Source organism: Nostoc sp. DedQUE07, assembly GCF_034530975.2.
GTDB lineage: Bacteria > Cyanobacteriota > Cyanobacteriia > Cyanobacteriales > Nostocaceae > Nostoc.
This window is the reverse complement of the sequence record NZ_JAVRCC020000010.1, coordinates 57,672-142,882: the sequence shown is the minus strand read 5'-3', so window position 1 is coordinate 142,882 and position 85,211 is coordinate 57,672. Positions and strand designations below refer to the sequence as shown.

Genomic DNA, 85,211 nt, shown 5'->3' with positions numbered 1-85,211 from the left:
GCTATACAGTAGATAAATTATTGCCCAGAGCAATCCTATGATTGCTGAGATTACTACTGGTACTATTATATAAAAAACTATCCCTTTCATCACTTTTTTTGCGGTCTTATCTATGGGTAAACATATAAGGTTCGCGAAGAGCGAACAATCAGCCTTAGTGTCATAGCCGCCACTGATTGTAATGCGCGAATTAATAATGTGCAAATTTTGAATTGATTTGACTATTGCTATTTGGGCATGAAAAAATAAGTACTACTAGCGTACTCCCTCTCAAAGAACCTTCTAATAATGTCCATCCAAAATCTGATACTTTATTAACCTATAATCGACTGATATAAAAAACCAATAATTAGACCAGCTATTCCAGCAATCAAACCGGCACAAAAGAAGTAGAAAAACAATTCAAAACTTGCTTGAATATTTTGGGTATATCGGAAATAAAATATTGCCCAGATCGCTCCAAGTGTTCCTAAAATTACTATTGGAGTCGTTACGATTGCTATGACACTTTGAGTTTTCATTTATATATGTATAGTATTATGAACCGTAAAACTTTTTAGTCAAACACATAATATAAATAACTAAAATTTGACAAAAGTCAAAAAAAACGCACGAATATAATCTATAAACACGTACTTATCCAGAACGGATTATGAATAAAATCTGATGAAAATCAATCCTCCTAAAACTGCTCCTACAATAATGCCTATAATCCAGAAAACAAAAAACCAAAAGAACCAGTTTAAGGCTTGATCGCCAATGAAGATACCACCTGGTGCTTCTTTATATGTCCTCGAACCAACTAAATGACCAATAAAACCACCAACTATTCCACCAAACAATCCTCCCAAAAATGAGTAGAAAAACAACTTGAGAGTTACTTGAATATTTTGGCTATACAGTAGATAAATTATTGCCCAGAGCAATCCTATGATTGCTGAGATTCCTACTTGTATCGTTGTACAAAAAATTATCGTTTTCATCACTTTTTTTGCGATCTTAGCTATGGCTAAACATCTAAGGTTAAGACGTTAATAGTAACATGACAAAAAATATCGCCAGAAAACGGGAGCATCCCATTTTGCAAAAAGAGGGAAAAAAAACTAGATTATTCGTGAGTTTCTTCCTTGATTTTTGCTGTGATACTCCCTTAAGGCTAAGGTGGGCTAACAAGCCTCTGAACACTATTACTGAAGCTTTAGAGGTGTTTAGAACGGCTATATATACTCGATTTTTCAATTGGGTTGCCTGGGAAATTATTGCTCATAATTTAACTATTATTAGCCGAGATACTCTCAAAAATAAAATAAGTCATCACAGTTTTGCTTGAAATTATTACTATCAATTAAGTTTGAAGATTATTTTTAATTGTCCTATAAAATTTAGCGAGATAATATAGTTAAAACTGGCTTGGTTATATGTACTAACTAGTGATTATTAACAAATTTTTATATCTGATTTGTTCAGCAGTTTCGCACCGATAACTAGTCTCAACTCCAGTAATGACTATCTTGATTGTGGTATCAATGATAACTATCTTGATGGAGGTGATATTTTCATCATCTAATTTAAAATTTCTCTGGTAGCAATTCTAATCCTGATTTTACTTATACACTAGGAGTCAGTTTTGCATAAAAACATTGGCAACTTCAGAAAGTACTAATATCAGAAGGCAGATTCAAGGATACTTTATCCTCTTGGCTAGGAGAATACGCAGCCGTGTTCTCCTTTATCCGACGTGAGACTCTTTACAAGCCAGTACTTATCTCTAGGGGTAACACATCTTAATTATTTCTAATTGATTAGCGTTCTAAAATTATCTTGATAATTGCAATTTTGGGTAAATGATAATCAAAACTAATCACCTTGACAAATTTAATCGTCAATAGTTGCAATCAAAACCGATGAAATCCCTCAAAAGTCCCTCATCCAGCTTTTCTAATTTTCAAGCACCAGAACAAACTCCTCAATTGGCCTATAGACCGTTTGGTGGCCAAACTCAAAAAGCATCTTTTACGCCCGTGACACAAACGGATGTAGAGAATGAAGCTGAAGAAAAGATGGAAGTAACTGGATTGGAATTACAAGCCAAGCATCGGACGATTACGCCAGAGGGACAAGAACGGCTGACTGTATTGCAAGCCAAGATGGAGCGATCTTTGAATTCTCGGCTGGAAAAAGCAACTCGATTTGGTCATAACTTTGCCAATATTCCAGTCAGAAGACCAAATACATCAACACTAATTCAAGGAAAACTGACGATTGGGGAGCCTGGAGACAAGTACGAGCAGGAAACTGACCAAACAGCACGTCAGGTGATGCAAAGAATTCATCAGCCACAGAGTGGGAAACTTCAGCGAGAAGAATTATCTGATGAAGAAGAATTGCAAATGAAACCAGAGGGCAGTATTCAGCGCGAAGAACTGCTAGAAGAAGTACAAATGAAATCTTGGGGAGAAATTCCCTTGCTACAACGGGAGGAACTACCAGAAGAAGAATTGCAAATGAAGCCGCTTGGTACTTCATCCCAGATAATGAATGAGGTAAAATCCCCAAGCAAACCGCTTGAACATGACATTAGTCGAATATTACTGCGGCGTCCACAAACAAAACTGACAGTTAGCCAACCTGGAGACATTTATGAGCAGGAGGCTGATAGTGTCGCCCAATTGGTGATGCAGAGGATGAGCGAACCTGTGCAATCTATCCAACGGGAGGCATTACCAGAGGAAGAAGACCAATTACAAATGAAATCCCTGGCGGATTCTATTACTCCTTTGGTGCAGCGTCAGGGTGGAGGAAGGACAGCCGCAACATCTGAGCTAGAAACTTCAATCCAACAAGCACGTGGCAATGGGCAGCCACTTGCAGATGATATCAAGCACCCAATGGAGCAAGCATTTGGGGCTGATTTCGGTAGCGTCCGGGTTCATACTGATGCTCAATCTGATCGTTTAAATGAATCTATACAAGCTCGTGCTTTTACCACAGGGCAGGATGTGTTCTTCCGTCAAGGCGAATACTCTCCTGGAAGTGATGCAGGCAAGGAGTTACTGGCCCATGAATTGACGCACGTTGTCCAGCAGAATGGCAGTGCAGTGCAGCCGAAATCTCTTCATGTAGCACCAAAAGAAAATAAACTCCAGACAAAAGTGCCGACAACATCTGCGAGGCATGGACTAGCTATCCAACTGCGAGAGAATTTCCAAAAACCAAGTGACGAAGACAACCAAAAAAAATTAGAGTCCAAAACTGATACGGAAAAAGGCGAACAACAAAATCAGCCTACAACAGAAAAACATCAAGCTATCGCTACACCTCCAGATAATGGTGGAAACGCGGCAACAGACCCACCTCCAACAAAAAAAGTTGGTGCAGCAGTAACTCAGAAACAAGTTGAGGTTGGGGGAAATCAACCAAAAGAGCTTGAGTCAAAAGATATTAAAGTTAATACAGAAAAGGTCGATTCTCAACAGCAAGCTCAAAGCAAAGGAGCAGATGTAGGTAAGGTAAACGCAGATTTATCTGGAGGAAACGCAGGGAAAGCGATCGCCGGATTACCAAGAGCAAATGTAGCTAGCACCACAGTAAAATTACTTGATGCAGCTGATGGGAAAAAGGCTCCCACTTCCCCTGAAAATGACCCAGCATTTCAAGCGGTAGCTGGCACAACAAGAGAGGTTGCAGGACTTGAGAAAAAACACCCACCTGCTAATAGCAAAGCCCAAGAAGCCCAAGCGGCAGCCCAACCCCCAGGTAATGAAGTAGACAGCAAAGCGCAAGCCAATCAAGTTGGGGAGATGCAACAAGCCCCAACACCAGGATTTGATGCTGCCGCCTTCAAAGCCAAATTGATGCAGCGCATTGCTGATATGGCTCCCAAAAACTTGGAAGAGGCGGACAACTTTAAAAATAACAACAAACTTGACTCTGTTAAGGGCGATTTGAGTGGCCAAGTCAAAGAAGAGCAGAAAAGCTCTCAAGGTCAGCTAGAAGAGAAAACTAAAGAAAAACCTGATGCTAGTGGGATTGAGGCTAAACAAGTAACACCACTGCCCAAGAATGAATCAGGGACACCGCCAACAGGTGTTGATGCAGATAAAGCCGCACCCAAATCTAAAGGACAAGGTGAAGTCGAAGCACCACTGCAAGAGGACAGTAAAAAACTTGACCAGCAGATGAAAGAGGCGGATATTACCGAGGAGCAATTGGCAAACTCCAATGAACCGGAGTTTCAAGGGGCACTCGCAGCCAAGAAAGACGCCCAAACCAATGCACAAGAAGCGCCGCCACAATATCGCCAACAAGAGCAAGGCATACTCGCAACCGCTCAAGCTACGGCAGAAGCTACAGCCCAGCAGCATCTCCAAGCAATGCACGGTATCCGTACCCAAAACCTGGGTCAGGTAGGGGAGCAGCAGGTGGGTGCCAAGAGCAAGGATGAGCAAGCACGGGCAAAAGTTGCTGGTGATATTAATAAGATTTATGACAAGACTAAAGCTAAAGTTGAGAAAACCCTCAGCGAACTAGACACTCAAGTTATACAAGCCTTTGATGTTGGTGCTGCCGACGCCAAAAAAGCCTTCGAGGATTACGTTGGCAAGCGGATGGACGATTATAAGAGCGATCGCTATAGCGGCATTTCTGGCCCAGTAAAATGGGGAATAGACAAATTGCTCGGTATGCCGTCAGAGGTGAACGCCTTCTATCGAGAGGGTCGGCAGCTTTACATCGATAAGATGGATGGTGTGATCAACAAAGTTGTCGCCATTATCAGCAAAGGGCTAACCCAAGCCAAAGCGGAAATTACCAAAGGCAAGCAGGAAATTCAAAACTATGTTAACCAATTGCCTCAAGACCTGAAAGCAGTTGGTCAACAAGCAGCAACAGACATTGATAGCAAGTTTGATGCGTTGGAACAAAGCGTCAAAGATAAAGAAAATGAGCTAATTGAGACTCTAGCGCAGAAATATCAAGAGAATTTGGAAGCTGTTGATGCCCGCATTGATGAGATGAAGGCGGCAAATCAAGGTCTAGTTCAAAAGGCTCTCGATGCTGTTGTGGGAGTTATAAAGACGATCATTGAACTGACCAAAATGCTCATGCAGGTGTTGGGAAGGGTTGCGGGTGTGGTTGAACAAATCCTTAAAGACCCGATTGGTTTTTTGGGTAATTTGATTCAGGCGCTTAAGCAAGGCTTCCTGAACTTTATGAATAATATCGGCAAGCACCTGAAAAAAGGTTTAATCGGTTGGCTGACCGGCACGATGGCAGAATCTGGTATTGAGATGCCGAAAAAATTTGACCTCAAAGGTATCTTTGGCTTGGTATCGGAGGTTTTAGGATTCACCTATCAGGTAATTCGGGCACAAGCTGTGAAACGATTGGGTGAGAAAAAGGTCGGCCATCTCGAACAAAGCTTCGACATATTTAAAGTCTTAGCTAGCGAAGGAGTAGCTGGTATTTGGGAGTTTGTCCAAGACCGGATGGGCGATCTCAATGAGCTTGTCATTAAACCGATTAAGGACTTTGTAATTGAAACCGTGATTGTTGCAGGGGTAGAGTGGGTTCTCAGTCTCCTGACTCCAGCCTCAGCATTTGTGAAAGCTGCCAAGGCGATTTACCAAATTATCAGCTTTTTCATTGAACGCGCCCAGCAAATTGCAAGCTTGATTAACGCAATTTTGGATGCTGTCAGTGCGATCGCTTCTGGTGCGATCGATCAAGCAGTTAAGGGGGTTGAAAATGCCCTAGCTAAGTCGTTACCTGTGGTCATCAGTTTCCTAGCAAGTCTTTTGGGCTTGGGTGGTATTGCTGGCAAGATTCAGGCAATTTTCCAAAAACTGCGCCGTCCAGTTGAAAAGGCAGTTGATTGGGTGATTGCTCAGGCTGTGAAGTTTGCGAAGAAACTTGGGTTTGGGAAGGATAAGGATAAGGAGAAGAGTAAGAGCGGTAAACCGGACGAGCGAACCAAAGAGGAGAAGGAAGCTGACCTTAATAAGGCTTTGGCGGAAGCTGACAAGCTGCTTGAGGACGATAAGATATCTTCTGAGCAGGTCAAGAAGCGCCTGCCAGGAATTAAGTCCAAGTACAAGATGACCTCTTTAGAACTCGTCATCGATAGCAAAGACAATATTAGGGAAATTGTTCATGTCAAGGGCGTAATCAACCCTGAAGGAGAGACAGATAAGGAAGAAAAGACAAATACAAAAACGATTCGTCGGGAAGACATTTTGCCTGGGGAACCCCGAAAAACCAAAAACTTATGGGAAATTGTTCTCTACGCTCAGGTTGGGGACTCGAGGGTCGAATGGTGCTATGCGCTTGTAGACCTAAACGAGGAGGGCAAGCCTGATGAAAAGGGCCCTAATATGGTTATTGAGACTCACAATCTCAACATTAACAATCAAATCGTAAGCAAACTGAAAATCGAAGGAGGATTATCTTTTACCAAAGTAGCCCTTGAGGAAGTGAACAAAGCTTATAAAAACGCTTTCGGTCATAAACCCTCACGGCTTTCAATTTCCCTTGCGGACAGCAATCGTAATAACTTTAAGATAGAGTTTGCAAAGTTTAAGAAACAGAACCCTTCATCGAGTGACGAACAAGCCGCACAGCACTCAATTCGCCAGATATCTGCCGGTATTCATCGCATTGAATTAGGTTACACGAAGTTCACGACTGAAGAACTTACTGGTTGGAGGGAAGAAAATTTGGGCGAGAAACTAGGTGTAAACAGGGTACCTCATAGTATCGTGTTCATCGCAGAAAAACCAGACTCAGGGTTGGGGAGTGCAGAGTAATTGGTAGCTCCTCTCGCAAAAAACTGAAATTTTGCCTTTTTGAAGAGGTTTTGCATTATACAATAACAGGACTTATGCAGGTTGAACCCACGAACTCTACATAGAGGACTTTGACAAGCAATTAAATTTTATACGTGGTGTTTCCAAAGCTTATCTGCCTAAGCCTTGAATAAATTGGTGAAAATGATGCTTATAACTAGAGCTAATTCAGGCATGGTTATCGGCAACTTTGAGCTAGACTTTGCTGATGGAGAGATTAGCTACAAAACTAGTATTGATCTGGAAGGCGATCGCCTCAGTTCAGCACTCATTCAACGGGTGGTTTACGCTAACGTCACGATGATGGATGAATACTTACCAGGGATTTTGTCCGTAATCTATGGTAATCTCTCGCCAGAAGAAGCGATCGCTAAAATTGAAAGGTAGTTAATCAGCCCTTATTCGTAATGATACCGACAAGCTAAAAAATCAATCTGAGTGTTTCCCACCCGATATACAAGCCGATGTTCTAAATCAATTCGCCGCGACCAAATATCTGCATCCATATATTTTAATGGTTCTGGTTTACCAATCCCCTCAAACGGGTCTTGCATTACAGCCGTAACCAAATCTAATATTTTCGATGCTTTCTGAAAATCCTGCTTAAACCACCAAGCTAAATCTTCTTTAAATTGAGAACTAAAACCAGGACTGCGATTAACAATAACTGGTTTAATTTCAATAGGTTCAGCTTTTTTTTTCTTTTTGCTCAATCCCTAACTCCTGCTGAAGTTCTGCTAGCGTTTGAGATTGGATGTTACCTGTTTTCGACTCCTCTATTGCATCCAGTAAACGACGCGCATTAGCAGGCGATCGCAAAAGATAAACCGTCTCAAGTAAACTCACTAAATCTGATTCAGCAATCAAGGCTACATTTTCACCATCACGACGGTTGATCATATACACCTGATGATTTTCTACTACCAGCTCTAATAACTTAAAAAAGTCATTTCTCGCATCGGTTGGGGATGTGATTTTGTAAAACAACATTAGTTAATGTACATAAAGTTGTACATAAATTATAAACTATGCGGTTCGTGGGTAGTTGAATATTTCTTTTTTGCTAGTCCCTAAATAGAAGTCATAGTAACAATTGCCACTATGACTTCTGCTGCGTTTGAGTATTTCTGAGTCTTGATTTAAATTCCCAACTAAACCTTTGCTTCCAAAGATTTGAGTAACTCAGTATTCACACCTGACTCACGAGTTAGGGCAATTTTGCCAGTACGGGCGATTTCTTTCAAACCAAATTTTTGTAATACTTGCACGATCGCTACTAGTTTACCTGGATCTCCCACAACTTCTAAAGTGAGAGAATCTTCCGCCACATCCACGACTCGCGCCCGGAAAATCTGAGACAGTTCGATCACTTCTGAGCGATTGCTGGTACTAGCATTCACCTTCAAAAGCATCAATTCCCGCTCTACACAAGGAGTTTCGGTAATATCCTGGACTTTTAAGACATTGACTAACTTGTACAGTTGCTTAGTGAGTTGCTCGATCACGCGATCGTCACCAGGGACAACCATTGTAATTCGGGAGACTCCTCCTTGTTCAGCAGGGCCAACAGCAAGGCTTTCAATATTAAAGCCGCGACGTGCAAATAAACCAGATATGCGGGAAAGAACACCCGCCTCATCTTCTACGAGAACTGAAAGGGTATGTTTCATCTTCGCCAACAGAGGCTAGAGCAGGAATTGAGTAACGCAGACACTAGCAAAGGGCAACGCTAGACCTACTACCGCACTAAATTTTCAGTGCGACCTCCTATTGTAAACTTAAGAGCTGCACTCATTGCATTCTCAATCGAGAAATTGTTTAGAAATTCTACTGCAAGCAAGAATTTGATTGAATGTATATCTTTTTGTTGGCAGATGCAGCATTTGTTGCAAACCTTTTATACTCAGATTTGATCGGTTTCTAATAGGAGAAAAGTTTTTATGGGTTGGCTACAAAGATTGTTTGGCATGGAAAAACCTCAAAATGCAGAAGTAAATCCGGCTCCACAGGCTATACAGCAAGCTCCTAGTAGTGATGTTGCTAGTGCTACGCAATCAATACCTCCAGAACGTCTGGGATTAAGCGGAGAATATGACCAAAGTGGTTTAGCAAAGCGGGTAGCGTTGGCATTTGATGAAGATCCCCAACTCGACGATGTTAATACCCTTTGGGTGGCTCAAACGGGTAGCACTGTAGTGTTGAAAGGTAAAGTCCCCAGTCAAGAAATTCTCAACAAAATGGTTTCTGTGGCGCGTTCTGTAAATGGTGCTACAGATGTTGACACTAACCAAGCGACGATTGGCTAGGTGCAAGAAGGCAGAAGCTTGAGGGAGATGAGGGAGATGAGGGAGCAGGGGAAGAATTCAAACTCCTAATTCCTAACTCCTAACTCCTAACTCCTCTCTCAATCCAATCTAAAATCGCTTGGTTAACTTGTTCTGGACATTCATCATGAGGACAATGCCCTACGTCTTCCAGATTTAGCAGTTCCAACTTCTGGTTATATTGGGCAAATTGGCTAGCTAGGGCTGGCGGCACAAACCGATCTTTTTGTCCCCAAATTAAAAGCATCGGAATTGTTAAGGTTGGTAATACTGCCTTGACACTAGGACTAAAGTTAATTCCGATCGCCGCTTTGAACAAAGCACTAAATGCCCTCGCAGAACCCCGATCTTGGGGAGGCCCTGCTAAAATTTCGATCAGTTCGTCGGTAATCGCCTCTGGGTTAGCGTAGGCAAGACTAGCCCAGCGCCGCAGCACCCCAGGACGGCGCACGAAGTTAAATACAGGTTTAAGTATCAACGGCGAAGCAACAACATTTTTAATTGCTGTGACAAGTGGGCGCAGCACAAGAGGAATTGCTTCTTGTTCTAATGACGGGTCTGGTAAACTCATCATCACCATACCCAGCACCATATCGGGGTGACTGGCCGCGGCGGCCATCGAAATCAGTGAACCGTTGGAATTGCCTATTAATATTGCTGGTTGACGGATAAATGTTTTCCAGAAATCGTAAACTTGCTCAACCCAGAGTTCGATGCTGTAATTAGCTGCGGCTTTTTCAGAAGCACCAAAACCCAACATATCTATGGCGTAAACTGTGTGATACTCACCCAACACCTCTAAATTATGTCGCCAATGACCAATGGAAGCGCCAAAGCCATGTAACAAAATTAGCGGTGTTGTATTGGGGTGACTTTGGCTAGGGCGAATGTAAGTGTAGCGGGTTTGCCAGCCACGCCAAATCCAATCTCTTTGATTACCAACTCGTTCCTGCCAGTGTACCGTAGCGATCGCACTTACCTCCGATTTATCAGCACTAAAATACCATTATAAGAATTGGGGATTGGGGATTGGGTAAGCTGTTACGTATACAACTTGCATTATCAGGGCGGGCAAGATGCCCACCCCACAATCATATTTTAAAAATATTAGTGCAAATTAAAGGCGCAACAGCTTATTCCTAGTCACCAGTCACCAGTCCCCAGCGATGCACTGAGCTTGTCGAAGTGTCCCCAGTCCCCAGTCCCGTACTTACCTAACAAATTGGGGCATAATTTCAGCTGCGGTGAATATTCCATAGATGCCGCGTTGGTGCAATTGTCTACCAGCTTTGAGATAGCCGAAAGCAGGGCCGCAGACATTTGCTGCCATGCTGGTTTCATCTCCCAGAGTAAATGTATGGGTAGAAATCTTCCCTTCAAAAGTACGTCCTGTTACCTTCACATTAGTGCTGAGAGGCTTTTTAGGATTGCGAGTATCAACGACACCACCAACTGTAACGCGATCGCGCCCTACTATCCCGGCTACTTCTAACATCACATCATCAGCGTGTTCCATATTTTTCAAGGTCAGCACGCCATTAGTTTTATCTAGTAAGGCTTCTACTTCTGCGTCAGTCATCGCCCTAGCAGCTTCTACTGTGTAACCAGGCATGTGGCCAATGTCTTCCCGAACAGTGGCGCGGTAAGCTTCCCAGTTAGCAATTCCCACCCCAAAGGTAATTTCAACTTGATGAATTTCGGCGTAACTTTGGGCGGCTAAAGCTGCTGCTGCTGTTAATAGTCCAGGTGTAGCACCGCATCCTGTCATGTAGGTAATCCCGGCGGCTTGCAGTTCCTCCTTCATCGCTAGGAGTTGTTCTACAGCAGTGGTGCGTTTAATCGCATCTACTAGTACCCCACGCCAACCAGATTTGATAAATTCCTTGGCGACATTGGGAATAAAGTCATTAGGTAGGTTGGGTAAAGCCAAAAAATACCCATCTACTTCAGCTATTTCGATTAAATCCTGAATACTTTGATTTGTTAATGTACCAATTGGCTCTAAATAACCCACCGAACCTTGGGACTGATAGGTTGCAACGGATTTTTCAGTATTTAAACCTTCAGCAGCATAAGCGTAACCTTTTTGATCTGCTGCTGCGACTAAAATCATTTCTCGTTTGCCAGCAACTACTTTGGCGGCGGCTTGTCCGAGTCCGCCGAAACCCAGTACTCCTACACGTATCGCTGGCGAAATATTTAGAGAATTTTTGATTTGTTCAGAATTCATAGTCAATTCGTTAAGTTGAATCCAAAGCCTTGAGTATTCGGCATCTCAGCTTCCGGCTGGTAACTGGCGGCTGATGGCTGATAACTCAAAGCTATAGAGATTAATTATGATTCATTATCCTGGGTTCTTTGGCTGGATATTGCAGATATTTATCTACTAGCGATCGCTTTTGAGTTTTTTGACTGGGAATATACCAGATTTAAACCAATGGGCGCAACTGGCAACCCAGAAAAAAGCTTAAAAAAACTAGCTAAACTTGATGTTCTGACAGAATAGAGTTGCGTGATGATGCAATCACTCATGGGAGCGATCGCTTAAAGTGGTATGAAATTGTTAAAATTCTGAGCATTATGAAGCGCATTTGCACTACAGTTAATATTTTTACAATAACTTCATTATCTGCTTTTATATTTGCTAGCACCACTAATTTATTGCTAGTGCAGACAGTCATAGCTAAACCAGTACAGACAAAAAAGCCAGTCAATCAACCAATACCATTCAACTCAAGAGTACGAATATATCCTGCAAATAATAGCTTACCAGCAAGCCGTTTTATGACGATTGAAAGTATTATCAAAAAGTCTAGTAAGATGCAAATTGTAGAAGCAAAACTTACAATATATGAGGAATTTACAGCCAAAACAGGGGAGTACAAATCATCGATTTCTAACAACCGAATGGTGTGGATTGTGACTGGTTTTGTCCAAGGTGAGTTGAGAATGGCTAAAGGTAGAAGTGTCTGTACTGATAATGCTAAACTTGTGGAAGTAACGGATGCTGAAACGGGCGATTCGTTTGGTAGAAGTATTTACTGTCCCCCAAACAACCAGATAAATTTTATGCGGTAAAGTTGACTTAGAATCAAAATAACTTGTATTCAGGAGATTAACAATTACAGTGGTGCAATCGCTTCATTATCTATAGTGATAACAAGTTGACCTGTCAGCAGTAATTTTAACGCTCATAAATTTCTAATGGTAAATTGTCTGGGTCTTTAAAGAAAGTATATTTTTTACCTGTAATTTCATCAACTCTGATATTTTCTACTTCTAAACCTTTTGATTTTAAATAAAAAACAGTTTCCTCTACATCATCAACTTGAAAAGCAAGATGTCTTAAACCACAAGCCTCTGGCTTACTAGGCCGTTCTGGAGGATTGGGGAAAGAGAATAGTTCGATTTGAGTATTTTCTGCAACTTTTAAATCTAATTTATAAGAATTTCTGGCGGCGCGAAAAGTCTGTTGAATAATCGAAAAGCCTAAAGTTTCGACATAAAATGCTTTGGAGCGATCGTAGTCAGAACAAATAATCGCTACATGATGAATGCCAGTGGTTTTCATATGTACTTTTCAAGCTACTAATCATTTACCTGTAGCACTTTTAGCAGAGTTTTGCTAGTCTTTGCAAGTTCAGGGCTTTCGCAAAGTGCTAATCTGGAAAATGCAAACCTTAATTTTTGCATCGTCCTACTTGGGCGATCGCATCATTGAACTACCTAACCGCTATGAAACTGTTGCTTAATCGGGGATTACCACTCTCTGCGGCAGCATTGCTACGTGATGCAGGTATCGACACTATCTATCTGGGTGAAATTGGGATGTCTGAAGCTGAAGATGCAGAAATCATCCAGAAAGTTAGAGAAGAGAGACGTGTTGTTGCTACACTCGATGCAGATTTTCATACATTGCTAGCACTTGATGAAGCAACTACTCTTTCAGTCATTCGTATTCGGATTGAAAGGTTAGGTTCTCAAGCATTAGCGAATTTGTTGCTGACGGTAATCGCTGAGTGTGAAGAGGATTTGGAACAAGGAGCAGCCGTTACAGTTGAGCCAAGCCGTATTCGTATCCGTCGTTTACCATTGTTGCCTGATATCTAACCTTTCGCATATTTAACTAAAATTTATATTTAATCAGCAAAAAGGCTTATTGCTTTCTCAAAACTTCATATTCAATAAGCGAAAAGGCATATTGCTTACTCAAAATGACATTTTACTTTCTCAAAAGCAGCTTTTACTTTCTCATTTTAGTGTTTTCCGCAAGCAAAACAAGCTTTTACTTTCTCAAAAGCAGCTTTTACTTTCTCATTTTGGTGTTTTCCGTAAGTAAAACAAGCTTTTACTTTCTCAAACCCCAGTTTACTTATTTATTTAAGTAATTTCTACATTCATTTTGGCATATCGTTAAGCCACTAGCTTGGGATCACTTCATTCAGCAAAAAGCCTTCAAATGCTGCTTAATATATTAATTAAATACCTAGACATTACTATTATCACGTAGTTATATTTAATTTTTCAGCCCATTCACTTTATGTTGGAAAAACTGAAGCATCTGCGACAGCATACTTGTGCCAAATAGCTTCAATTTCATACCCATTAGGCTTTGGTGACTGCATCTTTCTCTCCATGACTTCTGCCATTCCTAGCATCATGTAAGTAAGGCTTGGCCATTCCATAGAAATTACTAAATCTTCCCATAAAAAGAGTATTGGTGATGTTTCCTGTTGTTTTTCATTACCAACTACAACGTATAAGCCATTCTCCGTGCTAGAAATAGGAAACAAGCGTGAAGAAAAATTATTGCTATTCAGGAGAGAAGCTAGAACTTTTTGCTGGCAATTATTTGTCTTTCTTGATAGCTGTAATTTGTGTTCGTTCTTCTTTAACCAAGAGGCTATAGAGCAATATGTATTAATTGCTTCTCCTAAGGGGAAAAAAATGTCATCTTCCAATGGAAATTCAAATGGAAAATAACTGTCGAAGGAATCCCAATTTTTGTTGGGGTTGACACCAATAGGTAAACAACTATTACCCCTTTGGTATAGTTCACAAAGTTCTAATGGTAAATTAAACGGATAATTCTGAGTAAGTTCCTGGATCTGCTCACAACTTAATTTTGGAAGATAATCTGGATTATAACCGCCGAAAACACTCCAATCTTTAAGACAGCCTATATAACCACTCTGTTCTGCAAGGATTGCAATCTTATCAATAACAGAGTTTATTGTTGACATTCTACACTTCCAAACAAAATCAATTTTTACTATTCTTGTAAAACGGTTTTAGATACAATCCTAGTTTTCTTGAGGTCAGCTTCGGAAAGTTCTTCCCCAGCTAGCAAGCGAGTGGCAGAAGTTTGCAATACTGTCGCTGCACCTTTATCTCCAATTTTAAAGCGGTTTTAGCTGCTGTTTGCAACATCGTTGCTGCTCCAGTACGTAGGCGTAAGCCCGTCGTAGACATCGCCTTGTTGCAATTTCGTCTCGGCTAACTAGGTTTGACGATACTTTGCTTTACTTGAAGTCGGGAATTACCTGAATCAGTCCAGTTTGAAAGGCTTTGTCGTAGGTAATGACAAGTAAACTTTCAAGTTCAGCCTGAGCCATAATCATGCGATCAAATGGATCTCGATGGGCGATTGGTAAGCTTCCTGCTCTGAGCGCATGGGCTGTGGTGATGGCAAGTTCGATAAAATTAGCCTGATGCAATATCTGTAAATATTGCTCAACGAGTTGTTTGGCTTCGGGTAGTTTACCCATCCGGTATTTGGTGGCAATTTCCCAAGCGGAAGCACTGCTAACAATGATGCGATGATTTGGGTTGCGAATGATCTCTCGGCAGTCAGTGTGAAGTTTTGGGTCGTCAAAGAGCCACCACAGAAGGATATGAGTGTCGATGAGGTAGCTCATTCCCATTGCTGGAGTTCGTCTTCTGGTAGTGGTTCAAAGAAAGCATCACCGAGTTGTCCTTTCAATAAACCAGGGGTGCGGGGTTCGACTTCGCTCACCGCAAGAGGTTGTGTACCTTCTTGACTTAAACCTAGCCGAAAGTAGTGAATTAGGTCATAAATTTCTGCTAGTTTGTCTTCAGGGATATCTTGCAATTCTTGGACAATCTTCTGGATCAGCATAAGTCAAACTCTTCGCTGGTTGTTAATTAATAAGTTAGGAATATGCGACTACTTTGTTGCTCAATTGAGGAATAAAATATTTTTTCTCACTTTGCGCTTTAGCGCGAAACTTTCATACCGTTAATTAGCAAGGCTGAATTACTATTCCTGTAAAACAGTCTTTGATACAATCCTAGTTTTCTTCAAGTCAGCTTCAGAAAGTTTTTCCCCAGCTTGCAAGCGAGTAGCGGAAGTTTGCAATACTGTCGCTGCACCTTTATCTCCAATTTGTAAAGCGGTTTTGGCAGCTGTTTGCAACATCGTTGCTGCACCAGTGCGATCGCCTTGTTGCAATTTCGCCTCGGCTAACTGGGTTTGGCGATACTTCGCTAATGCTAAAATAGAATGTTGCACCTGGGGATTAGATGTCGGTTGATACGCTCGCACTACATCTGCATACACTGGCATCAAGGGCGAAAGTAAGCCTTGTTCGTTAACCAAGGGGTCATCATAACGAATTTGCAGATGAGCGATCGCTTGCTTCCCTTCTGGCAATTGTCCCAGATAAATGTTAGCCAAAACTACCCGTTCTACATCCTGCATCAAATCTCCCAAACGCACAGCAAAGCTACCATCAGCTTCAGTTTCCACTGGTAACTCGATTGTGTCTGGGGCAACTTGAGCAACGGGTTTCAATTCTGCTAGTCGCACATTGGGCACTAAAGATAACAGCAAGTAAGCATTAGTTAGCCCAATCGATTGAATCCGTCCAAACAGTCGGCTAAATTGCTCCACAGCTTGTTCGGGACGTTCGATATAAGCTAAAGTACCACCACCGACATCGGCAATGTTTTCTAGCATATCTTGATTCCAGCTATTGCCAAATCCGAAAGTGTTAATAGTTAGGTTAAGTTTGGCAGCCTTTTGCGCCAGTTTCAGACAGCGTTTATTGTCATCTCGCCCAATATCCCACTTCCAAATTCGCAAACCGCTTTCACCATGCCCATCTGTCAGCAGAAACGCCTGAGAAACAGCGCCTCTTGTGCCCTTCATCAGTTCTGTAATTCCCAATTCCAAACCATCAGCGATCGCAGTACCGCCGCTAGCAGTCAGTTTGCTTTTTATTTGAGATTTGATGCTTTCGGGGTCTTCAATCGCTTGGTTGGGGATAATGACTTCCGCAGTGCCAGAAAAAGCTACAACCGAGATGCGATCGCCTACTTTCAACCGATCGATTAAACCTTCCACCGCCTGGATCGCCATTTTAATTGGATGTCCATGCATGGAACCACTTTTATCCAAAATCAAGCAGAGATTAAGGGGAAGATTTCGATCGGACTCACCAGCGATTGCCGAAATTGTAATTGCCAATTGACGTTGGCTACTTGTTTGAGCCAGATCAACATTATTGTCATTTAACGCCGAGAGCAATTTAACTTTCATCGAAACCTGAGTTTACTGGGGAGGGGTATCTTGCAAAACTGTTTTGGAGACAATTCTGGTTTTCTTGCGATCGCTTTCAGATAAATCTCCGCCAGATTGTAGCTGGGTGGCAGAAGTTTGCAACACTGTCGCTGCACTAGTATCTCCCATTTGCAGCGCAGTTTTCGCAGCCGTTTGTAACATCGTCGCCGCACCAGAGCGATCGCCCTGTTGTAATTTCGTCTCGGCTAACTGGGTTTGGCGATACTTCGCTAATGCCAAAATAGACTGTTGCACCTGGGGATTCGGGTCTGCTTGGTAATTTTTGACTACATGGGCATAAACTGGGATATTTGGTGTAACTAAACCTACTTTGTTGGCGGCTGGATCGTCGTAGCGGACTTGCACATTAGCGATCGCTTGTTCACCTGTTGGCAATTGTCCCAAATAAATATTAGCTAAGATTACCCGTTCTGCATCTTTCATTAAATCTCCCAACCGCACAGCGAAACGTCCATCAGCTTCTTGTTGCAGTGGTAACTCAATTGTGTCTGGGGAAACTTGGGCGATGGGTTTAAGTTCCGCTAACCGGACATTGGGCATCAGGGAGAATAACAGATAAGCATTAGTCAATCCCACGGTTTGAACGCGGCTAAACAGGCGATTAAACTCTTCGGCTGCCTGTTCGGGTTTTTGAATATAAGATAAAGTACCTAAGCCAGCATCAGCAATTTTTTCTAAAACATCTTGGTTCCAGTTGTCACCAAATCCCAAAGTATTTAAAGTCAAATTATAGCTAGCAGCCAATTGGGCAAATTTCAAACAGCGATTATTATCACCGTGTTCATTTTCACCGTCGGTTAACAAAAAGGCTTGGGAAACAGTATCTTTTTTTCCCTTCGCCAACTCTTCAATCCCCAAGCGCAGCCCTTCATCAATCGCAGTTCCCCCATCGGCGGCTAGGCGATTAATTTGCTGCTTGATTTTCTCTGGATTTTCGATACTTTGACTGGGTACTAAAACTTTGGCACGGTGATCGAAAACTACCACACTCAAGCGATCGCCAGGGTTAAGTCTATCCACCAGACGATTCGCTGCTTTTTTCACCGTTTCTAGCGATCGCCCATTCATCGAACCACTATGATCGAGAATTAAGCATAAATTCAGGGGTACATGGCGGTCTTGATTTTCTGCGATCGCCGAAATCGAAATTCCCAACTGACGTTGACTGTTCAGTTGATTTGCGTCCAAATTACCATCATTCAAGGCAGGCTGCAAATTAACCTTCATAACTCAGAGTCCCTATTCAGGATATACATATTAAAAAATAACTTCAAAGCACCACTTTAGCTCTACGGAAAACCTATCCAACACAAATACACTAATATAATCAGAATATCTTAGAAGCCAAGCGTTGGCAGATGCGAAGCCACCTTCACCATTAGGGAGAAATCCGCACCTTGAGGGAAGCGTGCATCGCGCTAGGATGTATTACAGTTAACGGCATAGTTTCAGGCGATCAGTTGCTATGGACAATTCCCCAATCAAGGCTGTTCAAGCCCCATATTACGGCGATAACTTTTACCGGACACCACCGCCAGATTTACCTTCCCTTTTATTGAAGGAGCGAATCGTCTATATTGGGATGCCACTGGTGCCTGCTGTCACGGAATTGATCGTGGCCCAATTGCTGTTTTTGCAATCCGACGACCCCGAAAAACCGATTAAAATCTATATCAACTCCACCGGCACATCCGGTTACAGTGGCGAACCCATTGGCTTTGAAACCGAAGCCTTCGCCATCTTTGACACCATGAAATATATCAAGCCTCCTATCCATACCATCTGCGTCGGTTCTGCGATGGGTATGTCAGCGATGCTTCTCAGTGCTGGTACAAAAGGTTGCCGCGCTAGTTTGCCTCACTCCTCGATTATCCTGCATCAGCCCAAGAGCTACGCCCAAGGTCAAGCAACGGATATTCAAATTCGCGCCAGGGAAGTTTTGGTAAATAAAGGGGCGTTAGTTGATATCTTACATCGCACCACTGGACAGGCTCCAGAAAAAATTACTAAAGACATGGATCGGTTGTTATATTTAACACCCTATGAAGCGAAGGAATACGGTTTAATTGACCGGGTTTTTGAGAAAGAAGAACTCGCCAATCCTCCACTTCCTGCCAGTGTTCTTTAATTTATCTTTTGTCCTTTGTCATTCGTCCTTTGTCCTTATGTTAATAACCAAAAATTATTAATGTTAACAACCAATTGACCAATGACCAATGACCAATAACCAATGACTAATTAAAAACGGAGTAAATTATGCCTATAGGCGTTCCTAAAGTTCCTTACCGGATGCCCGGTGGACAATATACAGATTGGATTAGCATCTACGATCGCCTTTACCGAGAACGGATTATATTCTTGGGGCGTGATATTGATGATGAAATTGCCAATCAAATTATCGCTGTAATGCTGTATCTGGACTCAGACGATCCAGGTAAAGACATTTATTTATACATCAATTCCCCCGGTGGAATGGTTACATCTGGCATGGCTATTTTTGACACCATGCAACATATCAAATCAGATGTAGTGACTATTTGCGTGGGTTTAGCTGCTTCAATGGGGTCTTTCCTGCTGGCTGCTGGCACCAAAGGCAAACGCCTAGCATTGCCTCACTCACGGATTATGATTCACCAGCCTTCAGGTGGTACCCGTGGACAAGCAACCGATATCGAAATTGAAGCTAGAGAGATTCTGCGGATTCGTCACCAGCTCAATGGCATTTATGCTGATAAAACAGGTCAGACCATAGAAAAAATTGAAAAAGATATGGATCGTGACTTTTTCATGTCTGCCGAAGAGGCAAAAGAATACGGTTTAATTGACCGTGTGATTGAAGAACGAACCTCTGTAGTAGCTGGTTAGTAGGGAGGTAGGGGGCAGGGGAGCAGAGGAGCAGAGGAGCAGAGGAGCAGAGGAACAAGGAAGAATAATTAATTCCCCAATGCCCCATGCCCAATGCCCCATGCCCAATGCCCCATGCCCAATGCCCAATGCCCAATGCCCTTTTATAAACAAACTGTCAACATTGAACTTTAAAATAGAAAATTAGCCCTTATCATTAATAGTCCGGGCTTGAAGCTGATACTGACAGATAATAGCCAATAGCTAAATATTCGATAGCTGATAGCTCAAGATGGATCTTGGAGATTGCTACCGTTTACTAGGTTTAAGATCGGGAGCTTCTTTTGCTGACATCAAAGCGTCTTACCGACGACTGGCGCAGCAATATCATCCCGATATCAACCCAGATGACAACAAAGCCAAAGATAAGTTTATTGCCTTGACAGAAGCGTACAAACTCCTGATGACAGTGGTACTACCAGAGGAAACTGTGGCACATTCAACTCAGGTATCAACATCTGGTGGGCGTGATGACGCTAAGGCAACGCATAGGCAGAAAACACCAGTAACAACGGTGACAAGTCAAGAATCAGGGAAACCAAAGCCGCCTAATCTGTTGGAAATAGAAGAACGGCTGAAGTGGAAGACTTATGAGCAATTGCAGCGATTTTTGCAAGAAAAACGATTTCCGCAAGCGATCGCCCTGGCGGAAGCTTTAGCAGATCGTTTGTCAACAGATGCAGAAGTTCGTCAATGGTTAGCGATCGCCTATCAAATTTGGGGACGGGCGCTAATTTCCGAAAAACAACTACTCAAAGCCAGAATTTATCTTAAAAAAGCTTTGAAAACAGACCCTCATAATAAAAGTCTCTGGTATGAAGTCCAGCGTGATTTCCAGCGCTTGGAGCAAATTTTTTAAAGATTTACAAAATTTCTTGAAAACCAAAATTTCGTTTCCAGGTTCTAAAAAGGAAATGGTCTTCATTGGGCTGCTACCACTGAGATGGGAGGCGGGAGCTTCTCAAAGAATATTCCCAGTCTCAGACTGGGAACGAGGTACGAATTATGAATTACGAATTACGTTAGCGCAGCGTTAGCGATGCAGGAGCGTCATTACGAATTACCGCCATCCACGTAGCACTGCTCCCAAGGTAGCGATTCCCTCGACAATCTTTTTAGTTGGTTGAAAGCTAAAAGCTAACCTGATGGCATCATCTCCCTGTCCATTGGCGTAGCAGCGAGTTCCTGGGAGAAAGCTGATACCGTGTTCATTGGCAGCAGTTAGGAGTGCTTCGGCGCTGATGTCTGGCGGCAATTTACACCACACAAAAAAGCCACCACCTGGTCGCAAAGCAACTACATCACCGGGAAACTCTTGAGCGATCGCTTCCAACAACAAATTACACTTATGTTTGTAATAGGCGATTAGCTCCTGAATATGATAATCTAATTTGCCTGTAGCACAGTAGCGACCAACCACATGGCTGACAAACGGCCCCACAGGCCCTTCACTTTTGAACATTGCCAACCGCTCAATAATTGCTGGATCGCCACAAGCCCAGCCTAGCCGGATACCAGGCGCAATGATTTTCGAGAAGGTATTCACGTATAACACCCACCCATCCTTGTCAAGGCTTGCCAAGGATGGCATAACTTCACCTTGGAAGCGCAAATCGCTGTAGGCATCGTCTTCTACCACCAACACGCCATACTCAGCCGCTAACGCTACCAGTTTTTGGCGACGAGATAACGGCATAGTAGAGCCTGTGGGATTATGAAAAGTAGGGATAGTGTAAATAAACCTGGGTCGAATCCCCTGTTTTTTCAAGTCGCTTAAAGTTTCTTCTAACGCATCTACATCCATTCCCATCTCATCTACAGGAATGGTAATCAGGCGGGCGCCAGCCTGGACAAATCTATTAACTACTCCCAAGAAGGTTGGCCCTTCCACAATTACCACATCACCAGGTTCGACAAACACATCTGGTAGCAAGCCCAAAATCTGACCTGAACCGTAGCCAATAATCACGCGATCGCGATCGGCAGGGATTCCTTGAGCCTGCAAGCGGAGGATTATTTGTTCATAAAGTTGGGCTGAAGGTGGCCCGTAATTGAGAGCGAGCGGAGCTTCTTCTGCCAGTACAGCAGCACTTGCAGCAGACAAATCAGCATGAGGAAAGAGAATTGGGTCAGCCAGACCATAGGCAAAGCTGACGGTGATGATTTTGGTTAACTCAGTGCCGTAAGTTGGTGGTGTCAGATTTCTAGCTCTTTCGGCGAACAAATCAGCAATTTGGTAAGCAGAAGTGGTAGAAGCCATAAGCGATTAAAAATTGAGAGTCAGAATATAGAACACACACAAAGGCAATTAGCAAAAAGTCATACGTATGTATTCTTTCTTATAACATCTTGACAAGTATCGTAAAAATTGGTTGCTAGAACAAAATTACTATGGTGAAATTAATTAACTTCAAGTGGCAGCAGCTAATTCTAAGCTTAGGCTGCCTACTACTAATTATTGCCTGTCAAAGTTTATATCCCACTACTAACCCAGATGTTAAAATTCTCAAGGTCGCCACAGACCCCACCTTTGTCCCTTTTGAATTTCAAACAGCTGACGGTAAATTAGAAGGTTTTGATATTGATTTGATGAATGCGTTGGCGTCGCCCGCCGCAGGCATCGCTAAAGTAGCAGATTTTACGATCCAGTTTGAAAGTCTGCCCTTTGATGGCACGATCTCAACTTTGCAAGCTAAAAGAGTTGATGCAGCAATTAGTGGAATCACAATTACCGCCGAACGCCTGAAAACAATTGCTTTTTCACGACCTTATTTTAAAGCCGGACTTGCGATCGCTGTCCGCGAAGACAATCAAAATATTAAAGACTTCAATAGTCTCAAAGGTAAAAAAATTGCTGTCCAAATTGGTTCCACTGGGGCAGATTTTGCCAAAACCATCCCCAACGCCAAAATTAGTACTTTTAATTCTGGGCCAGAATTTTTCCAAGACTTACTCAATGGCAACGTTGATGCTGTGGTTAGCGATGCTTTCGCTACTTTGTATGCGATTAAAAATGGCAAACTCAAAGGCATCAAAGTTGTTGCGGATTTGCTTACCCAAGAATACTACGGGATTGCTACGCCCAAAGATTCACCGCATTTGGATGCAATTAACAAAGGTTTAGCAACTTTGTTATCCAATGGCACTTATAAGCAAATTTATCAAAAATGGTTTGACGCTGAACCTCCACAATTGCCAGACTCTTGATAATTGGGCATTGGGCATTGGGGATTGGGCATTGGGGATTGGGGATTGGGCATTGGGGATTGGGCATTGGAGATTGGATAGTAGAAAAATTATTTCCTAGTCCCCAGTCCCCAGTCCCCAGTCCCCAGTTCCCAGTCCCCAGTTCCAGTCCCCAGTCCCCAGTCCCCATTCCCCATTTCCAAGGAATTAGCTGCCAATATATGAAATATTTATCTAATATGCGTCACAATTAATACTGCCACTAAAATTCATTGATCAACTACAATCTACTGTAGTCAGGGACAGCCAATTGTGGCACCTTGGATGTTAGTGGCTAGAAGCACCTTGGAACGAATGGGAATAAAGGAACTTCCACTATGCTGATTTGCCCTCAGTGTAAATTTGAAAACCCCAATAGCAACAAATTCTGTCAAAACTGTGGCACATCCCTGACTCACAAGGTTTGTCCTGAATGCGGTACCGATGATGTACCTGTGAATGTATTACGTTGTCATAACTGTGACGCAGAATGTGGAACAGTGTTTTGGGCAATTATTGCTAAAGAAACGACTGGGGAAGCTTTGAGAGGAGAAGGGGATGTCAAAGATGTGGGAGGTGAGGGAGATGAACAAGCAATACCCTCCTCATCTCCTGTATCTCCTACTCAAATTACATTAGGCTCCTATTTAGACTCCCAAGAACGCTATCAATTATTAGATGCGCTACCTACGCAAACGGAAACCGCCATTATTACTGATGTGGGTGTGAGAGTTATAGACTGTCAGCCGTATCAAATATCACCGATTGAGGCAATCCTAGAAAATCAGGAATCAGATTTGCTCACACCATCAGTGGAAGCGAATGAGATTCCTCGCCTTGCTAAACTTTATATTGCTTTACAATCCCAAGGTGAGCGGAGGATACCGTCGATTCACGACGCATGGCAGCAAGGTGATATACAGGTATTAATAATCGAAAACCGCTCGGATTGGCAGTATTTACTCGACCTGTGGCAAGAAGAAACAACCAGTTCGTTAAAAATTTTACACTGGTGTTATGAAATGACCCAACTTTGGGCAGTATTGGAACCAGTAAATTGTCGTCAAAGCCTTTTAGATTTGTCGAATTTGCGATTGGATGAAGACCAAACGTTGGCACTACAAAGGTTGTATGTGGAATCACCGAATTCTCAGCCTGCCACAGAGTCGTCAGAAGATGTCCCTCGCCAAACATCTGCCATTCCAGAGGAGCCGTTAACTATCCAAGCTTTGGGAAGGGTTTGGCAAGCACTATTTAGACAATCGCAACGGACTCAATTTGGCTCCGTAGTCCAAATGTTGGGGGATTTAGAGGTAGGTAAGATTCAGACGATCGCCCAATTGCGATCGCGTTTGGAGGAAATCTCTGTTGAACTGGAAGCATTAGGAAGCCCAACTTTGCCCCCAATAAAGGAGAACAATACTGCTGTGTCCACTACCCCGCAATCAGATGAGTTAGAAGATATCATTAGCAAAACTGATGATATGCCAACTGTGGTGCTGGCGATGCAGTTAAGTAGCTTAGAAGATGCAGGACGCACAGATGTGGGGCGTCAACGTCATCATAACGAGGACTGCTTTGGCATCGAAACCAAAATTCAGAAACTGGAGTTCCCTAAAAGTCGAGTTTTAGAAGGGCATGGTTTGTATATTCTTTGTGATGGTATGGGTGGACATGCTGGCGGCGAGATAGCCAGCGAGTTAGCAGTCAACACCCTACAGGAATACTTTCAAGAACACTGGATTGCCAACCAGCTGCCAACAGAAGATAGCATTCGTGAGGCAGTGTATTTAGCTAATGAGGCGATTTACAAGCTCAATCAACAAGATGCCCGTTCTGGAGTTGGGCGTATGGGTACAACTTTAGTAATGCTTTTAATTCAAGATACTCAAGCAGCAGTTGCTCATGTGGGAGATAGCCGTCTCTATCGCCTGACGCGCAAGCAGGGGCTAGAACAAGTCACAGTAGATCACGAAGTTGGGCAACGGGAAATAAATCGAGGAGTGGAAGCAAGCATAGCTTACGCCCGCCCAGATGCTTACCAACTTACCCAAGCCTTGGGGCCTCGTGATGAAAACTCGATTAATCCCGACGTTGGCTTTTTCGACATTAACGAAGACACTCTTCTGCTGTTGGCATCGGACGGTCTATCAGACAATGATTTACTAGAAACTCATTGGCAGACCCACTTAGAACCCTTACTTAGTTCTGGTGCTAACTTAGAACGGGGCGTTACAGAATTAATTGATTTGGCAAATCAACACAACGGTCACGACAATATTACTGGTATACTTATTCGGGCAAAAGTACGCCCAAATCTAGAAAGTTAAAGAAGGGACTGGGGACGGGGGACTGGGGACTAGGGACTAAGATAAAATTCTTTATACCCAATCCCCAATCCCCAATCCCCAATCCCCAATACTCAGTCCTCTTACCTTATAGGTTACATTGTGGTTAGTCTGACCCTGTTAGAACCGCAACAGAAAACGCCCCTCCAGCAGTGGAGCTTTGAGAACTCCTCCATAATTCGGATTGGTCGAGCGGCAGATAATCACGTTGTTTTAAATGATAGTTTAGTTTCGCGGCATCATCTAGAACTGAGAAAAGTCGGTGATGCTAGCAATGGCGATGCTTGGCAGCTGATTAGTCAGGGTACAAATGGGACTTTTCTCAACGGTATCCTTGTACTTCAGAGTCCGTTACCAGATAATTCCCTTTTGCAATTGGCACAGGGAGGCCCAATATTGCAATTCCAAATTCAGCAGGTAACAGTACTGGAAACTGGTTTGCGATCGCACCAACAAATACAAGGTACAGAAGAAAACGCCGCCGAGACACTTTACTCAGCAGGAAATCTGGCAAATTTATCTTCTACTTGCACGCACGAAGGCAACTCGCCAAACAATCTGTTTTGCATCCACTGCGGTCAACCTCTCTCAGTCCAACAGAGAATTCGCCATTATCAGGTGTTGCGAACTCTCGGACAAGGAGGTATGGGTACTACCTATCTGGCTTGGGATGAGGCTGGTCTGATTGCGGGTGTGCCACAACTGCTGGTGTTGAAGCAAATGAATGCTGATATGCTAAAAATTGTCAAAGCTCAAGAGTTATTTGAGCGAGAGGCGCACACTCTCAAATCCCTTAACCATCCTGGAATTCCCAAGTATTATGACTTCTTTGTAGAAGGTGGAAAAAAATACTTGGCAATGGAACTAATCCACGGACAAGATTTGGAGAAACGTGTCTATACCACTGGCCCAGTGACACCAAACCAAGCGATCGCTTGGATGATCCAAACCTGTGATATTTTGGACTATCTTCATAGCCAAGAGCCTCCACTGATTCACCGCGATATCAAACCCGCCAATTTAATGGTACGAAGTTCAGGAAATCGTATAGTGGTGCTAGATTTTGGCGCAGTTAAAGAAATTGGCACAGCGCCCGGTACTCGAATTGGCGCAGAAGGTTACTGCGCTCCCGAACAAGAACGAGGACAACCTTTAACTCAATCTGATTTGTACGCAATTGGCCCAACGCTGATTTTTCTGCTCACAGGCGAAAACCCGTTCAAGTATTACCGCCAACGAGGGCGAAACTTCAGGTTTGATGTGGCAAAAGTTCCCACCATTAGTTCCCAATTAAGAGATGTTATCGATCGGGTTACAGAACCATTGCCACGCGATCGCTATCAAAATGCAAAAGAATTGGCTGCGGCTTTAGCTTCCTGCAAAGTTTAGAGAATCGGGAGTATGTAGAGACGCGATTAATCGCGTCTAGGGAGTGGTGAATATTAAAAATTTCTATTCCCTATGCCCTATTCCCTATTCCCTACTCTTCATCCCAAGTTTCTACAGCTAGCAATTCACTAACTGGGTCTTGCATACTAAAGCCAAAGTCAAGCAGTTCTTGTTTCCAGTGCTGCCATTCATTACCATAGAGCAGAGCGATTTTCCAGATGCTATCGCTTGGCTTGATAATATTCGATTCTATGAGTGATTGCACGTTGCGCTGCAATTTCACCATTGGGTGAATCACTTGCTGAGTCATAACCTCGATTGAATTCTGAATTTTGTGGGTAAATGCTTAATTAAAACTGCTTCCCATTCTGCAATTGTTGCCGGCCCGTAGAGTGGTTTAATTTGGTAAAGCTAGTCTTAACTTTTTAACTATACCATAACAAACTCTACTAAGTTACTGATAAATTCGGTTTTGTACGGTAATTACCACCAGAAAATCCCAATTTTACCAAGCAGTCCTTAAACTTTTTGCAGAAGTCAGACAAAAGTTTTGGGAGAAGGAGTAAGGGATGCTTATGTTTACCCTTTTTCCTTTAACTTTTGCCCCTTTTGTTTTTCCTCTTTACGTTTACCTTTTTTCCGCAACAGTGCAACACTACCTTTCGTAAGATATCTATTGTGGACGCCGAGCAGAATAATTAGTCCTCAGGGAAGTTCCACTAAGTAGTGTGACTGAGGAGTACTAGGAAAATTCTGTTTGTTTAAATTAAGAAAAATATGCTTGCTTGTTGCAGTAGCTATAGGATACAAGCTACTTTGAAGGTTTTTGACCGACTGGGAAATTTGCAATTGAGTAGAAATGATCTACTCTTTCTGTTGATTTAAATGTTATTGAGATTATCGCAAACATCTGGCTTTAGGCGAAATAATTGCAAATCTTTATATAATTTTTATGTTTTGATCAGAGAATAAGACCTGTTAGGGCACAGGGTAGGGTTTTGCTTTGAGGTATAGGAGCGATGCCTACGCGGTAAACTACGCACGGCAAAATTGTTGCTACAGCATAGGCTTACCATAAGGTTCTCTCGTCTTCAGAGTCAGCATTTGAAGTTTGTGTAAAAAATTTTTAGCGCGGATGTTATTTTCTGTTGAGCAGATGGGTATCCTCAGAACGGAGGCTTGCTGATACTTAAGTGTTTACCGCAGCAAGTATGTGAGACATGGCTGGTTCAGACGAAGAATACCTAATTAACCGCAAAAAGCAGATTCAGCGGCGACAAAAGATTCTCACGATAGTGTCGATGTTCTCGTTTTTTGGTTCTACGTTATTTGCAGTCGTTCCAGCAATCCAACAGGCTACCCAACCTAAGCCAGCAACTGCGTCTGCTTCTCCTGAGTCAGGATTACAGCAACAGGCGCAGGGCTACGAGTTGGTTTTACAACGGGAACCAGAAAACCAACTTGCTTTAGAGAAATTGTCTTTGCTGCGGTTGCAATTAAAGGATACGAAAGGTGCGATGGAACCTTTGGAGAAGTTGGTGAAGTTACACCCTGAGCGGCAAGATTACAAAGTTGTATTAGAAAAGATTAAAAAGCAACAGGGAAATAGCGATCGCTAATTCAAAATATTTTCAAATTACTGACTACTGATTTATTGAAAACTAATGAAATTATATAAAGTTTTAGTATTTCCAGGAGGAACAGAAATAGGTTTAGAGATTTACAATGCCTTATGTAGTTGCAAAGATATTCAACTATATTCTGTGGGTCTTGATATGTCAAATCATGCACCATACGTATTTAAGAATCACTTCAGTATTCCAAGTATTCATGATCCTGCATGGATAGACAGTTTAAATAAAATAATCATCGAAAATAATATAGATTATATTTTTCCAGCTTACGATGATATAGTAATTTCTTTAGCTATAAATGCAGAAAACATTAAAGCTAAAATTATTAGCTCTCCTTTAGAAACTTGTTTAATTACTAGATACAAATCTAAAACATATGCGATGTTTTCTACAAATCTTCCGATTCCAAAGATATATCGGAGTCTAGACGAAATAGACTATTTTCCTGTATTTATTAAACCTGATAAAGGTCAAGGTTCTCAAGATACACATATTGTTTACAACAAACAACATCTTTCTCTAGTTTTGTCTAAAAGTCAAGAATATATTATTACTGAATACCTTCCTGGTGATGAGTATACAATTGATTGTTTCTCTCATCGTCATACAGGATTAATATTTTGTAGAGGTAGACAAAGAGTTAGAACAAAAAGCGGAATTTCTATGAATAGTCGCTCTACTAATAATAGTAGCAACGAATTTTTTTTAAATTATGCTAAGTTAATTTCAGAAAAACTAACTTTTTATGGAGCTTGGTTTTTTCAATTGAAGAAAGATAAAGATGGAAATTATAAACTTTTAGAAATTGCTCCTCGAATAGCAGGAGCTATGGCTTTTCATAGAGTACAGGGAATAAATTTTTCGTTACTTAGCATATATGAACAGGAAAATATTCCCATCGAAATTATCACTAATAAATTGGATCTAGAGCTAGATAGAGCATTAATAAATCGATATAAACACAATATAGAATATAAAACAGTATATGTTGATTTAGATGACACTTTAGTTATAAATGGAAAGCTTAATCTAAGTCTTATACAATTTTTATATCAATGTGTTAATAATAACAAAAAAATTATTTTATTAACAAAACATACAGGTAATATTAATAATTTCCTAGAAAAATATCGGATTAAATACATTTTTGATAGCATTATTCAAATTGATAAATCAGCATATAAAGCAAATTATATTCTTGAAAAAAATGCCATTTTTATTGACGATAGCTTCACTGAGCGTAAATCTGTTAATACTAAGCTAAGTATTCCTACTTTTGATTCTAGTATGATTGAAATGCTTTTAGATTACAAAGGTTAGCCAATAATGTCAGATATTATAGTTAGTCAAATGGATATCGAACATCTGAAAATTATCCGTCAAAGCATAATTGATTTTATGATATATGTCGCAAAGGATTATGCTAAGAAACCAGGCATTTTATTAGATATTGCTCCTCAAATTTACGAAGGAGCTAAACCTTTTTTTTTACAATCAATAAAGGTTGAAACATTTGATATAAATCCTGCTTCTGGTTGTACATATATTGGTGATATATGTACATACAATAATTGTTTAAAAAATGACAGTTTTGATTATATAGTTTGTACTGAAGTCTTAGAACATACTCTCCAGCCTTTTAATGCAGTAGCAGAAATTTGGCGAATTCTTAAGCCAGGAGGAATAATATTTTTGAGCGTTCCCTTTAACTTAAGGATACATGGCCCACTACCAGATTGTTGGCGTTTTACAGAACACGGATTACGGGTTCTATTAAAAGATTTTTCTATATTAGAGTTGAAGAATATTGAAACATTAGAGCGGCAATTAATGCCAGTACATTACACAGTAGTAGCAGAAAAATTAATTAAATAAAATCATAAATTATGAACGATTTGAAACAAAATTTAAAATATTTAGCTATTTTTAGTGGGACACCCGCATTCACTGACAAATTACACGTTGGTCGTCCTAATATTGGAAACCGCGAACACCTACTTAATCGCATCAATGACATCTTAGATAAAAGATGGCTAACGAACAATGGGCCTTATGTACAAGAATTTGAGCAACGCATTGCTGAATTTGTCGGAGTCAAGCATTGCATTGCTAGCTGTAACGCTACAGTAGCACTAGAAATAGCCATCCGCGCTGCGGGTTTAAAAGGTGAAGTTATTGTGCCTTCTTTTACCTTTATTGCAACTGCACACGCTCTACAATGGCAAGAAATTACCCCTGTATTTTGTGATATTCATCCTAAAACACACAACATTGATCCAAAGCAAATAGAGCAATTAATAACTCCACGTACTACAGGTATAATTGGCGTTCATTTGTGGGGTCGTCCTTGTAACGTGGAGGTTTTAAGTAAAATTGCCCGTACCCACAACTTAAAATTAATGTTTGATGCGGCTCATGCTTTTGGCTGTTCACATGAAGGACGTATGATTGGTAGTTTTGGGGATGCAGAAGTTTTTAGCTTCCATGCTACTAAATTTTTGAACACATTTGAAGGTGGAGCAATTGTGACTAATAATGATGAATTAGCCACAAAAATTCGTCTGATGACTAACTTTGGTTTTGCCGGACTCGATAATGTTATCTATATTGGCACAAACGGAAAAATGCATGAAACATCAGCAGCAATGGGCTTGACAGGGCTTGAAAGTTTAGAAGATTTTGTTGCTATCAATTATCGTAATTACCAACAATATGAACAAGAATTGCAGAGTATTCCTGGACTAAAAGTTATTACTTATGACGAAACACAAAAATGTAATTATCAGTATATTATTTTAGAAATTGATGAAAATGATTTTGGTATAAGCCGAGATTATTTAGTTGAAATATTACAGGCTGAAAATGTTATTGCTCGAAGGTACTTCTATCCAGGTTGCCATAATATGGAACCTTATCGTTCTTATTTTCCTCATAATAGGCTATTGCTACCTGAAACTGAAAAACTTACCAAACGAGTACTCTGCCTACCAACAGGCACGGCATTAAAACCAGAAGATATTAGCAAAATTTGTCAAATTATCAAGTTAGTCGTTGCAAATAGTTGCGAACTTTCCAAAGTCCAATTTTATTCACATATCTAAAATTTATATATTAGAGGTAAAAAAATGAAAGTAAGTATTTTAATGATTACCTATAATCATGAAAATTATATTGCCCAGGCAATCGAAAGTATTTTAATGCAGCAAACTAATTTTGAATATGAAGTTGTTATAGGGGAAGATTGTTCTACAGATAATACACGCCAAATTATTATTGATTACCAAAATAAGTATCCAGAAATAATTCGGTTGTTATTGCCTGATAAAAATCTTGGTATGCACAAAAACTTTATCCAAACGTTGCAAGCTTGCCAAGGTCAGTATATTGCAATTTTAGAAGGTGATGATTACTGGACTTCTAGCGAAAAATTACAAAAACAAGTAGATTTTTTAGATAAAAACCTAGACTTTGCTATATGTTTTCACAATGTATTAGTATTTTGGCAAGATAATAGTTACTCACCTGCAATTTTTCTACACAATCAGCCAAAAACGTCTACTATAGAAAATTTGTTAATAAACAATTTTATTTCCACTCCTTCAGTAATGTATCGTGCTGGTTTAGTACAAAAATTTCCTGATTGGTTTTATGAACAAAGTATGGGAGATTGGACTTTCCATATTTTAAATGCACAGCATGGAAAAATAGGATATATTGATGAAGTTATGTCAGCATATAGGATTCATGCAAAAGGAGTATGGTCTGGTAAAAGCCGAGAATACCAAATAAAAGAAACTATTAGAATGCTTGAGACTATAAAATATGATTTTAATTCTCAACATCAAGCAATTATAAATACATCAATAAAATTTTATTCTCAACAACTAGCCAGTGTCTTAAAGGATAAAGAATCAATTGATTCTTCATCTGTTGATTTGAAAGAATATTTACAGTTAAGAAATACCAATTTAATTATTTTTCCAGATTGGAATAAATCGGATGAATTATTATGTGAAAATTTAGCAAATCTTATTAAAGGATTAAACAGTCATATTAATAAGCATGAAATAACTTTACTAATATGTACTAATAATATCAGTGAAGAAAATGCCAGCTTGTATATATCTACTATAGTTATGAATCTTTATATGGAGGAAGAAATAGAAGTAAGTGAGGAAGTACAAATTTCTTTTACCGGGAATCTAAGTCAAATTAAATGGCGGAATCTCATACCTCTTATTACAGGAAAAATAGTTTTCACTGAAGAAGACGAACAAGTAATTTATTCATCTGGATTAGAAACAATTCCGGCTCTTACTTGGGAAGATTTTAGTGCTAAAAGTTTAATTTTATCTACTTTTGACAAACCTTATAAATTGAATATTGGGTGCGGACATATTAAATTTGATAATTGGATAAATATAGATATAGATAAAAATAAAAAAGCTGTTGATTTAGTTTGTAATGCTGCACAAAAACTTCCTTTTGATGATGATTCCTGTGCATTGATATATAATGAGCATTTTTTAGAGCATTTGACAGTTGAAGAAGCTAGATTTTTTCTCCGCGAGTGTTACCGTGTTTTACAGCCAGGGGGAATATTACGTATAGCTATGCCTTCTTTAGAGTATGTTGTACAGAAATACAATTCTGAAGAGTGGCAAAATCAAGAATGGTTGAATTGGCCAGAATTCAAGTTTATTAAAACTCGTGCCGAAATGCTAAATATTTCTTTTCGTTGGTGGGGTCATCAGTGGCTTTACGATAGAGAAGAGTTAAATCGTAGACTTTTTGAAACAGGTTATACCAATATCAAGGATGTTGCATGGGGATTGAGTGATATACCTGAGCTAAGGAATCGTGAAACTAGAGCAGATTCATTGCTTATATGTGAAGCTCAATTACTAGATAAAAATCAATTAAATAAATCACAGCAACAAACTGCTTACAAGAAAACTAATTTCTTACAAAGCCAACCGTTAGTTAGTATTTGTATTCCTACTTTTAATGGTGAAAATTTTGTTGCAGAAGCTATTAATAGTGTTATATGCCAAACCTACCCAAATATAGAAATTATTTTATCTGATGATAATTCTGCTGATAGAACAGTTGAGATTGCTAAATCATTTAACCAAAAATCATCCTTCGATTTCTCAATTCTTGAACATAACCAATTTGGACTAGCTCAAAATTGGAACTTTTGTATTTCTCAAGCTAAAGGTAAATATATAAAGTTTTTATTTCAAGATGATTTATTAGAGTCAACTGCTATTGAAGAAATGGTTAATTTGGCTGAACAAGATGAAGAGATAGGTTTGGTTTTCTCACCGCGAACACTCTTCACTAATACTGGCACCACCGTCTATGATTCAAACTTTTTAATGCATCACGAAGCTAAAGATGTACATAAAGCTTGGTCAACATTAAAAACAATTCAATCAGGACAGCAACTTTTGCTAGATCAAAATATACTTGACAATCCAATTAATAAAATTGGAGAGCCAAGCACAGTACTAATTAGAAAAGATGTTTTTGATAAAGTAGGATTATTTAACTCTGAGTTTTGTCAACTTGTAGATTTGGAAATGTGGCTCAGAATTATGAGCCAATACAAAGTTGGTTTTGTCGATCAAGTTTTATCTCACTTTAGGATACACCCACAACAACAAACTCGTCGCAATACGGCTTTAAAGGATGCTATTTTATTAGATTATCAAAAATTGTTTCAGACGATTTACAGCGATCAACGATATCCTCAAGCAACGAGACAACAAGCACTTTATAGATACGCAGCTTTAAGTGAACAAAATGAAGAATTGCATCAGTTGCGAAAACAAATAGCAGAAGAATGTCTAAATGCTTCAGACGATCAGATAACAGATATGTATGTGGGTTTGCTAGGTAAAACACATAACATGTTAGTTAATAATAGCATCAAATATGAAAATTTGGCTAATGAAGAGCAGATTTTTGTTAATGATATCGTTACAAGTATATCTCAAGGTTTTGATCGGCCAAAAGCAATTCAGAGTTTACTAGCAGCTATGCTGTATTGCCGTGCTGACCAGTTAACATTACAGTGCGACCTCTCTCACATACCCCGTTGGTTAGTTCAGGATTATTTACAATTCCTATTTTCTTCCCCAGTTCACTTTCAAAAGCCGGGTGAAGCAGATAATTACTATTACTTTATGCAAGGATGGATTAATTATTTACACACATCAATATTACAAAATTATGATTCTCAATTGTGGGATAAAATAATTAGTATTTTTGTGTCTATTTATAATTTTATTCCACTATATTTTAATGAGCAGAATCTTAAAGATATCTATGTTAAACGTGCAGAAATTATAGAATATTTACTAACAATGAAGGGTTATGAGGTAGATTACGATTTTGCTGATAGACCTATAACCAGAAAAAAAATTCGTTTGGGTGTCCTGGCTGCACATTTTCTACCTGGTTCTGAAACATTTGCTTACCTACCTGTTTATGAATATATCAGTAGAGATTTTGAAGTAATTTTGTACTCTCTTAATCAAAGTGGTCATCAACTAGAGCAATATTGCCAAAGCTGTGCCAACTCTTTTAAACTACTACCACAAAATTTAGAAGAACAGGTAAATATTATTCGTGCTGATGATCTCGATATATTATTTATTGCTACCAATGTGACGGCAGTAACCAATCAAATCTGCTTCTTATCAATGCATCGGTTAGCCAGAATACAAATCACAAGTGGCGGATCTGTGGTAACAACAGGAATACGGCATATAGATTATTACATTTCTGGTACGCTAACCGATCCATCACCAACGGCAGAACAGCAATATAAAGAAAAGTTAGTGAAACTTGAAGGGTCTGCTCATTGCTTTAGTTATGGTAATGAAGAAGAAAATATAACTGTCAAAGTCGATCGAGAAAGTTTAGGTATATCCGAAGAAACAGTTATTTTTATCTCTGGTGCTAACTTCTTTAAAATTATCCCGGAACTAATTAATACTTGGGCAAAAATAATTTCTGGAGTTTCTAACTCTGTTTTAGTGCTTCTGCCATTTGGCCCGAATTGGTCAAACAATTATCCTAAAAAAGCCTTTGTAAATCAGTTAATTAAAGTATTTTCAAAGCATGGAATACCAGCAGAACAATTAATAGTTTTAGATCCTCAGCCAGTGCCAAATCGACAAGAAGTTAAAGAATACTTTAAAATTGCGGATATTTATCTAGATTCTTTTCCATTTTCTGGAACAACTTCTTTGATAGAACCACTACAGGTTAATTTACCAGTAATTGCTAGACGGGGAACTAGTTTTCGCTCTGCAATGGGGGCTGCAATGGTGCAAGCATTAAATATACCTGATTTAGTCGCAGATAGTGAAGAGTCTTATATACAGTTAGCAGTTGCACTCGGCAATAACCCTGAGTTTTGCCAACAAAAGAGCGCCCAGATCAAGGAAAAAATGCAAGCTAATCCTAGTTTTCTAGATAGCCGCGCTTACTCAGCTAAAATAGGCAGCCTCTTTCAAGAACTATTTAGTAAATATCTTGCAGATACTCTGAGTCAAAATTTCCGCTTAGGAGATATTAATCTAATTATTTTCCCAGACTGGTTACAGCCAGAAGATTTACTATATCAAGATTTAGCAAGTGTCATTTCTACTCTCACCACTCACCCAGATAAAAGCCACATAACTCTTCTCATAGATACTCAAAATATTTCTGAAGAAGAAGCCGATATGCTTTTATCGTCTTTGACCATGAATTTACTCATGGAAGATGATGTAGATATAACTGAAGGGCCAGAAATTTCTCTGCTTAGTAAGATGAGTGATACACAATGGAAAACTCTTTTGCTTAGAATTCATACTCGAATTACTTTAGCAACAGATAATCACCAGGCGATCGCACAAGCCAAAGCAGAAACTCTTCCATCCTGCGATGTAGATAGCTTAAGTTTGTAGCAAGCACTTTACTGATTATTAAACAACGTTATAAGGATGCAATGCCAAGGGAAAAACAATAATGACACAGGAACCCGTTTTTGAAGAAAGCAGTGGCAACGTATTTGCTGACCTCGGTTTGTCGAATGCTTCAGAACTTTTTACGCGGGGCAAGATAGGGATTGAAGTACTTCGCCTCCTCTCTCAACGCAATTTGAAACAGCGCGAAATTAGCGAACTTCTTGGCATTCCCCAACCAGAAGTATCTCATTTGATGAAAGGAGAGTTTCAACGGTTCAGTGAAGGCAAACTCCTCATTTTCCTCAAGCGACTCGATACGGAAATCACTTTGCATCTTCGCCCTCATCATACGTCGGGCCAATCTGCTGAAACTGTGATCTCGCTATAGGGCAAAATTCGCCTACGCGGGTTAAAAACCTTACAGTCCACGGAGGTGGACTTTGCTTGTGTAGTGGTAAATCATATATCGCTTTTCATTTGGATGCAATACACTCTAACCTCTCTTTTACAAGGAGAGAGGCATTTGAATTTTACTCCCCTTCCCTTGTAGGGAAGGGGGTGGGGGTTAGGTCTGTATTCCATGCGATTGAGAACCGCTATAGTTCTGCCACATTTGTTCGTAAGCTTTCTCCATTTCACGGGTAAACTGCTTACCATTCCACAACGGGGCTGTTTGCCGAGATGCTTTCAGCTTCAAAGCGACTTGCTGACGTAAAGCCTCATCCTTCCCCAAGCGCACACCCCATTCTATATACTCTTCATCTGTCCAGGCAATACCTTCTGTGATACCCGCATTCACCATCATGGTGTAGCTGTTACGCGCTGCAAATTGTTCGCCAACTCTTGTCACTAAAGGAATACCCATCCACAATGTTTCTAAGGTTGTTGTCGCTCCGTTGTAGGGAAATGTATCTAATACAATATCAGCAATGCCTAAATTAGCACGATGAACTGACTCTGAATGAACTTGTGGTAAAAATCGTAACCGAGAACAATCTACACCTTCTTCTTCGGCAATTTGGTAAAAGAAGCGTTTAATTGTTTCCTGTTCAGCAAGTCCCTTAATCAAAAAGTAGCTGTTAGGTACTTGTTTAATAATTTGCATTTGCCACTTTGTCGTTTCTGGATGGCGTTTATATCCTCTTTGGGCGCTGAGATATACAACGGCATCCATAGGAATATCCAAGTCATCGCGGCGGAGAGTTGGTACACCAACTTCAAAACCATCTACTGCGATGTAAGTTTGAGGTAATCGCCAGATTTTTTCTGTATAGTAATCTTGTGCATCATCTGGCAGTACATAAGGATCTGCAATAAAGTAATCAATTGCAGGTATGCCTGATGCATCCCACCCCAGCCAAGTAACTTGAATGGGGGCTGGCTTGAGTGCCATCACTTCACTAGTAATATCTAGAGTGATGCTATCAAGGTCAATTAAAATATCAATTTCATCTTGATATATCTGGTCAGCAATTTCTAGACCATTCATACCTAATTGACGTGCTTTTCCTGCCTGACCTAAATACCAGTCCTGGAGATAGTCATTTACTAATTTATAGTTAACAAAATAAGTATGAATGTCAAATTTATCTCGATTATGATGCTGAAATAGCCAGCGAGCTAGCCAACCAACAGAATGATTTCTTAAAGCGTAAGATATATAACCAATTTTTAATTTTTTTGAATTAGTAGTTAAAGAGGAATGATTAATAATTTGGCGATCGTAGTTTTTTTCTTTTGATTTAGCAATAGCTTGAAGAGCGTGATTAAAAATTTCAGCTACTTTATTATGAATAGCTCGGAATTCAGCAGGAGTATCTTTAATGTGAGGTATCGCAAAAGATGGTGTAAGCAACCGTAATATTCTTGCTTCTTCTAAAGCAATTGGTTTGGCTTGGATAAACTTTTTATATACAGTTTCTAACTCTTGACAAGTTGTACATATTTCTTGCCAATATCCCCCTGCTGACATTAGACCTCTTAACAGCAAATGGAGTGCAAAAATTTTATCAGCCAAGCCTTCTGATAAGGAATAACACAACTTAGCTGTCTCTATACCCTGGGAATAATTACGAGCATCTTGATAAAAAATCGCTAAATGCCGCAAAATTTCTACATTTTCTGGCTCCAATCGTAAATGCAATTCCAGAAGAGATGATGCTAGTACAGGCTGTAGTAAAGTATGACCAATTTGCAGAGCAGCCGTAAGCAGTATATCGAAGCATTGATAAATATCAGAAAAGTAAGGTAAACAAGCTTCTGCTAAATCTAAATTTATTGGATGTAAAGGAATAGTACTTAAAACTTCTTGTAAAACTTGTGTTAATAGTTCGGTATTGACATTTGCACTTTGCTTTTCATTTAAAAATTTAATTAATCCCCACTCACGCAAATCATCAATTTCTTCCAATTTTTCGAGTTTGAGAGAAAGCAATAAAATCTGGAGTAAATTATTGATATCACTAGGATTAATTTCCCGCATATGCTGACGAATTAACCAGGCTATGGAGTATTGCCTTAGATTTTCGCGCCTTTCTGCTTCTATTTGCAAAAATTCAAACAGTTCAATTGTCCAAATTTCTAAATGCTTTTCGTCTGCCTCTGTCATTGGCAGCATCCAAGTCATTTGAGCTTCTGCCTCTTGACCTTGTAATAATAATATCAATCCTAAATGCCAATAATATGAAACAGCATTTGGTTCTATAGCAATTGCTTGCTCATATAATTTTGACGATTCCAGATAGTTTTCTTGAATGAAGTATTCTTCAGCCTGATTTTGCCAATTATATGTATTAGTAATCATTGTGATTGTTGGGGAAAAGTGTATGGGTAATATATTGTGAATGACTCACATTATGGAAATAAAGTGGATAGAAAAATCTACCCACTTTAAAAAATACATAATTTAGTTAAATGCAAACTACATAAAGAATTAGTTTTGCGATGAAGTGGCTTAACCGAACTATATTCTTACGTAGTAAATCATGTTTCTACTTATTTCAAAGAGGTAAAGTTGGCGGGGCAACTAGGTCCGTTTGCAGTATATGTAGCTGCTGCTACATCTGCACCAGTGTTAACTCTTGCCTGATTTGCTTCACATAAAATAGCTATGGTAGTAGCTTCACTTGTAGCAGCTTGTGTTGCTATACCCACACCACCAACATAACTTTTGAGAGGTGCATTATCAATTACTGTTTTTGCTTGGTTAGTTACAATACTGGCACTAGCACCACCACCATCAATTTTGTATATGTAATTTGTGGTTTGTGTTGCCACACCAAGACCTAACTTACCAAAGTCAGCTTGAGCTGCAAATGCGTTCTGTTCTAAGTAAAAAGCTTGCTGGGCACGGTTCATCGAACCTGTATAAGTTTTAGCTTCTGACTGCTTGGCTTTGTTAGCTTGGTTCAAGAAAGAAGGTAGAGCGATCGCAGACAAAATACCGATGATGATAATTACTACTAGTAATTCAATAAGTGTAAAACCCTCATTTTCATTCTTTTTGTTGAGGATGTGTTGGAGAAACTTAGCTTTTAATTCGGTTTTCATAAGTGTTTTCCTGGAGTAGGAAGTGCTTGGGTGTTCTAGATGTAACTTACCCAGCTGCGATCGCTTTCCTATCACCTCCAGAAAAAAAGTTTGAGGAGATACAATTACACGATCCAGAATCCTTGCATCCGAAATGACACAAACATCACTAAATCTCTGCTGTTGACCAAGGGTGAGATTCTCAACTTCGATTGTGAGAGTATCTTATTCAAACTCAGGTGGCCACAGTTCTGATATTGCCAGTTCCCAACCTGGCAGCAAGTCTGGTAGTGTGAGGATGTCGCCATTGTGCATCACCACTGGATCTTGATTTATTCGATAAACCGTTACTGTCAATTTGTCAGGGTCAATCAATATACCGACTGTAGACCCAAGTTGCAAGAATAGCTGAATCTTCTCTTCAAGTGGTTTGATTCTGTCACTTTTAGATTTAATCTCAACCATCAAGTCTGGAACCAACTCTACAAAATCGCGCTTGGTCTTCTTCAATCGTTCAGCTTTAACAAAAGACACATCAGGGGCACGCAAGTTTCTTTTTTCCGAGTCGTCCTCTTCTATATTCGGTAGAATAAATCCTGCGCTAGAACCAGTTATACGTCCTAGCTTGCGCGACATTACCCAGTTATTCAAAAAGGTAATTAGACGAGCGCCAATTTCCTCTGACTCGTAATCTGATGGCCCCATAACTATGATTTTCCCCTCTACCAGCTCCATCTGCCATTCTGGATGCTCGGTTTGTAGCTGCTCTAAGTCTGTAATAGTAAAAGACATAACACGACAGCAAATACTCTTATAGCTATCATAAATACTCCTCGCACATCAAGCGGCAACATATAAGCGCTGTCTCTGTATTCCCGATTTTTCTAACTTGCGATCGCTTCCCATCTGACGTAGCCAATCACAGTTTATTATGCTATATTAAGCGTAGTCGTTATGAGTTCGTATATTTTCATGACTAACACAACTGTAGAAAACTTGGTAATTATCGGTTCTGGCCCAGCAGGGTACACAGCCGCCATCTATGCTGGACGCGCTAACTTGAAACCCGTTGTATTTGAGGGTTTCCAAGCTGGGGGTTTACCTGGTGGGCAACTAATGACAACGACGGAAGTTGAAAATTTTCCTGGATTTCCTAAAGGAATTACCGGGCCGGAACTGATGGATCAAATGAAGGCGCAAGCGGAGCGGTGGGGGGCTGAACTATATACTGAAGATGTTATCTCAGTTGACTTGAGTCAGCGTCCATTTACAGTGCGATCGCAAGAAAGGGAAATTAAAACCAACAGTATCGTCATTGCTACGGGTGCAACAGCAAAGCGTTTGGGTTTACCCAACGAACACGAATTTTGGAGTCGGGGTATTTCCGCTTGTGCAATTTGCGATGGTGCAACACCAATTTTCCACGGCGCAGAATTGGCTGTGATTGGTGCTGGTGACTCGGCGGCAGAAGAGTCAATTTACCTCACTAAATACGGTTCTAAGGTAAATATGTTGGTACGCACCGATAAAATGCGGGCTTCTAAAGCTATGCAAGACCGCGTTTTGAACAACCCGAAAATCCAAGTGCATTGGAACACAGAAGCCGTAGATATCTTCGGTAACGGTCACATGGAAGGGGTGAAAGTCCGCAATACTAAAACTGGTGAAGAGAGCCAACTGCACGCTAAGGGTTTATTTTACGCCGTTGGTCACAGTCCCAATACCTCTCTATTTAAAGGACAATTAGAACTGGATGAGATAGGTTACGTTGTCACTAAGCCTGGTTCTGTAGAAACCAGTGTAGAAGGCGTTTTTGCTGCTGGCGACGTACAAGACCATGAGTTTCGGCAAGCAATCACGGCTGCGGGTACTGGCTGTATGGCGGCAATGTTGGCAGAACGTTGGTTGTCATCTAGTGGCTTGATTCAAGAATTCCATCAACAACCAGAAACAGCAGATAATGAATTAGAACATCAGCCAGCCAAAAAAACTGAAGCTGAGGAAGAAGCTGGATTTAATTTGGATGGGACGCGCCATCAGGGAGGTTATGCTTTACGGAAATTGTTCCATGAAAGCGATCGCTTACTCCTGGTTAAATACGTTTCTCCTGGTTGTGGCCCTTGTCATACCCTGAAGCCAATTTTAAATAAAGTGGTGGATGAATTTGATAGCAAGATTCACTTTGTGGAAATTGACATCGACAAAGACCGAGATATTGCTGAAAATGCTGGTGTGACAGGAACGCCAACGGTTCAATTGTTCAAAAATAAGGAACTGGTGAAGGAAGTCAAAGGCGTGAAGCAAAAGAGCGAATATCGCCAGTTGATTGAAAGTAATCTTTGAGATAGTAGGTATTGGACAGTTCCCAATATCCAACACCTGCCATAGCCCAATACGTTTGGATTATAAGTTATTGGTGTAGATAATTGGTATTTTAAGACGCGATAAATCGCGTCTCTACATCAGGGTTTTGTTGCTCATTCTGAACTGTATTGCATCATAGCCGACAACTTTACTGCTCATTTTTTGCATCTTGATACAGGTGCAAAGAATGAGTCTATCTTCTAAATTGAGCTAATTAATATTAATTATCTTGATGAGGATCGCTTGTACTTTGATCGGTTTCTAGGAGGCGTGAAATAAGCATCTCTGGTTTTCTACTAATAATAGACCTAACTTTATCAATAGCAATTACTTCACTGATTTTCACAACCATTTCCCAGAAAGTATCCTCCTCTGTATCTTTGTTGTAAGTTCTATGTTTAAAGGACAATAAATCATCCCAAACTCCGATAATTGTGGCGAAATACCACTTATCTCTCACTAGTATCCAGATTTCTTGTTCTAAGTAAGTCTGTAGAAGAGGTTTCACAATGACTAAGATAATAAAAAATATTGTGCTACATATTAATTAAGTATTAACAGCCAAGACCACAGTTAAAATACTGAAAGTGTGTCAAAAAAATTAAAGGCTGCATCATCAAGAGGACTGATTCGTTGATAAAGATTATCGCGAATATTGTAGGACTCTGAATCGTAGTTAAAAGCACTGGCAAAAATCAGGCATAATTTCACCTCTAACTCAGTCTATATCTGTATCCACGTGAAGTAGTCGGACTTTTATTTAAAGATGTTTACGCAATCCCCTATCTAAATATGTAAAATGGTCAGCGTATCAAGCTTTGCTCCAGGCGATCGCTTTATGGCCATTACAAAACGGCGACTACCAACATTTTTACAGTTTGGCAAAAGTCTCAATCTTTCGCAAAAACTCATGCTCATCGGGTTAGCCATCACCCTATTTTTCATCTTCCTAGCATTTTTCGCTCCTGTATTGCAAGCTTGGGGATGGCTGCAAAACCCCAAAGATTTTCTCTCTAATCCAATTCACGAGCCACCCTCAGCTAAACATTGGTTTGGTACTAGTCGCCTGGGTTATGATGTATTCTCCCGGACATTGTTCGGCGCTCAAGCTGCTTTGCAGGTGGTAATTTTGGCAACGGCACTGAGTATGATTATCGGTGTGCCTTTGGGGATGCTGAGTGGTTATCTCGGCGGTAAATTGGATAAAGTGCTGCTATTTATTATGGATAGCATCTACACCTTACCGGGACTACTGCTGTCTGTGACACTGGCCTTTGTGGTGGGTCGTGGGATATTGAATGCAGCGATCGCTATTAGCATTGCTTACATCCCCCAATATTACCGCGTTGTTCGTAACCACACCGTTAGCGTGAAAACCGAAGTGTTCATCGAAGCTGCTCAAGCAATGGGCGCTTCCACTTGGGTTGTGCTTTCTCGTTATTTGTTTTTCAACGTCATTCAAAGCGTACCCGTCCTATTCACGCTCAACGCCGCTGATGCGATTTTGGTGTTGGGCGGTTTGGGCTTTTTGGGGTTAGGACTTCCCGAAGAAGTGGCAGAATGGGGACACGATTTAAAACAAGCCCTAGAAGCTCTACCTACTGGTATTTGGTGGACTACACTTTTTCCTGGTTTAACGATGACATTCATGGTGGTAGGGTTATCACTACTTGGTGAAGGGTTAAATGAATTTGTCAATCCTCGATTACGGAGAGAAAATAGAATCCGACAATAGTCATTGGTCATTGGTCATTGGTCATTGGTCATTAGTCATTGGTCAGTAGAGACGCGATTAATCGCGTCTGTACAATGGTCATTAATTTTAGACAAAGGACAAAGGACAAAGGACAAAGGACAAATGACAAATAAACAATACAGAGATTTGTATGAAAGATAATCTAACGTTAATTGCTGCCGCCACTGGCGGGTTTATCCTTTCTGTTGCTCTTGCTGGTATCTTAAGAGGTGCGCCAATTACAGCTTGGCAAGAGCAATCTAGTGTTCGTACTATGACTGTTGCTAATTTACGAGTCGCACCCAATAGGACAGAAAATTTAGAATATTTTCGTGCCAAATCCTAAAACCCTGACGAATTGTTGATTTTGAACTCGACGATCGCCAATAGGCAATGGGTGATAACTGTTCACCAATTACCAATGCCTCATACCCAATTACAAATGACAAATGACAAATGACAAATGACAAAATTCAAGTAATTGGCATTGATGTCGGGGGAACGGCAATTAAGCTGGGGCGTTTTGCAGATGATGGTACTTGTCTGCAATCTTTAACTGTGGTATCTCCTCAACCAACAACGCCGGAAGCGGTGTTGGCGGTTCTGCTAGATGCGATCGCTCAAATCGATCCAGATAATCAAGCTGTTGCGATTGGTGTTGGTACTCCTGGCCCATCCGATGCCGCAGGACGGATTGCTAAAATCGCCATTAACTTGCCTGGATGGATCGACGTGCCTTTAGCAGACTGGTTAGAAGCTAAAACTGGCAAACCGACTGCGATCGCTAATGATGCTAATTGCGCTCTTTTGGGAGAAGCTTGGCTGGGAGCTGGTCGCCACTTTCAAAATCTGATTCTGCTAACTTTAGGTACTGGGGTTGGTGGCGCAATTATCCTTGATGGCAAACTATTTATTGGACATCAAGGAGCCGCCGGGGAATTGGGTTTAATTTCCTTAAATCCTGATGGCCCAATTTGTAATAGTGGCAATCGAGGCTCTTTGGAACAATATGCCTGTGCTACTGCAATTCGCCGCCGCACTCTCAAGGAACCCATCGAATTGGGTTTTCTTGCCCAACAAGGAGATGCCGCAGCATTGACTTTTTGGCAAGAATATGGTGCTAATTTGGGAATTGGTTTGACGAGTTTGATTTATGTACTCACACCACAAGCGATCGTGATTGGTGGCGGTATCAGTGGTAGCTTTGAGTTTTTCTTACCAAGTGTGAAGGCAGAAATTGAGAAGCGAGTGCAGCCTTTATCGCGAGAGGGTTTACAGATATTGCCAGCGGAGTTAGGCAATTTTGCTGGGATAGTAGGTGCAGCAAAGTTGGCATGGCAAAACTATTCAAGATTTTAAATTATGGTTCAAACAACCCCAGCTAGAGACATCTGTCTTTACAAATTAGAAGAAAAATTAAGCTCTAACTACGAGGTAATTTAATTAATTTTACATTACGTAACATAGTTTAATTTATTCTTGCCCACTTACTTAGCAATTCTAACTGATGTTGAAAAGTGAGTGAAAAGCAACTATTTAAGCTTGAATAAACGCTATGTAATGTCAGAAGATGCAGTAAAGATGTTTTTCTGGCAATAAATCATAAAATGAGCATGTTATTCAGAACCAAAGCCAGTCCAATGGCTAAAGGCTTGAAGAATCAGCAAAGAGTCAAGCAAACTTTTACCATAATGGTAATAAGAGCTAGCCATCGCTACGTACTAGTGGCATTGATACTCAGCTTGATAATTCTTGCCTGCATTAACATCTTAAAATCTAACCAATCTTCAGTCACCGAATCTCCTCTTAACAGTAAAGTCCTGAAGATTTGGTCAGATAAAGGTTATACCTTGGAAGAGGATGAAGCGCTTCAGAAGATCATTAGTAACTGGGAACAACAAAGCGGCAACAAAATTAAACTTACTTTCTATACTAACGATGAATTGCCACAAAAGACTCAAAGGGCACTTCAGGCAGGTAATTCACCCGATCTCGTCATAAATAGCAGTGCTGAGAGGGAGCTGTATCCACGTCTTGCCTGGGAAGGTAAATTGGCAGATGTCTCTGATGTAATTGAGCCAGTCAAAAGTATTTATTCTGAAGGTGTGTTGGAAGCAGTTCGTTTATATAACAACGTTGATAAAAAACCGAGTTACTATGCAGTCCCAATTAATCAATTAACAATTCACATCTTTTACTGGCGAGACTTACTAGAGAAAGTAGGTCGAACTCAAAGCGATATCCCTAAAGATTGGGATGCTTTCTGGGAGTTTTGGAAACAAGTGCAGGATGATTTGCGCGCACAGCAAAAACAGAATATTTACGGGTTAGGCTTTCCTTTCTCCACTGGTTCTACGGATACCTACTACTTATTTGAGCAGATTTTAGAGGCATACAATGTCCAAATTTTAGACTCCAAGGGTCAACTTCTGCTCAACGATCCCAAGGTGTATCAAGGTATTGTTAAAAGCTTAGAGTGGTATGCGAAATTTTTCCAGCAAGGCTACGTACCACCAGACGCAGTAAACTGGTTAAATCCAGACAATAATCGCAGCTTACTCAATCGTGGCGTGGTTATGACGCCTAACAGTTCGCTCTCGATTTCTGCTGCTGTCCGCCAAGATTCTGACACCTATCGTCACAAGCTTGGTATTCTAGAATTTCCGAACAAACCTAATGGTAAACCGATGCGCTTCTTAGTCTCGATTAATGAAATAGTTTTGTTTGCCGAGTCTAAAAACCAAAAGGCAGCCAAAGAGTTTCTCGCATATTTAATTAAACCTGAAATAATAGGAAACTATCTCAAAGCTACCGGAGGTCGGTATCTACCAGTAATGAAGTCTGTTTGGAAAGATCCTTTTTGGACAAATCGAGCAGATCCTCATCTTTCCACTGCAACTCAAACACTAACTAAAGATACTCGTCCATTTTATATTGTCCAAAACCCTGCTTACAGCCTAGTTTTAGAAGAGAATGTTTGGGGTAAAGCTGTTAATGAAATAGTTGTCAATAGCATATCTCCAGAAGAAGCAGCAGACACGGCAATTGAGCGGATAAAACAAATTTTTGATGAATGGTAGTGAGCTATTTTATTGTTACCTTGTGTTCTGCTACACAGTAATTTCAAGACAAAGAATATCCTGTTGCTTTTTGAACGTATTTCACAACTTTTTCATAAGATTCAGGATTACTCACAGGGTTGATGATAATAGGAATAGTGCCATCTGGCAACCAAAAAGTTATCCTGCCATTCGGTTCGTGACAAAAGGAACTGATGCAGTTGAGATTAATGACATATTCATTTTTTTCGTAAATTATTTTCACCCAGTGGGCACGCTCTAATTCTAATCCTGTCACACATTCTAAATAATCGAGAATTTTTTGATAATCTTCCAGGTTATTTTGTGGGTTAATTATTATGGGAATGGCACTATCGGGTAGCCAAAAAGTAACTCTGCCATTCAGTTCATAACAAAAAGCATGGACACGTTCAAAATTTACTACATATTCTTTCCTCTCGTAAAGGATTTTCACCCAGTACGCCACAACATCTCCTCAAGTCCGAAATTTACGAATGATGCACCCTGGATATCCAAATCTACTGAAGTCTTAAGTTAATGTTGCAATTAATTTTGAATTTTGAATTTTGAATTTTGAATTGTTATGACACCTCCAATGGTGTTGGTGTGCTAGATCTCGAAAGAGAAAGAGCGATCGCTGTTTGAATGAATCCTTTAAATAAAGGATGAGGTGTACTGGGGCGTGATTGAAATTCTGGATGAAATTGGCAAGCAAGAAAGAATGGATGCTTGGGTAATTCCACAATTTCAACTAAACGTCCATCAGGAGAAGTACCACTAATTACATAGCCAGACTTTAACAACAAATCGCGGTAAGCATTGTTGAACTCATAGCGATGTCGATGTCGTTCATAAATCACATCTTCTTGATAGAGCTTAAAAGCTAAAGTATCAGGGAGAACACGACAAGGATATAATCCTAAGCGCATTGTACCCCCTAAATCCACAACTTCCTGCTGTTCTGGCAATAAATTAATTACCGGATCGGTTGTGTAAGGGTCAAATTCAGCACTATTAGCACCTGTTAATCCCCCTACGTTTCTGGCCCACTCAATCACAGAACATTGCATACCCAGGCATAAACCCAAAAAGGGAATTTGGCGATCGCGGGCGTATTTAATGGCGGCAATTTTACCATCGACTCCTCGAACCCCGAAACCTCCTGGTACAACTATGCCATCGACACCTTTAAGATAATTTTCGGCTGGTTCAGTTTCCAATTCTTCTGAATTTATCCAACGCAGGCGCAGTTTGCCATAAGTGGAGATTGCAGCATGGTTGAGCGCTTCTACTACAGATAGATAGGCATCACTTAACTGCACATATTTACCAACAATGGCAATTTCTACCTCGTGCTTGGGACTATGCAAACGTTGTACTAGGGTTTGCCACTGCGTCAAATCTGGTTTACGTTGTTCCATTTGCAGCAAGTTCAGCACTTGTTCTGCCATTCCTTCCCGTTCTAGATTTAGGGGTACTTCATAGATACTTTTGGCATCTTGGGAAGTGATGACGCATTCTTCCGGCACATCGCAAAATCCCGACAATTTCTGCTTTAATCCCTTGGGTAAAGGGCGATCGCTCCGACAAACTAAAATATCCGGTTGAATGCCAATGGATCTGAGTTCTTTAACTGAATGCTGTGTCGGCTTAGTTTTCATTTCACCCGCAGAGGCAATCCACGGTACCAGTGTTACGTGCATATACAGCACATTCTGCCGCCCCACCTCTTTACGGAACTGGCGAATTGCTTCCAAAAACGGCAGCGATTCAATATCTCCTACCGTCCCGCCGATTTCTGTAATTACTACAGAAGGGTTTGTACTTTTAGCAACTCGCAGAATCCGGTCTTTAATTTCATTGGTAATATGAGGAATTACCTGTACAGTACCGCCATTGTAATCTCCGCGCCGTTCTTTATTGATGACTGCCTGGTAAATTGAACCAGTAGTCACACAATTTAGGCGCGACATTGAGGTATCGGTAAAGCGTTCGTAATGCCCCAAGTCCAAATCTGTTTCCGCACCATCTTGGGTAACGAATACTTCCCCATGCTGAAAGGGACTCATCGTCCCAGGATCGATATTGATATAAGGGTCGAGTTTGAGAATCGACACCGAATATTCGCGCGACTTGAGCAAACGCCCTAAACTTGCTGCTACAATGCCCTTACCAATACTGGAAACTACGCCTCCAGTAACAAAGATAAACTTAGTCATAGTAGTTTGAATTTCTAACAACTTCTAAAAATACATCCCGTCATTGTGCCACAGTTGTTGTGGTGTCATCTTCTGTGATTTGCTGTGAAAAACCTCTTAGGATTAGTAATATTAGGCTGTATTCTCACCTCCTCGGTAGCATTGGCAGAGCCATCTCTTATAGTCGTTTTTCCCCAGACAAACTACCAGACAAGTGCCCAAAAAATCTTTTTTCTGGGCACTGCACCACCAGATGGTCAGGTTTTGATCAATAGTAAGCCAATTACCCGCAGCAAAGCTGGTCATTTTTCCCCTAGTTTCCCCTTGCAGTTGGGGGAGAATCTTTTTACTGTGCGTTACCACAATCAAGAACTTAAAATTAAGGTGATCGGGCTTAACGCTAGCCCTGAACTACCACAGGGGGTAGCCTTTGCGAAAGATTCTCTTACTCCCGCAGTTGACATTGCCAGATTACCGGGAGAAGTAATTTGTTTTGGCGCAATCGCACCCCCTAACGCTAATGTTTCTGTAATCCTGGCTAATCAAACTATTGCCCTTTTACCACAACCTCAACAAGCACAACTACCAAATAATTTGGCAGCTTTGACAGGTCAAAATCAGCCTCATGCCCAGTCTAGCGTAGGCAATTATCAAGGTTGCACCACAGTGGCAACAGCTGCCGATCTAGGAAAACCTCAATTTCAACTGACACTTGACGGCAAGACGATAACTCAACCAGGATCTGGTAAGATTGAAATCCTCTCAAGAGCGCAATTGCCAGTTTTTGAGGTTACAGTAGAGTCAGGCGTTGCTCGTACTGGCCCTAGCACCGATTATTCGCGACTCACACCACTGCCCAAAGGCACACGCGCAACAGTTACAGGTAGGGAAGGTGAATGGTTGCGCCTAGATTACGGCGCTTGGATTAATAGTAAAGAAACCCGCATTCTACCTGGTGCAGTTCCGCCACAAACAATAATTCGCAGTGTCGGATACCGTCAACTCCCTAGTGCGACAGAAATAGTTTTCCCCTTGCAAGTTCCCGTACCTGTGAGCGTGCAACAAAGTGAGGGTGCTTTCGCTCTCACTCTCTACAATACCACTGCCCAAACGGACATAATTCGCCTGGATGATGACCCCCTAATTTATCGCCTAGACTGGCAACAGGAAGCCCCAGGACAAGTAAAATACACCTTTAACCTCAAAAAAGCTCAACAGTGGGGATATAAGCTGAGATACGACGGTACAACCCTGGTTTTGGCTTTGCGTCATCCGCCTAAAATCGGGAACACAAGACGCAAGCTTTTAGCTAATTTCAAGATTGTACTAGATCCAGGGCATGGCGGTAAAGAATCTGGTGCCAGTGGCCCAACTGGATATTTAGAAAAAGATGTGAATTTGGTGGTATCTAAGTTGCTGCGCGATGAGTTGGTGAAGGAAGGAGCAACGGTAGTAATGACACGGGAGGACGACAAGGAAGTTTCGCTAGTAGAACGTCAGGCAATTATCAGTCAAGAAGAACCTGCGATCGCTATTTCCATACATCACAATTCTCTACCCGATGATGGTGATGCCGAAAAAATTAAGGGATTCGGCGCATTTTGGTATCAACCCCAAGCCCACAACTTGGCAATGTTTTTACAGACCTATGTTGTTAAAAAACTCGGCAAACCTTCTTATGGTGTATTTTGGGATAATTTGGCGCTGACACGTCCGACAGCTGCACCATCGGTGTTACTAGAATTGGGTTTTATGAGTAATCCCGATGAATTTGAGCAGGTAGTGAACCCAGAAGAACAGAAGAAAATGGCAAAAGCGATCGCTCAGGGAATTACTGAGTGGTTTAAAAGTGTTAAATAAAATTGGAGAACTAGAGTTTTACCTTTGTATCTGGTGGAGTGCGATTAGCTAGTTTCTACTCAATGTTGCGATCGGTCTTTGTTCAAGCTTTTTGACTTTTATAGTGTATTGCCAAGCATAGCACTTGGTGCTACATAATAAGCGAAGATAATGACCATAGCATGATAATCTACAAAACCCGATGGTTTGACCGTTGGGCACGCAAAGAGGGTTTAAACGACCTCAGCCTCTGCGCGGCTGTAAACGAAATGACGGCAGGACTTTAGGAAGCAGATATAGGAGGGGACTGTTCAAAAAGCGGATTGCCCGCTCTGGACAAGGTAAGCGTAGTGGCTTTCGCACACTGGTGGCGACCAATAAGGGAGATTGCTGGTTTTTTGTTTTCGGCTTCCCGAAAAATGAGCGCAGTAACATTAACAAAAAAGAAGAAGAAGCATTAAAAAAGCTGACATCGGTGCTGTTATCTTACACGCTAGAGGATCTCGAAAAGGCCAAGCTGAAAGATGAATTGATGGAGGTAATTTGCAATGGCGAAGAAGAAATCAGCGATTCTTGAAGCCGTTCACGAAACGGCTACAGGGCTGCATAAGGCTGGACTAATGGATCAAACTACATTGCGTGAATTTGACAGTCTGTGTTTGTCTGAAATTGAACCGCTAGAACCTAAGCAAATTCAGGAAATACGCGAATCATCTCATGTCAGTCAGGCAGTATTTGCTGCGATTTTGAATACAAGTCTATCAACGGTTCAAAAGTGGGAAATCGGTCAAAAGCGTCCCAGTGGCACTGCTCTTAAGCTATTGCACCTAGTTAAGAAACGGGGATTGAATACCTTGATTGATTAAGGGGTCAACCCTGCATACTTGCTGGATGCGATCGCTCTCTTAATAAACTCAAAAATGCTTATCTAAACCAGCTTGTTTCAATACTCCATTTGCAGTATGATGTGATTTTATTTTACTATCAACTACAAAGTTATTATCTGTAATTGGGCTATACCAAATTTCATGATCTCCTTTTCCTTGCCTTTTAAAATAACATCCGGCTTCTGTTAAAAGTTTTTTAACTTCAGGAGTAAAGGAAACACTCATTAGCCAGCCATTTTGATTGATTCATGACGATGCGTTGTTAAGTATAAATCAATGTAATCTTTGTTGTCAGATTCAACTCTATTTAATTCAATAAGTTCTGGAATCATAGCTTTTAGTTTTGCTGTTAACATCTCAATAGTAGAAGCTTCTGTAACCAACCCAGGTAGATTATCACTGCTAGCTACCCAAACATTGACCTCAGAATCCCAAAAAGCGCTTACTTTGACAATAAAAGTATTCATAATTCGCTTTTTTAGCTATCGCACGTATGTAAACAATTTTAATTCAGAACTTTGAAAATTTTGCAAGTAACTTACAAAATCAGATACAATCTTGACTTGTTATCAGGTGCGTAGGCGTAGCCCTTCGGCTGCGCTCAGGAACCACCCGTCGTAGACATCGCTGATTTGCCTACTACGGTGAAACTAGTTGAAGTCTGTAGTAAGCTTTTGTCTGTGATTACTAAGTTTTTCGGCTTGCCAGCTTTGCGAACACAAACGCACCATCAGACTCTGGTAGTTGAGTGCGATCGGGAAACTGAGGCGGTATGGCAATATCACCAAGTGTTTCACTCATACTTTGAAAAGTATTGCAGCTATTTATTTAGTGCTTGAGGCTTCCCATAAGGTGTTACTAACTAGTATAACAGCTTGTTCTGTCTTGATTTCAGTGCTTTTACCCTGCCAGAACCGCTTTGATCGCGGGTAGAAATATATGAAATCTGATATTTTGAAACTGTATGTATTTTAAGTTAGGCGGCATAGTAGGTGCGATCGCTATTTTATTGAGTAATGGCAGTGCGTTCACCGGAGGTGTTGGCGTAGCCATCGCTCAAGATGCAGAAAGATATATCACTGTAGGGCATGATAAATTGGGAAACAGCGTAGCTCTGGACACAAAAACGATTAAGGGCACGATATACAAGCTTTACGGGATCTATGGAGATGGCATCTTCGAGACTACCTTTGATGCATCGTGCAAAGAATCGCGGCTGTTTCGCAATCGCATTGCGATTTACGGGCCAGAAGGACAGCTACTTGAAGAGGATAAAGAAAAAGGAGAAATCCCTTTTGTAGCAAGTTCTTCACCAGGCAAAGGTATGAAAATTGTATGTCAAAAGATTGGTGCAAGTGGTTGGTAGTTGCTCAATATTTTATAAGTGGGGAATGGGGAATAAGCAATGCCCAATGCCCAATTCCCAATTCCCAGGTAGAAAATACTAAGGACAAAACAACGTGTCACGCGTATCTCGTCCTGTAATCGGATTAGTTCCCTTGGCAAGTTTGCACAATTTTTTTTGCTCATCGGGACGCAGCAGCGTATCGGTAAAATCTGCCCCGTCAATGACTGCACCATCAAATCTGGCGTTAGCAGCAAAAGCACCCTCCAATAGTGCATTTGTCAAATTTGCTCTGACTAAACGAGCCGAGTCTAAAGTCGCATTTCTCAAATCAGAACCCTCCAAATTTGCAGACTCCAAATTTGCTGCAAAAAAACTGACGCCGTTCAAATTAGCGTGACTGAAGTTGCTCTGGCGAAGATTAGCTTTAGTAAAGCTAGAGTCTGTTAAATCACGTCCTGAAAAATCAGCCTCGACCAAAATTTCTTTGTTATATTCGAGTGCCAAAGCTGTTGGAGCAAAACCGACCGTTGCGCTGATGGCAATTATTCCCCACAGAAATAAGCTGAGTATGCTTGCCCAAATGTGATGGTCTGTTTTATACTTCAACCTCAACTTTGTTCGGGATAAGTCGAGTGTAGAACCCGTTGTGCGTAGGCGTAGACCGCCGCAGGCATCGCTTAACCTAGAATTCACAGAATTCATCATATTTTTAGTCAATGGCTAACCTTCCTCCATCTCATTATCCAGATATTGGTTCATTAGGAGAAGACCTAGTAGCCCAATGGTTGCAAGCTACAGGTTGGATAATTCTTCATCGTCGCTTTTCTTGTCGCTGGGGAGAAATTGATATCATCGCTGAATATGATAGAAAAGCAGAGGCAGCAGGGGAGCAGGGGAGCAGACGAGCAGTAGGAGAACTCAGCACTCAGCACTCAATATTGGCATTTGTTGAAGTCAAAACCCGTAGTTCAGGTAGTTGGGATGCCGGGGGAAGAAGCGCAATCACTCCACAAAAGCAAGCAAAAATCTGTCGTACAGCTGAAATATTCTTAGCCCAGTATCCTGAGAAGGCAGATTATTCTTGTCGATTTGATGTTGCTATTGTCTACTGTCAAAGGATATCAAAAAATCTGACTGGGGTTACAGCAAATCAGGAAGCTTTAGCTACTTCATCAGTACCCGGATATAAGTTTAAGCTGCAAGAATACATTCTGGCAGCTTTTGACTTTTCAATTGATAATGGTTAATTGGTAATCGATAAAATATCTTAATTACCAATGACCAATAATTTTGTAGTAGCGTTAGAACCAAATAGGCTTACGCTAAAGTTTCTGGACAGTAACCTAAGCCCCGGACAAACTGCTGCCGGAACGCTTCAATTTCGTCTCTTTCTGGGCTACCGTGAGAAACGATCGCTACCTGATAACGACGCATCACATCCACAGGGCACTGTCCAGCTTCCAAACTCCAAAGTGCCATTTGCACCCTCATTGGCGGCTCATAGCTAATTCCTAATTCATTTAGAAAAGCCCGAAAGTCGCCATCTTCTTGGGGCGAGACTTGACCTTTGAGTTTGATCCTAACCACCCAGCCATCAATTTGATGAATTACGGTGACGAACGAAACTGGTGTCTGGGGTCTAGCGTGGAGGTGTTGAACGACCCTCAGGGTTAGACTGGCATTTGCCAGATAGTACAAGTATTCCATGTTTGTTGGTGCTTGGGATCAAAGCCAATCCTACATATCTATATTCGTCAATCAGTGCCTGTTCCCGGTAGGGTAAAAGCCCCCGTTTTTAGATGGGGAGGTTTACCCAATTTTTATATTAATTTTTCCGTGTTACTTAATAGTAACAATCTTATAGCCTAGCGGCAAAACTGAGCGAAGATGCCTTAAAGTTCCAATATAAGGTAAAACTTAACTCAGCCTTTTTAAGAGAGTATAAATACTAAATAAACCAAAAACTAGTACAAGTCAATTTGAAAGATACATCTAGCCCACAAGAAAAAAATTTTGAATTAGATTGCTCGGTAGCTGGCTATGACTACGAACTACCTCCAGAACTCATTGCCCAAAACCCAGCAGTTCCTAGAGATAGTTCGCGGTTACTGGTAGTTGATTCTCCGACTACAGGCATCGAAACAGCACCTCTACACCATATTTTCCATGATTTGCCTGCACTGCTGCGCTCTGGTGATTTGTTGGTTATGAACAATACAAGAGTCATTCCAGCGCGGCTTTATGGTCATAAATCCACTGGTGCGAAAATCCAGGTGTTGCTGTTGGAAGAACGGCAGCATAACTGTTGGTTAGCTTTAGTTAAGCCAGGAAAAAGCTTCAAACGGGGAGCGAAGATTGTTTTTACAGGAAGGCAATTAGGAATTAAGGATTGTAAAGATTCTTCTTTAGTACCCAGCGATGCACTGAGCTTGTCGAAGTGTCACCAACTCACGGCTACGGTTCTAGAAACAGATGCAGCTACTGGGGGGCGTTTGTTGCAATTTGATGTACCAGAGGGTAAGACTTTGGTGGAACTGTTAGAGGTATTTGGTGAAGTCCCGTTACCACCATATATCACTACCTCAGAAGCAGCTGATGAGCAGTATCAGACAGTTTATGCTAAACAACCAGGAGCGATCGCAGCTCCGACGGCAGGATTACACTTTACCCCAGAATTATTACAAAAGTTGCGCGATCGCCAAATCGATCGAGCTTTTGTGACGCTACACGTTGGTGTCGGCACATTTCGCCCTGTGGAAGTAGAGGACGTAACTACCCATCAGATGCATGAAGAATGGATTGAAGTTCCTGCGGCTACAGTAGAGCAAATCCGCGCCACTAAAGCTGCTGGCGGTCGAATTATTGCTGTGGGAACAACGGCAGTACGGGCTTTAGAAGGGGCGGCTCAATCTGGTAATTTACAGCCATTTTGCGGAAAAACAGACTTGTTTATTTATCCCGGCTACCAATGGCGGGTGGTAGATGGTTTGATTACGAATTTTCACTTACCGCGTTCTAGTTTGTTGATGTTGGTAAGTGCCCTAATTGGCAGACAACGATTATTGAATATATACAACGAAGCGATCGCTTTTGGATATCGCTTTTATTCATTCGGTGATGCCATGCTAATTTTGCCGTCAGCTGTGGGAGCGGGGAGTGGGAAGAGACGCGATTAATCGCGTCTGTACAAGAAAGAGACGCGATTAATCGCGTCTGTACAAGAGTTAGAAGTTAAAAGTTGGAAATTGGGAATTTTTTCTTTCGTGGTGGGTACTCTGACTTATAAGGGGTTAAAAATAAGTACAGGTCTGCTATTAATGTCTGAAAAATACCTATTTTCTCATTGGTTAAATTTATTTTGTCAGGTAACACTCGGTGGCTGTTCTGCATTTTTGCTCTTGGCTGCACCGACAATTACTAATTTTCCAGTTAGCAAGCTGCTGGCAGAAACTGCAATTTCTCAGGATCTCGAAGCAGCTAGCTTTTTCCAGCAAGGAGTTACGCGCTATAACCGCCAAGACTTACAAGGTGCAGAATATGCCTTTCGTCAAGCGTTACAGCGAGATCCTAACCTTGGGGCAGCACGGAATTATCTGGGCAATATATTGATAGAGCAAAATCGCCTGGATGTAGCTTTACAAGAATTTACAGAGGCGATAAAAGTTAATCCCAATTCTAGCGAAGCTTATTACAACTTAGGGTTAGTGTTGCACCGACAAGGAGAAAAAGATGCAGCAATTACCGCTTATCGCCAGAGCTTGGCGATCGATTCCACAAGGGTGGCAGGGCTGTATAATCTGGGTTTGTTGCTGTATGAACAAGGAAAGTCAGAGGAAGCGATCGCTGCCTACCAAAAAGCAATTAATCTAGATGGCAGCAATGCCAATGCTTATCTTAACTTAGCGATCGCCTTGCAACAACAAGGTCAAATCGAGCCTGCGATCGCCAATTATCGCCAAGCTTTGAAGCTAGATCCTAAAAATGCCGCAGCCTACAGCAATATGGCAAATTTGCTAGCAATGCATGGTCAAGCTCCTGAGGCTATTTCTGTTTATCGGCAAGCGATTCGCCTAAATCCAAAAAGTGCCTCAGCTTACTATAACTTGGGAGTAACTTTATATAATCAGGGCGAATTCAAAAAAGCCAGTGGAGTCTTGAAACGCGCTCACAATGAATATCGCGAGCAAGGTAACATTGAACAAGCCCAAAAAATTGAGCAGCTAATGCAGCAAATTGCTCAGAAAAATGGGCAACAGCAACCTCAAGCCAGTCAAACAGCTACTCCTTCTCAGAGTTCAGATTCTACAGTACAAACATCTGAGCCACAAACGGCAAATCAACCAGAAACGCCCGCAAACCCTGGCGATGTACCTGTCTCAGTCGAACCACAATCCACTTCAACAAGTCCCGGACAATAAAAAACTCAGAGTTAAGGCTATTTGCCCTCATCCCCCACCCCCTTCTCCCAAACTTGGGAGAGGGATTTAGGGTGAGGGCTTTTGATTCATCCAATAAGTCTATTCTCTACTCGAAGTTAGTTTTGAGTAAAAGTTGCACACGGCATAACTCCTAACTTTTAATTCCTAACTCCTAACTTTTTTAAATCGGCAAACGATTAATATCTTTATTACAACCAATAACAACCATTGCTGAACCACGCTCTAAACGCTTGGTAGCGTCAGGATTAATTTGAAATTTCCCATCCTGGCTTACTGCTAGCAAATTTAAACCGTAGCGGTTACGAAGTTGCAGTTCAGTGATGGTTTTGCCGTGAAATTCATCAGGCACAATCAACTCTACAATACTGTTATCGGGGTCGAGGTCAAACCGATCTAGAATTGCTGGTTTAGTAAGAGTACGCGCTAGGGCACAACCCGCTTCATACTCAGGAAAAACAACATGATCTGCGCCTACTCGCCGCAACAGTTTACGATGAACTTCACTAGAAGCTTTAGCAACTACATGAGGTACGCCAGCCTCTTTCACATTGAGAGTGGTTATGATACTTTCTTGAACGTAGTTACCAATTGCGACAATTACAGTATCAAATTCAAAAATTCCAGCTTCTTTGAGTGCGGCTGGTTCTGTAGAGTCTAGTTGCAAAGCATGACCAACTATTCCCTCAGTTAATGCTTCTGAAACTCGTTTTTCATCAATATCTGTTGCCAGCACTTGATAACCAAAATTGTGCAGTGTGGAACAGACAGAGCGACCAAAACGACCTAACCCAATTACAGCAAATTGCTGATTATCTTTGCGTAAACTGCGAAAAAAACTTAATGATGACAGATTCACCGTTGTTATCCTTATTATGGCTCCCTGTATTTAGGGCAAAAAACGGTTATACCGCTTGAATTAAAATTTTATTTTTTGCCTTCCGATGTATATTTTATCAGTTTGGGCATTGGGCATTGGGCAATAACCAATAGTTCTTCTTCCCCTGCCTCCCCTGCTCCCCCTGCTTCCTACTCCCTCCTCAGAACTATCCCACGAGTAAATTCTCTTCAGGATAGTGAATTCTGGTAGGGCGGGGATCTCCTAGTACAGCAGACATAAGTAGTAAAACACCTACTCGTCCAATGTACATAATGACAATTAAGATCAGCTTTGCTGCTGTGGAGATACTTGCTGTAATGCCTGTAGAAAGCCCCACGGTAGCAAAGGCTGATACCACTTCAAACAAAATTTGGATAAAATCTAATGTTGGATCTGTGAGGCTAATTATAATAGTAGCTAAAATAACCGTCGCTACTGAACCCACTAACACACCTACAGCTTTCAAAATTAAAGTTATTGCTATCTTGCGATCGTACAATAAAACTTCTTCTTTCCCCTGGAGAATCGTTTTAGTGCAACTGGTCAAGACTCTCAGGGTTGTTGTTTTCATTCCTCCTCCTGTACCACCTGGACTTGCACCAATAAACATCAGCGCAATCGTAATAAATAGACCAGCGGTAGTCATTTTGCTAATATCGATGGTGTTAAAGCCAGCAGTTCTGGGAGTAACTGATTGAAACCAAGCTACTAATATTTGACCACGTAAATTTAGATAACCAAATGTTTCAGGGTTTCTGATTTCTATACAGAAAAAGGCGATTGTCCCTATTACTAATAAGATAATAGTTGTACTAGTTGCAACTTTAAAATCTAGGGAAAATATTTGGTGATGATTTTTTTTGAGAATGCGATCGCGCAACCAAAAATACATTTCCAAAATTACCTGATAGCCAATTCCCCCAAAGATAATCAACATAGTGATGGTGAAGACTACTAACAAGGAGGACTGATAACCAATTAAGTTATCTTTAAACAAACTAAAACCAGCATTATTCCAAGCATTGATACTATGAAAAATTGCCAACCACAGTCCTTCATTCCAACCATATTTTGGAATAAAAGCTGGTATAAGTAAGAATATTCCTGTAATTTCAAAAATTAAAGTTGTAGCAATAATTGAACGGATGACTTGGGCACTCCCGCTCATTCCTGGTCGGTCTAAAGCTTGTTGAATAGCTACCTTTTGTCGCAGGTCAAACTTGCGTCCAATTAGCAGAATCAGAAAGGTAGTGCTTGTCATATAGCCCAAACCGCCAATCTGAACCAACAGTGTCATAAACAGCTGACCCCAAAAAGAAAAATAAGTACCAGGATCGACCACTGATAAGCCAGTAACACAAACCGCAGATGTTGAGGTGAACAGCGCCACAATAGGGTCGTTCCATGTACCATCGCTAGTCGAGAAAGGCATCATTAACAAGATTGTTCCTATAGCGATGACAGTCAAAAATCCCAGGCAAACTGTGCGAGAAACGGTCATAATTAATTCGTAGTTCGTAATACTTCGGCTACGCTCAAGACAAGCTCAGTACAAGTTCGTAATTCGTAATTAAGAAAGTTAGAGTAAATCTAGGTTTTCATTTCTTGTATATGTAGGTTGTTTGGAATAATTGGTATAAATTTGACGAAGAAAAGTTTATTAAGGTAAAACTGAGAAATTTTTTCCAGGAGGATAAATCTCGGTTTACCTTCCCCGGAGTAAAAATACCCTTATTTAATTAAAAACATACATGGTAGCCTACCTGTATGTTTTTTTTGAATTCTAATTCGTCTCAATACTACTTTTTTCATGAGTGCAACACTTTACCAGCAAATTCAGCAGTTCTACGATGCTTCCTCTGGTCTGTGGGAACAGATTTGGGGCGAACACATGCACCACGGCTATTACGGTGCTGATGGCAGCCAGAAAAAAGACCGTCGTCAAGCTCAAATTGATTTAATCGAGGAACTGCTTAATTGGGCGGGGGTACAAGCAGCAGAAAATATCCTCGATGTGGGTTGTGGTATTGGTGGTAGTTCTTTATACCTGGCAGAAAAGTTTCATGCTAAGGCTACAGGGATTACTTTGAGTCCTGTGCAAGCTGCCAGAGCAACGGAACGCGCAACGGAAGCGAATTTGAGTCTGAGAACTCAGTTTCAAGTCGCCAATGCTCAAGCAATGCCTTTTGCTGATAATTCTTTTGATTTGGTTTGGTCGCTAGAAAGCGGCGAACACATGCCAGATAAAACGAAGTTTCTCCAGGAATGTTATCGGGTATTGAAACCTAGTGGGAAGTTAATTATGGTGACTTGGTGTCATCGACCGACTGATAAGTTACCACTGACGGCGGATGAGGAAAAGCATTTACAGGATATTTATCGGGTGTATTGTTTGCCTTATGTAATTTCTTTACCAGAGTATGAAGCGATCGCCCGTCAACTTCCATTAAACAATATTCGCACCGCCGATTGGTCAACCGCCGTCGCCCCCTTTTGGAATGTAGTCATTGATTCGGCGTTCACTCCCCAAGCACTTTGGGGCTTACTCAATGCTGGTTGGACTACCATTCAAGGGGCGTTATCGCTGGGGTTGATGCGTCGCGGTTATGAACGCGGGTTAGTTCGGTTTGGTTTATTGTACGGGAATAAGTAGAAACAAGACCGCGCTGTAATGAAACAGCGCGATCGCACTACAATTTAAGAAATTCAATGACGGCTAATTTTACAGAGCTTATTATTGAGTATTTTAACTTATTGACAAAAGGTACTTTGTCTTAACTTCTTACGGATATGCTTGTAGAGACGTTGTATTGCAACATCTCTACATACTACTAAATCCCACCAATAACCTTAACTAAGCGGTAAGGAATAAGAGTTACAGAGAGTTCTTGCCTAAGTGATAGCTTAGATAAGGGAATTTAGCGTGTTTCATTCAACGACTGTTACTGAAGCCCCTTCATTGGATGGAGGTATAGCGGGTAATTCCAGACAGTATCCAGCACCATACACTGTCTTAATATAGCGGGGGTGGCGAGGGTCTGGTTCTAGCTTGGTTCTCAAGTGGCGAATATGCACTCGAATCGTTTCTATGTCATCATCAGGATCGTAGCCCCAAACTTCTCTGAGGATTTCGCTGGGAGAAACTGTTTGACCGTGGCGTTGCAGTAAGCAGTGAAGTAGCTCAAATTCCAAGTGAGTCAATTTCACCGTCTCATTGAACCATATTGCCTCAAATCTTTCGGGAACGAGGGTTAATGAGCCATAGTTGAGAATTTCACTATGCTTTGCGGCTTGAGGAATCCGGTCAGTCCGCCGCAAAAGTGCCCGCACCCGCGCCAGCAGTTCTTCAACTTCAAAAGGCTTGGTGAGGTAGTCATCTGCGCCAGCATTGAAGCCTTCCACCTTGTCCTGAGTTTGGCTCAAAGCTGTCAGCATTAACACGGGAATCTCAGAGGTGCGATCGTCGCGGCGCAGGCGTTGACAAACGGTAAACCCATCTACCCTGGGCAACATTAAATCGAGCATGATCAAGTCTGGTTGTAGCTGGAGAGCCAGCGCTTGACCTTTGATGCCGTCTTCAGCTTGACTAACATCGTAGCCAGCCATTTCCAAGTTGACGGCAACTAGTTCTGAAATCGCTGGGTCATCGTCTATGACAAGAATCCTCGGCATTCTTAAAAAATTATTACTACTTATTAAGGATAATTAACAACCTTTGATAGATACAAAGATTTTTGAATCGATTCTAAAAAAGTTTTTAAATCTTACATAAATATTAAGATTAAATGACTGTGAAATCAAGACTCAATTACACGAAATCTTATAGTCTATGATGTGTTATACTCCCCCCTACAATCCGTCTTGGTTTTTACAAAACGGTGTGATGATGACTGTATACACCGCTTTGTGGGGAAAACGTAACTGGGAAAGTACTGTTTTCTTACAAGAACCGTCTTATCACGAAAAAATCTTTATTGGTGGCCAAGGTGTGCCAATTTTTGGCTTGGTTGCCATCCCGGAAAATGCTCATAGCACGATTATCGGTACTTATGGCATTACCGGAGAGTTAGAGACAGAATGGTTTTTGAGGGTGCTAGGGCGTAAAGCTTATGCCCAAGGATACGCTGTAGTGTTATTTGATTGGCGGGCCCACGGAAAAACAGCCGAATTGTCCCCGACTCTAACTTCTGATGGTTTGTATGAGGGGGAAGATTTTGTTCGCATCGCTGCTGCTGCAAAGGCAATGGGATGTCCGGGGAAATTTTGGTTTACAGGGTATTCTTTAGGAGGGCAATTGGCGTTATGGGCGGTGAAGGTGGCTGGTGAGGTGATTAAGGAGGATGAAGATTTAGGATTAGAAGATAGCGATATTGGCGGTGGTATGGTGATTTGTCCGAGTTTAGATTCACAGCGATCGCTATCTTATCTAGTTACAAAGCCCTTTGGTAGATATTTAGAAGCAGGGATTGCCCAAAATTTAAAAAAATTGGCGTGGCGGATTCATGATGCTCATCCTGGAAGCCTTGACCCAGAAGCGATTGAACGAGCAAATAGCATTTGGGGTTTTGATAATGAATTGGTAATTAAGCGACTTGGTTTTCCTTCTGTGGAAGCATATTACCAAGCTAGTAGTGCTTTGCAAATATTGCCGCAAATCTCGAAACCGACTTTGATTCTATATGCTGCGGACGATCCACTTTTTGACCCAGCTATCATACCGGAATTAGAAGAAGCGTGCGATCGCAATTTTGCAATAGATTTGTTACTTACTCAGTATGGCGGTCATGTTGGCTATCTCAGTAGCAAAGAGTGCCAGCGTCAAGTACAAGACCCCGATCTTTGGTGGGCATGGAATCGGGTTTTACAATGGTTAGAGCAACAACGAACAGATTCTAGTTGCTAAGATGTTCGACAGATGGAGTCGTATTTTGGAAGCCCAAAATAGAGAGGATGGCATTGACCCAGAAGCTACCACAATATCATTGGTAAACCAGCAATAACAGAAGCAATACCCGTCCAGAGAGTAAAACGCGCAATATCTAATTCATCCAAAGCAACGCTCATTTGCCTAATTGCCAATAGCAGCGCTGCTAGTAGCAGTATAAAAAAGGCAAAGTACTCCAAATTAAGAATCATTCATCCTCACTATGTTCTAGAAAAAAGTAGTTGTAATAGGTTTTTAACAAGCTTTGGCAAGGGTTTTTTGTTCCAGATTTAACACTTTCTGAGAAAAATTATTTCTTACTGAAGATATATCTACTTCAGAACACTTGCAGACATTGGTCGTAGTTCCTTTGAGTAATGCTGTAATAGCTAATGTTGTAGCCAAAATAAAATTTGCGATTCTCTATTAAAAGTTTTAAAGTATTTTCTCTCAGGAGATTTAACGTGTAGTTGAGGAGCGTACATCTAGAGTAATAAATTATAATATTTAGCTGGCAAAAGCAATCGCGGCTACCTGTATTTATGTTTACAGCTAGACTTAATATCTAACAATACCTATGGCATATTCTAGGAAAAACAGGCGCAGTTGTATATAGTAATGCTAAAGCGTCAAACCAGATTCACCCATAATATCGTCGTAATTAAACAAACTATTAAAGTACAACTCTCTTGAATTTTTGACTCAATGACCGCTTCTAATAATATTTGGCTACCTGCACCGACGAATTTAACTTTGCTACCGGATGAGATTCATGTCTGGCGCATAGAACTTGACCAACCAGAAGTACAGCTGCAAAATTTAGCAGCGACTCTTTCCAGTGACGAAACATCTCGTGCTGAACGGTTCTATTTTCAGGAACATCAGCAGCGTTTCATCGCAGGTCGTGGTATCCTGCGAACTATATTAGGGCGCTACTTGGGTATCCAACCGTTACAAGTGGAGTTTAATTATCAACAGCGTGGCAAACCAGTACTAGCAGATAAATTTGCCGATAGTGAACTGGCGTTTAACTTGTCTCATTCCCAAGGGTTGGGTTTATGTGCAGTGAATTGTACTCGCCCAATTGGTGTAGACCTAGAATATATTCGCCCGATGTCTGATTTGGAAAGTCTTGCCAAACGGTTCTTTTTACCGAGAGAATATGAGATGTTGCGATCGCTATCTCCCAACCAACAGCAAGAAGTATTTTTCCGTTACTGGACTTGTAAGGAAGCTTATTTAAAAGCAACTGGAGACGGACTATCTCAGCTAGAGCAAATTGAAGTATCGCTCACTCCCACAGAACCAGCCAAGTTACAGATATCCGAAGATTGGAGTCTTTTTGAACTAGTACCTGCTAACAATTATGTTGCTGCTGTTGCTGTGGCGAATTTCGGCTGGAATTTAAAATGCTGGCAATATTGATGTTGATTAAGCTCATCTCGTGGGTGAAACAAGAGACATTTTGCGGACATTGTAAAATGACAAATGACAAATGACAACCTACTTACTTATCTTCCTGCATATTTCTCACAATTCTTGTCACCACCTTTCTAGGTACAAATCTGACGCTTTTTGCAAGTAGTTTATTCATAAAACCAGGAATAACAATGGTTTTGCCCTTCATTAAAGCGTGAAAACCAATTTCTGCTACTGTTCGTGCATCCATCATCTTCTTACCCTTAAGCAATTTAGAGTCTGCCATCCCCGTTCTTTCATGAAAGCCAGATTCTGTTGAGCCTGGGCAAAGAACTGTCACAGTGACACCTGTACCTTCTAATTCATTAGCGATCGCTTCTGAAAAAGATAAGATATAAGCTTTAGTAGCAAAATAAACTGCCATCAAAGGCCCAGGTTGAAAAGCAGCAGCCGAAGCGACGTTTAATATCTTACCTTCACCTTGCTTGACCATGTGCTTCACGAATAGCTTAGTTAAATGGGTGAGACATACCAAATTTACCTGTAGCATTTCTAGTTCAGTAGCTAGGTCTGTTTCGTGAAATAATCCATAGATACCAAATCCGGCATTATTTACCAGCACATCAACATTAATATCGGCAAGTTGCAACTCCGTGAAAATTTCTTCAGGAGCAGTTGATATAGATAAATCCTTAACAATAGTTTTGACAAAAATCCCAAATTTTTCTTGGAACTTAACTGCAATTTCTACTAGCTTTGGCCCATTTCTGTCTACTAAGACCAAATTGTAATCATGAGCAGCAAAAATACATGCTAATTCGTAGCCAATTCCACCAGCTGCTCCAGTAATAAGAGCAGTTTTCTTGCTCTGACCTTGATGTTTTGTGTTCATGTAAGAATGTTAGTGAATTCAACTTGATGAAGCTGCGTTGCATTTACAGTGGTTCTCGTTCTACAATTAAGTACGCGTAATATCTGACCCAACGAGAAATATCTTGAGTTATTACCCTTTCAAATGCTTGTGTGGTTCATTAGATAGATGTAGCAGTCCAAACGTAAATTTAGGACTTATGCATCGAAAAAGCTAGGCATTAAAGAAGCTCGGTTATTTAAGACTGCTAGCTGTCACTTTTGATTACTCACAAAAGCAAGCGGGTAAAATTAAACTTTTATGCCAGACACTAACCATTCTATCCTCGATTGCTTCTGTCAAGAAGTGAATACTAAAAATTTACATGATTGAGCATAAAAAAACAGGGCAATTATATTGCCGCTGTTAGTGTATAAGTTATTGCTGGCATCTGAAATATTGGTTATTCAGTAGTACTGAGTTTTAAAAAACATGGACTAAAGAAAATTATTTTGTAGTAGCGTGTCAAGGCTAAAATAGTGCATTAAATGTAGATGGCAGTGCAATACTGCGTAGGTTTTGAAGATTTGTAGTTTTACTTCGTTCAACCCAACCAATCTCTGAAAATGTTGGGTTTCCTTCCTCAATCCAACCTACTAGCGTGACATGCTTAAAATATTGGGTTTAAAAAACTCACAAAACCAAACTCTAATCATTAACAGAATAATTCAACCCAATAAATTCAGCTTACCGCGCTACTACAATTTTTTTTTGCAACAATTTAGTCTTGACACATCCTACGCAATTTATGAATTACTAAGCGAGATTCAAGAAGCCGCTTTGAATCAAGTAGGCAGTATAAGTCATAAACAATTGAGAGTCAATTGGAGGGCAAGCAATAGAACTACCTGCTAGTGCATTAAGAGTATCTTGGCAGCTAATATGAGGTCTTCTAGCTTGTAAATACAAATCAGGAATAGTCAGTTGTTCATCAGACCAACGTTCCAACAAAAATGGCCGCAGAGTGTACAAAGGATTGTCCGCAGAAGTCACATTATTGATTAACTCAGATTGCCATTTTTCATAGGGAATCATTTCAACTGAATAACCAAAAGAGCGTATCCACTCAACTAGCATTTTCAAAGCAGCAGGTTGGGGATGTTGTAAATTGAAAGCCTTACCTATAGATTCTTTTTGGCGTGATAGATAAACAATGGCTTTACTTACATAGTCCACAGGTGACATATCCAACATATAATCTACATCAGGGAAATATCCCATTTGTAGACAGCCTTTGGTCATCAAATTGATAAAGTCATGAGTGTTACAAATACCTGTTTTGCTATCACCTGAAATCAGTGGTGGTCTGTGGATAGTTACAGGAAGTCCACGGTCACGAGCAATTTTAACTAACTTTTCAGCTACCCATTTAGTTTGAGAGTAACCAAGATAAATGCCCTCCCAATGATTGAATTCATCCTGCTCTTTAACAACCTTGCCAGCATAAGCCGTGGATTCAAAAACAGCCACACTAGAAACGTAATGTACAGGCTTGACTTTAATTTGACAAGCCAATCTCAGAACTTCTTGGGTTCCTAAAACATTGGCTGCTTTCAGTGCTGAGTAAGGAAAAACATAATTCAACAAAGCACCACTATGATAGATAGTATCAATATTGGTAGCTAAAATTTGAAACTGTTCAGAGCCAACACCTAAGAATGGCAGAGATAAATCGCCGACAATCGGAATAATTCTGGACTTAAATTCTTCTTGCCAAATTGCATACTGTTCCAGATTCTTTTGGAGTTTGCTTTTGCCTTCTTCGGCATTAGCAGCACGCACTAAGCAATAGATATCCGCCTTAGTTTCCTGTAGCAGTTCCCGGATGATAAAAGCTCCTAAAAAGCCCGTTCCTCCAGTTATAAAGATGTTCTTGGGTTCACCTACAAGCACATTAGATGCAGCACCGGGATGGATTGTGGGGTCAAGAACAGCCTCTGCACCTAAATCTAGAACAGAGGGTGCAGCATTGGCATTAGAGGCTACTACTTTTGTATCTTGAACGGGCGAACCTTCTTGTACTTCTTCAGCTAAACGCTGTGAAAGAGCTTCAATATTTGGGTAATGCCACAATAGCAACGGAGATGGTTGAAATCCGAGCAACTTTTCTAAGTTACTTACTAGAATCATTGCTTGGGCTGAATCTAAGCCATAGTTTTCTAAATGTTCTTTGACATCTATTTCATCAGTTGCAACTCCTAGCAACTTAGCTAAGTTAGATACCAAAAATATTTGAATATCGTCTGCGGTGAAAGACTGTTTTATAGTCATTTTTAAAGCTCCAACAATGATGTAGAACGAACAGGGTGATACTGACTGTAATAATTGGAAGCTTGCAGCCCTTGAATTTTCAAATTTTGAACGCGATACAAAAAGGCTGCACCAGTCATAATTTGATTAGCAACATCAACTACACCACGATTATTTGGTTCAGATAGATAAGAACCACGTACCCAGTCATTGAAACCGCCCATTGCCGGGCCACACCAAATTTGATAATCGACTTCTCTACCTTTTTCACCAGAACTAGACCAACGGGAAGATAATCCTAGATACCAACGGAAAATCAACGCCATTTTTAGTTTAGGATTATTGACTGCTTTCCCAAGTTTCTCAGGATTCTTTTGGGACAAATAAGCCGCAGTTCCTTCCCATACTTCAGCAATAGTTTTGCGAAAAACTTGTTTTTCTAATTTCTCTCTTTCTGCAAGTGGGATGCTTTCAATGGAATCATAAGCGCGGTAGAGTTCAAATAATTTCTGCGCTCGCATGGGGAACATTGTACCCCGTTTGAGAACTTGCAATTTGACTCCCATTTCAAACATATCTGCTGCTGGGGCCATAATCATGTCAGCCATTTCTGCTTGGGCTAATAACTTTTTGGTATGTTCACAAGCCCCAGATTCAACGCATGATTGATTAATGGAACCAGTCATTATATAAGCAGCACCCATCATAAAGGCTGCTAATGCTGATTGTGGTGTCCCAATTCCTCCTGCAACGCCAATTCTAATTGGTGTTTGGTAATGATATTGTGCTTGAATTTCATCTCGTAAGGCAATAATAGAAGGTAACACACAAACCAGGGGACGGTTATCTGTATGTCCTCCAGAATCAGCCTCGACGGTAATATCATCAGCCATTGGAACTTTGGCTGCTAGGGTTGCTTGTAACTCAGTAATTAACCCTTGTTCAAGGAGTTCTTTGATTATTCTGGCTGGTGCTGGTTGCAGAAATTTAGTCGCAACTTCTCGGCGAGAAATTTTGGCAATGATTTTATTTTTGATTTCAATTTGATTGGCGTTATTTAATGCCAATCCAGCAAGACGGTAATAAACAATGTTGGGGGTCAAGTCGAGAAATGCAGAGGCTTCTACTGTTCTCACTTGATATTTGAGGTATAAATCCACAGCCCGGCGTTCAATCGCAGGTTCATTAGGACTGTGAATTAAATTAAATGCATAAGGCCCTTGAGGTAAAGCTTCTTGAATGCGATTTATGCCTGCTTCCAAACGTTCTGGAGTTAAACCACCTGCACCAAAGGAACTCAAAATTTGCTCTTTTCCGAGTGCAATGACCATTTCTTCGGAAGCAATTCCGCCAGCCATTGCGCCGGTAACGTAGGCATATTTCACTCCATAAGAGGAAAGAAAATTGGGATCTCCAAATTGTTGAATGCGGATTGGGGCTGCAAATGTTAGCAGTTCTATTTGTGCTGTTGTGCCATTATCACCAGGGGATAAATAACCCTCATTCGTGACACCGATTTTTCCGGCAACTTTCACGATGTAGCAGGGTTTATTTAATACCATCAATTTATCTTTGATGGTTTGTTTCTCGAAAGATACAGTTTCTAAAGAACCTTTCCAAACCTGGTTTTTGTTATAAGACCAAGCGGAGAAGTTAAGGCCATTATCGTGTTTACTTAGTACCGTATCTACGGTTGTCACGGCAGTTATCCCTCGGATTACAATTATTAAATAAGGGGAGCGGGGAATAGGGAATGGGGAAGAAATATTTTCCTTTTATCAGTTCACCTTTCCCCTTACCCAAGTTTATTGACGGTTGAAGTATGTAGACTTATGTCAAGATTCGTCGTTAAGCAAGTTTTGGGCGCAAGCTAGTTGCAATTGAATGATTTCGCTCATTTGCTGACTGTAATCTTGTCTAGCTTGTAAGAAGGCTGTGTGTGCTTTAGTTATCTTTGAATTATTAGCATTGAGCTTTTGATACTGAGTCTTATTTAAATCGAACATGCTGATGATGCTACTAATTTTTTGAGTTCTGACGGGTGAGGAGGAAAGAGAAATTGGCTGTCTAATTGCGCTTGACTCAGAAGATTGTAATTGTTCTTTCGGTTCAAAAACGTTATCAATGATATTTTTCGGTTTTACTTCTTCTGACAGAGGCAAGATGTTAGAGGAATGACTTTCTTCTTGGGTTATATGGTTGGAAGTGTTAAGAAAATCTGTGATTTCAGATTGTTGGACATTAGGTATATCTGGATGCTGTATTTTGAAGCGATCGCACTTAATATCCTCAACCAAATCTTCAACAAGTTTGCGATTTTCTGCGCTCAAAATTGTAGCAACGATCGCTTTCCCACCCAAGGTAACTGTTCTCAATGTTGCTTTACTTGAATTAGCGCTTTCTTGGGCTTTGCTATACAACGGTGATAAATCTACGTTCACCTGATGGCTGAGTAGTTTTGCTAATGCTTTGACCATTGAAGCATGATCATCCATTCCCCTACGATTTAGAGAGACTGTGATGTGTTCTTTGTTGCCGAGAATTTTATCAATCCATCGTGAACAAACGCTACCCGCGCCTGCTTCTAGGAATATTTTCACACCATCATCGTAGACACGATTAACTAATTGTGGAAAATCAAGTTCTTGGCACAATCCTTTGGCGATGTTGTGAGCAATGGTATCTCTTTCGAGTGCAACTGGTTGATAATCGGCGGCAGAATAAAACACAATCCCAGGAAGATTTTGTGATGGTAAGCTGTTTACCTTCTTGATTTCCTCGAACTGCGATCGCATCGCCTCACAATGTATTACATGGTCGAAGGGAGCGGGGAAAGAATTGCAACCTAAAGTTGTAATCACTCGCTTACAGGCGGCATCATCACCAGCAATTAATACTTCTTCTGGTGTGTTGATTTGAGTTAAGTAGACGTGATTCTCATGTTTCAGGCATTCTCTAACTTGAGATGGAGTAGCCATGAGAACATAAGTATTCCAAAAGTTGTTGTTTGGTGAATCTGTTAATCCCCAATATTCACGCACCGCATTTTTCGCCCCAGATAACTTATCACCAAATAAAGGTGATGAGTTTAAGGTATTACTTCCACCCTCAAAATCACTCCAAACCCCTTGGGCAACCATCATACTAGTTTCACCCAAGCTATACCCAAATACAGATTGTGGCTTGACTTTAAAATCATCTCGGAAAATTGCCGTCATGTATCTGGCAAAGGCGATTTCACTTTCAAACATTGCTAGTGAATCATCTAACAATTGCTTTTCGAGAGTTTCTAGTTGTCTAGTTGTCAATTTAGGTAAGCTTCTGGGATAAACCAGCTTTTCAACATCGGCTGCCCGGTTGTAAAGATTGTTACTTTTTAAATCCTCGAAGACTTTAGGAAATAAGCGAAAAACAGTCCGACCAATGCCAATATAAGAATTGACTGCTGCGGGGTAAACATAAGCAACGGCTCCAGTTTTACCCAATGGTTTCGCGGTGAAATAACTTCCTAGTGGTGTTTGCCAATCTGTGCCGTTTTCAAAAGCATTATTTACACCTTTGCGGGCAGATTCAATTTCTTTGAGTAAATCTTTTGTGTTACGTCCAGTGATTGATAAGACATATTTTGGATTAGATTGCTGCTCAAAGGTAGCGAATGTTTCGCTGGCGGTAGCTGATAAAGAAGAACTAGCTTCGATAGATTTTTGGAGATGGTTTAGGATATCGGGTATAGTGGAGCGATCGCTAACTGCGATAGGGAACAGATGAAAAGGCATTTGTTGCAAATATCTGTTGTCGCGCTCCTCTTGGCTGGGTTCTTCCGATAAGATTAAATGGGCGTAACTCCCATCTATACCCATACTATTAATTGCTGCTATTCTGCGTGTGCCGCCTTTATCGACAAACCAAGGTCTTGATTCCATTGCCACATAGAAAGAACTACCTTCCCATACTTGCGGTGTTTTGACACCAGACCATTTGGGTGTGGCGGGAATATACCTGTAATAAAGACAGAGAGCGGTTTTGATTAAGCTAGCAATTCCCGATGCTGTATAGGTGTGTCCGATATTAGATTTAACGCTACCTAACGCACAATGCAAAACGTTGCCCACTTTCGGATAAGCTTGCAGTAAACCTGTGATTTCGGCTTCATCCTCCTGGGGAACGCCGCTACCGAAGACTTCCACATAGTTAACCTCTGTGGGTTGAATTTCTGCCATCTGGAAGGCTTGTTTGCAGACATTGCTGATAGCTGAAGCATCAGGTTTTACCAGAGCGTCACTCAAAGTAGAATTACCTTGTGCGAAACTCATGGCATCAATTACTGCATAGATGCGTTCATTGTCTTCTTTAGCAGCTTCGTAGCGCTTGAGGACAACTGCACCCGCACCTTCGCCAACCGTCCAGCCATTGGCTTGTTGGTCGTAACCCAACGTATTTACACCCGTATTAATTGGTGCAAATTGGCTGCGGAATAAGACATTTTCCACACCACCTGCTAAATCTACCGCACCCACAACGACTGCATCAACTTCTCCTGTAGCGAGTAACATTTGGGCAACTTCCAACGCTTTGAGGGCAGAATTTTCGCCAGCGCTGACGGTGAATGCAGGGCCAGTGAAATTCCACAAAGCCGAAATCCGACTCGCCATGATGTTGGCGATGTGACTCACATATTCGCCGATTTCTACTGGTTGATGAATGCTATCTTTGACAATGGTTTCCAGTTGCGCCAGTTGTTCAGCAGGTAGAGAAATTCCTTGGTTGAGTAAGCCATCCTTAACTTGCCAAGAGAGATTCCATCTTTGCTGTAGCTGATGCACAGAGAATTCTGTCTCTGCGGCGACTATAACTGCTACATTGCCACCCTCCTGTAGTTTTGCATCTTTGACGGCGCGATCGCTAACCTTCAAAAGCAACAATTGCTGCGGATTTAACTTGTCTATTTCATTAGGTGGGATTTTGCACGATAAAGTATCGATTTCAAAATCCTTGATATATGCCCCAACTGGTGCTTTACCATCTGTTAAACCGTACTCTTTCAGTACACTTTCTTGATTTTCTATCCCGTGCCATCTTTGAGGCGGTAGAGAAGTAAAATGTTGTGTTCCATCATAAATGCTGCGTTCAAAAGCATCTAAGCCATTGCAGTTACCAAAAAAGGCATCCATGCCAACAATAGCAACTTTGGTAGGTGGAACAGGCGGAGTTGATTCAACTGATTGTGTTGTATTTCCTTGTTCTAAAATCAGATGAGAATTAGTGCCGCCAAAACCAAAAGCGCTAATAGCTGCCCGTTTTATTGGGGTATTATTATTGGGCCATGCTGTAGCTGTTCTAACAATTTTATCGGCAGAAATTGTACCATTTTCTGATGTTAAAGGTTCCGAAACATTCATGGTTGCTGGAATTACACCATGAGACATACTCAAAATCACTTTAGTCAAGCCAACCATGCCGGCAGCAGTTAACAAGTGACCAGTATTTGCCTTAGCAGAACCCACCAGAGGCGCAGCTTGATTTTGACCAAAGAATGTTTCTATGGAGTTAAATTCGGTTGTATCTCCTAGTAATGTGCCGGTGGCGTGACACTCTAGATAATCGATGGTTTTGGGACTAACTTTTGCCTCGTTATAGGCTCGTTCAAAAGCTAAAACTTGCCCTTTAGGATTTGGACTCAGTAAATGTTTACCTTTGCCATCATTTGATAGTCCATTACCGCAAATGGTAGCAAGAATATTGTCACCATCTCTAACAGCATCAGAATATCTTTTCAGCATTACCATCCCAACACCATCGGCGGGAATTAGCCCTCTAGAGGATTTATCTAAGGGGCGACTAATACCGTTTTCTGCATACCCTTGAACACCAGAAAATAACATCCGCACAAATAGCGAATCTGCACAACTGATAGCTCCAGCTAACATTACATCAGCTTTGTGTGACCACAAGTAATGAGATGCTAGTTTAATCGCATAAAATGATGATGAACAAGCAGCATCCAGACATAAATTAATCTGAGATAGAGATAAAGCTTGAGCTACAATAGATGCTGGTAAACCAGATATCATGGCATTGTATAAAGATGCTTTGGTTGCACTTGGTAAAGCGGCTAAATCAAAGTCTTCATACTGCAAAAGTTCTTTGACAGCAGGAGTAATAGCTTTCTGGTAAATAGATGAGAATAATTGATTAGATAATTTTGTCGGGAATGACAAATTACCTAAAATTACGCCACATTTTGCCAGAACAGTTTGATTACCCCAATAACCACTTTGTTCAATTGCTTGTTTAGCGGCATACAATGACCATTTGAAGGTGTTATCTAAACCAGCAACAAATTCTGATGGTAGATTGTATTCAGATGGATTAAACTGGAAGTTGCGGATATAACCGCCTTTGAGAGAATAGGTTTTGTCTGGTGTACCTTTAACTGGATTATGAAAGATTGTCGGATCTACTCCAATTTCTTCGACGGTTGCAGAGGATGTCGAATCTTTTTGATTAATGATGTTTTGCCAGTATTCTTCAGGATTCTTTGCATCGGGGAATAGGCATGATAGTGCGATGATGGCTATTTTTTCCACGATTTATATGCTCCGAGTTTGGGTATTTAGCAAGAGATAATTAAAAGGCAGGATTTACGCTGTTCCCCAAACTTTGAACGAGGCAAGTTATAGCAATCCTAAGATTAAGCTAGCTTTGATAGTTCGTAGTAAAAACATTAGAGTTGAATTCTTAGCAAATTCTCTGCGACCCTTTGCGTTTCCCTTTGCGAACCTACCCTACGGGAAGGCGAAGCGCCTATGCGTTTAAATTTAAATCCTCAATTCGTCAAAATTTCACGGACTAAAGTCCTTACTACAAACTTTGGATTTCACAGATTACTAGCTTCTGAGCATTTTCATTGACCAAATAATGGCATGAGCGCCGAGCATTCGTGAATAGATTTTACCTTGGCGGTCGTGTATGATGAAGTTTGCGATCGCACTACTTGGTGTCTTAGCTAGTACTTCACACGAAACGTAAAATGTTTCGTTATGTGGTATCATCGCAAATTGTTCAAATTTTTCTACTTTTCCAGGTAAACAACCTTCTTGATGGAAGTGTTGTGTCCAAACCCATAAGGCGTGCATACTCAAGTCAGTGGTGTAAGGATTTACCCATTGGACTGGGAATTGTCCTTGTTGTTGTGGTGTGAGTTCTGGCCAAAGACATTCTGTTGTGATTTTTTCAGGGCTGATGTTTAAAACTCTTTTGATTTCTTGAAAAGCTGGGCCGTGAAATAATGTAGCCCCACCATTTTGGTAAAAATCTTTTCCTGTAGCGGTGATGATATTATCTTCTTCGAGATTGAGAGATTCATAAGTGGGTACATCTGGGATTTCTCGCTGGAGATTGAGTTGAGCGCTAAAATGAAAATGGATTTTGCCTTGTGGATTCTTGCTCGAAATTTTGGCTTTAAGTTCGATTCTTTCAAGATTAACTTTAGAAACTTCTTCTATTTCTAAAATATGTTCCTTCGCTAATGTCTCATTGAAAGTAATCCCCTTTAAAACTTTAAAATCTTGGTAATTAAACAACCGATAACCTGGATATAATTGTTCAGAAGCATTGATAATCCAGGTCATTGCACAAGTTGCTGGTAAAACTGGAGAACCAGCAATCGTATGATCGTGCAAAAATGGATTAGCCTCCAATGTCATTTGGCGACGGATACGATGGGTTCGTAGTTCTGAATCTAACTCCACCGCAAGTGGAACTAATGGGCTACCAATAACAACTTGTGAGGTTGCATGATTGGTATAATCCATTTCTTTAACGAGCATTTGTGCCCCAACTGCAATGGGAATTATTTCAATTTTTCGCTCTTGAAAAATCTTCTTTAATTCTGCTGTCACCATCCCACTATCCCAAGCGCCCCAGTTGATTGCGACGACATGACATGAAGGATAACTTTGCTTAAATATATGGGCTGATTTGTTCAGAATTTCATTTGCGATCGCATAATCAGATTGTCCAGGATTTCCGTAAAAGCCTGTTACTGAAGAAAACAAAACTAAATGCTGAAGTTGACTAGGGTTGACGCAAGTTAGCAAGTTTTCTAAACCTTGAACTTTGGCGGTGTAAACTTTTTCAAAATCCTCTTCTGTTTTCTTTTCAATTAACTTATCAGCTAAGTTTCCAGCGCCGTGGATGATTCCGGTAATTGGGCCGAGATGTTGCACAGCAGTAGCAAGTTTTTCTTGTAAAGCTGGCGTATCTGTAACATCGACGCTGATATATTCTGCCTTAGCTCCGGTTTTTTCAATTGCTGCTAGAGTCTTTTTAATTTCGCGGCTAGAGGTAATTTTGTTATAAATTTTTTGTACATTCATGGGTGTGGGCTTCTCTCCTTGAGAAAGAAGATTTTCCATGATGCATTTTTTCAATGCGGATTCATCGGAATTTTGAGCAAAATCTGGCTCGGTTTCTAATAGTTCGGAGCGACCGAGAAGGATAAATTTACAGGGTTGCTGTTGGGCTAATCTGATAGTACACTCAGCCGTAATCCCTTTTGCACCGCCGCTCACGACAAAGACAGATGATGGACTAAGCTGGGCTGTTTGTGTCATAAATCCTCGTGAATACCTGCGTAAATTGGATTTGATGTGTAACTTATTTTTGAAACCCCACTTCCATTCCTCTCCCCCACAGGGCTACGGTGTATATGCAAGTCTGAAGTAGCTGATTAACCAGGGTTTTACCCCACCCTAACCCTCCCCTTGTAAAGGGGAGGGAACTAGATTTCCTGTTTCCCCCCTTTATAAGGGGGGATTAAGGGGGGTAATTCGACTTGTGTGTACACCGAGGCTTTGATTCTTACTCCCTAACGCTAGTAGGGAAGGGGTTGGGGGTTAGGTTCGAGAGAAAGTTGCACACGGCGTTAATCAACTTTTTAATCAGCGATAATGGTGACTCGTCCTTGTGAGCCGTAGCCAACTTCACTTATATAAAGGTTGGGGTCATGAAGTTCGGCGATGATATTTTGTACTGACTGTTTAGCATCAAGTCTGGGACTTAAATCGATCGCACGAGTAAACACTTTGGGCCATTCCCATCTCAGAGTTTTGGTTAATCCAAATAAACCAGCGCCGATCGCACCGAAGTTAACTTTGTACTCTAAACCGAAGGCTCCATCAAGGTGAGCAACTGTGCAGAAACAACTACGTCCATGCTTTGCAGCTTCGTTTAGAGAGGGTTTAAGGTGTTTCGCCATCAAAAATACGTGCTTGACGATCGCCTTTTCTGATTCGTTATAAGAAATACTCCCGGTGTGATTTCCTACAAACATCGGATGGAGATGGATGAAAGCCCCAATCGCTCCGCAGTGAGATGCGATCGCTTGCAATTGTTGTTGAAGATGTTCTTCACTCAAGTTTGCTAAGGTGACGCGGGTTACTCCTGCGGGTAAGGGTGCTTGTTGGGCGATGAGCGATTGGGGGAAACTGATAACTACTACTTTCCAGCCTTTCTCGATTAGGGATTCAGTTAATTTGTAAGTGGTGAGGGAACCATCATCGGTGATTAAACCGATGTGTCCCTCTGGTAACGTGAAATCCAAATAATCGGGCTGTGCTAGGCTTCTGAGTTTGACCGGATGGCGCTGGATAGTATGCTCTAATTCCGGTGGTTGTTGGACAAACTCAGGCTCAGACTTTTTTTTTTCACCTCCAGCCAACTGCTGTAGGTAATCGACTATTTGACCGATGGTGCGGAGGTCTCCAAGTTCTTCGATATTTGGCTTGGGTAAATTGGGGTACATTTCTTGCATCGCCCCTAAGATTTCTACCCGTTTAATCGAATCAATCCCTAAGTCGGCTTCCATGTCCATTTCCAGTTCCAGCATCTCGACTGGATAGCCGGTCTTATCGCTAGTGATGGCTAACAGGGTTTCACCTAAGTTTGCAAATTCATCACTCGTAGCGGGAGCGGGAGCGGCTTCTGGTTCTGGAGTGAATGCGACAACTACGCTTGGTTCAGGTGCAACGACTACCTCAACTACTGGTGCAGTCTCTACTGGAACCTCGGCTGCTTGTTGTATTTCGTGAACTGCAATTTCTACAGTAATACTTTTGGAAGCGTGGGATTGCAGATACTCTACAACTTGACCAATGGTGCGTTTTTCTGACAGTTCTTCTAAATTGGGCTTGGGTAGGTTGGGGTACATTTCTTGTAGCGCCCCTAAGATTTCCACCCGTTTGATAGAGTCAATCCCTAAATCAGCCTCCATGTCCATGTCCATTTCCAGCATTTCGACTGGGTAGCCGGTCTTGTCGCTGGTGATGGCTAACAGGTTTTTATCCAAGTCAACAATATCGATGGTTGCGCCAGATACAGGTGCAGCAGTTGTGGGTGCTGGTGGGGTGAATGCAACAACTTCCTCGACTGGAGGTGAACTAATTTTGACTACAACCTCGGCTTGGGGTTCTACTACTGGGACAGGTGGCTCTACTGTCTCGACAGTGGCGAAGTGCGGTGTGGGCAGTAGAGACGCGATTGATCGCGTCTCGATCGCTCGTGTCTCTGGAGATACAGGAGTTTCAACTACAGGCTCTACAGCAGGCGGCAGAGGTTCTTGGGTAACTGTTGAGCCGTTTTTAGTTACAGGCAAAGGCTGGCTTTCTACTATCTTGGTAGTAGGAGGTACTGGTGCATCACTAACAGTTGTTTCTGTTGTGAATGGGATGAAATTGCTTATCTCTGTGAGTTGGGTTGCTCCATCACCAGAGATGATTTGAGAATATTCTTGCTGTATGAGTTGGAAAAAGTTTTTGGTATATTCCAACTGCTCTTGAAGATATTGCTCATGGATGCGTAGAGTTTCACCTTGTTGGGAATGAAACTGCATCATGCTACGCTCTAAGCTCTCCATGACAACTAGCTTCATTTTGGCAGTTTCGGCTGTTGATTTACTTTCACTCAACAAAGAATTCTGCTGCTGCATCAGTTGGAAAAACGCTTTAGCGTATTCCATTTGATGGTTGAGATAAGTACCGTGAACTTGTAAATTCTCGGCTTGATTTTCCTGGAACTGTGTCAGGAGGTATTCTAAACTTGCTAAAAGTTGTTCGTAATTTGTAAGTTTTTCTGGCGTTGGTTGCATCTTAGATTCCTGGGCTGGTTGTGAAAGGGTCACAGGATTCATTTGTTGCTCTGGTTGGGTGATGATATTAGAACTCACACCGTTCATTGTTGCGGTGGATTTTTTATGTCCGTTAGTTTCTATCACTGCTAGAGGTGGAGTTACACCTGGGCTGCTAAATAGAGGAGCCGCATCAGAATATTCAGGAGTAGGTAATGTAACATTATGCCCATCCTGCAAAGCTTGAGCGAAGGCATTTTTCGTTTTTTCGGATCTGTAGTTTATCCCGTTTAAACGGACATTTAATGTCTTCTTCGTCTCAATTGGGGGTATAGTTTGAGGAAGTTGGTAAGGATCGAGGTTATTCAAAGCCATACCTATTACCCGCAACTGCACAACTGCTTCTCGCAAAGAGCGATCGCTATTCTTTTGAGTGCTGGGGTTCAGAGATACGGTGATATGAGGGCGATCGCCAAGAATCTCTTTCACCAAGTTACTAAGAATTCTCCGAGGCCCAAATTCCACAAAGCAAGTACCACCCGCCGCATAGATATTTTCAATTTCCTGCTTAAACAGCACTGAGTTGGAAAGGTGCGTTTCCAGAATCTTTTGAATACCTTGGGCTTCTTTGGGATACTGCTTACTGGTAACGTTGCTGTAAACAGGGATTTTGGGACTTTGGAACTTGACGGACTTGGTAGCGATCGCAAAGGATTTTTGAGCAAAGGCGATTAGCGGTGTGTGGAAAGCTGCTGATACAGGTAGCAATACAGCCGTATATCCTTTCTCGTGTAAAGCCTCTTTGATTCTCGCTATTTCTGCGGTAGGCCCAGCCAAGACAAATTGAGTCGGAGAATTTTGATTAGCGATCGCAACTTGCGGAAAATGCCTTAGCACTGCTTCAACTTTGCTGATGTCTTCTTTGACAGCCAGCATACTACCCGCATCATGATCTGGATCTTCGGGTGCAGCCATTGCTTGACCCCTAGCTTTCACTAAGAACAAGTAATCTTCTGTACTCAAAACCCCCGCAGCCCATAGTGCGGTTAATTCACCAAAGCTATGTCCCGCCACAAAATCTGACTTGAACCCAGCTTGTTGCAGGATGCTGTACATCCCTGAACTCAACACCCCGATGGCTGGTTGAGCGTATTCTGTGCGTTGCAAGGCAGCAATTTGGACATTCTTTTCTGCCTCTCCAAATACAGGATGAGGAAAAACGATTTCTGATAACGGCTGCAAATTATCTTTGAGCAACAGGCTATCCATATAACCATGCAGACGGCGCATCAAAGGAAAATTCATCACCAGTTCGCGTCCCATCTCCAGGTATTGCGAACCTTGACCAGAAAATAGAGAGACAACTTTTCCGCCCAATTCCATACCAGAGGAACGGTAATAAATCCCTTGGGGATGTTCCCAAGATGCTGCTGACCCTTTGAGTTTCAGCCAGTCAATGCTAGTTTGCAGCAACTTACAAGCTTCTTCCAGATTCTCAGCTACAAACCCAAATCTGGCAGCAGAAAGGGGAATTTGTTGTGATTTGCACTCATTGACTAATTGTGCGTAATGTGTAAGTGCTTCAGGCGATCGCAACTTACCTAAAATCTCTTCCGATTTGCTCAACAATTGGTCTACTGTAGGAGCAAACAACAGCACTTCACTAGCATCACTATGTAAGCGGTAAGCCTGGTTTTGGTCGGCTTCATATTCTTCCAAAACAACGTGATAGTTGGTTCCGCCAAATCCAAAGGAACTCACACCTGCGCGTCTTGGCGCTTCCCCTTCTGGACGAATCCAAGGTCTGGTTTCAGTATTCAAATAAAAGGATGAAGTTTTAATGTTGAGTTTGGGGTTCGGCTCAGTGATGTTAATTGTTGGTGGTAATACCTTGTGATGTAAAGCCAAAGCAGTTTTAATCAAACTCGCCGCACCCGCAGCCGCTTTTGTGTGTCCGATTTGCGATTTTACACTACCCAAAGCGATGTGCTGCTTTTTGTCATCATGCACATCAAAGAAGTCTTTTAAAGAACCGAATTCTGTCGGATCTCCAGCCATTGTCCCGGTGCCATGTGCTTCCATCAAACCAACAGTAGCGGGAGAGAAGCCGGCATCTTCATAAGCGCGTTCTAAGGCCTTGACTTGGCCTTCTTTGCGGGGAGCATAAATGCTCTTGTAACGCCCATCACTGGAAGTACCAATACCTTTAATTACGGCATAGATTTTATCGTTGTCCCGTTCAGCATCTTCTAACCGTTTGAGGACAATCATCCCGATACCTTCACCTAGCATCATCCCATCAGATTTAGCATCGAAAGGTTTGACATTTTCGCTAGGAGAAACCGCCGGTGTTTTGCTGAACGAGATGTAAGCCATGATGGTGTTATCGGTATCAACGCCACCAGTTAGCATCATGTCAGAACGATGCTCAACTAGTTCGCTGATTGCCATTTTTAAAGCACCGAAGGAACTAGCACAAGCGGCATCAACTACACAATTCATCCCGCCAAAATTTAGGCGATTGGCAATTCTACCCGCGACTACATTAGCTAACATTCCAGGGAAAGCGTTCTCATCCCACTTCACGTAGGCGCTTTTGATTTTATCAACGATTTTTTGGGTATCTTCGTCAGATAAACCACTGCTTTTAAGCGCTTTTTCCCAAATCGGATATTCCAATCTGGCAGAAAGTGGCATTCCTAATTGCTTAGCCATCGCCACGCCTAAGATTACCCCAACCATCTCGCGGTTAAATTCACGCTTTTCGCCATAGCCAGCATCTTCCATCGCTTCTTTCGCAACCAATAAACTTAATAGTTGCGATACATCTGTGACTTCTAAAATGCTGGGTGGTATGCCGAATTCCATCGGGTTAAAATCTACCTCTGGAAGAAACCCGCCTCTTTTGCAGTAGGTTTTATCTTCAGTAGTTCTAGGATTCGGATCGTAATAATCTTCGACGCTCCAGTGAGTCGAAGGAACATCAGTAATACAGTCAATTTTGTTTACAATATTTTGCCAGTATTCGCGCAAATTCCTGGCTTGAGGCAATAGAGAAGCCATCCCAACGATGGCAATAGGATTATGTTGTAATTGTCTGTTAATTCTGTTAATTGACACTGATTTATCTGATTTATCTGACTTCATGTTTTTTTCCTCTATAGACCTCATCACAGCCTTTTCACAATTATTGATAAGGCTCTCTAACTCCGCTAAGGCAGTATTAATTGAATAAGCAGACATAGGGCATAGTTAGTACTGTGGATTGTGTAGTTACAGTAATTTCTGTTGCCTACTAAATAATGAAAATCTCTCGTCTTGTAAGCAGCTAGCTATCCTATCTTTGCTAAATGCTTTTCTCCAAATCAACACCACACGACACATACTGCCCTCATAAAGCCTTAGATTTATAGGCGATTTTGGCACACTGCGTAGGCGTAGCCCGTCGTAGACATCGCGAAAAAATGTTATCCAACGCTAGACTCTTGATATTGTGACAATCGGTCGATGACGTTGTTAAAACTGGTAAAATAGTCTTGGAGTGTAATAGCTGCTTGACCAGTGAATTCAATCCATTTGTAATAGTAGAGATTTGGAGCAATGGTATCCTACTGGAGCGAGAAAAACTGAGGAGTAGCTAAGGAAACAGAAACGTTTTTTTCAATCGAAACCGTTTGATTATCTAGCCTAAACACAGCAACATAGCTGGTGTTAATAAAAACGTTCTGTATCTCAATCAAGGTCATAGCTAGTTTTAACGTCCAGGATAATATATTTTATGGTATATGACCTAGTAAAGTTGACAATTTCGTTACAGAAAAGACACCGCCTTTAATCCGAGTTTATGCAAGTTGGAAAAGTAATTAAACGATCGCTAGATAATGACAACGCAGTTATTTTTAGTTATTTTTTAATTTCAAAATATTAATTAAATAACTAGTTTGTTTAACCACTTTAAAGCATTGAATTAATAAAAATACTAGCATACTTTACAAAAACTAAATCATTCCTTTAAACTTATTTTATAAATAACCATATACTCTTACTGATAGAATTTTTGAATAAATTTAGCCTAAAAGTATAATTTATAACTAAATAAATATGTGAAAAATTTTGTTACCTACGGGTTAAACATAAATATTCTCTTGGTTAAGTTAACACTACAAATCTGTTGTCTAGTAAGTAACAATTCAATGAATACATATATAAATGCAATAACTACAAGTATTGTTTCTCAGAAAAGCATCATAATTGAGTCAAAGTTTTTGGTTATTTTTTAATATAAGTCAAGTTAAGAAGCAAAGTGGTTATTTATAAAGCAAATATTAATTTTAAGTATGTTGCTAGATAAACATAATATGAGTTAAATGAATTTTTAGTAAACAGTAAACTTAAACAAGGCTCAGGTTTTGCATCTCATCTACCACTGACCTGTGCAATCAATTACAAAGCTAATAGTTTAAGTAAGGGCAATTCATCAATTACCCCTGCTACAAATCGCTATAAGAATGTCTTATATTACACAACCTCGATAATAATAATCTGTTAGTAATATCAAATCTGCTTAATAACGAACTATTTGTACGTATTCAATTGCTAGACAATAGATTAGCGATTGGTACATTTTTTTCAGCACCTTATCTGATTGTGATGAAATCTTTTAGTGAGAGAATCAAGACTTATGCAAATTAAATTAGTTGACAATAATCAATTTTTAGTCCATACTTGATAACAAGTTTATCCAGGTTTTAATCTCATTTTTATTAGCGCTTCGTTGTTATTGAGAGTTAAGTTTGCTGGCTAGCGCTATTGTATTTTACGCTACGGGATTAGATGAGAAATTAGGATATAACTTAGGAAGCTTTGAAGTAACACGCCATTAATTTTCACGCCACAATACTCAGTTTGGGCGGTAAAAGCGTACAACAATTCATATAAAACCAATTTAGATCCATCCACGGAATTTAAGGTATAAATCTTAGAGGAAAAGCCCTCTTGGTAATTTGCGGATGAGTCTATTCTAATCGACTAAATATAACCAGGATATTCTCTAAAAAAGCAGAATTGGAATGAAAATATGGCAGTAAATAAAGAAAGTCGATTATTCAGAAAACCCGTAGGCCGATCGCAAGTAATTTTAGCAGCTTCTCTCACTTTAGCGGCTGGATTAATCGCTTTCTATAGTTTGACACCTTATTGGTCTAAACCCAAAGTTGTGACAGCCCCAGCAAATCCTCCCAAAGCTGCCACGCCTGCGAAAGTTGCTGTGACAGCCTTGGGACGTTTAGAGCCAGAAGGCGAAGTTACTACTTTGACTGCTCCCACTTCTAATAATGGGGTGCGAGTAGATAGACTGTTGGTGAAAGAAGGAGATGCGGTTAAAGCAGGGCAATTACTGGCATATCTAGAAAACTATGGTCGTTCTAGAACCGCGTTGCAACAGGCTTTAGACAAACTCCAAGTTGCCAAAGCTAAACTAGCGCAGGTGAAATCGGGAGCTAAAACCGGAGATGTCGATGCTCAAAAGGCTGCGATCGCTCGTTTAGAGCCACAATATAAAGGAGACGTTGCGACACAACAGGCGACAATTGACCGCATCCAAGCGGAAGTAGACAACGCTCAAGCCGAGAATAATCGCTATCAGCAATTATATAGACAAGGTGCGATCGCGGCTTCTGTAGCAGATACCAAAGCTTTGCAACTAAAGACTACACAACAGCAGCTAACGGAAGCTCAAGCCACCCTCAAGCGAACTCAAGACACATTCCAAGAACAACGCAAGCAAGCAGAAGCACAACTCAAAAGTATTAGTGAAGTGCGTAGCGTAGATGTTCAAGTTGCACAAACCGAAGTCAATAGTGCCACAACTTCTGTTCAACAAGCAAAAGCCGACTTGGATTTAAGTTACATCAAATCTCCCATAAATGGCAAAATTTTGAAAATTCACGCCAAAACCGGAGAAGTAATTAGCACCAGCAGAGGATTTGCTGAGATAGGTAAGACATCTCAAATGTATGTGATTGCAGAGGTGTATCAAACCGATGTTCAAAAAGTA

General features: G+C 41.0%; 69 protein-coding genes and 2 pseudogenes (1 of these 71 only partly in view). 34 read left to right on the top strand and 37 right to left on the bottom strand.

Annotated features, from left to right (window positions below; all coding sequences use genetic code 11):
* Window positions 1–650: 650 nt before the first annotated feature.
* Entirely contained in the window at window positions 651–983 is a 333-nt protein-coding gene (locus RMZ95_RS11215; RefSeq protein ID WP_322684539.1) for a hypothetical protein, read from the bottom strand.
* A gap of 921 nt (window positions 984–1,904) precedes the next feature.
* Between RMZ95_RS11215 and RMZ95_RS11210 the strand changes: the two genes are divergently transcribed.
* Complete coding sequence (locus RMZ95_RS11210) at window positions 1,905–6,803, top strand: DUF4157 domain-containing protein (RefSeq protein ID WP_322684540.1); 4,899 nt, start codon at window positions 1,905–1,907, stop codon at window positions 6,801–6,803.
* A 183-nt stretch (window positions 6,804–6,986) separates the two neighbouring features.
* Window positions 6,987–7,229, top strand: coding sequence for a YbjN domain-containing protein (locus RMZ95_RS11205; RefSeq protein ID WP_322684541.1), 243 nt, complete (start codon window positions 6,987–6,989; stop codon window positions 7,227–7,229).
* 11 nt (window positions 7,230–7,240) lie between these two features.
* Here RMZ95_RS11205 and RMZ95_RS11200 read toward each other — a convergent pair whose 3' ends face one another.
* From RMZ95_RS11200 to ilvN, 3 genes are all read right to left on the bottom strand, one after another.
* A complete protein-coding gene (locus RMZ95_RS11200) occupies window positions 7,241–7,555 on the bottom strand; it encodes a Txe/YoeB family addiction module toxin (protein ID WP_322645488.1) in 315 nt (104 codons plus the stop codon).
* Window positions 7,530–7,832: a type II toxin-antitoxin system Phd/YefM family antitoxin gene (locus tag RMZ95_RS11195; protein WP_322684542.1), complete on the bottom strand. Its 303-nt coding sequence runs from the start codon at window positions 7,830–7,832 to the stop codon at window positions 7,530–7,532. The genes RMZ95_RS11200 and RMZ95_RS11195 overlap by 26 nt, the downstream gene beginning before the upstream one ends.
* Before the next feature lie 161 nt (window positions 7,833–7,993).
* Window positions 7,994–8,512 (bottom strand): acetolactate synthase small subunit, encoded by a 519-nt coding sequence (ilvN, locus tag RMZ95_RS11190; RefSeq protein WP_322670465.1) that lies wholly within the window; start codon window positions 8,510–8,512, stop codon window positions 7,994–7,996.
* Between the two features lie 270 nt (window positions 8,513–8,782).
* On the opposite strand from ilvN, the gene RMZ95_RS11185 reads away from it, so the two are divergent.
* Window positions 8,783–9,148: a BON domain-containing protein gene (locus RMZ95_RS11185; RefSeq protein ID WP_322670464.1), complete on the top strand. Its 366-nt coding sequence runs from the start codon at window positions 8,783–8,785 to the stop codon at window positions 9,146–9,148.
* A 79-nt stretch (window positions 9,149–9,227) separates the two neighbouring features.
* Here the strand turns inward: RMZ95_RS11185 and RMZ95_RS11180 are convergent, their stop codons facing one another.
* Both RMZ95_RS11180 and RMZ95_RS11175 read right to left on the bottom strand, forming a co-directional pair.
* Window positions 9,228–10,136 (bottom strand): alpha/beta fold hydrolase, encoded by a 909-nt coding sequence (locus RMZ95_RS11180; protein ID WP_322684625.1) that lies wholly within the window; start codon window positions 10,134–10,136, stop codon window positions 9,228–9,230.
* A gap of 240 nt (window positions 10,137–10,376) precedes the next feature.
* A complete protein-coding gene (locus RMZ95_RS11175; protein WP_322684543.1) occupies window positions 10,377–11,396 on the bottom strand; it encodes a saccharopine dehydrogenase-like oxidoreductase in 1,020 nt (339 codons plus the stop codon).
* Between the two features lie 278 nt (window positions 11,397–11,674).
* Here RMZ95_RS11175 and RMZ95_RS11170 point away from each other — a divergent pair, with 278 nt between their 5' ends.
* The gene (locus tag RMZ95_RS11170; RefSeq protein ID WP_322684544.1) at window positions 11,675–12,244 is read left to right on the top strand and encodes a hypothetical protein; all 570 of its coding nucleotides are present in this window, start codon (window positions 11,675–11,677) and stop codon (window positions 12,242–12,244) included.
* 106 nt (window positions 12,245–12,350) lie between these two features.
* Here the strand turns inward: RMZ95_RS11170 and RMZ95_RS11165 are convergent, their stop codons facing one another.
* Window positions 12,351–12,737: a VOC family protein gene (locus RMZ95_RS11165; protein ID WP_322684545.1), complete on the bottom strand. Its 387-nt coding sequence runs from the start codon at window positions 12,735–12,737 to the stop codon at window positions 12,351–12,353.
* A 116-nt stretch (window positions 12,738–12,853) separates the two neighbouring features.
* On the opposite strand from RMZ95_RS11165, the gene RMZ95_RS11160 reads away from it, so the two are divergent.
* The gene (locus RMZ95_RS11160) at window positions 12,854–13,276 is read left to right on the top strand and encodes a DUF5615 family PIN-like protein (RefSeq protein WP_322670459.1); all 423 of its coding nucleotides are present in this window, start codon (window positions 12,854–12,856) and stop codon (window positions 13,274–13,276) included.
* A 428-nt stretch (window positions 13,277–13,704) separates the two neighbouring features.
* On the opposite strand, the gene RMZ95_RS11155 is transcribed toward RMZ95_RS11160, so the two are convergent.
* The 6 genes and pseudogenes from RMZ95_RS11155 to RMZ95_RS11130 form a co-directional block, all read right to left on the bottom strand.
* Window positions 13,705–14,409, bottom strand: a complete 705-nt coding sequence (locus tag RMZ95_RS11155; protein ID WP_322684547.1) for a hypothetical protein — start codon at window positions 14,407–14,409, stop codon at window positions 13,705–13,707.
* A 29-nt stretch (window positions 14,410–14,438) separates the two neighbouring features.
* Window positions 14,439–14,687: pseudogene (locus tag RMZ95_RS11150) on the bottom strand (hypothetical protein); the annotation flags it as partial.
* A 1-nt stretch (window position 14,688) separates the two neighbouring features.
* Entirely contained in the window at window positions 14,689–15,084 is a 396-nt protein-coding gene (locus RMZ95_RS11145) for a type II toxin-antitoxin system VapC family toxin (RefSeq protein WP_322684548.1), read from the bottom strand.
* Entirely contained in the window at window positions 15,081–15,305 is a 225-nt protein-coding gene (locus RMZ95_RS11140; RefSeq protein ID WP_322684549.1) for a hypothetical protein, read from the bottom strand. The genes RMZ95_RS11145 and RMZ95_RS11140 overlap by 4 nt, the downstream gene beginning before the upstream one ends.
* 141 nt (window positions 15,306–15,446) lie before the next feature.
* The gene (locus tag RMZ95_RS11135) at window positions 15,447–16,727 is read right to left on the bottom strand and encodes a VWA domain-containing protein (protein WP_322684550.1); all 1,281 of its coding nucleotides are present in this window, start codon (window positions 16,725–16,727) and stop codon (window positions 15,447–15,449) included.
* 12 nt (window positions 16,728–16,739) lie between these two features.
* Entirely contained in the window at window positions 16,740–17,996 is a 1,257-nt protein-coding gene (locus tag RMZ95_RS11130) for a VWA domain-containing protein (RefSeq protein ID WP_322684551.1), read from the bottom strand.
* Between the two features lie 238 nt (window positions 17,997–18,234).
* Here RMZ95_RS11130 and RMZ95_RS11125 point away from each other — a divergent pair, with 238 nt between their 5' ends.
* The 3 genes from RMZ95_RS11125 to RMZ95_RS11115 all read left to right on the top strand — a co-directional run bounded on the left by RMZ95_RS11125 (window position 18,235) and on the right by RMZ95_RS11115 (window position 20,532).
* Window positions 18,235–18,897 carry an ATP-dependent Clp protease proteolytic subunit gene (locus tag RMZ95_RS11125; protein ID WP_322684552.1) on the top strand — a complete coding sequence of 221 codons (663 nt, stop codon included), beginning with the start codon at window positions 18,235–18,237 and terminating at the stop codon, window positions 18,895–18,897.
* A 128-nt stretch (window positions 18,898–19,025) separates the two neighbouring features.
* On the top strand, window positions 19,026–19,634 hold the full coding sequence (locus RMZ95_RS11120; RefSeq protein ID WP_322670450.1) for an ATP-dependent Clp protease proteolytic subunit: 609 nt from the start codon (window positions 19,026–19,028) through the stop codon (window positions 19,632–19,634).
* 271 nt (window positions 19,635–19,905) lie between these two features.
* On the top strand, window positions 19,906–20,532 hold the full coding sequence (locus RMZ95_RS11115; protein ID WP_322670449.1) for a J domain-containing protein: 627 nt from the start codon (window positions 19,906–19,908) through the stop codon (window positions 20,530–20,532).
* Between the two features lie 201 nt (window positions 20,533–20,733).
* Here RMZ95_RS11115 and RMZ95_RS11110 read toward each other — a convergent pair whose 3' ends face one another.
* Window positions 20,734–21,933 carry a PLP-dependent aminotransferase family protein gene (locus RMZ95_RS11110; RefSeq protein WP_322684553.1) on the bottom strand — a complete coding sequence of 400 codons (1,200 nt, stop codon included), beginning with the start codon at window positions 21,931–21,933 and terminating at the stop codon, window positions 20,734–20,736.
* Between the two features lie 131 nt (window positions 21,934–22,064).
* Here RMZ95_RS11110 and RMZ95_RS11105 point away from each other — a divergent pair, with 131 nt between their 5' ends.
* The 3 genes from RMZ95_RS11105 (at window position 22,065) to RMZ95_RS11095 (ending at window position 26,635) form a co-directional block, all read left to right on the top strand.
* On the top strand, window positions 22,065–22,880 hold the full coding sequence (locus RMZ95_RS11105) for a basic amino acid ABC transporter substrate-binding protein (RefSeq protein WP_322684554.1): 816 nt from the start codon (window positions 22,065–22,067) through the stop codon (window positions 22,878–22,880).
* A gap of 356 nt (window positions 22,881–23,236) precedes the next feature.
* Entirely contained in the window at window positions 23,237–25,228 is a 1,992-nt protein-coding gene (locus RMZ95_RS11100; RefSeq protein WP_322684555.1) for a serine/threonine phosphatase, read from the top strand.
* Window positions 25,229–25,348: 120 nt separating this feature from the next.
* The gene (locus tag RMZ95_RS11095) at window positions 25,349–26,635 is read left to right on the top strand and encodes a protein kinase domain-containing protein (RefSeq protein ID WP_322684556.1); all 1,287 of its coding nucleotides are present in this window, start codon (window positions 25,349–25,351) and stop codon (window positions 26,633–26,635) included.
* Between the two features lie 91 nt (window positions 26,636–26,726).
* Here RMZ95_RS11095 and RMZ95_RS11090 read toward each other — a convergent pair whose 3' ends face one another.
* Window positions 26,727–26,945, bottom strand: a complete 219-nt coding sequence (locus RMZ95_RS11090; protein WP_012407469.1) for a DUF4327 family protein — start codon at window positions 26,943–26,945, stop codon at window positions 26,727–26,729.
* Window positions 26,946–27,855: 910 nt separating this feature from the next.
* Between RMZ95_RS11090 and RMZ95_RS11085 the strand changes: the two genes are divergently transcribed.
* The 6 genes from RMZ95_RS11085 to RMZ95_RS11060 all read left to right on the top strand — a co-directional run bounded on the left by RMZ95_RS11085 (window position 27,856) and on the right by RMZ95_RS11060 (window position 36,621).
* The gene (locus RMZ95_RS11085; RefSeq protein ID WP_322684557.1) at window positions 27,856–28,254 is read left to right on the top strand and encodes a tetratricopeptide repeat protein; all 399 of its coding nucleotides are present in this window, start codon (window positions 27,856–27,858) and stop codon (window positions 28,252–28,254) included.
* A gap of 45 nt (window positions 28,255–28,299) precedes the next feature.
* On the top strand, window positions 28,300–29,589 hold the full coding sequence (locus RMZ95_RS11080; RefSeq protein ID WP_322684558.1) for an ATP-grasp domain-containing protein: 1,290 nt from the start codon (window positions 28,300–28,302) through the stop codon (window positions 29,587–29,589).
* Window positions 29,590–29,595: 6 nt separating this feature from the next.
* A complete protein-coding gene (locus tag RMZ95_RS11075; protein WP_409882408.1) occupies window positions 29,596–30,144 on the top strand; it encodes a class I SAM-dependent methyltransferase in 549 nt (182 codons plus the stop codon).
* A gap of 11 nt (window positions 30,145–30,155) precedes the next feature.
* Window positions 30,156–31,370: an aminotransferase class I/II-fold pyridoxal phosphate-dependent enzyme gene (locus tag RMZ95_RS11070; RefSeq protein ID WP_322684560.1), complete on the top strand. Its 1,215-nt coding sequence runs from the start codon at window positions 30,156–30,158 to the stop codon at window positions 31,368–31,370.
* A gap of 24 nt (window positions 31,371–31,394) precedes the next feature.
* Window positions 31,395–36,233, top strand: a complete 4,839-nt coding sequence (locus tag RMZ95_RS11065) for a glycosyltransferase (protein ID WP_322684561.1) — start codon at window positions 31,395–31,397, stop codon at window positions 36,231–36,233.
* Window positions 36,234–36,294: 61 nt separating this feature from the next.
* On the top strand, window positions 36,295–36,621 hold the full coding sequence (locus RMZ95_RS11060) for a helix-turn-helix domain-containing protein (RefSeq protein WP_322684562.1): 327 nt from the start codon (window positions 36,295–36,297) through the stop codon (window positions 36,619–36,621).
* A 177-nt stretch (window positions 36,622–36,798) separates the two neighbouring features.
* On the opposite strand, the gene RMZ95_RS11055 is transcribed toward RMZ95_RS11060, so the two are convergent.
* The 3 genes from RMZ95_RS11055 to RMZ95_RS11045 all read right to left on the bottom strand — a co-directional run bounded on the left by RMZ95_RS11055 (window position 36,799) and on the right by RMZ95_RS11045 (window position 40,553).
* Window positions 36,799–39,036 (bottom strand): tetratricopeptide repeat protein, encoded by a 2,238-nt coding sequence (locus RMZ95_RS11055; protein WP_322684563.1) that lies wholly within the window; start codon window positions 39,034–39,036, stop codon window positions 36,799–36,801.
* Window positions 39,037–39,227: 191 nt separating this feature from the next.
* Window positions 39,228–39,782 (bottom strand): type IV pilin-like G/H family protein, encoded by a 555-nt coding sequence (locus RMZ95_RS11050; RefSeq protein ID WP_322684564.1) that lies wholly within the window; start codon window positions 39,780–39,782, stop codon window positions 39,228–39,230.
* Between the two features lie 204 nt (window positions 39,783–39,986).
* Window positions 39,987–40,553: a Uma2 family endonuclease gene (locus RMZ95_RS11045; RefSeq protein WP_322670429.1), complete on the bottom strand. Its 567-nt coding sequence runs from the start codon at window positions 40,551–40,553 to the stop codon at window positions 39,987–39,989.
* Window positions 40,554–40,733: 180 nt separating this feature from the next.
* Between RMZ95_RS11045 and trxB the strand changes: the two genes are divergently transcribed.
* Window positions 40,734–42,104 (top strand): thioredoxin-disulfide reductase, encoded by a 1,371-nt coding sequence (gene trxB, locus RMZ95_RS11040; protein ID WP_322684565.1) that lies wholly within the window; start codon window positions 40,734–40,736, stop codon window positions 42,102–42,104.
* A gap of 241 nt (window positions 42,105–42,345) precedes the next feature.
* On the opposite strand, the gene RMZ95_RS11035 is transcribed toward trxB, so the two are convergent.
* Window positions 42,346–42,633 (bottom strand): hypothetical protein, encoded by a 288-nt coding sequence (locus RMZ95_RS11035; protein ID WP_322670427.1) that lies wholly within the window; start codon window positions 42,631–42,633, stop codon window positions 42,346–42,348.
* 330 nt (window positions 42,634–42,963) lie between these two features.
* On the opposite strand from RMZ95_RS11035, the gene RMZ95_RS11030 reads away from it, so the two are divergent.
* The 4 genes from RMZ95_RS11030 to RMZ95_RS11015 all read left to right on the top strand — a co-directional run bounded on the left by RMZ95_RS11030 (window position 42,964) and on the right by RMZ95_RS11015 (window position 46,940).
* Window positions 42,964–43,860, top strand: a complete 897-nt coding sequence (locus tag RMZ95_RS11030) for an ABC transporter permease (RefSeq protein WP_292726601.1) — start codon at window positions 42,964–42,966, stop codon at window positions 43,858–43,860.
* Window positions 43,861–44,011: 151 nt separating this feature from the next.
* Window positions 44,012–44,206: a hypothetical protein gene (locus tag RMZ95_RS11025; RefSeq protein ID WP_322670426.1), complete on the top strand. Its 195-nt coding sequence runs from the start codon at window positions 44,012–44,014 to the stop codon at window positions 44,204–44,206.
* A gap of 110 nt (window positions 44,207–44,316) precedes the next feature.
* A complete protein-coding gene (locus RMZ95_RS11020; protein ID WP_322684566.1) occupies window positions 44,317–45,219 on the top strand; it encodes an ROK family protein in 903 nt (300 codons plus the stop codon).
* A 248-nt stretch (window positions 45,220–45,467) separates the two neighbouring features.
* Window positions 45,468–46,940: an ABC transporter substrate-binding protein gene (locus RMZ95_RS11015; RefSeq protein ID WP_322684567.1), complete on the top strand. Its 1,473-nt coding sequence runs from the start codon at window positions 45,468–45,470 to the stop codon at window positions 46,938–46,940.
* 43 nt (window positions 46,941–46,983) lie between these two features.
* Here RMZ95_RS11015 and RMZ95_RS11010 read toward each other — a convergent pair whose 3' ends face one another.
* Together RMZ95_RS11010 and RMZ95_RS11005 are read right to left on the bottom strand one after the other, a co-directional pair.
* Window positions 46,984–47,406, bottom strand: coding sequence for a hypothetical protein (locus RMZ95_RS11010; protein ID WP_322670423.1), 423 nt, complete (start codon window positions 47,404–47,406; stop codon window positions 46,984–46,986).
* Between the two features lie 115 nt (window positions 47,407–47,521).
* A complete protein-coding gene (locus RMZ95_RS11005; RefSeq protein WP_322684568.1) occupies window positions 47,522–49,159 on the bottom strand; it encodes a CTP synthase in 1,638 nt (545 codons plus the stop codon).
* Window positions 49,160–49,243: 84 nt separating this feature from the next.
* Here RMZ95_RS11005 and RMZ95_RS11000 point away from each other — a divergent pair, with 84 nt between their 5' ends.
* The 4 genes from RMZ95_RS11000 (at window position 49,244) to RMZ95_RS10985 (ending at window position 51,843) form a co-directional block, all read left to right on the top strand.
* Window positions 49,244–50,998 carry an N-acetylmuramoyl-L-alanine amidase gene (locus RMZ95_RS11000; protein WP_322684569.1) on the top strand — a complete coding sequence of 585 codons (1,755 nt, stop codon included), beginning with the start codon at window positions 49,244–49,246 and terminating at the stop codon, window positions 50,996–50,998.
* 161 nt (window positions 50,999–51,159) lie between these two features.
* A complete protein-coding gene (locus tag RMZ95_RS10995; protein WP_322684570.1) occupies window positions 51,160–51,264 on the top strand; it encodes a type II toxin-antitoxin system RelE/ParE family toxin in 105 nt (34 codons plus the stop codon).
* Window positions 51,228–51,554 carry a type II toxin-antitoxin system RelE/ParE family toxin gene (locus tag RMZ95_RS10990; RefSeq protein WP_409882443.1) on the top strand — a complete coding sequence of 109 codons (327 nt, stop codon included), beginning with the start codon at window positions 51,228–51,230 and terminating at the stop codon, window positions 51,552–51,554. The genes RMZ95_RS10995 and RMZ95_RS10990 overlap by 37 nt, the downstream gene beginning before the upstream one ends.
* Entirely contained in the window at window positions 51,526–51,843 is a 318-nt protein-coding gene (locus RMZ95_RS10985; protein WP_322684571.1) for a DNA-binding transcriptional regulator, read from the top strand. Before RMZ95_RS10990 ends, RMZ95_RS10985 begins: the two co-directional genes overlap by 29 nt.
* 48 nt (window positions 51,844–51,891) lie before the next feature.
* Here the strand turns inward: RMZ95_RS10985 and RMZ95_RS10980 are convergent, their stop codons facing one another.
* Together RMZ95_RS10980 and RMZ95_RS10975 are read right to left on the bottom strand one after the other, a co-directional pair.
* Window positions 51,892–52,089, bottom strand: coding sequence for a type II toxin-antitoxin system HicA family toxin (locus RMZ95_RS10980; protein ID WP_322684572.1), 198 nt, complete (start codon window positions 52,087–52,089; stop codon window positions 51,892–51,894).
* Complete coding sequence (locus tag RMZ95_RS10975; RefSeq protein ID WP_322684573.1) at window positions 52,089–52,331, bottom strand: DUF1902 domain-containing protein; 243 nt, start codon at window positions 52,329–52,331, stop codon at window positions 52,089–52,091. The genes RMZ95_RS10980 and RMZ95_RS10975 overlap by 1 nt, the downstream gene beginning before the upstream one ends.
* A 497-nt stretch (window positions 52,332–52,828) precedes the next feature.
* On the opposite strand from RMZ95_RS10975, the gene RMZ95_RS10970 reads away from it, so the two are divergent.
* Complete coding sequence (locus RMZ95_RS10970) at window positions 52,829–53,230, top strand: hypothetical protein (RefSeq protein WP_322670416.1); 402 nt, start codon at window positions 52,829–52,831, stop codon at window positions 53,228–53,230.
* A gap of 78 nt (window positions 53,231–53,308) precedes the next feature.
* Here RMZ95_RS10970 and RMZ95_RS10965 read toward each other — a convergent pair whose 3' ends face one another.
* A complete protein-coding gene (locus tag RMZ95_RS10965) occupies window positions 53,309–53,914 on the bottom strand; it encodes a pentapeptide repeat-containing protein (RefSeq protein WP_409882441.1) in 606 nt (201 codons plus the stop codon).
* 14 nt (window positions 53,915–53,928) lie between these two features.
* On the opposite strand from RMZ95_RS10965, the gene RMZ95_RS10960 reads away from it, so the two are divergent.
* Window positions 53,929–54,459 carry a YraN family protein gene (locus tag RMZ95_RS10960; protein ID WP_322684575.1) on the top strand — a complete coding sequence of 177 codons (531 nt, stop codon included), beginning with the start codon at window positions 53,929–53,931 and terminating at the stop codon, window positions 54,457–54,459.
* A 70-nt stretch (window positions 54,460–54,529) separates the two neighbouring features.
* Here RMZ95_RS10960 and RMZ95_RS10955 read toward each other — a convergent pair whose 3' ends face one another.
* Window positions 54,530–54,919: a hypothetical protein gene (locus RMZ95_RS10955; protein ID WP_012412259.1), complete on the bottom strand. Its 390-nt coding sequence runs from the start codon at window positions 54,917–54,919 to the stop codon at window positions 54,530–54,532.
* A gap of 272 nt (window positions 54,920–55,191) precedes the next feature.
* On the opposite strand from RMZ95_RS10955, the gene queA reads away from it, so the two are divergent.
* Together queA and RMZ95_RS10945 are read left to right on the top strand one after the other, a co-directional pair.
* The gene (gene queA / locus RMZ95_RS10950; protein ID WP_409882398.1) at window positions 55,192–56,388 is read left to right on the top strand and encodes a tRNA preQ1(34) S-adenosylmethionine ribosyltransferase-isomerase QueA; all 1,197 of its coding nucleotides are present in this window, start codon (window positions 55,192–55,194) and stop codon (window positions 56,386–56,388) included.
* Window positions 56,389–56,529: 141 nt separating this feature from the next.
* On the top strand, window positions 56,530–57,630 hold the full coding sequence (locus RMZ95_RS10945) for a tetratricopeptide repeat protein (protein WP_322684576.1): 1,101 nt from the start codon (window positions 56,530–56,532) through the stop codon (window positions 57,628–57,630).
* Window positions 57,631–57,811: 181 nt separating this feature from the next.
* On the opposite strand, the gene RMZ95_RS10940 is transcribed toward RMZ95_RS10945, so the two are convergent.
* Window positions 57,812–58,507 carry a potassium channel family protein gene (locus tag RMZ95_RS10940; protein WP_292726573.1) on the bottom strand — a complete coding sequence of 232 codons (696 nt, stop codon included), beginning with the start codon at window positions 58,505–58,507 and terminating at the stop codon, window positions 57,812–57,814.
* A gap of 187 nt (window positions 58,508–58,694) precedes the next feature.
* A complete protein-coding gene (locus RMZ95_RS10935) occupies window positions 58,695–60,029 on the bottom strand; it encodes a TrkH family potassium uptake protein (protein ID WP_322684577.1) in 1,335 nt (444 codons plus the stop codon).
* Between the two features lie 309 nt (window positions 60,030–60,338).
* On the opposite strand from RMZ95_RS10935, the gene RMZ95_RS10930 reads away from it, so the two are divergent.
* Window positions 60,339–61,181: a methyltransferase domain-containing protein gene (locus RMZ95_RS10930; RefSeq protein ID WP_322684578.1), complete on the top strand. Its 843-nt coding sequence runs from the start codon at window positions 60,339–60,341 to the stop codon at window positions 61,179–61,181.
* Window positions 61,182–61,456: 275 nt separating this feature from the next.
* Here the strand turns inward: RMZ95_RS10930 and RMZ95_RS10925 are convergent, their stop codons facing one another.
* Window positions 61,457–62,200, bottom strand: coding sequence for a response regulator transcription factor (locus RMZ95_RS10925; RefSeq protein ID WP_322670411.1), 744 nt, complete (start codon window positions 62,198–62,200; stop codon window positions 61,457–61,459).
* Between the two features lie 157 nt (window positions 62,201–62,357).
* On the opposite strand from RMZ95_RS10925, the gene RMZ95_RS10920 reads away from it, so the two are divergent.
* On the top strand, window positions 62,358–63,431 hold the full coding sequence (locus RMZ95_RS10920) for a YheT family hydrolase (RefSeq protein ID WP_322684579.1): 1,074 nt from the start codon (window positions 62,358–62,360) through the stop codon (window positions 63,429–63,431).
* 65 nt (window positions 63,432–63,496) lie between these two features.
* Here RMZ95_RS10920 and RMZ95_RS10915 read toward each other — a convergent pair whose 3' ends face one another.
* On the bottom strand, window positions 63,497–63,664 hold the full coding sequence (locus RMZ95_RS10915) for a hypothetical protein (protein ID WP_190893192.1): 168 nt from the start codon (window positions 63,662–63,664) through the stop codon (window positions 63,497–63,499).
* A gap of 43 nt (window positions 63,665–63,707) precedes the next feature.
* Window positions 63,708–63,857: a hypothetical protein gene (locus RMZ95_RS10910; protein WP_322690782.1), complete on the bottom strand. Its 150-nt coding sequence runs from the start codon at window positions 63,855–63,857 to the stop codon at window positions 63,708–63,710.
* 300 nt (window positions 63,858–64,157) lie between these two features.
* Between RMZ95_RS10910 and hetI the strand changes: the two genes are divergently transcribed.
* A complete protein-coding gene (gene hetI / locus RMZ95_RS10905) occupies window positions 64,158–64,877 on the top strand; it encodes a 4'-phosphopantetheinyl transferase HetI (protein WP_322684580.1) in 720 nt (239 codons plus the stop codon).
* 82 nt (window positions 64,878–64,959) lie between these two features.
* Here the strand turns inward: hetI and RMZ95_RS10900 are convergent, their stop codons facing one another.
* From RMZ95_RS10900 to RMZ95_RS10870, 7 genes and pseudogenes are all read right to left on the bottom strand, one after another.
* A complete protein-coding gene (locus RMZ95_RS10900; protein WP_322670406.1) occupies window positions 64,960–65,763 on the bottom strand; it encodes an SDR family oxidoreductase in 804 nt (267 codons plus the stop codon).
* A gap of 774 nt (window positions 65,764–66,537) precedes the next feature.
* On the bottom strand, window positions 66,538–68,052 hold the full coding sequence (locus tag RMZ95_RS10895) for a thioester reductase domain-containing protein (protein WP_322684581.1): 1,515 nt from the start codon (window positions 68,050–68,052) through the stop codon (window positions 66,538–66,540).
* 2 nt (window positions 68,053–68,054) lie between these two features.
* Entirely contained in the window at window positions 68,055–69,731 is a 1,677-nt protein-coding gene (locus RMZ95_RS10890) for a PfaD family polyunsaturated fatty acid/polyketide biosynthesis protein (protein ID WP_322684582.1), read from the bottom strand.
* A gap of 135 nt (window positions 69,732–69,866) precedes the next feature.
* The gene (locus RMZ95_RS10885; protein ID WP_322684583.1) at window positions 69,867–74,618 is read right to left on the bottom strand and encodes a PfaB family protein; all 4,752 of its coding nucleotides are present in this window, start codon (window positions 74,616–74,618) and stop codon (window positions 69,867–69,869) included.
* Window positions 74,619–74,918: 300 nt separating this feature from the next.
* Complete coding sequence (locus tag RMZ95_RS10880) at window positions 74,919–76,646, bottom strand: SDR family NAD(P)-dependent oxidoreductase (RefSeq protein WP_322684584.1); 1,728 nt, start codon at window positions 76,644–76,646, stop codon at window positions 74,919–74,921.
* 323 nt (window positions 76,647–76,969) lie between these two features.
* Window positions 76,970–82,399, bottom strand: coding sequence for a polyketide synthase (locus tag RMZ95_RS10875; protein WP_322684585.1), 5,430 nt, complete (start codon window positions 82,397–82,399; stop codon window positions 76,970–76,972).
* Between the two features lie 224 nt (window positions 82,400–82,623).
* A pseudogene (locus RMZ95_RS10870) lies at window positions 82,624–82,902 on the bottom strand (hypothetical protein).
* A gap of 1,331 nt (window positions 82,903–84,233) precedes the next feature.
* On the opposite strand from RMZ95_RS10870, the gene RMZ95_RS10865 reads away from it, so the two are divergent.
* Window positions 84,234–85,211: the 5' portion of an ABC exporter membrane fusion protein gene (locus tag RMZ95_RS10865; protein ID WP_322684586.1), read on the top strand. The gene runs 231 nt beyond the window's last position; only the first 978 of its 1,209 coding nucleotides appear in the window; its start codon is at window positions 84,234–84,236; the stop codon falls past the right edge of the window.

Bases quoted from the DNA above. Each gene is read 5' to 3' on its own strand.
- RMZ95_RS10880 (WP_322684584.1), bottom strand. From the start codon at position 76,646: ATGACACAAACAGCCCAGCTTAGTCCATCATCTGTCTTTGTCGTGAGC.
- RMZ95_RS11105 (WP_322684554.1), top strand. From the start codon at position 22,065: ATGGTGAAATTAATTAACTTCAAGTGGCAGCAGCTAATTCTAAGCTTA.
- RMZ95_RS11140 (WP_322684549.1), bottom strand. From the start codon at position 15,305: ATGCTGATCCAGAAGATTGTCCAAGAATTGCAAGATATCCCTGAAGAC.
- RMZ95_RS11075 (WP_409882408.1), top strand. From the start codon at position 29,596: ATGTCAGATATTATAGTTAGTCAAATGGATATCGAACATCTGAAAATT.
- RMZ95_RS10935 (WP_322684577.1), bottom strand. From the start codon at position 60,029: ATGACCGTTTCTCGCACAGTTTGCCTGGGATTTTTGACTGTCATCGCT.
- hetI (WP_322684580.1), top strand. From the start codon at position 64,158: ATGACCGCTTCTAATAATATTTGGCTACCTGCACCGACGAATTTAACT.
- RMZ95_RS11165 (WP_322684545.1), bottom strand. From the start codon at position 12,737: ATGAAAACCACTGGCATTCATCATGTAGCGATTATTTGTTCTGACTAC.
- RMZ95_RS11070 (WP_322684560.1), top strand. From the start codon at position 30,156: ATGAACGATTTGAAACAAAATTTAAAATATTTAGCTATTTTTAGTGGG.
- RMZ95_RS11215 (WP_322684539.1), bottom strand. From the start codon at position 983: ATGAAAACGATAATTTTTTGTACAACGATACAAGTAGGAATCTCAGCA.
- ilvN (WP_322670465.1), bottom strand. From the start codon at position 8,512: ATGAAACATACCCTTTCAGTTCTCGTAGAAGATGAGGCGGGTGTTCTT.
- RMZ95_RS11185 (WP_322670464.1), top strand. From the start codon at position 8,783: ATGGGTTGGCTACAAAGATTGTTTGGCATGGAAAAACCTCAAAATGCA.
- RMZ95_RS11030 (WP_292726601.1), top strand. From the start codon at position 42,964: ATGGCCATTACAAAACGGCGACTACCAACATTTTTACAGTTTGGCAAA.
- RMZ95_RS11005 (WP_322684568.1), bottom strand. From the start codon at position 49,159: ATGACTAAGTTTATCTTTGTTACTGGAGGCGTAGTTTCCAGTATTGGT.
- RMZ95_RS11065 (WP_322684561.1), top strand. From the start codon at position 31,395: ATGAAAGTAAGTATTTTAATGATTACCTATAATCATGAAAATTATATT.
- RMZ95_RS10915 (WP_190893192.1), bottom strand. From the start codon at position 63,664: ATGATTCTTAATTTGGAGTACTTTGCCTTTTTTATACTGCTACTAGCA.
- RMZ95_RS11015 (WP_322684567.1), top strand. From the start codon at position 45,468: ATGAGCATGTTATTCAGAACCAAAGCCAGTCCAATGGCTAAAGGCTTG.
- RMZ95_RS10895 (WP_322684581.1), bottom strand. From the start codon at position 68,052: ATGACTATAAAACAGTCTTTCACCGCAGACGATATTCAAATATTTTTG.
- RMZ95_RS11195 (WP_322684542.1), bottom strand. From the start codon at position 7,832: ATGTTGTTTTACAAAATCACATCCCCAACCGATGCGAGAAATGACTTT.
- RMZ95_RS11110 (WP_322684553.1), bottom strand. From the start codon at position 21,933: ATGGCTTCTACCACTTCTGCTTACCAAATTGCTGATTTGTTCGCCGAA.
- RMZ95_RS11115 (WP_322670449.1), top strand. From the start codon at position 19,906: ATGGATCTTGGAGATTGCTACCGTTTACTAGGTTTAAGATCGGGAGCT.
- RMZ95_RS11055 (WP_322684563.1), bottom strand. From the start codon at position 39,036: ATGATTACTAATACATATAATTGGCAAAATCAGGCTGAAGAATACTTC.
- RMZ95_RS11085 (WP_322684557.1), top strand. From the start codon at position 27,856: ATGGCTGGTTCAGACGAAGAATACCTAATTAACCGCAAAAAGCAGATT.
- trxB (WP_322684565.1), top strand. From the start codon at position 40,734: ATGACTAACACAACTGTAGAAAACTTGGTAATTATCGGTTCTGGCCCA.
- RMZ95_RS10955 (WP_012412259.1), bottom strand. From the start codon at position 54,919: ATGGAATACTTGTACTATCTGGCAAATGCCAGTCTAACCCTGAGGGTC.
- RMZ95_RS11100 (WP_322684555.1), top strand. From the start codon at position 23,237: ATGCTGATTTGCCCTCAGTGTAAATTTGAAAACCCCAATAGCAACAAA.
- RMZ95_RS11130 (WP_322684551.1), bottom strand. From the start codon at position 17,996: ATGAAGGTTAATTTGCAGCCTGCCTTGAATGATGGTAATTTGGACGCA.
- RMZ95_RS11020 (WP_322684566.1), top strand. From the start codon at position 44,317: ATGACAAATGACAAAATTCAAGTAATTGGCATTGATGTCGGGGGAACG.
- RMZ95_RS11210 (WP_322684540.1), top strand. From the start codon at position 1,905: ATGAAATCCCTCAAAAGTCCCTCATCCAGCTTTTCTAATTTTCAAGCA.
- RMZ95_RS10925 (WP_322670411.1), bottom strand. From the start codon at position 62,200: ATGCCGAGGATTCTTGTCATAGACGATGACCCAGCGATTTCAGAACTA.
- RMZ95_RS10920 (WP_322684579.1), top strand. From the start codon at position 62,358: ATGATGTGTTATACTCCCCCCTACAATCCGTCTTGGTTTTTACAAAAC.
- RMZ95_RS11090 (WP_012407469.1), bottom strand. From the start codon at position 26,945: ATGACTCAGCAAGTGATTCACCCAATGGTGAAATTGCAGCGCAACGTG.
- RMZ95_RS10970 (WP_322670416.1), top strand. From the start codon at position 52,829: ATGTATTTTAAGTTAGGCGGCATAGTAGGTGCGATCGCTATTTTATTG.
- RMZ95_RS10875 (WP_322684585.1), bottom strand. From the start codon at position 82,399: ATGTCTGCTTATTCAATTAATACTGCCTTAGCGGAGTTAGAGAGCCTT.
- RMZ95_RS11080 (WP_322684558.1), top strand. From the start codon at position 28,300: ATGAAATTATATAAAGTTTTAGTATTTCCAGGAGGAACAGAAATAGGT.
- RMZ95_RS10980 (WP_322684572.1), bottom strand. From the start codon at position 52,089: ATGAGTGTTTCCTTTACTCCTGAAGTTAAAAAACTTTTAACAGAAGCC.
- RMZ95_RS10945 (WP_322684576.1), top strand. From the start codon at position 56,530: ATGTCTGAAAAATACCTATTTTCTCATTGGTTAAATTTATTTTGTCAG.
- RMZ95_RS10985 (WP_322684571.1), top strand. From the start codon at position 51,526: ATGGCGAAGAAGAAATCAGCGATTCTTGAAGCCGTTCACGAAACGGCT.
- RMZ95_RS10960 (WP_322684575.1), top strand. From the start codon at position 53,929: ATGGCTAACCTTCCTCCATCTCATTATCCAGATATTGGTTCATTAGGA.
- RMZ95_RS11155 (WP_322684547.1), bottom strand. From the start codon at position 14,409: ATGTCAACAATAAACTCTGTTATTGATAAGATTGCAATCCTTGCAGAA.
- RMZ95_RS10995 (WP_322684570.1), top strand. From the start codon at position 51,160: ATGATAATCTACAAAACCCGATGGTTTGACCGTTGGGCACGCAAAGAG.
- RMZ95_RS10965 (WP_409882441.1), bottom strand. From the start codon at position 53,914: ATGAATTCTGTGAATTCTAGGTTAAGCGATGCCTGCGGCGGTCTACGC.
- RMZ95_RS11135 (WP_322684550.1), bottom strand. From the start codon at position 16,727: ATGAAAGTTAAATTGCTCTCGGCGTTAAATGACAATAATGTTGATCTG.
- RMZ95_RS11025 (WP_322670426.1), top strand. From the start codon at position 44,012: ATGAAAGATAATCTAACGTTAATTGCTGCCGCCACTGGCGGGTTTATC.
- RMZ95_RS11145 (WP_322684548.1), bottom strand. From the start codon at position 15,084: ATGAGCTACCTCATCGACACTCATATCCTTCTGTGGTGGCTCTTTGAC.
- RMZ95_RS10930 (WP_322684578.1), top strand. From the start codon at position 60,339: ATGAGTGCAACACTTTACCAGCAAATTCAGCAGTTCTACGATGCTTCC.
- RMZ95_RS11120 (WP_322670450.1), top strand. From the start codon at position 19,026: ATGCCTATAGGCGTTCCTAAAGTTCCTTACCGGATGCCCGGTGGACAA.
- RMZ95_RS11175 (WP_322684543.1), bottom strand. From the start codon at position 11,396: ATGAATTCTGAACAAATCAAAAATTCTCTAAATATTTCGCCAGCGATA.
- RMZ95_RS11060 (WP_322684562.1), top strand. From the start codon at position 36,295: ATGACACAGGAACCCGTTTTTGAAGAAAGCAGTGGCAACGTATTTGCT.
- RMZ95_RS11125 (WP_322684552.1), top strand. From the start codon at position 18,235: ATGGACAATTCCCCAATCAAGGCTGTTCAAGCCCCATATTACGGCGAT.
- RMZ95_RS11045 (WP_322670429.1), bottom strand. From the start codon at position 40,553: ATGTCTTTTACTATTACAGACTTAGAGCAGCTACAAACCGAGCATCCA.
- RMZ95_RS11050 (WP_322684564.1), bottom strand. From the start codon at position 39,782: ATGAAAACCGAATTAAAAGCTAAGTTTCTCCAACACATCCTCAACAAA.
- RMZ95_RS11205 (WP_322684541.1), top strand. From the start codon at position 6,987: ATGATGCTTATAACTAGAGCTAATTCAGGCATGGTTATCGGCAACTTT.
- RMZ95_RS10900 (WP_322670406.1), bottom strand. From the start codon at position 65,763: ATGAACACAAAACATCAAGGTCAGAGCAAGAAAACTGCTCTTATTACT.
- RMZ95_RS10975 (WP_322684573.1), bottom strand. From the start codon at position 52,331: ATGAATACTTTTATTGTCAAAGTAAGCGCTTTTTGGGATTCTGAGGTC.